Here is a 115,343-nt window from a genome sequence, read left to right on the forward strand (position 1 = left end):
ATGAAACAGACTACTATGATAATTTAAACGAGTCAGGTAAAGTGGCCTGACTTAAACAAACTGGTCTCCGATGAACTCGGGGCGATTCAGTTTTTAAACACCAGCGCGTATTCATCGTCTTTATTAATTGCACCTATACATTCAATACTTTGCGCATGTACTGGTAAATGTTGGCTATAAAGCTTATAAAATGTGTATTCAACACTATACGAGTGCTGCTTTCTTTTAAGCGCAAATTCGCTTTGTTTAATTTTAGGATGGTGTATATAACTGGGTATTTTAATCGCTTTAATAACGCAGGCTTTATCATCAAGCCGGCACTGCACAATACTGCCACATCCACTCCAAAGTGATGTAAGCGTATCGCCAATTTCAATGTGCTTAAAGTGAGGTTGTAATAAAGGAATGTAAAATGCCATAGCTATATTAAGTAATTAAGTTTTTTGTAGTTTAACATTAGTGGACGTTTTTAATAAAACTAAGGCATAAGAAAGCTCCACTTGGTTTTATACAAGTTTGTATGTAAATAGTGGCCAAAATCACTATGCCACTACACCAGGTTATTTCTTTATCTTATTTATTTCTTTGTTTATTTTCTACAACCCTGATTTAACCTTACCATGTGATTCAAGTTCTAAAAACTTAGAAATATTTCTTGGAGCTTTGGCTTTGAATAAATTGTAAAATCGTTCATCATGAGTTGAGATTATGATCTGTTTATTAAACATTACGGCTAAATTTCTGAACAAATCGATTACTGACAGAACGTTTATAGAGTCCATTGATTGCACTGGATCGTCTATTAAAATGCAGTCTACTGCATTCCCTTTGTACTCTTCGGAATTTAAAGCTCTAGCCATGAAAATACTTAAGCTTAGAACGCTAATCTGTGCTGAGCTGAGGTAGATATTAGGCGAAATAAGAGCTGAACTTTCGTCATTAGAAAGGTAAACGTTAAGCTTAGGTTTGTCGTTATCACTGAACGTACATTCAAATACAACTTTCTTAAACCCTGGGTGTGGATCGATCTTAGAATATATTTGATTTACTAACTCAGAATAGAAGTAAGAATCAATTTTTTTCTTCAGACGTGTATTTATTGACGATACATCATCATTTAAAATACTAACAACAGAAGAGATGCTACTTAATTCTTCTTCTTCATTTTTTATCTGTGCATCAATATTAATTACTTTTATATATTTGGAGTAAACTTCAAGAAGATTTAATAAACCTCTGAGACAAAAAGATATTTTACTACTGTTATCATATTCAAAAGATTTCTCATTAAACTGGTGATTTAGAATAGAACTCAAGTCATCCTCATTCATTTCAAAAACATCACTTTGAATGTTTATTGGTAGAATTGAGTAGAGACTATCGATGTTCTCTTTCTCTCTGTTGATTTTAATATTAATATCAGTGAAAATTTTGTTGAAAGATTCAATCGCATCATCTTCAGATAATCTTAGATAAGTTTCAATCGGTTGAGATAGTTTATCTTTCACTAACTCCAAATTAGCAATATTTTGTTTCTTAGTGTCGCTGCTTTCGTTTAATATTGATAGAGTGTTGTAGAAAGTGGTCTTAACATCATCTTCAATTGTACTATTCAATTCAATAGAAAGCTTAGCAATCAAAAACTCTTCAAACTCTTTAACTAAACTTAGCTCTTTTAAATCCTCATTATTATTAGAAATTAGTGACTCAAGAGCAAATATTTCTTCTTTATTGTTTATTATTGTTAAGTTGTGAGTATCTATAACTTCATTTAATCTATTATGAGAGTTTTCATAAAGATAAATTTCATTGTTAATATCTGCTATATTTGTATCTTTATCTTTACCTTGTGTTATTGAATGTAGATTATTTATCCGTTTTTCAAAGTCATCTAGTTCATTTGAATCCTTAGATAAAATTCCTTTTATTTTTTCTTGTTCACTGAGTAAATCATTTAATTTTAACTGCTTATCAGAAAGGTGCTGTAGTACTAAAAGTTCATAGCGTTGTGCGATCTCATTTGTCGATGAGTTTATAGCTTCCTTATTTTTTCTAAACTCCAAGTTTTTTTGATAAATAGGATCAATAAAGTCTTTTAAATATTCATTATTTTGTATGCTTTCACATAGTTTGTCATGATTTTCAAAGGGAGAATAACATAATGGGCAGTTTGAGATACTCGAATTTGAAACTTTACTTAAGTAAGTCAATCCATAACCTTGGAGTTTCTTTAATTCTTCTTCGTTTTCTTTAAGGTTGGATGCACTTTGCTTAAGTTTATTCTCTTCTTTTTGAATGTTATGTAATTTTATCTTATTACTTAGTATAAGTTTATAATCATCAGAAGTTATAAGACCTAATTCTTGTAGACCATTTTCCCAACCATAGGATACAAAATCAATGTTTTTTGTTTTACTGATGATTTCATTAATTTCAGAAACTCTAGTTTCATTTACTGATAATTCTTCTTTGTCTTTATTTGATTTTTCAATTAAATGAATTTTTTTATTCGTTAACTCTTCTAATTGTAGATAATTACTATCTAACCCGTCTCTTTTCCTTTGAAGAACATTAATATAAGATAAACCGCTGTTTATTATTTCTTTCGAGTTCTCTATTGTTTTACTAAGTTTTAAGTTGGACGCTGAAAGTTCTTTAACCTTATGATATTTGTCTTCATTAGATTTTACTAGAGAGTTAACATTGAGTTTTGCTTTTATGTATGCAGGGATTTTTTCATAGTATTCGAAAGCTTCATTCTGTAATTTTATTTTAAAATCTAACTCTTTATTTTCATTAAAGATCTTCTTTATCAATAACTGGTGGTTTTCATAGTTATTTTTATTGACCACTACAATTGCACCTTTTTCCAATGAAAGCCTTTTAATCTCCCTAAATGACTTTCTATACTCAGCATGATATTTAGATATCTCTTTTTTTATAATCTCTTTTTCTTCATTTAGTGATTTATTTTTTTCTTCTATGAGATAAAGTTTATTATTCAAAACCATCTCAATTTGTTCTTTTATTTTATTTTGTTCTACTCCATCAAAGCTAGGTAATTCGATACCAAGTTTAATAAGTTCGCTCACATATTTCGTGAATTTTTCTTTAACAATTGAATCTTTATGAGAATCTATAGATTCTTTCTTAAGTAAAGCCAGCTTATCTTCGATAATAGTTTTCATCGAGTTAATATCTGAAAGAGCCTGATAAAGTTCAATACGACTTGACTCTAATTCTTTTATATCATCTGATTGACACTCAATAAATTCGAGATACCTTTGCTCTGGTCTAGACTCTCTTATGTAACCATCTATAGCTTCTTGAGATAAAATGACTTTTTCAAAAAACTTCCTATCTTTAGGCGTTTTATTCGGATCGAATACATAATCTCTAGTCGCTTTATCTGCACTGATTGAAGCAGTAAAATTTTCGATAGTCGTATCAACGGTTACAGTCGTATTCAATTTATCTGGGTTGTTTATATTTCTTAAAATCAGCTTACTACCAAAATCATTACCAGAATCATGTATTTGGTCTGAAGACAATTTATTGTTGAGTGTTTTTATTGATGGAATTCTTATATATCTGTGAATATTATTTGTTATGGCATAATCAATAGCATCATAGAAGGATGTTTTACCATATCCATTTGGAGCATGTATAGCAACTAGCTTTGCTGGTTCGTCATTAATCATAAAGTCGAATGTACTATCTTCTTTTTTTAGATATCCTTTAAAAGCTTGGATTTCAACTTTTTTAATTTTCATGTTTATTCTCGTTTATGATTAGTGAAATAAAATTTGCTTTATCATCCTTATTGAATTTGGAGTATCGACTAGATATTATTTTCTCTGAAATGTTACTTAATATTAAGCTATCATCAACATCCTTTTTTCTAGAAGTATCTATATCAAAGCCCAATAAAATCACATTTAGTTTTTCAACTACATGAATATTAAAGTTACCATCATCTGATATTATTTTTCTTACGAAAATTTTATTGTTTTCTATTTCACTACGGACATCCTGGGAGATTTTTTCTTTAGAAATGAAAACAAGGTATGTATTCCATCTAGAGAAGTCACTAGATTGTTCACAAATAAACTCTGTGCCGATTACTTGCGTTAGATCTAACCAACTAGACTCCAACTCATCATGAGTTGAGATAGTTTTAACAAATGAATATATTTTGTTTTCTTCATCCAAATCAAAGCTATATAACTTTAGGTTTTCTTCTTCTTGAAGTAACTCAGGTAGTTGTTCTATTTCATAAAAACTATTATTAATCATAAGCCCTCTAAATAATCAAATATTTACTGTAGTTACTTTTTATTTTATCTTTTATGTGTTCACTTCCAGTAACTATGTTAAAGCTCTCTAATTCTTCTTGCTGATCATAAATGCACTTATTATTTAAAGCATCTAAGTCAATCAAGGTTTTCTTCAGATTTTTGTTATTTTGGACATTATCAATATTATAGTCATCACCAGAATTAGTTACTTGATTAATATACATATGTGAAATTGCCCCTGAATTATATTTTACTCTTTGTGAGGGGCTATTTGTCTTGACGATGAAAAAACCATTTTCATCGTGATTGATATATTCATTATCTAAAATACTTAAAAGGTGTTTCTGCCATGTCTTATTACTATTTATATATAATTCTTCTTTTATTTAATATGTTACTAAGATAGGTTTTATCAAACGTTTCAGGTTCATCAACCATCACAGATATTACGATTAACTCGAAAAATGCAGCCCAATACTTCGGTTCATTTACTTCAAAATTCTCATAGAATTCACATTCTAATATATGTTCAAGCTCTTCTTTTACTGTTATGGGGGTAATACCTATCGCTGTAACTTTTGTCTGCCCTATGCAGATAAGTAACTTGCGAATACTATTTAGTAGTGCAGGTTGATCCCAGCCGTCAGAAAATTTAAATGCTAGGTTTTCAAGTGTTTGAAACGATTGCAGCTCTACTGGTAGAACTATTGATAATTTTTCGCTTCTCGATTCATTAATGTGATGAATTATGTCATCAAATTTGTTAATGTTTACAGCAACAACACATCCATCATATTCATTCTTAGAACCTGAATACTTTGTCTCAATCGCTCGCAAAACCACACCGTCGCCATCAGTAAAAACTCCACCTCCAGACATCCCAACTATCCAACTGAATTCGATGTTCATTGATGTTTTTAATTTAATGTGTTCAGTGTACTTAACATCAAATTCATAAGAATGATTTCTATATCTATTTAGTATTACAGGAGCATCTCTACTACGTCCAGGGTAACCACAAAATCTAACCTTTTCAGGAGATGAGATTATTTTTCTCGAAATTACCACATCAGAATTTATTTGTTTTGATGTTCGTAATATTGCTATATCTAGGGAATTACTGCTATTAACTAAAATTTCTAAAATTTCAATAGGTTCGTTATTGTAATCGCGTACTATTAGGTCTCTGATTGGAAGTAAATCACTATGAATATCTTCATTATCAATACATATAACATGCTTAGCTGTGTATATATATGAATAGTCAGAAGTCAAAGAGTTCACTATAACTCCAGATCCCCCATTGATTGTAACTATATTCTCAAAATATTGGTCTTGGTTCATAATGGGATTGTATCAATTTCTTTGGCAACAAAATCAAAGTGTTCATAATCATCTTTCTGGAATATTTTATCTATTAATTCAGGATGGTTGAATAAAAATGACGGTTTATTTCCACTACACTCAATAATTCTTGCAAACACCTCTTTATCTGGATGCCCGTGACCAGTTCCATCGGTTGTTACAATATAAGATTCACAATCAATATAATTCAATAGCTTCTTACTTGTATTGTTCTTACTACCATGGTGAGATAGCTTCATATAGTCCACCTTAATTTTTTTAGTTGTAGTGTAACCAAAAGATTTCAGACCACGAATAACTTCTATTGCGTGAGCGTCACCTAACAACATTAGTGTTTTTCCACCAAATTTAAAGTTGAAAGCGATTGATGCACCATTACTAGGGGAGCCATCTGAAGCGCCTGTTTTTCCATTCATCAAAGATCTCAGGTCTGCTTTCTTTCTGGCACTTGAAGTCAAATTACTAGGATATTTCTCTGCCCACTTTGCATTTCTTTTCTTCAGCTTTTTAATAGATGGAGAGAGTATTTCAAACTCACAGCCGTATTTTTCTATTCGGTTTCCATTTTTTAACCTTGAATGGATAATTTGATCATGTTTTATTTTTTTTTGATTTAGGAGCTCTTCTAGAGTAATACCATCATTGATGCTTGTCGCTGTTGAATTAGAAGTAGATACCTTTTGCTTATCACGCTCTTCAGTAATAGCTAGTTTTTCAGACAACAGCTTTCCTGAGTTAAACCAAACCTCTGTAGTAAGATCTGATAGGTAGCCCTCCTCTTCAAAAGCAGATATTAATCCACAAATATGATCTTGATCTTCATGGGTTATGATTAAAAGGTCTATCTTTTCATCGGCAGATTTAACTTGGTCAAGATAAGTTTTTAAACTACCAGGGCGTACTCCTTGCTGAAAAGTTTCCCCTGGCCCTCCATCAATAAGAATATTACGCTTCTTTCCATCAAAGTCCCCTGAAATCACAAGGGAGTCACCATATGACGCTTTCAATACTGTTAATTGTATAGACATAATTTTCTCAAGCTATTCTCTGCGGGTTAGGTGAAACATACACCACTCTCTTACTGACTAAGCTATTAATAGTTATATAATTAGTGTCCAATAATAGTGCCATTAGAATAGGAAGCTTACAACTAGTTTTGATCGTATAAGCTCATTTGAAGAAAGCTAGTACAGTTCACATTTGACATAATATGATTATCATTCAAATGATTTAAAAATTTTCTAATGTTTTTATGTATTCGAGGTGAGAACTCTAGCCAGCTAATTCAGCTGTAGATTTGAACTATAGCTACATGGTTAGCCAATATTGCGGAAATACTTCAAATTAGTTGAGTGCAGCAATTAGCTGTGGTGCGACGGACATCTAGGTAGTAATTTTGTCAAAAAGCATTGCTACCTCTTTCCGATAAGGTCGTTGGTTAACTTAATTGCCTAAACCATAAATAAACTAGACACATATGGACGCTCTGCCGCTATCAAGCCCTAATGATCCTTCAAGGTTGTTTTTTACGATCTTAATCTATTCTTTTTTAAACATCGCTCCAAATCAGCTGATAAACCGCTGTATTCAGTAACCAATAAAATGGGGGCTGCTCTGGCATATATCCGGGCTTAACTGATTTTCAGCGTCCCTAATGAGTTTCGAACCTACCCCCACATAAATCGTAAACACCCATTCTGTATCTAATGCCGAGCCTTCGCCGGGTTTGAACTAGGTCGGCTTTGCCTATTGTTCATCTTTTTATGGAAAATAAACTAGACAGCCACTCTAATTAAACAAGCTAAACGACCATCAAATGAGCCATCATCACCCTGTCTCTATATTGAACACATAAAAAAAGCCCCGCTTGTTTTTACACAATCGGGGCTCCACACTAATTTTTTAATCAAAAATAAAAGCGCCGATACTACGGGCGCTTTGCATCATTGAATTAAATTTTATTGATTAACTACGCTTTTAAGCGGATTAATCGGCTGTGCGTTATCGTCTAGTATGTTCATGTCAAAATCGAACTCATCTACACGAATCGCTTTTTCACGTTTGATGTTGTAATCAATTAACTGAACGTGTTCAGCTTGCGTAATTACGTTTGCCGCGAGTGCGTTATCAAGCGTAATGTTAAAACGTGCACCTGGTTTAATTACTTTAGCACGTAGTGCTTTTTTAACTTTAGCCAGCTCGCCAAGTGATGCCATTTTAGCTTTGTAAGCTTGCTCATTAATATGATGGCCATCGCCCACTACTGGTTTAACTAAATGCGTGATTTGCGCTTTAAATGCGGTATCTAGCTGAGCTTGCTTAGCTAGTTCGCGGATTAAATCGTCGCTAATTTTTGGCATTTTAGTTGAGTAGTTCATTGTAATGAAACGAATAAACTTACGTGTACCACTTGCAGGGAAGTTATCTAAAAACTTATGCAATGCTTCTTCAGCACTTTGTAGTGCAAAACGAGTCGCGTAATGGAAATACGGCGCTGCTTGCTCACGGTCACTACTTGATACTTTTTGCTCGTAGTATTTAATTGATGCCATAGCTGCATATAAGAAGCTCATTACATCACCTAAACGTGCCGATAGCATTTCTGCTTGTTTTAACTTACCACCAAGTACAAGTAACGAAAAGTCTGCGTACACTGCAAGTTTTGCAGATAATTTATGTACTGCTTTTTCGTAGTCACGTACTTCTGGTAATTCAGAATTAGCACTTGCTGTAAATGGTAAAACACCAAGGCGGAAAGCACGTAAGCTGTTTGCTGTGCTGTAGCCAATTGTTTTACGTAAAATGCCGTTAAATTCTTTATCTGCGCCTTTGTCTTCACTGTGAATTGACTCAACCATAGATTGTAAATATGGGTGACAACGCATAACACCTTGACCAAAGATCATTAGGTTACGTGTAAGAATGTTCGCGCCTTCTACCGTAATGGCAATCGGCTGTGCAACATAACCACTTGCTAATGTATTTTGTGGACCATTTTGAATCGCTTTACCTGCTTGAATATCCATTGCTGAATCAAGTACGTCGCGACCAAGCTCTGTCATATGGTATTTAGCGATTGCGGTTACTACTGATGGTTTTAAACCCATGCCTAAGCCTTCAGTTGTAAGTACGCGCATTGCTTCTTGTAGGTATGTTTTACCTGCAATGTCGGCTAGTTTTTCTTGAATACCTTCAAACTGACCAATGGCTAAACCAAACTGTTCACGCACTGCTGCGTATTCAGATGCTGATTTAAATGCAACTTGTGCTGTACTAACACCTAGCGCAGGTAATGAAATACCACGGCCAGCACCTAAACAGCTAACCAGCATTTGCCAACCACGGCCGATGTTTTTCTGTCCACCAATAACAAAATCCATTGGTACAAATACTTTGTTACCACGTGTAGTACCGTTGTAAAAACGAATACCCATTGGGTCGTGACGATTACCAAGCTCTACACCTGGGTGCTCTTTAGGAATAAGTGCACAGGTAATGCCTAGGTTTTCTTTACCACCTAGCAGACCATCAGGGTCAACTACTTTAAATGCTAAACCAAGTACGGTAGCAATGGGTGCAAGTGTAATGTAGCGCTTGTCCCAGGTAATTTCTAAACCAAGGACTTCTTCGCCGTTGTACATACCTTTAGTTACTTTACCAACATCAGGAATACCACCTGCATCAGAACCCGCTTCTGGGCTTGTTAATGCAAAACATGGAATGTCTGTACCATTTGCTAGGCGTGGTAAGTAATGTGCTTGTTGTTCTTGCGTACCAAAGTGAAGTAATAACTCACCTGGGCCTAACGAGTTAGGAACCATTACGGTTACCGCAACTGCTGAGCTTTTAGTCGCAATTGTGCCAACAATGGTAGAGTTTGCATAAGGGCTAAACTCTAAACCACCAAACGACTTAGGAATGATAAGCGAGAAAAAACGCTCTTTTTTCAAAAATTCTAAGATGTCATTTGGTAAATGAATGCCGTTTTGAATCACTGAATCGTCAATCATACCCAATAACTCTTTTACTGGACCGTCTAAGAATGCTTGCTCGTCTGCGCTTAATGTAGCAGCAGGTACGTCGCGAAGTGCACTGAAATCAGGTTTACCTTGGTAGATAGAACCTTCAAGCCATACATCACCCGCGTCTAGCGCTTCTTGTTCTGTGATAGAAATACTTGGTAATACTTTTTTTAGTTTTGTACGTAAACTCATGATTGAACTCATCCGACCAGCTAAATAATACCTACATTACGTCATAAAAAATCGTTTAGATCAATTACTCTATTCAATTAATTAACAGTTTTTTCAATTTATTTTCTTTACCTGTACGTAAACTGTTGAAACACAAAGGCTTACAGTTGTACGCTGAAAAAAAGTATTTTGACTAAAATGATGAATAAAACAGCAAAAGCGCTAGCGCTGTATCTATTTTTTGATGGGCATAAAAAAACGCAGCACAAATAGGCTACGTTTTTATTCAATTTGTAGAGGCTACATTATCAGTTAATCTAGCTAAAACTACTTAAATTTAAATCAAATTGTATAAGCGCTTCACTTAGCAACTTTAACAATTTGCTTGCCGGTAAAACCACCAGCAAGTTGTTTATTAAGCGCTTGCGATACTGACTCAGCACTAAAGTCTACGGGCGTTATTTCTGGGTGTTTAATGTCGCCACTAACAGCGCCTTCAAGTAACAGGTTGCCCATAAAGCTCAAGCGTTGTTGTGCACATAAACTATTAGCAAGCCATGCACCACCAATCGATACAACGCTAATATTTGGCGCTCGGTGATACATTAAGTCTTGATCAAAATAAGGTAGCGGATTTAAGCAGGCAATACGTCCGCAAAAACGCATTAGCTCAATATTACGCTGAGTACACTCTCCACCTATCGTATCAATAACCGCATCAAAGCCTTGCGGGCCAAGTTCTCTGCGGATTTTTTCGCATAGCTTTTTATCGCTATAGTCAAAAACCACATCAGCGCCTAGCTGCTTAACCAATTTATGGTTACGCTTTGATGCGGTGGTAAATACATCTGCACCACGCTGTTTTGCATATTGAATAGCAAACTGCCCTACCGCTCCGGCTCCGCCTTCAATAAAAATAGTATCGCCTTCACTAATGCCTATTTTATCTAAGCTGATAAGTGCTGCCATACCGGCGCATGGAAGTGTTGCTGCTATGGCCGGATTTAAACCGCTTGGCACAACCGACACTGCAAAGTTAGGTACTTTGGTGTATTCGCTCAAAGCACCTTGCTCACCAATGTTGGCATGCCACATAACCCGCTGGCCAACATTTGGAAACACACCTTTATTAGCTTTAACCACAACACCTACAGCATCTAAGCCTAAAATGTGTGGATACTGCCATTTACAAAAGCCTGTTTTAGCAAATTGACCATCAACTGGATTTAAACCAACGTACTCTACTTTTACAAGCAGCTCGTTATCTGCACAGTCTGGAACAGGCAGCTCAGCATCTGCTAAGTCAATTGCTTCATTTGGTTCTGGCAGTACAATAGCGCGCATCGTTTGCGGGATAATGTATTCATGTAAATTTTCAGTATTTGGCATCAATATAACTCTACTTATTAGTGTCGTTTAACGCATAACTCCATTGGCCATTAAATGACTGGTAAGCATTTACTTTGGCAAGCAGTGAAGAAATTGTTGTTTCAACAGCATTTTCTTGTGCTATTAAAACATCCTGACGCGCATCTAACAACTCAAGGTAAGGAATTTGGCCTTCTTGATACATTGCTTGGGCTTGTAAAAATGCTTTATTAGCAAAGTCATAGCGCTCATCTGCAAAGCGCTTTTGCTGCGTCTGATTGACCAACAATTGCAGTGAAAGTTCACTTTCACTTAGTGCAGTTAATACCACTTGTTGATAATCGCTGTATGCGGCTTCACTTAAAAACTGCTGCGCGTCGCGCTGTGCTAATAATGCTGGGTAACTTAATAACGACCATTGTAACTGCGGCGCTACTTGCCACTGCTGATCAGTATTTTTTAAGCCTGTGCTGTCTATACTCACAACCCCTGCAAATGCAGATAAGCTAATATCTGGTAATAACGCTTTGCTAGCTGCAACACTTAAACTATTTGCTTGGCTAAAGTCAAACAGTGCACGGCTAATATCAGGACGTAAGGCAATGGCATTATTAGCGTTTTTTAATGCTACGCTAAAGTCACGTTCAAGCACGCCTTGCTCGTTTTCAATAGCAATATTTTGCGCTAACTTACCGCTTAGTACTGCAAGAGCAGATAAATCGCTGTATTTTGCATACTCAATGGCAGGCATTAGTGCTTGTTGCTGCCTAAGCTGCGCCATAGTACGGTTTAAATCAAGCTCGTTTGCGACGCCTTCGTCAACACGGGCTTGAAGAACGTCAATACTTTGCTCAAGCGCTTCAATTTGAAGTGTAACAATGTGTTGTTTTTCAACATTACCTTGATAACTTACAAAGCCTTTAACAACTGACGATACTACTTCAATTTGCAGTAAGCGTACTTGCTCTGCTTGGCTCATGGCCGATGCATTTGCAGCATCAACCAACGCCGTAATGCGACCAAATAAATCTAGCTGCCAATCAAGTGCAACGTTTGCACTTGATTGACGGTCATAAACGCTTGGTGCATCGCTTCGAGCTGCGCCAACATTTACGCCACCTTGCGGAAGGTACTGGGCTTTTTGCTCTCCTAATCGCGCTAATGCACTTTTAAGTGTTAGCTGGCTTGTTTGCAAATTATAGTTATTTGCAAGCGCACCAGTAACAAGCTCATTTAGTTGATCAGAATTAAGCTTTTTCCACCAGTTTGTTTCATCAGCAACGCTAACGTTACTAGCAATATTAGCTTTGGCAACAAATTCGTTAACGGCTTTTTGCTCACTCATGGTGTCTATTTTACTCGCACACCCGGCTAAAAACGCAGCGACTAATACCGCACTGACAGTTAGACTTGTTTTAAGTCTTTTTTGCATTAATTTAGTCATGAGTATTCTCCTGCGCTTTCTCTTTTTTGTTAGTCACTAACATATAAAATACCGGCGTAAACAATAGGCCAAACACGGTTACACCTATCATGCCTGAGAATACTGCGTTACCCATTGCGTGTCGCATTTCGGCGCCCGCACCGGTGGCAAGTACTAACGGTACAACACCTGCTGTAAATGCAATCGACGTCATTAATATTGGGCGCAAGCGCATACGACATGCCTCAAGTATTGCCTCTAAGTGCGATAAGCCTGAGTCGTGTCTATCTTTTGCAAACTCAACCATCAATATCGCATTTTTAGAAGCCAACGCGACCAGAACTATTAACGCTATTTGGGTGAATATGTTGTTGTCAGAGCCAACAAACCACACGCCCAACAAGGCTGAGAAAATAGTCATTGGTACAATTAATATAATTGCCAGTGGTAAACGTAAGCTCTCGTACTGCGCTGCAAGTACCATAAATACAAGTAATACAACTAACGGGAATACATAAACCATGGTGTTACCGGCAAGTACTTGTTGGTACGTTACTTCAGTCCACTCATACTCAATACCTGTTGGTAGTGTGTCTGCGAGTACTTTTTCAATAGCAACTTGTGCTTGATCAGAACTATAACCTGGCGCTGGGCTACCATTTAGTTCTGCACTTGGGTATCCGTTGTAATGCATAACACGGTCAGGACCAATTGTTGGTGTTACTGTTAATACAGAGCCTAGTGGCACCATATTACCTGAGCGGTTTCGTACTTTTAAATTAAGTATTTGATCAGGGTCTAAGCGATAGTCAGCATCAGCCTGTGCATTTACTTGGTACGTACGACCAAACATATTAAAGTCATTTACGTACACAGAGCCTAAGTAAATTTGCAGTGCATTAAATACTTCATCAAGTGGAATACCTTGAATAAGCGCTTGCTCACGGTCAATATCAATATCCATTTGTGGAACTTGGATACGGAAACTTGAGTACAGGCCCATTAATGCTGGGTCTTGTTGCGCTTTACCAATAACGGCTTGCAGGCTATTAAATAGTGCCTCAAATCCTTTATTAGCTCTGTCTTCTATTTGCAGTTTAAAACCACCTGTTGTGCCCAATCCTTGAATTGGCGGCGGTGGAAATACCGCTACAAATGCTTCATCAATGGCAGCAAAACGTTTATTCAACTGCGCCGCTATCGCCATCGCTGATTGGCTTGGGTCGGTACGTTTGTCAAAGCTCTCAAGTGGTGTAAATACAATGCCGCTGTTAGGGCTGTTTGTAAAACCGTTCACTGATAAGCCAGGAAAAGCAACAGTATGTGCCACGCCTGGGACTTCTAATGCAATTTGCTGCATTTGAGCAAGTACGTCTTCAGTACGATCAAGGCTTGATGCGTCAGGTAACTGCGCAATAGCCACTAAATACTGTTTGTCTTGCTGTGGAATAAAGCCACCTGGTACGGTATCAAATAACTTAATTGTGCCGCCAACAAGTGCAATATAAGCCACCATTACAACAACGGTCATACGGATTAGTTTTTGTACCAGTTTTTCGTACCCTTTAGCACCACGATTAAATACGCGGTTAAATGGTTTAAATAACCAACGGCCAAACAGTTTATTAAGTAAACGAGTAAACGCATCTGGTTTTGCATCGTGCGACTTTAATAACAATGCAGCAAGCGCTGGCGATAACGTGAGTGAGTTAAACGCTGAGATAATCGTCGAAATTGTAATTGTAAGTGCAAATTGCTTATAAAATTGACCAGACAGCCCGGTAATAAACGCAGTAGGAATAAATACAGCACTTAGTACCAGCGCAATGGCAATAATAGGGCCTGTTACTTCGCTCATTGCAACGCGGGTTGCTTCAAGTGGCGATAAGCCTTTTTCGATATTACGCTCTACGTTTTCAACAACTACAATAGCATCATCTACAACAATACCTATGGCCAAAACTAAACCAAACAGCGACAAGGTATTAATTGAGACACCTAACCACTGCATTACGGCAAATGTACCAATAAGTGAAATAGGCACAGCAATTAGCGGAATAATTGATGCACGCCACGTTTGTAAAAATACAATAACAACAATAACTACCAGTACAATTGCTTCAAGCAAAGTGGCAATTACCGCGTCAATTGAGCCGCGAACAAATACCGTAGGGTCGTACACAATGTCGTATTCAACACCAGTAGGGAAATCTTTTGATAAGCGCGCCATTGTTTCGCGTACTTGATCAGAAAGCTCAATAGCGTTTGAACCTGGACGTTGGAATATTGGCATTGCAAGAGCTGGTTGGTTATCAAGCTCTGCACGCAGTGCGTAAGTGTCTTGACCTAGATCAACACGGGCTATATCAGATAAACGCGTTAACTGGCCTTCGTCGCCTACTTTAATAATAACTTGTTCAAACTCTTCAATACTGTTTAAACGACCTTTAACGTTTAACAGTATTTGAAATTGACTGTCGTTTGAAATTGGTTGCGCACCTAAGCTACCTGCAGCAACTTGCTGGTTTTGCGAGCGAAGTGCTGTTACTACATCTGTTGCTGTTAATTCGCGTGCAGCAAGAGCATCTGGGTTTAGCCATACTCGCATTGAGTATTTGCCAGCACCAAACATGCGAATATCACCTACACCCGGTAAACGCGCAATTTCATCTTTAATGTTTAAATCGGCATAGTTAGATAAGTACGCTGTGTCGTGCGTTTTTTCAGGTGAATATAAATGCACTACCATAGTTAAATCTGGCGATGATTTTTCGGCTACAACACCTAAACGTTGTACTTCTTCTGGCAAACGCGGAAGTGCACTGTTTACACGGTTTTGTACTTGTACTTGAGCACGATCTAAATCGGTACCTAACGCAAAGGTCACCGTTAATGTCATACGGCCATCGCTTGTACCTTGCGAAAACATATACAACATGTTTTCAGTACCGTTAATTTCTTGCTCCAGCGGTGTTGCCACTGTTTGCGCAATAACGGTTGGGTTAGCACCCGGGTAGTTAGCGGTAACAACAACAGTTGGAGGAACTACTTCTGGATATTCACTTACTGGTAATTGGAATAGTGATATACCACCAGCAATTAAAATAACCAACGACAGCATAGCCGCAAATATTGGGCGCTGTATAAAGAAATGCGAAAATTTCATCAATAAACCTTATTGCTTAGCCACGAGTTGTGCGTTGTCGTTTGACAATGTAAATGCCACACCGCTTGTATCAATTGTTACTGTTTGCGGAGAGATTGGCATACCAGGACCTACGCGAGCAGGACCATTTACAGCAATTACATCACCTTCGTTAAGGCCTGAAGTAACCGCACGTAATGCACCGTAACGCTCACCAATAGTAATTAGTTTGTATTCAAGTACGTTGTTTTCGCCAACGGTTAGTACAAAGCGATTTTTTAAGTCAGTACCAATTGCACGTTCTGGGATAATAATCGCGTCACTAATAGAGTTGGCTGCAAGCTTAATACGTGCAAACGAGCCTGCGCGTAATTGGTTGTTGTCTTCATTAAATACCGCACGTACACGTAATGTGCCCGTTGATGAATTAATTTGGTTATCAATAAAGTTAATGTAGCCTTTGTATGCAAAATCACTTTGACCGACTTTTTGCATTACAACAGTTTGGTGGCTCGCAGCAGTAACATCATTGAAAGAGCTATTCCATGTGCGCTCATCAACATCAAAATAAGCGTACATAGCTTGGTTTGAAACAATTGACGTTAATACGCTTTGACCCGCAAGTACGTTATTACCTTTGGTAATATTTGCGCGAGAAATAATGCCATCAATTGGTGATACTACTGACGTAAATTCTAAATCAAGTTCTGCTGAGGTAAGTTGTGCTTGAAGTGCAGAAAGCTGTGCTTCGCGTTGGCGCAGTGTTGAAGTACGCGCTTGTGCTTGCTCAGTTGAGATTGCCTTACGGTCTAATAAGCGTACCGCACGTTTGTCTTCACTTTTAGCTTGCTCTAAGGCAGCTTCTGCACTTTTAATTTGTGCTTTTAAGCTTGCAACAACCGCTGCAAATGGGCGAGCATCTAATTGAAATAAAACATCGCCTTCTTTAACCACGTCGCCTTCTTTAAATTCAATGCTATCGATGATTCCTGATACACGCGGCATTAAAGCAACTTCTTGTGGAGACTCTAAACGAGTTGTATATGTGTGCCAGCTCTGTACCGGCTTAACAAGCACCTGTGCTACATCAATTGGTTGAAGTTGCTGTGCAGGTGCTGATTGAGCTGTGCTCTCATCAGCACAACCCGCAAGCGTTAAAGATGCCGCAGTAAGTGCAGCAGCAATTAGATGTTTGTTCATGAAGACGCTCCATTGTTGATTAGCCTCGCATAATACGGATTAAACCCGTGTGTAAAAACCATAGATTTTTAAATTCATTAATGCCAAAATGGCATCAATAGATTAGTTAAGGTGTAATAATGGATACAACAAGTCGACTTTTAATGTTACTTGAAGTAGTTGAGCAAGGCTCTTTTGCTAAAGCTGCAGAAATACGCAACATAGATCGCTCTGTTATATCTAAACAAATTAGCCGTTTAGAAGATGAGTTAGGCGTTAGGTTACTCAACCGAACCACACGTTCATTTTCGCTCACAGCGGCAGGCGCCGAAATGATCAAAAAAGCAGCTGAGCTTAGAGAGCTGCTCGGCGAAACCGTGCGCATGGCTGAAAACTACCATTTAGAGCCGCGCGGCGTTTTAAAAATCACTTCATCAACACTTATTGGTCGTCGTTATTTACAACCTGTACTTAATGATTTTCAAAAACGCTTTCCGCAAGTAGAAGTTGAACTGCGTTTAGACGATAGATTAGTAGACATAGTCTCTGAAGGATTTGATTTGGCTTTTCGTGTAGGAGAGCCTAAAGACTCGTCACTTATTGCACGTAAAATAGCGCGTAACCGGTTATTAATTTTAGCTGCGCCACAGTTTATTGAAACTTATGGTATGCCAAAAACAATGGAAGAGTTAGCGCAATTACCAGCAGCAAGCTATGCCAGTAATTCTATTCGAGTAGAAGCTATAGATTACTACGATAGTAAAGGTGAACGCTGCGAGCAAAAAATAAAAAGTGTGTTTCGTGCAAACGATGCAGAATCATTGTTAATGAAAACGTTATCGGGCACAACTTACTTTGTCGCCCCTGCATTTATTATTGGTGATGAAATAATACAAGGTAAGTTAGTGCCTTTATTGACCGATGTAAAACTGATGGAATTTAGCGCTATGTATGCCGTATACCCGCATCGAGATTTACCAGTAAGAACCCGATTATTTTTTGATGCTGTACGTGAGCATTTAGGAAAAGATAAACCGATTTGGGAAAACGGGATCCCTAACTTTGAACAAATGTACTAAGTAGCACGACTTACGCAACGACTGCCTGGTAATCATTTTCTTTTTTAAATTTACAATACACTTTATTGCGACCAAATTGCTTTGCTTTGTATAACTGTTTATCAGCTTGGTTTACAAAGCTTTCCAATGAATTGGTACTTTTAAATTTTGCGACACCAATACTGGTTGTCACATTGATTGCAAGGCCGTCGATGTCAAATGTGGTACTTTCAAAACGTGCCCTTATTTGTTCGGCGGTTTTCAGCGCGGCCTCATCATTTTCAAAAGAGCTAAATAAAGCAAACTCCTCACCGCCGACTCTAAATACATACCCTCTAGCGAGTATAACTCTTAGTAAAGTCGCTACTTCAATAAGCACTTGGTCACCCACACCATGGCCATACTCATCATTTATTTGTTTAAAAAAATCTAAATCAAGTAAGAATAAATATAACTGTGACTTATCTTGTAGTTCTACTTCAAAGTAGTGGTTCATTGAAAGGCGATTGCCTGCACCCGTTAATGGGTCAAGTAACGCTAAATTTTTAAGTCGCCTTGAAAAGTGTGAACGACTCCCTTCAAAAACGTGAGAAATTGCCCAAATACTTAAATAAGCACAGAGTAGATTAAGGGATAAGTTAAAAGTCTCAAAAGGGGCAAGAGTAGACTGACTACCTAAAATAAACACTTGGATCACTAATAAATTTGCAGAGAAAATTACACCATATTGTTTACCCAATAGTAGGTAGTACAAAATAGGTAATGCAAACGACCATACATACACACCGTTACGAGGCGACGCCAAAGATGTACCCAAAATAACGATGAATGTGATAAGTGCGCACATTACAACGGATTGCCAAAACTGTAATGGGCGGCGTATAAGTGTAATGTAAGTAAATATACAATAAATGGAAAAACAGATTTCGATATAGCCAAGCAATGGAAAGTTATTTACGGTTAAATTAAATCCCGCAAATCCAACCGATAAAACACCAAAGCAAAGGCACATCCCTCTTAGAACGTCCTTTCTTAATGATTTAGTGCTATTAAGGGCTGCGATATCCATTCTAATCACTTAATAAAAATAAAAAGTAAGTTTAACGTGAAAATACAATTTAACAAGCTTTGTTGCTCTAAAACCATGTAAACACACCCTTTTATTGGTGATTTAGGGACACGTTTGATGTTTTTGTTTACAAATTAGCTCTAAAAATTAACCACCTAACATAGATAAATTAGTGGTGATGCCCGTATTACCTTGATGCAAAAGATGAGTTGGCTTTTTAGTTTTAATATAGCGAGATAACAATGCCATTAATTCACTATGCGAACTGTCGTTCATATATTCTCTTAGCGAAATACCCTCTTCAGAAAACAAACACAAGTGCAGATTTCCTTTTGCTGTAACCCTTAGTCGATTACAGGTACTACAAAAGTCGTTGCTGTAAGGCATTATTAAACCAATTCTGCCTTGATAATCAGGATGCGCAAACTCTTGAGCAGGACCTGCTGATGCACTACGCGCAACTTGCTGCCATCCCGTTTGTAATAACTGAGTTTTTAAAACGTGCCCAGATACATGGTTAGCATCAAAAAAGGCTTTGTTGTCGTTTGTTTGCATCAATTCTATAAAGCGGATGGTAACGGGACGGTGTTTAACCCAATTTAAAAATGTATCAAACTCTTTTGCGTTGTATTGCTTCATCAGCACGCTGTTTATTTTTACCGAATCAATACCCGTTTCAAGCGCAGTATCAATACCTTTCATTACTGAGGTAAATTTGTCATGCCCAGTAATGGTGTTAAACATGCGCGAATCTAAGCTATCAATGCTTACATTAATGGCGTTTAAGCCTGCATCTACCCAGTCATGAATATTCTTATGAAGAGAAAAACCATTGGTGGTCATTGCAATTTTTTTTATGCCCGCAACATCTTTTGCCGCACGAACAACATCTATAAAGTCTTTTCTAAGGGTTGGCTCTCCGCCAGTGATCCTTACTTTTTCAATACCATGGTGTGCAAACGCTTTAAGCGTATTGCTAATTTCATCAATTGTGAGAAAGCCACGGTCATGACCGCCCTGATAACCATCTGGTAAACAATAAACACACTTGAAATTACATACATCAGTAATAGACAAACGTAAGTAACTAAACTCTCGCCCTGTTGGGTCGATTAGCATAAATAAACCTTAACTAATATCAACACGTAATAACAACCTAATACCAATTTGCACTAATACTTAATCGTTTAATTAAGCAAACTGGTATAAACAACGCTACCTATTGATACATAAATAATAATTACATAAATATATTTAATAACGTAAAGGGGCAGCCTAAAGCATACCCCTTTAATTATTTTGTTTTACGCTTCTAAGCCTTTTTTAAGTTCGCTTGGCTTCATTGGCAGGTCACGTAAACGCACGCCTACAGCATTAAACACTGCATTACCAATAGCAGGAGCAACCCCTATCACGCCAGGCTCACCTAAACCAACTGGAAACTCATCGCTTTGTAAAAACTCGATGTCCATATCTGGCACATCTTGCATTCTTAGCGGTAAATAAGTATTAAAGTTAGTCGCAGATACTTGCCCATCTTTATACGTATTTGATTCATGCAATGCAAGGCTGCTGCCCCATAGTAACGACCCTTCAATTTGCGCCAGTGCGCCATCTGGGTGAACTATTAAGCCCGCATCTACAACAACATAAAGCTTTTTAAGCGTTATTTTACCACTATCACGGTTAACGTGAACATGCGCTGCGGTTGCAAGCCATGCTGGCATGGTACGTTCTTGCCCTGAGCTTACAGAAAAACCAATGCCCTCATCTTTAGCTAATTTTACAGAAGCTACTTTGTCAGACACCGTTTTAAGCACATTACGTAAGCGCAGTGCTCCGCCAACGCTCTCAGGTGCTTTACCCGCTTGCTTGCCTTTACCATCTAACATTTCAATTCTAAATTGAACAGGATCTTTGCCTTGCTTATGGGCAATTTCATCAATAAACGACTCAAGACTCCATGCAATCCAACCTGGCCCTACTGAACGTAACCAACCTGGATTAAAGGTGCTTTGTGCAACTTCGTTATTAATAGCGCGAGCACGATGACTGCTCATGCTGTACCAATGATCAGCGCCCGATGCCGAAAATGCATCAAATTTACCTTTGCCATCAACACCCGGTGATAAAAACCCTGGTGCCATAGCTTTAGTAGGCCAACCAGCAGCAAATGCATGTTCCATTCCTGTGAATGTACCATTTTTATCAAACGACGCCGTCATTTTTGCAGCAGATGCAGAGCGAGACTGATCGAATAAACTATCATCTGCTCGTGTAAATACCAGCTTTACTGGTTTACCTACTGCTTTTGCAGTTAGAGCCGCAGGTACAGTCCAATCACCAAATAATCGACGACCAAAACCACCACCTAAATAGTAAGGACGAATAATTACTTTGTTTTGTTCTATATCGAGTGCTTTAGCAAGCGCTGGTAACGTAAGTGACTGCCATTGGTTACCGGTATGAATAATCCAATTTCCGTCTTTAAATTCTGCAACCGCATTTAATGGCTCTAGCTGATAATGACTCGCTGTCGCTGTGGTATACATTGATTCTAACGACTCACTAGCGTCTGCTTGGGTTTTCTTTATATCGCCTTCATCAACAAACAAAGTGCCCGAGTCGCGTTGCTCGCATAATCGCTTACCTTCTTTTTGAATATCAGCTTCAGATATATTTGCCGACTCACCCTTTTTGTAACTCACCTTTAAAGCATCTACTGCTTTAATGGCACTTGGGTAACTATCAGCTAATACAACAACCCAGCCTTGCACTGTGTTACTAGGGTCATTTAAAATTTCATAGCCTTTGTAACCTTTAATTGCTTTTGCTGCACTATCGTCAACGTTTGTTACTGTACTGCCATAACGAGTTGGTGGAATAACTGGACGCGCGTACAGCATGCCTTCAACTTCTACATCTATCCCGTATACTGCTGTACCATTTGTTTTGGCTGGTATATCAAGCGCTTTAAAATCTTGTTTAAGCCCTGTTAAATGACGTTTATTAGCCGGTTTTAGTGGAAGGTTTGCAACTTCATCACTGGTAAATGTACGATTAAACTCGCCTTTTTTAACTATGTCTGCGTAACTAACCGATTTTTCGCCTGAAATAATATAGCCCTTTTCAGCACGACATTTATCTGCAGGCACGCCGAGCATTTTAGCTCCGGCTTCTATTAATGCAATTCGACCCGCAGCGCCGGCTTGAGATAATGGCTTGAAGCTTTGAAATACAGACCATGAACCACCCGTTACCATAAAGCCCCATTTTTCATGAGTATCTACGTAGGTAATTGATACTTTATCCCAATCACATTCAAGCTCATCAGCCACAATGCGCGCAAGAGCAGTACCGATATGTTGACCCATTTCAGCTTTAGCAATACTCACTTCTACGGCGCCGTCGGTGCTCATAGTCCACCAAATAGTGGGTGAAAAAGCTTGTTGCGCAATTGATTCTTTTGCACTGAGCGAACCCGAAAATAACGAAGGGGCAAACGCCATGACTAAGCCTGCGCTAGCAGTGCCGATCATAAACGAGCGACGATTTAAATTAACGGTTTCGCTATTTTTTTGAAATAATTTTTTCATTATCGGCTCCAGTTAAGCGTCTTGTGCATTTGGATCAAATATATTTACTACACTTTGTGACTCATCTGCAGCGCGTTGAATAGCAGTTTTAATACGTTTATAAGCCATACAGCGACAGTAGTTACCATTCATGTGGCTTACAATTTCTTCATCTGAAGGACTTGGATTAGCTGCCAGTAATGTAGCAGCTTGCATTATTTGCCCCGACTGACAGTAACCGCACTGTGGTACTTGCTCTTCAACCCATGCTTTTTGAAGTGGGTGTTCGTTATTAAGCCCTTCAATTGTGGTAATGTTTTTTCCTGCAATTGCGCCAATTGGTAAAACACATGAGCGAGTTGCTTGCCCATCTAAATGCACCGTACACGCACCACACATTGCAATACCGCAACCAAACTTCGTACCTTTTAATCCAATTTCATCACGAATAACCCATAACAATGGTGTATCTTCACTTGCGTGTGATTCAACCACCTTGCCATTAATTGTAAACGTCACCATAGCTTGCCCCTTGATTAAGCTTTATAACCTGCGTTTAAATTGTTTAATTTAAACGCAGGTTATAACAGTTAAGATTGTTGTAACTACTAATCCATAACACATATAGTTACCGCATCAGCTACATTAACAGCTAAATACCATAACCACTGCACTAAAGCGTTAGCGCAGCTAAAACTTATTTTGCCCTACTAATACTTTTTCACTCATTTTTAGCTATAAAATTACTTAGCTGCTTTTGAGTATCTATATCTACACTCGCACTACTTAAACTAATTGTATTGACGACCTCACTGTTGGAACGCAGTAATTGCTGCGCACCTCTATCTGAAGTTAAGCTTGCAAGCTGAGATAAATCAACCGCTGGGAATATAGCGGGTACACCTAAACGCTCGCCATAGTTTGCGCACCAGCGCGATGGGTTACGTTTAAAACCAGTAACTAGCTCACTTAAGTGCGCTACTTTTAGCTCAACCTGATCCGCGAGCATAAATAAAATCCCATCAAAGGACTTATTTTTAAACACTGTTTGAGAAGCTATCGCGATTGAATTACCTAAGCCTTGGCTCCATTGCTTGTTCTCAATGAGCTCTATGTTTTTATAACCTGCCAGTGCTTGTACTACTTCTTTATGCCATGCCCCGGTAACTACATACACCGGCGTGTCATCAAGTTCTTGAAGTGTATTTACAGCATGCTCAATCATTGTTTTGCCAAAGCCAATATCAGCTGTTAATTTACAGCCGTTAAAGCGAGATGATTGCCCTGCGGCTAAAACAACTTTTGCAATTAGCACGGCTCTTGCCCCCAATGACTTAGTGATTGGGCATCTTTATCACACAGCACTGCATGTATTTCGCTGATCAGCGATAGTGCAATACTCTCTGGCGAGTCGCCCCCTAAATTTAAACCGACAGGCCCAAAAACAGGAGACTTAATTTGTGAAACACGCGTATTTGCGTGCTCTAAAACTTGTTCACGTCTGTGCTTCGGACCCAATAATCCTATATATTTAAACGGAACATCTTTAAATTGAGCCAACGTACTGGCGTCAAGTTCAACGCTGTGAGCCATTAGAATAGCCGCATCAACTTTATGGGTTATACAATATTCTTTTAACTCACTCGGTGTGATGCGCAAAATAGCATCTGCATTTTTAAAATACTGTCTTTTTGCATTGGCAGCGCGCGTATCCCATACAGTTACACTCCAACCAAGTTGTTTGGCAAATGTATAAACCGGAACTGCATCAGCGCCACCACCTACTATTAATAGATGGGGCGGTGGATAAATAGAGGTTTGCAAACTCGTAGCGCCTTGTAATTCTACCAACTGCGCTTTGCGGTTCATTGATAAACCATGCAACTCATCATTTTGCGTAAATACACCACTACCGGCTGGCAAAATGGGGCTTACTTGTTGAAGATATCGCCCTGGTTTATTCTCATTAAGTGCTTTAGATACAAGCTCTAACTGTAAATAGTCATTAGCCTTATGAATAGGCTGCAGTAAAATATGTACTATACCTCCACAACCAATGCCAAGTTGAAATGTTAAATCGTCTTCATCGGTGGCATCATAACTAATGGTTTTACTGCTTAAAGTACTCATTACTTGTTTAGCATGGCGCTGTATGTCAGCTTCTAAACAGCCACCCGAAAGCATCCCTAAGCGCTCGCCTAGGCTCGAAATAAGCATCATAGCACCTAGCTTTCTGTAGCTAGAGCCTTCAATTTTATACAAAGTAGCTAAAACCCATTCTTGGTTGTCCCTGTTGGGATACCAAGTGTTTAAGATACTTTTCAAATCTGTAACCATATATTGCCCTTTAAAAAGCATTTTTGCGTTTAAAAACAAATCAGCCTAAACAGCTAATTTAAAACTTAATAATTCACGCACAATTTAGTTTTCTATTATATCGTTTAAGGTCTCAATTAACTCATCAAATTGATCATTAACGCTTTGGCGTTGTTTATCATTTAAGGTTGAGTTTAATTCGTAGAGTAAATTTATATATAAATCTAAGTTTGCTTCATTGGTTTTCAATAGTGCGTCGCTCATATATAGTTCGCGCTCTTTAATAACTGTACTCAACTGATTTATAAATTCTTTTTTTGTAATTTCAGCATTTGTAAATACCTGTTTGGCCGCATTCAAACGGGTTTGCTTGTACTCTAACCACAGCGCTCCTGAGTCTTGATGTTGCTCATTAGTTGATTTAATCAGCGCTTTTTGTTGTTTATTAAGTTTGCCTATCCACTGCTCGTAGTATTCAAATTGCTCTTCCAAACGCTCACTTTTTCGCTCAAGCGGGGTTTGTTCGTTAAACTCTTCGCGTTCGTCGTTAATTTTTATTTGAATATTGTTTAAAAGTTCTTCTCTTTGCTCACTTGATAAGGTTGCCCCAAGCTCAGCTATAGGCATGTGCGCGTATTCAAGTAGGTTCTGCCAATGTTGTTTTGCAAGCACAACCTGTGTTTTTAATTGTTTAGCCTTCAATGTTTGGTTAAACAATACTTTTATATTTTGTATGTCTTGTCTGTAGGCGGGTAACTGCGTACTTCTATGCCACGCTTGGGTCGAGTTAATAATCTGTTTGAGCTGCTTATTTTGTGTTTTATTTAAATCAATATAATCATCTACCCAAAATGACGAAAGCCAGCTCAAGTTGTTATAAGTGAATGAGGCTGAACAGCTACACAAAAATACCATGCTGATAGCAAAGCATGCATTTATCACTTTTTTAGCTTTAAGATTATTAAGCATCACTTTCCTTATTTTAATTTTATAATCATGAAAATCTTATTTGATAATAATTATCATTTAAGTATTGACTTGCGCGTTAATCTAACTAATAATCATTATCAGAAACAAAGTGTACCGACCTCAGTGCCTATGGAAGGATATTCAGCAAGGATGCTGACACATTAAAAGAAGAACGTGCCGCTTCGTGGTATTACTTACTCGACCCAAGTAATAACACCAAATATCACATTTACTTGCTACATTGCTCATATTAGTGACGGTTAATATGACTCAAAAAAGCCCTAACGGGCTTTTTTTATATCTTTAAATTTTCTATAAAATCTGTATCTTACACTTCTTAAACTCATTTACTTACCTTGAAAGTCCACCGCGCCGTTATTTACATTTTATACGCACGATCTTATAAGGTACCGCCTTGCGTTTACACTAAAGCTGGCGTAAAACATAACAGTAGACACCCTTTTTTGCATCTATTTATAGTAACCGATTTAGTCTTTACATAAATGTATTGGGTATTAAACGTTTATAATGTGCAAATAGTGCAAAAATTTAATAAATTAACATTTAACTATGGCCTGTTGACCTTTTAGGATTAAAATTTGTTCTATCTAGGCGTTATTTAATCGCCGCGCGAAGTTTGTAACTTAGTAAGCTCATTAAAAAACCGAGCAGCAAAGAGCAAACCGCCTCAAGCGCGAGCCTAAATAGCAGTGGGTGTTTAACCTAAAAAATGTACTGGCCCTAAAATCTATCGAAACTATTACTAATTGGAGACATTAATATGTCACAGTTTAATTTAAAAGCACTCATTCTTGCTGGCGTTTTACTTGCCAGCTCTTTCGCTCATGCAACATTAGAAGATGGCATAAGAGCAGCTAACGAAGGTGAATTTGCAGTCGCCCTAAAAGAATTCCAATACCTAGCAGACAAAGGTTTTGCGCCAGGAATTTACGAACTAGCCAAATTATACGAAGGTGGATACGGTGTAACACGCGATTACCGCAAAGCAGCTGCACTTTATCAACAAGGCGTTAAAAAGAACCATGCTGATTCGATGTTTGCTCTAGCTGTTTTATACGACGAAGGTAAAGGCGTTAAACTTGATCATCAAATGGCAATTACCTTATTTGAAAAAGCAGCTAAGAAGAATTTACCTGCGGCTCAATTTAATTTGGGCGTAATGTACGCTAATGGCGTGGGTGTTACACGAGACTATGAAGCGGCACGTAACTGGTACGAAAAAGCAGCTGCAAACAATTACTCTTTAGCGCAATTTAATTTAGCCCTCATGTATTTTGAAGGACTAGGTATGCCAAAAGATTTAGAAAAGTCATATATTTGGAATACTATCGCTGAGTACAACGGTAATATGCAAGCGAGTCATAGCCGTAAACTTGATGAGCGTAAAATGCTGCCTAAAGAAATTGAAGAAGCTAAAGAAAAAGCCGATGCCATTTATGCAAAAATACAAGTGGGTACCTATGCTGGCGAAGGTCGCTTATTTTAAAGTCTTATTTTAGAGTTTAAGACCGTAGCTTTAAACTAATCTAAAAAAGGCTGAATTACATAATGTAATTCAGCCTTTTTAATATATCTTGATTAGCAAGTTAACACTTATTCAACTTTACCAAATCAGCACCCTATTATTTTATGTAAAGCCACTTTAGAAGCTTAATAATAAGTTTGCTTTGTTTTAGTAGCATAACAATGCGAGGATTAAACGAGCCCGATACTAACGTATTTTTAGCATGGCTAAACGTTAAAAACCCTTCTATGCCATGATAATGCCCCATTCCTGAATGCCCTACACCACCAAAGGGAGCATCATCAGCAGTTACTTGCACTAAGGTGTCGTTTATTGCCACAGTGCCACTGATTGTTTGCTTCATAATGTATTCTTGAGCGTGCTTATCTTGGCCTAAAATATAAAACGCTAATGGGTGGTGATGAGCTTTAATATAGTCAATTGCGCTGTCGAGCTTTTCATAACTCATTATTGGTAGTATTGGACCAAATAACTCATCTTGCATAAGCTGCATTTCGTCAGTTACTTGAGTTACTAAATGCAGCCCCATACGGTGCTTTTCTTCGTCTTGCTGGTTTTGCTCAAGTGGCTTAATAATGTTTGCACCCAGTTCTTGGGCTTGCTCTAAGTAGGTTGCCAAACGTTTATAATGCGCATCGCTAATGATAGAAGTTAAGTTTTTACCTTCAACACCGTCTTTAAAATGCTTTTTATACAACTCGCATAATTGCTGAATAAGCTGATGCTCAAGCTCTTTGGGTACAAATACGTAGTCGGGTGCAACGCATATTTGCCCTGCGTTGGCCATTTTGCCAAACAGTAAGGCTTGTGCCGCTTTTTTAATATCGGCATTTTGCGTAATAATAACTGGCGATTTACCACCGAGTTCAAGCGTTACCGGCGTTAAGTTACGACTCGCTGACGCCATTACTAATTTACCTACGTTCGTAGAACCCGTAAATAATAAATGAGCAAATGGCAGTGATGAAAACTGTGCTGCAACATCACTCCCCCCTAGTATTATTTTACAATGAGCTTGCAGATCATCTTTAAAGATTTTTTCGATAACGGCGTTTGTATGAGGTGTGAATTCGCTTAATTTAAGCATCACTCTATTACCGGCAGCTATGGCGGTAAGCACAGGTACTAACGCTAACTGAATGGGGTAATTCCACGGTGCAATAATACCTACCACACCTTTGGGCTGATAATTAACACTTACTTTTGAAGGCCACAAGCTTAAACCCACAGAGCGATTACTTGGCTTTGCCCATTTTGGCAGTTTTTTAATAATGTGCGCGAGTGTTTGCACTGTAGGCAATATATCGCCAAGTAAAGTATCGAAAGCGGTTCTGTAACCAAAGTCTTTCGAAGCAGCATCTACTAGCTCTTGCTCAAGTTCAACAATACGTACACGGAGTTTTTTCAATAAAACGAGACGTTTATCAATTGGCAAGTAAGGCGTTTCGAGAAAGCTTTTTTGCAATTCATCAAACTGGGGAATTAAAGGCATTGCCTGTGATGTCTCAGTGCTCAAAATAGGTTACTCAATTTTTAAAGTTATTAACGACTATAACCTTGTTCTGTTTTTCGAGCAATAACACTAATTATCTAAAAAAGAGCTTCTTAAGCAATATAAATAAGCATAAAGAGTAGCTTTGTTTAAAATTGTAAGTATAAACGAAACTACTCTGACATAGGTTGGTTGGAACTAATTTAGTACAGCTTTAAAAACCAAATACTTGGGCTGCAATCGTCATTGTAACCAGCGTAATTAATACAATAGCCACAATGTTTAGCACAAAGCCCGCTCTTATCATGTCGCGCATTTGAATTTGCCCTGAGCCAAACACAATAGCATTTGGTGGTGTCGCTACCGGCATCATAAACGCACAACTACACGCTATAGCTGCAGGAATAACCCAAACCAATGGTGAGCCTGTTATAGACTCTGCAACGGGCCCTAACAAAGGAAGAAAGCCAGCTGCAGTTGCTGTATTGCTTGTGATCTCAGTTAAAAACGTAATTAATGCCACAACAACAAGTACACTCATAACTAGTGGAATAGTGCTAGCGCCTTCAATTAGGTGAGCAATAAACTCAGCAAGCCCTGATGACTTAATTTGAGATGCAAGTGTAAGCCCGCCACCAAATAATAATAAAACGCCCCACGGCACTTTAGCTGCGCTTTCCCAATCAAGGATACGCTCACCTTTGCCTTTATTCGCTGGCATTACAAACAACAGCAATGCCGCTGCAATTGCAATAGTAGTATCTGAAATATTAAGACCTGTTATGTCACCTAATAAAGGTCTAAATATCCAACACAGTGCTGCTAAAACAAACACAAATAACACGCCTTTTTCGGCGCGCTGCATTATACCTAGGCTTTTTAACTGCGTTGAAAACACCGCTTTTGTATCAATTTTTTGATCGTTTTTAATATTAGCATCTACTTTATACGCAAATTTAGTAAGCCAAACCCAGCTAATAATTAGCATACCTAAAGACAGAGGTACGCCTACAATCATCCATTGCGCAAAGCCAATTTCTATTTGGTAACTATCTGACAAGTAAGCAGCCATTAAAGCATTAGGCGGAGTACCGATTAAGGTAGCAATACCACCAATACTTGCACCATAAGCGATTGATAACAGTAAAGCCTTACCAAAACCTTCATTACTCGGGTCTGACTGCTTAACTAAATTAGTAATTGAAAGCGCAATAGGCAGCATCATTACAGCTGTTGCGGTATTAGACATCCACATCGACAAAAATGCGGTTACCAGCATCATTGCTAAAATTTGCAAGCTTGGCTTTTTACCCGCATATAACATGGTGCTTAGCGCAATACGTTTATGTAACCCCCAACGCTCCATAGCAATAGAAATTAAAAAACCACCTAAAAATAAAAATATTAGCGGGTGCGCATACGGGGCAGCCACGCTTTTAATTGCTGCTATATCAGCAAGTGGTGATATTACCAGAGGGAGCAAAGCAGTGGCTGGAATTGGTACTACTTCGCTCACCCACCACGATGCCATCCAAAATGCTAAACCTGCCGTTTTAAATGCCGCTACAGACATACCCGTTGGTGGATCGAGTAAACATGTCAATAGCATTACTACAGGGCCTAGTATCAAAAAAAGCCATTGGAAATGTCTTTTCTTATCTGGTTTTTGCGTGAGTATATTATCTGTCATGGCAGGCCTCTAAAATTTGTATTTAAGACCAAGCGCAACACTGCTGTCGTCTTGTTCTTCTAAATTAAGGTCGGTGTATAAAAGGTAAGCAGTTGTTTGCTTATCAAATACATAGTCAAGGCCCGTAGTCCATTGTGTTGCCTCAGAAGTTTGACGAAGTAAAGAGTCATCTTTAGCAAACTGTAATTTAGGTACCCATTTATCAAGCGTATAGCTTGCACTTAACACATAACCGTTACCTGATTTTATACCATCTGTTGATTCAGAATGCTGATACAGTGCACCAAGCTGTAATTGTTCAAATTTATAGGCTGCTGCTATTCGGCTCGCATTAATATTATTAAGAGAATCAACATGGCTTAATGATAAGTAATATGAGGTGTTTTTTAAGCTACGATCACCATAAATAAAAGTTGCTGCAAATCCAGCTTCGTTATCTTTGTTGTCGTCTTTTGGAGCATAAGTAAACGAAAATTGCGTATTATGCCAATAATTAGAAGTGTATGTTAGCGTATCACCAAGTCTATCTTGTCCTGCAATAACTTGGGCTATGTCACCTTGGGTTTCATTAAAGTTATCAACTTTGCCTTCAGAGTATTTAAAGCGAGTATCATTTCTTCCCACTACAAGCTCGCCAAATTGACCTTTTAAACCAAGATAAGTATTCCTTGCACTAAATGGCTCTTCGGTGTCATCTTGCTCAAAACCTTTTACTTGCACTTCGTATTTAAAAACAACGTTTAAATATTCATTTAATTTGTGTTGCCCTTGAATGCCTATACGCGAAAATGGCGCTTCAATCTGCGTGCCTTCTTCTGCGTAACGCATAATACCCGTATCTGTATTAGCAATTTGCACTTCGGCTTTACCATAAACATCATATTCAGTAGCGCAAGCCGTGTACGAGTAAAAAGCAAAGCTACTTATTGAGGTGAGTAAAATAGTAGAGTGTGTAAACTTTATCATTATGTGTCCTAATTATTAGAATCTACTTGTTGTCAGACCTAATAAGGCAACTTTACTGCCAATGGTAAAATACTTCTATATTTCAGATGGTTAATGGATATTGCGTATAAAAAAAGAGAATAAATGTGCGGTTTCCCACACACCATAAAAACGAAGTTGTCACATAAACCACACAATTTAGTCAATAAACATATCACGGTTTAAATTGTATTTACTCATTTTATCGTAAAGGGTTTTACGAGCGATTTGCAGTGTATCCATCGTATTTTTAATACTTCCATGGTTACGCTCTAGGGCTTCTTCTATTAACGACTGCTCATAAAAAGCAACTTTTTCAGATAGGCTTAAATCGGGAGAAAGCTCACCTTTAGCCTGCGTTTTGCTAACACTAAAAGCAAGTTCTACTCCTAATAAAACCGCGCGCTCAGCTTGGTTTCTAAGCTCCCTTACATTACCAGGCCAGTCGTACGCTAAGAGTCGCTGTTGTATTTCGCTATTAAGAGGTGCTGGCGGCTTATGATAGCGTGTTGCTGCAATAGAGCTAAAGTGCTTAAAGAGTAATACTATATCTGCTTTTCGAGCTCTAAGAGGCGGTATATCTACTTTTACCAAACTTAGCCGATAATATAAATCTGCTCTAAATTCACCTTTTTCAACTAATAAAAGCAAATCTACTTTAGTGGCTGCAACAATTCTTATATCTAATTCAATTGCTTTATTATCACCTACTGGAGTTACTTTTCGCTCCTCTAATACGCGTAATAATTTAACCTGCAACGACATTGGGGTGCTTTCTATTTCATCTAAAAAAACTGTACCACCTTGTGCAAATTCAAACTTTCCCTTACGAGTGTGAGTTGCTCCGGTATAGGCACCACTTGCAGCACCAAATAACTCACTTTCTATCAACTGCTCAGGCACCGCGCCGCAATTTATAGCCACAAAATTACTTGCTGAGCGAATACTTTGATCGTGTAAGTAGCGCGCTACAAGCTCTTTACCCGTGCCAGTTTCACCTTCAATCATTACATCAGCAGGGGTATCAATAACCGTATTGAGTAAATGCATCATATCTTGCATTTTAGGAGTATCACCCAGGATTCGTACACCCGGCGCTGAGGTTTTTTGTACAGCAAGTTTTAGTGCACGATTTTGAATCACTAAGCTACGCTTGTCGCATGCTCTTGCTATGCAATCAAGCAATGTTTCGTTTACTGGTTTTTCAAATAAGTCATACGCGCCTAATTGCATAGCTTTAACAGCAATAGTTACATCGGCGTACCCTGTTAAAAATATAACAGGCAGTTCACTATCAAATGCCGTGACTTGCTCAAGCAAAGTAAGCCCATCCATTGCAGGCATATTTATGTCACTCAGTACAACGCCCATAAAACGTCGATTAAGCTTTGTTAGAGCCGTACTTGCATCATTAAAGCACTCAACTGTATAGCCTTCGAGAGTAAGTAATTGCTTTAATGAATCTCTGATCATCGCTTCATCATCAACTACAATGATGTGCCTACACGGTGAGTTTTCAATCATCTGTTTTATCCTGCGTGCTTGATAGACTGATTATAAACTCAGCCCCGCCTTGCAGTCGATTGTGCGCACTTAAAGAGCCATTAAACGAGTCAATGATTTGTTTTGAAATAGATAGTCCAAGGCCTAAGCCGTTACTTTCTTTAGTACTATAAAAAGGTTCGAAAATATTACCAAAAGCATGTTGCTCTATTCCAGGCCCTGTATCTAAAATTGAGAGTTTTACTCGGTTATCAAAGCACTCAACATTAAAACTTAATTTACGTATTATTGCGCCATTCATAGCTTGGCTCGCGTTAGTTATTAAGTTAACCAACACTTGCTCAAATTTAAGTGAATCAACCCACACTATTAACCCACTATCTAAATTAGGCTGCTCTACGTGTACGTTATCTTGCTTTAGTTGTGAGCTGGCAATCATCAAGGCGTTATTTAATAAACCAGCTAACGGATAAGGCCTTAATTGAGTTTGTGATGGTTTGCTAAAATGTTTTAGCTGCCCCACTATTTTGTGTACGCGACCTACAAGCCCCTCAATCACCGTTATGCTTTCGCCAAGTGCGGTGTAATTTTGCTTAGCGAGTAAACGTTTGGCGCTTGCTAGGTATGTATTCATAGCGCTAAGGGGCTGGTTTATTTCGTGATTAATACCTGCGCTTAACTGCCCAATTGTTGCAAGTTTTGCTGATTGAACTAATGCAACTTGCGTTTTCTCAAGCTCTTGTGTGCGCTCAATCACTTTTTGCTCAAGACTATGCCTAGAGTAAACGAGCTTTTTATAACCCGCAAAACGAGCAAGTAAGCTATAACCAACAATCATAACTAAAGCATAAATACTAAATGCCCAAAACAAGCGTATTAATTGAGCTGAATTTACTTTTGTAATATCAACAAGTACGTTCATATGTGCACTAAAGTAACGCAATGGTTTTGTCGCACTCACATAAAGGTTTTTATTAATTTTGAAATGCGAAATACCCTGACTCTTATATTGAAATTGCTTAATATATACAGGTTGATGATCTAAATAAGCGCGGCGTAACTTTATATTACGTCGCTTTGTTATATCAAACTCGCTGAAGCTATTTAAACGCCATGTTTGCATATCAGACATCGCAATTACATTATCACTAAGCTCTAAATAAAAATGGCTACCTTTAGATGTATTTAAAAGCTCTCTGTCGTTTTCAAATTTGCTTACATTCACTTTTAATACAACAACACCAACCGCTTTGTTGTCGTGATAAACAGCCTGCGAAAAATAAATACCACGCTCTTTTGAACGCATACCTAGTGCAAAGTAGGCCACTTTTTCACCTGCAAATGCACGCTTAAAGTAAGGTCTAAAGGCAAAGTTACTGCCTAAAAATGTGTAATCGGCTTGCCAGTTACTACTTGCCGTAACTGCGCCCTGGGCATTAAGTACAAATATATCTGATGCACCACTGGCTTGTTGTATATCAGCTAAGTAGTTATTTATAGCGTTGTAATGGGCTTGGTCGCCGTTTGCAAATTCAATCATTAACTGATTATAAGTAAGTAGCTGGGGAATAGCCGAAAAACGAGCGAGTTCAGTATCAATGTAATTATTTAATTGAGTAACCTGACGCTGCGCTTGAGCTGTTGCTTTTTCAATATCGTGAGCGCGGCCTACCCAAAATGTAACAACCAAAATTAATACTAATAATATACATACTGTAATTATTTTTTTAGAAAACGTAAACATGGCCTACCCGAGAAATAGCCTAAAAATTTAAGGTCGCTAGTGTAACGACTTATATGAGGCAGGGATATAAACTTTTTGTTAACAAATGAATTTAGTTATACTTGTTAATTAAATCTAGTCCTAAAAACAAAAAACACCGCAAACAGGTGTGCTTGCAGTGTTTAAGGTTTAGAACAAAATTAATACGTTATTAATTTGTAGCTAAAGCTGATCTGTTTTTTAGGTATTTGTATAAACCAATTAATGAAGCAGCTATCCAAAATATTTCTATCACAAAGCTCGCTAAATTAAAGTTATAGCAAAGGCTAATTAACAACAAAATCGCCCCTGTTAAATTCATCATATTATACGTTAGGCTAGATGGGGACGTTTTTCCTAGCTGCAGTAAGAAAAATGAACCAACTACTAAAAAAGTACCTGTCATACCTATGATGTCAAATAAGAGTGCTATCACGAAACTATCCTTTATCCATTTTTAAATAACCCAATAAACTGGCCCGATCCATGGGGAGGGTATTTTTTCATTCATTGAAACAGCAAACCGAGCGATTCTATCAATATGATAAATTCTAACAAGGCCATATGTCCGTATGAAGAAATTTTACTGTATCTGAATTATTTAAAAGTTACTTTGCCACCAATTATTTTGTAGGCAGGCGCACCACGAATAATCGCTTCTCGGGCAAAAGGCCGACTACAGTTAGGACAAATACAGGGCTCTTGTGTAAAGTCTTGACTAATACGCTCTTTAAAACACTTAACTAATGCTCCTTTGCCTCCTTTTCGATACTTAAATAAGGAAGCTTTACAAGCAGAGCAAAAAATATCGACCGTTTTAGTGGGGCCTTTTTTATTAGGTTTTGCCATTAAGTCCTTCAGTACTATATAAAAAATTATTCTTTATGATACCAGTTTATAGCAATTCGTTTAATTAAGTGATCTATTTAGAGGGTAGAAAAACGTGTTGATAGCTAGGCGAAAATTCGCTATTTAATTGTTCTAAATGAGAATTTTTTAACACAGGGAGCGATACATTTAGCCTCGCAAAATGATTAGGTATTATTGCTCATTGGTATTAGGTAGATAAAGGTGACCACTGGGTTTTAGAATTTTTACGCGGTATGGATATTAAAGTGAGCTCACAATAATTTAATGATGATGAAAAATATAACCTAATCTTTGAAAAAGAAGCGGTTTAATTGAGATGATAATACATTCATATTAAAAGGTTTGATTATAAATCCCGATACTTTAGCTGCAATAACTTGCTTAACTTTATCTGTACTATCCTCACAGGTAACCATCAACACAGGAATATCAGCAAGGGCTCTGTCTTTTCGAATGTTTGTGAGTAAATCAACGCCATCCATTTTTGGCATATGAAGATCTGTAATAACCAAATCGAAATGCTGATCACGTAATAAAGCCAAAGCCTGTAATCCATCAGTAGCTTCAACGATATTGCAATACTCCAACTTTCTTAGCATATTAATTAAAACATGACGCATGAGCGGCATATCATCAACTACTAATATTTTCATTAATACCGCTACCAAATCATGTAAATACGATTATATAAACCTACTCTACTCTCAGGTAAGAATCAAACCGGGTATTAACGGCTACTCAACCCTTACGGCCAAATACCTAAAATAAGCCCCATTAACGAAAACTGTAAAATACAGTAACTCCCGTTAATCAAAAATAGCTTTAAAGGGCGTTGCTCAAATATATAACTTAATCCTAGTGAACTACTGATCCAAAAAAAGCCGATCACAAAGCCTGTTCCTACACACTCAACTAAACTTGCGTCTTTACCTAAAAATAGAGACAACATTAAAGCCGCTATAAATACTAAAAAGAAGCTGCCGCCAAATATCAACTTAGGATTGGCTGATTGTAAATCAAGGTCAGTTAAACCAATACTTTCTAGCCAAGCGTTTTTAAAGAGTGCTTTTGAATACCATATGCCGCCAAGCATAAAAGAAGACAGTGCAGCCACCAGTATTGCAAAATAATCTACATCTAAAAGGTTCATACAAACAGCCGTATACAAAATGTGTAATACCGTTTGGTATTAAATATTAACGGTATAAAGATACTCTCAATGTAGTTACAAATAAGGTATTGAGCAAATTGCTTAACTTGAGTTAATTGCCTTTATGGAGAGTGATTTTAAAAATAAAGGCTATAAATCGCCAAATTTAGCGCTAGTTAACGCCGCTAAATTAGTTGGGGAGAGTGCGATTTCTAAACCTCGCTTTCCGGCGCTCACATAAATAGTATCAAAAAGTGAAGCACTACTATGAATAAACGTAGCTAAGCGTTTTTTTTGCGCAAGTGGACTTACTCCACCTAAAATATAACCAGTGCTAGCTTGAACTTTTTGCGGGGCAGCCATGGCTACTTTTTTGGCACCACATAATTTTGCTAACTGTTTTAAGTTAACTTGTTGCGACACAGGAGTAACAGCAACAATTAGCTGCCTTTCATGTGTTTCAAGAACGAGGGTTTTATATACTTGGGCGCTATCTAAATTTAACTTTTCAACAGCTTCAAGCCCATATTGACTATTACCTGCATCGTGTTCGTAACTGAGTACTTCAAAGGGGATTTTTTGTTTTTTAAGTAATTCGATTGCTGGGGTCATACTATTTAATCGTGTTTTTTTTAACAGTAACAAAAATAAAATTTAAAGCAAAAAAAACGACGCTAAAAAGCGCCGTTTCATTATTAATAATAATTTACTTAGTTAAATCATCAAAAAACTTTTTAACACCGTCAAAAAAGCCTTGCTCTTTAGGACGATTTTTCGAGCTATCTGTACCCATACTTTCATCTAACTCTTGCAGTAGTTCACGTTGACGCTCGTTAAGATTAACTGGCGTTTCGATTACTACCTTACAAATTAGATCGCCTTGGGCACCACTTCGAACAGACTTAACGCCTTTGCCACGCATACGGAACATTTTGCCCGTTTGCGTTTCAGAAGGTATTTTAAGTTTTGCACGACCATCAAGTGTAGGCACCTGAATTTCGCCACCAAGACCTGCTGTTGTAAAGCTAATTGGTACTTCACAGTATAAATTATTTGCTTCACGTACAAATATTTCATGTTCGCGAACAGATACTTGCACGTACAAGTCGCCAGATGGCGCGCCGTGCATTCCGGCTTCACCTTCACCCGTTAAGCGGATACGGTCTCCAGTATCAACGCCAGCTGGAATTTTAACTGAAAGCGTTTTAGTTTTTTCTACGCGGCCCTGGCCATGACATTTGTTACAAGGGTCTGAAATAATCTGACCTTGTCCCTGACACGTTGGACACGTTTGCTGAACAGCAAAGAAACCTTGGCGCATTTGTACTTGGCCAGCACCATGACACGTAGTACATGTTTTAGGCTTAGAACCTGCTTTAGCACCACTGCCATCACATGGCTCACAACCCACCCATGTTGGTACTTTAATTTCAACTTCTTTACCACGAACCGCTTCTTCTAAGCTCAAGTCCATGTTGTAACGTAAGTCAGAACCACGTTGTTGACGAGATTGACGTCGACCACCGCCGCCACCAAAAATATCGCCAAATACGTCACCAAATACATCACCAAAATCGCCATGACCGCCACCAAAGCCGCCATGACCACCGCCACCGCCCTGTTCAAATGCCGCGTGACCATGTTGGTCATACATTTGGCGTTTTTGAGGATCAGTTAAAATCTCGTAAGCTTCTTTAACTTCTTTAAATTTAGTTTCAAGCTCTTTATCGCCTGCGGTACGATCTGGATGATATTTCATCGCTAAGCGTTTATACGCTTTTTTTATGTCTCGCTCACTCGCATCTTTGCTTACGCCGAGGGCTTCGTAATAATCGCGTTTTGACATATCTATCACACTACTCTTTTCTGTTTGCAGCGTGAGCTGCTGGATAAACCGATAAATCGCATCGATTTATCATTGAATTTTCAAACCTTAAATACATGCAAAAGGCGCGACAAGCTATTGCTCGCGCGCCTCAATTGTTCATCCTAACCTAAACACTCGATTGAGTTAAGTGTTTTTGGCTAGCGAGAAGCGTTAGCAACAATTACTTGTCGTCTTTCACTTCTTCGAACTCTGCATCAACAACGTCGTCGTCTTGCTTAGCTGATTGCTGTTGCTCGCCTGCATCTGCTGAACCTTGCTGTGCTTTCGCTTGTGCAATTTCCATTAGTTTTTGAGACTTTTCAGCAAGAGCTTGAGTTTTAGCTTCAATCTCTTCTTTGTTGTCGCTCTTAATAGCAGCTTCTAAATCTACAACAGCCGCTTCAATCGCTTCTTTGTCTTCGCTTGGTAATGCATCGCCAGCTTCTTCAATTTGCTTACGAGTACCGTGTACTAGAGCATCAGCTTGGTTACGAGCAGCTACAAGTTCTTCAAACTTTTTATCGTCTTCAGCATGTGCTTCTGCATCACGAACCATTTTTTCAACTTCTTCATCACTTAGGCCTGAAGATGCTTGAATTGTGATTTTTTGCTCTTTACCTGTATCTTTATCTTTCGCAGATACATGTAAGATACCATCGGCATCAACATCGAATGTTACTTCGATTTGCGGTGTACCACGTTGTGCTGGGCGAATACCTTCTAGGTTAAATTGACCTAAAGATTTATTGTCGCTTGAACGTTTACGCTCACCTTGTAACACGTGAATTGTTACAGCAGATTGGTTATCTTCAGCTGTTGAGAATGTTTGCGATTTCTTAGTAGGAATCGTCGTGTTTTTCTCAATTAATGCAGTCATTACTGAGCCCATTGTCTCAATACCTAGAGATAATGGAGAAACGTCTAGTAATAGTACATCTTTAACGTCACCAGCAAGTACACCACCTTGAATCGCTGCGCCTACTGCAACTGCTTCATCAGGGTTTACGTCTTTACGTGGTTCTTTACCGAAGAAATCAGCAACTGTTTTTTGTACTAAAGGCATACGTGTTTGGCCACCAACAAGAATAATATCGTTGATGTCGCTTACTGATAAATCAGCATCAGCAAGTGCACGTTTAAGTGGCTCTAGAGACTTAGTTACTAAATCTTCAACTAGTGATTCAAGCTTAGCACGTGTTAGTTTCACGTTCATGTGCTTAGGACCAGATGCATCAGCAGTTACATACGGAAGGTTTACTTCAGTTGATTGTGCAGATGACAGTTCAATTTTTGCTTTTTCAGCAGCTTCTTTAACACGTTGCATTGCAAGAGGATCAGTTTTTAAGTCTAAACCTTGATCTTTCTTGAATTCAGCTACTAAGTAGTTGATTACACGGTTATCGAAATCTTCACCACCTAAGTGAGTATCACCGTTTGTAGCAAGTACTTCAAAAGTGTGCTCGCCTTCAACTTCATCAATTTCAATGATTGATAAATCGAAAGTACCGCCACCTAAGTCATATACTGCAACGATGTTTTCGCCACGGTTTTTATCCATACCGTAAGCAAGTGCCGCAGCAGTTGGCTCATTGATAATACGTTTAACTTCAAGACCCGCAATACGACCAGCATCTTTCGTTGCTTGACGTTGTGAATCGTTAAAGTATGCAGGTACTGTGATTACAGCTTCAGTTACTTCTTCACCTAAGAAGTCCTCTGCCGTTTTCTTCATTTTTTTCAGTACTTCAGCAGAAATTTGTGGTGCAGCGCGTTTTTCGCCACCCGCTTCTACCCATGCATCGCCGTTATCAGCTTTAATGATTTTAAACGGCATAATGCCGATATCGCGTTGTACTTCTTCGTCTTCAAAACGACGACCAATTAAACGCTTGATTGCAAATAATGTGTTTGTCGGGTTAGTAACCGCTTGACGCTTAGCAGATTGACCTACTAATGTTTCGCCGTCTTGCGTGTAAGCAATAATAGACGGGGTTGTGCGATCGCCTTCCGCGTTTTCAATAACACGTGCTTTGCCACCATCAAGTACTGCAACACAAGAGTTTGTAGTACCTAAATCGATTCCAATAATTTTACCCATGAAACTTCTCCAACTTCAATATTCGTTAATACGTTCGATGACATAGTAAATAGGGATGCGCCAAACTTATTTCAACTGTAAAAATGAAAAAAAATCCATTTTTTGTGTTTTATTTACAAAATAACCCTAATAATTGTAAGGAATGGTGATTTTTGCACCGCCAGAGACGTTTTTAATTACTGGTCTGACTAGTTTGGTTGTGTTATAAATTTATTAAATCGCACTATAAAAGGACATCTTCATGCATTTTGAACAATTACTTCTCCAAGCTGCAAAAATTGGAAGTTCAGACAATACCGAACAATTAACTAGCACAATGCAATTTCCAGAAAACTGGTGCCAAGGCAGAACTGCTTTTGGTGGGCTCTCAGCCGCACTGTTGTATCAAGCTATCAGAGGAAAAGTATCTAATGATCGTCGCCTACTCTCACTCAGTACAAATTTTGTAGGGCCATTACTAGCTGATACTCCCTTTTCGTTATCGGTAGAAATATTACGACAAGGTAAAAGCAGCACACAGGTACTCGCCAAAGCCATTCAAAATGAACAAGTGTGTGTAATTGTACAAGCGTGTTTTGCTAAAAGTAGAGAGTCGGGTGTAAATGTGCCTGTTTCAAAGTCTTTAGGGTTAAAACCGGTAGACGAACGCCATACTCTACCTTTTATTAAAGGCCAGATGCCTGAATTTTTTCAACATGTTGATTTATGCCCTCAACAAGGTGCCATGCCATTTAGCAGCGCAGAAACGTCTCACTTAGGGGGATGGATGCGCTTTAAACATACGCCCGAACAAATAACTGAAGCGCATGTAATTGCATTAACAGATGCATGGCCACCTACGTTATTACAAATGTTTAAACAACCCGCTCCAGCTAGTAGCATGTCATGGTATTTAGAGTTTGTACAAGAGCCAAACTTATCACCTGGCGAATGGCTTGGCTTTGAAGCAATCACTCATCACTCAAAAGATGGTTACGGTTTAGAAGATGGCTGTATATGGTCACAATCCGGTGAGCTAATAGCGCTTACACGTCAAACAGTGGCGTTATTTGATTGATGAATGGGTTTGGCCTTCATCAAAAATTCTTTTATAAGTACCGTTTTGCTTGATGAGCGCCAAACCAATATCAAACTCAGTAGCTAAAGAGAAGTTATTAAAATAAGCAGGTCGCTCTGCTTTTGTAAATAAAGTGTAAATTTGCACAGCTTCGGGTGATTTATGTTGATTGTAGTAATAGTAAAAAATACGCTTGTCTAACACAATTACATCCACCCAACCTTTTAACAGCTTATCTACTTGCGCTTTTTGATTAATAACCTCTTGATATGAGCTAAAGTGTTTAACATTACTTTTAAATATAGAAGGCAGATATGCAGTTGCATTTTGAAAAGCAAGAACGTTTTTATTAAACATGCCTTCTATTTTATCAATATTATATTTATTTCGCTTGAGTGTAATGGCTACATTTTCATAACTAAGTACCGGTTTACTTGAGTAAATACCAGGACTACTTCCTCCTGCATAATTTAAAAGTATATCTACTCCTTTATTATGCAATTGATGCTCAGCGCGTTTATTAGACATATATTGCACATTAATATTGGCAAATCCATTAGCCTTTAACGCGGCTTTAATTAAACCTAGGTGTATACCCGAGTCTGTTTTTGCAAAAACATAGGGCGGAATTGATGCGCTCGCGGCGATAATTACTTCTCGCTCTTTATTAATAGCCACAGCATTTTGCGAACAAATAAAGAGCCACATTTGTATGCAGTACAAATAATATTTCACACGCTTCCTTTATATAACGAGCAGCTTGATGGCAGAACGCGTTGTATTAATGTATTAAATATAGCAAAATTGAAGAAATATTCTTCTTGCTTGGTATTAAATTGCAAACTGTCTGCCCCTGCTGCGATCTGATCATAGATATACCTCGCATAATCGCAAAACAAATGGCGATATGCCCACATTGTCACCATAAACTTTGCGAAGCCGATGTTAATCACGACAGTCGCATAGTTGCACTAAGCTTTAGCGCACTATTAATGTTGCTCAGCAGTATGTTTTACCCTTTTATTTCATTTAGTAGTAGCGGTATAACTCAAACTATTACACTGCCCGACGCGGCTCGAATTTTGTTTAATTATGATAGTGAGCTACTTGGCTTATTTATTGATTTGAGCATTATTGCCCTGCCCATGGGTTTGCTTGTTATTTTAATTCCTTTGCATCTTGGGCTTTTAAAAGCATTACCAGAGAGCATTGCAAGGCGACTACTAAAGTTCACTTTGGCGTTAGAGCCTTGGATTATGTCGGAAATATTTTTAATTGGCGTACTTGTTAGTATGGTTAAAATCATGTCGCTGGCTGATATTAGCTTCGGCACGAGTTTTTGGGCTTATGTGGGGTTTGTTATTTTATACATAGCTGCACTTGTTCACTTAAATCGCCCACGCTTATGGGCTCAAATAAAGCCTGTAAAAGTACTCGAAGGCGCAGAGCATGCTAAACGTGCAATAGATGAAAATATTAAAGCCTGCCATGTGTGCCATCAACTATGTACCGGTAATATTTGCCAGCGTTGCCATACAAAAACACACGTTAGAAATCCTTATAGCGTACAAAAAGCAGCAGCTTGGCTAATTACTTCTGTTGTTTGTTATATTCCAGCAAATGTTTTACCTATTATGCACACCACTAGCCTTGGGGATGAATCCCCTTCGACTTTAATTGGTGGTGTTATTACTCTTTGGAAAAGTGGCTCCTACCCTATTGCCGCTATTATATTTTTAGCCAGCGTTGTGGTGCCACTTGCTAAAGCTTTTGTATTGAGCTTTTTATGCTTTATGGTTACAAGGCCTGCCAATAAACATACAAAAAGTTACACCCGAATTTATCAACTGACTGAGTTTATTGGTAAATGGTCGATGATAGATGTATTCGTGGTTGCTATTTTAGTGGCCTTAGTTCAACTGGGTAATTTAATGTCAGTAACGCCAGGATTAGGCATTGTATTTTTTACAGTTATGGTAATATGCCAAATGATGGCTGCCCATGCCTTTGACCCACGCTTATTGTGGGATTCCCCTAAAAACAAAAAATCAGAGAACAAAGCATGACCGAAACCGCCGAAATAACAAAAGAACCGAAAATTTCAGCTATCTGGATCATTCCGGCAATTGCGCTGTTAGTGGGCATGTGGATGTTATACCAATACCAAGCTAATAAAGGCCCTACTATTTTTATCGAAATGCCACAAGCAGAAGGTATTATTGCAGGTAAGACTGAAATAAAAGTGCGCAGTGTAAAAATAGGTCAAATTGATCATGTTCGGCTATCCGACACGCAAGACAGCGTAATTGCTCGCGCGCAAATAGATAAAAATTACAACGAGCTACTGACTGACGATGCCAAAATTTGGGTCGTAAAACCACGCATTGATGAAACAGGTATTAGCGGGATGAGTACGTTATTGTCTGGTGTATATTTAGAGTTTTCACCCGGTGAAAGTAAAGAACTAAAAGAGCGTTTTAAGTTACAAGATGAACCCGCCCTCATTGGTAAAGATGTGAAAGGTGGTCGTTTTAAATTAATGAGTTACAACGCTGAAGTACTTGATGTAAGCACCGGTATATTCTTCAAAAATTATAAAATAGGGCAAATAGAAACCGCCACTTTTGATTGGGAAAACCAAGCAATGAAGTATGGCGTATTTATTAAAGCCCCTTATCAAAATCTGATCACCATGAACTCAATATTTTGGGTGAACGCAGGAATTGAAATTGACCTATCTGCCGATGGTATCAATATTAATACGGGCTCTTTGAGTAAACTATTAAAAGGCGGTATTTCGGTTGGTTTACCTGAACAACAGGCCCCGGGTGAAATAGCACAAGATGGGCATAGCTTTTCATTAAGCCAAAGCTATAAAGAGGCGTTAGAAGAGCGCTTTTATGATTTTGATTACTACCTAATTGAATTTGAACAGTCAGTTCGAGGACTACGCACAGGTGCACCTGTCGAATACAGAGGTATGCGTGTAGGTACTGTTGTTGAAACCCCTGCCAATGTAATTATTGACGGTAAACCTGCCCACTTTAGAAACCATAATACGGCGGTTCCAGTGCTTATAAAAGTAGAATACGGACGCTTGTATCATGACAGTGCTTCAGCAAAAGAGTATTGGCAAGGCAGTTTAAAGGGCTGGATTGAAAGTGGGATGCGCGCCTCGTTAAAGCCTGGTAATTTATTAACGGGTGCTGTGTATGTAGATTTTGATATATACCCCGACGCGCCAGAAGCGCACCTAGGTAAACTTGTGCAGTATGATGTTTTTCCGAGTATTTCAAGCGGTATAACTGTATTAGCAGATCAAGTTTCTGACGTACTTAATAAAGTAAATAACTTAAAGGTTGAAGATAGCTTGGCACAAATGCAAGCCACATTTACCGATTACCGAGCGCTTGCTAATGAAATGCGAGAGCTGCTAAGCCAAAAAGATACACAAAACTTACCAGGCGACTTTAATCGTAACTTCGAAAAGATGACAAAAAGTATGGAGCAGTTTGAAGTCACTATGCGCCAATTTGATAAAACCATGGCCAGTTACCAAGCCGGTTCTGAACTTCATCATCAAATACAGCAAACATTAAAAGAGTTTAAACGTTTAAGTGAGGGCCTACAGCCTCTAACTCGCGGATTAAACGAGCAACCTAATATGCTAATTTTTGATAAATCATTACCAGCAGATCCAAAACCAAGGAAGCAATAATGAAATCGTTATTTTTAACTGCAAGTTTATTATTACTATTGGCAGGTTGTAGTTCATCAATACAAACTGCGACACAGTATTACCAGTTTGAGCAGCCTATAGGTGCATCGTCTCGAAACGTTGCAGATACAGATGCGCAACTAAGAATACAAACTGTTGTACTTAGAGGCGCTTTAAATAATTTGGGCATTGCGATGAAAATAGATAGCAACCAAATTCATGCTGCAAATTACAACCTGTGGGGCGAATCGCCAGATGTAATGCTTACTGCAACAGCCCAGCAAACACTTTTTAATGCTATGCCCAACTGGATGGTAATAAAAGGCTTACCGGTCATTACTGAACTTGATCAACAAACGTTTTATGAGCTTGAATACGAAATTCACCACTTTAATGGCGATATGCAAGGTAACGCTGATATTTCTGGGCTTTGGCGTTTATATTACACACACCCTGAAACAGGCCGACGCCTTATAAGTATTAATAATTTTTCGCAATTGGTCCCTATTGATGATGATGGCTATGATGGCCTGGTTTCGACACTTGAAGCAACATGGCTAAATATAAACCTAAATGTTGCAAAACAAATAGAACAAGCAAGACTTTAATCGTTAAGTGACAATATAATCACGGCGGTTTTATCATCATTGATAACCGCCTTGCCCTTTATTTTAAAGCCCAATTTTAACAACACATTCTGCGATGCCCTATTATCTGGTGATGTTATTGCACACAGTTTTGTAATTCCAAATTCATGCTTATATTGCAAAAGTGCGCTGGCCGCTTCAAAAACATAACCCTTTTTTTCAAAACCGCTTACAAGTGCAAAACCTAAATCAGGTTGCAGTAACGCGGCGCGTTTATAAAACCCAACAACGCCAACCACTACAGCATTATGCAAAGTAATAATGTAAGGCCCAAAGCCTTGGCGTACATGAGAAGCAATAAATGACTAGGGCCTGTTGACCTTTCAGGATTAAAATTTGTTCAATCTAGGGGCGATTTAATCGCGGCGTGAGGTTTATAACCTAGTGGGCTAAGTAAAAACCGAGCAACAAAGAGTTAATTGCCCCTAGGTAGAACCCTTCGGGCAGCGCATGTTTGGCATTTATGCTGTGTTATCGCCTATTTATGGGGAATAACCACACTACATAGGCTCTGCCTTGCCTAAATACCAAACATACTGCTGCAAATTTAACCTCGAAAGATAAACAGGCCCTATAATGTACGACTTGGCATCATCAAGGGTATAGATTGCTTTATCACCAATATGCTCTATGAAACTCGCCTGATTAACTAGCTTAAGTAAAATAGCTGCATCAAGCTCATTTGCATGGCGCAACAACAATCGATTTGTTTTAAATACAGCGTTCAATGTAAGCTCCTCTAAAAAACTTTGTTTTGCATGTAACTTTTTGTTGACTGAAATTAAAAAGCAGATTATTTTTGCGCCGATGTTTTTACAGGCACAACAATAGCGGTTTGCACTCCTTGCACCGTCTGGCGCCAAAGCCAACGCGTTTCACTTAAGCCGCTATTTAACATAACTGTTTATGTGTCCCTCCCTCGCGTACAAAAGCAGTGACTTGGAAGATGATTTTACAACAAACTTATCATCTTCTTTGTTTTTGTATAAGCAGTTTAAAAATTAATACTATTGTAATTTTTATACATGCTTTTAATTTTGTGAATACTTAAATGCTTGAACCTTCTGCGTTAAGTTTACTGCCACCTTTGGTGGTAGTTGTATTGGCTGTTGTATTACGCCGCCCTATTTTATCTTTACTTATTGGTGCTTTAGTTGGTTTAGTTATCGCCGATCCTGCACAGGTACTTACTAACTTTGCGAGTACATCTCTAAAAGTGATGACAGACGAAACCATCGGCTGGCTAATACTTGTATGTGGTGGCTTTGGCGCTTTAATCGCGCTATTAGTGCGCACAGGTGGCGCATCGGCTTTTGGCAAGTTAGCCCTTAAATACACTAAAGGTAAGCGTTCATCTTTGTTTATGACCTTTTGTTTGGGTGTAGTTATTTTTATTGATGACTACTTAAATGCGCTTACCGTGGGTGAAACCATGAAACGCATTACCGATAAATTTAAAGTGAGCCGTGAGATGCTTGCCTATGTTGTAGACTCTACTGCTGCACCAATTTGTGTACTTGTCCCTTTATCTACTTGGGCGGTTTTTTTTGGTGGCTTACTTGTAGATAACGGTATTGCAGAAGAAGGCAAAGGGATTGCAGTTTATATCCAAGCCATACCGTATATGTTTTATGCGTGGTTTGCAGTGCTTGTTGTTGTACTTGTTGTGCTGGGTATTATTCCTGCGATTGGTCCAATGAAAAAAGCAGAGCAAATGGCGCAAATTGAGCAAGCTCAAGTCGACCCTGCCCAATACAATGACGTTCAAACAGCGGATGAATATGCGGTAAAAGCCGTAGAAGAGAACTTTGAAGATGCTGATCCTAAAGGTAAATTACGTAACTTTTTGGTGCCGATTATTTTACTGGTTGCATTTACTGTTTACTTTGAAATAGACGTATACAAAGGCTTATTAGCAACAATGGCGGTCACTCTCCCGTTTTATGCACTACAAAAATTAATGAGCGTAAGTGAAATGATTGAACGCATGCTTGATGGCTTTAAAAGTATGATCCCCGCGATTGGTACTGTTATAGCTGCGTTTATATTTAAAGATGTATGCGACTTAATTGGTTTGCCTCAGTTTGTTATTGGCAGCTTAAGCCCTTATATGACCGCGGCATACTTACCAGCCGTGGTATTTATTTCAATGGCTATTTTAGCGTTTGCAACGGGGTCTAGCTGGGGTATTTTTGCTGTATCAATTCCCATTGTTATGCCACTGGCTAATGCGGTTGATGCAAACATACCACTGGTCATTGGGGCGCTATTATCGGCTTCTTCTTTTGGTAGCCAAGCGTGTTTTTACTCAGATTCAACCGTACTCGCAGCGCAAGGTTCTGGTTGTAATTTAATGAGCCATGCTGTTACACAATTGCCATACACGCTAATTGCTGCGGCATTAGCTGTTATAGGCTTTTTAATAATGGCTTAAATACTATACCAATCCGCAATAATACTTAATCATTTTGCGGGGCTAAACGAGTCGCTACCTGCGTTAAAAAATTTTCATTTAGAACAACTAAATAGCGAATTTTTTGCCTAGCTATCAACACGTTTTTCCATCCTCAAAATAGATCACTTAATTAAGCGAATTGGTATTATTAGTAAATTAGCTGAATAAATAAAAACCCCAATGTAGTGATACATTGGGGTTTATTTTAGCTACATAAATAAAGCTTATTTTTGTAGTTTAATACCATTGTAATAGGCATCAAGCGTTGTGATTTTAGTTTGATTTGGTAAATCGGCAAAGTCACTTTCTATAAACTTAGTCCCGCGTAATTGCACATTTAAACGTGCAGCATTAGGGTTAAGCATTGTTTGCTTGTAGTAGTCTTTTATATCTGCAAGCGTTACTTTTTCAACTTCATCAATCAGCTTTTGCTTAGAATCAAAGGTAAAGTTTTCACGGTACCAATCGTTTATAAGTGGGCTCATTTCGTCACTTAAGTTTTTAGGCTGCTCTTTAAGTGATACAAGGGTAGAGTTTTTCAGCTGCTCAAAAGTCTCTTCGCTCATGTTATCAAGTTCAACTGCGTATTCTTTTTTAAACTTATCAAAACGAGCTTGTATTTCTTTTGGTCCTTTAACTGGTGTTTGAATATACAAACCAATTGCTGAGTAATCCTCGATTGGGCGAGCTAATGCACCTACTGCGTATGCAAGTTGCTCCTCAGTACGCATTTTATCAAACGCAACTGTTCTAAAGTGGCTTTGTAATACAGCTGCTTCTGCTTTTTGTTTGTAACCCGCAACAGGATGAACGGTCATATCAACCACCGCTACATCGGCTACATCGATATCTTTTTGCAGTACCAGTGTTTCGCCCGGTTGTGGCAACCACGCTTTGCTTCGTGCAAATTCACTGCGCTTATGATTACTTGGTAATGTTGCACTTAACTCTTGTGCAATCGCGTCAATATCTTGCTGATCGTAGTTACCGTAACTAAATACGCGTAAATCGTTTTGTGCAAACGTAGCTGTTTTTAATTGTGCTAAGTCGGCAACACTCAGTGAGTCAGCGGCTTTTATAAGCGCATCTGTATCAAAGCCACCTGTACGGGTTAGTTTTGAATACTCGCCAAATGCTTGTGCATACGGAAACTGCTTTTGTTGGTTTAGTAAATTACGCTTAAAGCGATCTACCGCTTGGCTAAATGCTTGTGCTGTTTCATCGGCTTTTAATCCGGTTAAAGCTTGTTTAAGCAATACATCTTGCTTATCTGTAAAACCACTCATAGATAAAACAAGACCATTACTCGGTGCTAAGCTTACGCTCATACCGGCGATTGCTGCTTCGGTACTTAACTGACTTTGTTGAATATTGTATAAATCAGCCCAAACAGAATAAAGTACTTCTGCTTTAATATCGTTCAAACCGGGTTGAGTATTTATATAAACTTCAACAAGCCCTTTTGGCTGCTCTGCAAATTTTTGACTTGCTTGGCGCCATACTTTTACACCATTTTTATCGTAAGCAAGTTCTGGGTGTTTTTGCTCTTTAAATGCTTGCGTTTTTATTGCAAAATTTTCAGGCAATAAATTGTTTACAGTCGGTAGTGCTAACTTAAATTCGCTTGGTTTTTTCCAGCTGGCAATTTCATCATCGCTAATGTCACTGATGCGGTATTTACCGTCGTAAAAGTGTAGTTTTGAGTCTGTCTCTTCTTGCTGCGATACATACCAAATACGAAGGGTATCGGCATTTAACTGCTCAAGTACATTGTTTACAGCGTCAGCGTCAAACTTTGCATAATAATAAGGTGCATTAATAGCGTGATTTAACGGATAGTCTTGCATGCTTTGCGTAAGCGAGCTTACATAATTAAACTCATCACCTTTTTCTAAAAACTTAAACTGGTTATTAAGGGAAGTACGAATTTCGTTGAAGTACTTGCTATCAACGCCTTCTTTTTTAATTAAATCGATGTACTGCATAATAGTCGCAACTATTTCGTCACGATTTTTCATGCCTTCATCTGTAAGCTCTACATTTACATTTAACGAACCATAGTTGCCATATTGATTTGGTGCAGCTGAAGCTGAAAGCTGAGACACCCATCCTTTATCACGAAGAAGTTGCGCTGGGCTGCCCGGCATTTCATTACTTAGTAAATACGCCACAAATCGGTTTGGTTTAAGTGCAAATTCGCTATTATTATTAGCAATGGTGAAATCAAGTTGCAGCTGTTTTACATCTTCATTTGGTGCATAAAACACGCGTTTTCCGCCAGCGTTATCAAAATCAAGTTTTGCAGTCACTGTTGGTTTTTCGATATTTTTATTTTTTATGTCAGCAAAGTATTTTTGCGCTTTTTGCTCCATTTCAGCAATAGGTAAATTAGAAATAAGCGCAACTTTCATAATATTTGAAGAGTAGTATTTATTATAAAAATCAACCGTTTCTTTATGAAGTGAACTGTTTTCTTTATCGCCAAGGGTTTCTAGGTTACCAATTAAAAAGCGATTAGCTGGGTGATCGCCCATCATTTTGCGCGCGAGTTTAAATTGTCCAAAAAAGTCCATTTCGCGGCGCATTGACCACTCTGCATTCACTGCATTTTTTTCTTTATCTGTGTATTCTGGGTATAACTTAGGCGCTTTGAAAAAATCAGCAAAACGGTCTAGCCCTTCATCAAACGCGTCGTTATTAATTTTAAACATGTAATTAGTAATATCGAGCCAAGTATACGCATTGTGCGCGCCACCATTTTTGGTCATAAAATCAGAATACCCTTTTGTGTCTGGGTAGCGTTCTGTGCCTAAAAACAGCATGTGCTCTAAATAATGCGCCATACCTTGTTGCGACATTGGGTCGTGCAGTAAACCAACACCAACGCTTAGTGCCGCTGCAGATTTTTCAGCACCTGGATCTGACACTAAAATTACTTCAATGTCGTTTGCCAGCTTAAGTGTTTTATATTCGCGGTTATCGTTAGGACTTACAACTAACGTATCTGATAGTAAAGAGGCCTGAGGCGCCACTGAAACCGAAGCCGTATTTGAACAACCACTTAAAACTGCAAGTGCGATTGCACTAAAACCAATAATCTTTTTCATTTTTGTTTTCCATTAAAAAGTATTGCGCAAAATAGCGTGCGCCAATTCAAAGCAATATAGTTAAGCTAAACTAACATTTTCAATTAATAACTTTCTACAAAATAACGCTATTTTGTGTAACACATTGTGAAAAATGTCTTCATAATCGGATATTAGTTGGGAGTCTGCCAACCTTGCGTGATTAAAAATCATTCAATATCAAAAAATACGCAAATTCTAAATAATAATAAGGAAAAACAATGGAAAAAATCATCATACTTGCCATGTTTGCACAAGTTACGCTTTCACTGGTTGTCATGCTCATTATGGGTAAAAGGCGCTTTGCCGCAGCTAAAAACAAACAACTAGATTTAAGTGACTTTAAAACAATGCAGTTAGATAAGGCTGGCGACACTATTAGGGTGGCAGATAGAAACTTTTCAAATCAGTTTGAAATACCTGTGCTTTTTTACGCGGGATGTTTACTTGCACTGCAACTAAATAGCGCCAGTACACTTGTGGCAATACTGGCCTGTTTATTTGTAGCAACACGTATTGTGCATAGCGTTATTCATTTAGGTGAAAACAACGTACGCGCACGTTTTAAAGTGTTTTTACTGGGTTGTGTTTGTGTGTTTTCAATTTGGCTAGCAATGGTTTGGCGAGTACTATTTTAAATAGCAAAGTTTAATAATAGTAATGTGGACGGCTGGTTTAGGCCATCCACATTACCGTTAATTTTAATTATTTAGCACGTTTTAAACGAGGTACCGCAAGTAAAAAAGCACCTAAAAGCCAAATTAACCCGCCGCCAGAACTGCTACTAGAATCTGTTGATGTGTCAGAATCAATTAACGTATTTTCAGTAACAGTAAGGCCTGCTGCTGAATTAGGATCATCATCCATTACCGCCACATTTTGAATAGTCACTAAGTTAGCACTACTAATTGTTACATCAGTACTTGCACATTGCTCGGCAGTAATATCAACCACGGGTGTTTCACCACAGTGTACTAACGCTGCAATTTTATCTAACGTTGATTGGCTTGCTGCAGTAATTTGTCCAAACACAGTAAAACCACCGTTTTGGGTATCAAGTGCTGCACTATTGTCTGTAATATTAAAAAACCACTGACTTGTTGCGCTATTAGCATCACCCGATAATTTAGCCATCGCAATGGTGCCCTTAACATTAGAAAAAACGGGCTCATTATCTACAGCGGGCTTTGTAGTAATCGCATCTAGCGAATCAGAAAATGTAAATCCACCACCTTGAATAACAAAGTTACTAACAGAGCGGTGAATTACTGTTTCGTTATATGAATCGTCTTGAACGTAACTTAAAAAATTTGCGACTGTTTTGGGGGTTTGTTGATCAAATAGGTTAATCTCTATGACACCTTGGCTCGTGTTCATTTCAACTATAGTAGCGGTGCTTGTAAAACTTGCTGCAGCAAGTGCTGAGCCAAGTAAAAGTTTTTTCATGTTTTATTCCTGTTGTTATATTTTTTAAATAATTAGTTAATGCGTTAACACATTAATGCCATCGGCGACTAAAATCGATTCTAAAGTGTGAGTTGATACAATTAAGACCGTGTTGATAACAAATTAATTACATATGCCATTATTTATATTCTTTTTTGCTATATAAATCTAACTATTTAAAATTAAATCATCTTAAAAGTGTGGTCACTTATTTGTTACCTTAAAAAAACACAAACAACAGGATCTAACAATGCCACACACTAAACAAACAATTTGCGACTTTGGTTTACACAAAGGTGAACCATACACAAAACTACCGGCGAGCTTTTTAACGTGGATGGTAGGTATAAACCATACTAAGCGGGAATATGCGGATGCAGAGTTAAAGCGTCGCGAAAGTGCCGCCACAAATCGATTAACTGTACCTTCTAAATAAAATGTCAATAAGTACGTTTTTTTAGCATAAAACTAGTTTAAACTACCCGCTTGATAAATTAAGTAGACCTTAATCCATAGGTATTTTATGCGTATAATTATTTTATTTTCGATTATTTTTAGTGTACTTGGATGTACATCTCCTGCTCCTGAATCAACCTCTAACAGTACTCCTACTGAATATTTAACTGTTCTTCATACTAATGATAATCACGGCCGTTTTTGGCAAAACGAAAAAGGCGAATACGGTATGGCCGCTCGCAAAACGTTAATTGACTCTTTACGTAATGACGCCCAAAAGCAAGGTCATGCCGTTTTACTTCTCTCTGGTGGTGACATTAATACCGGTATTCCTGAGTCAGATTTACAAAAAGCAGAACCTGACTTTAAAGGTATGTCGCTGATTGGTTATGATGCAATGGCATTAGGCAATCACGAATTCGATAACCCTATTGATGTATTGAAGCAACAGCAAAAATGGGTGAACTTTCCTTTTCTATCAGCCAATATATTTGAAAAAGAATCAGGCGAACATGCGTTTGATAGCTATAAAATATTCAAAAAAAATGGCTTAACTATTGCTGTTATTGGATTAACAACAACAGACACAGCTAAAATTGGTAATCCTCAGTATATTGGCCACTTAGAGTTTAAAGACCCTGTTGACGTTACTGCAAAACTAGCTAAAGAAATAAAAGCTAAGTACAACCCTGACATTACCATTGCGCTGACTCATATGGGTCATTATGTTGATGCTAGCTTTGGCATTAATGCACCAGGTGATGTAACACTTGCTCGCTCACTTCCTGCAAACACACTTGATATGATCATTGGCGGGCACTCACAAGAACCTGTGTGTATGAGTGATACAAATGTAAATGACGACAACTTTAAACCTGGCCTTGCCTGTAAGCCAGACCAGCAAAACGGTACTTACATTATGCAAGCCCATGAATGGGGTAAGTATGTTGGTAAAGCTGAGTTTAAGCTTGAAAACGGAAAATTAACGTTACTAGACTACAAACTCATGCCTGTTAATTTGTATGTAGATAAAGTTCAAGCTGATGGCTCTACTAAAGCAGTATTAGCAAACGAGTACATTAAACCAGACCCTAAACTTGAATCTTATTTAGCGGTATACCAAGCTAAAGGCGCTAAACAAATTGAAGGTACCATTGGTGAAGTAGATGCTCGCTTAGAAGGTGACAGAAACAAAGTTCGTTACCAACAAACAAACCTTGCACGTGTAATTATTCAAGCTCAAATGGATGTAGTAAATGCAGACTTTGGATTAATAAGTGGCGGTGGTATTCGCAGCTCAATAGAGGCTGGTAAAGTAAGCTATAAAGATATTTTAAAAGTACATCCTTTTAAAAACCGCATTACTTATATGGATTGGCAAGGCAGTGATTTATGGGATTACTTAAATACAGTAACGAGCTTCCCACCGGATGCTGGTGCTTATTTGCAATACCATAAAATATCGTTTGAGCGTAAAAATAATCAGTTGGTTAATGTTTTGATCAATGGCGAACCGCTTAATAAAAATAAAACATACAGAATGAGTCTAAATAGCTATAACGCATCAGGCGGTGATGGTTATCCTGCACTTACAAATAAAAAAGGCTTTGTAAGTACAGACGAAACAGATGCTAAAGCACTTCAAGACTTTATTTCAAAAAATAGCCCTCTCAAAGCGGCTGAATTTACCCCTAAATAACCTCTAAGAATATGAGGAAAGTAATCTAGTTACTTTCCTCTTATTTCAATATTACCTTTTTTAATATTTGCCAGCCCATAACTATGCAAACGAGAACGAGAGCCTTCTCCATAGGCTTTAGGTGGGTAATATAACTCTTTTTCTTCAGGACACTCGCTAAGTACTTCATCTAATGCCGCACGTATCTCACTCAAGGTTTTTTCTAGGCTATTATTAAAATTAGGCCTTTTTCTAACCGTATGACCAAGCTCTACCAACCTATAAAAATACTTGTTAGCGAGCTCTAGAAGCTCCTCTGGTACATCTTTATTATGACTAAGCGCTACATCATCGTTATTTGTACAATACTCTACAAGTGCTAAATAAAAGCATAATGGCTTATTGGCTAAACCCACTTTTTGCTCTGCACTACAACTACTTGATAGTGTTTTATCGTTAAGGTCAACTATAAGCATCAGCGGCGTAGGCTCTGTAATTGACTGATGCTGCGCATTATTAAACTGCTTATTACTTTGTTTAATAAACGCAAATTTTACCCAAAAACTAATCAACACACTTAATACTAAAAATATAAAATAGTAAATAAAATGGCTTAATGTAAAGTGGGTTTGCTGAACGTTAAATACAACTAATACAGGTCCGTTATTAGTGCTCAAACTACGTGTTATTTGGTGTAAGTTTACAGGTGCTAGCATTTCGCCTTTTGGTGCAATAGCAACAACTTTAAGATCGTTCGAATTAATGTAGCTATTTAAGGTTTTAATATAGCTATTAACCGCATCTTTATTCCCCGAATGCTTTAGCAGCTCATTTGATAAATCAAGTAATGGTAAGTCGAGTGCTATTTGCCTTTCTATCTGCGTTATTTTTTGTTTAGTTACTTGCTGGCTTTTTTGAATTACAGAAATATAAAACACAGAAGATAGAGTTAAAAATAAGCATAGTAAAACAAGTAGTTGTTTATATTTACTCATCACTAACTTCCTCTTTTAAGTTTACTGAGCTAGTACCGCAACTCCAAAACGATTGTGCATTTTGATAATAATGCAAACTTTGATCTTTAGACATATCAAGCAAATTTGCCTGTACTGCACATAATAAATCAGTATTATTTTGCTGCATTTTTAAATACCATCTTGTTCCAGTAATATTATTACTCAAAGGCGTAATATAGTTTTTTGAAAAACGTTTTTCGTCACTCTCTTTCCAAAACGAAGCAATAATATCTACTTTTCCGTCGGCGAGTAAATCGCGTAATTCGTTATGAGAACTAGCATAAGTGATTTTCAAATTAGCTAAATTTATATCCAGTTCTTTAAACATTTGCTTTGGTAAAATATGCCCTGATCGGCTGGTAGGATAATCAAGCAAACCTATGCGTTTATCTAAAAAATATTGTTTAGTAATTCGAGGTTTTTCTTTAGACGATATAAAAAATGCCGTGTAGTCAGAAAAACCAACTACGGGTTGGTAGTTATAGGTCGACTCCGCTTTAAATGCAGCCATAATATTGCTTTTAGCCAAAATTAGGTCAGCAATTCCTTTACCAACAAACTCAAAGCTATCTGCCGTTCTATATCCCCAATACCCTTTTACCGAGCCATATTGCTTAGCTACTACGTTATCAGAGCATAACTTTTGTGTTAATAACTTGGCTATTTTTTTTGATTGTGTAAAAACAATTAATTGGTCTTTATTACTTGTAGCAGTTGTTTGACACTCTGTTGAGGTTTCGATCATAACCGGAAAATGTAAATCATCATTGTATACACTAACTTGACCGCAAACCCACGTAACGACCAATAATAGAAACAAAAATGTAACAATTAACATTTTGTGCAACACAATATTTTTATAATTCAAAGCAATGCCACCCAAAAATAGACGATATAGGGTATTTGAACAATTTCGCTTACCTATTACAACAAGTAATTTTACCTATTAAATATAAGATACTGATTTTAAACGTAATTTAATAAGAAATTATGAATTTTAATAAGTCCTTCCTATCAACATTAAAAATGAGGACAATTGACCGCATTAGCTTATAGCAACCCCATGAAATATTCATTTAGGAAGTTTTAATGCATAACAATATAAAGTACTCGATATCTTCTGCGCTTTTGATTAGTGCGATATTCACAAGCACTAACTCACACGCTTGGGGTCAAAATGGCCACCGTATTGTAGGGCAGATTGCACAATCTCATATAAGCGAAACAACTAAAGCAGCAATTAAACCTTATTTAGATGGTGAGTCACTTGCGCAAATATCAACGTGGCCTGATGAAATGCGCTCTGCTCCTGGCGACTTTTGGCAAAAGAAATCATCTCGTTGGCATTACATTAATGCAGCCCCAGGAAAATCTTTCAGCTTCAATCACGATCATACTAAAAACAAAGAATCTGTAAGTAATATCCTCGAGGGTATTCACTATTCAATGCAAACGCTCACCGATAAAAATAGCACCTTAGATGCTAAACAGTTCAGTTTGCGTTTTTTAGTGCATTTAGTAGGCGACAGTCATCAACCTTTTCATGCCGGTCGAGGTGAAGACAGAGGTGGTAACCGTATTAAGGTTTCTTTTTTTAACGAAGAAACAAACCTTCACAGCCTTTGGGATACAAAGTTAGTTGAGAACGAGAACTTGTCGTTTACTGAATACGCTCAATTTATTGATACAAATAACAGCGAATTAATTGCTGAATATTTACAAAGCTCACCTAAAACTTGGGTTGAAGAATCACACAATTTAGCAACAAAAATTTATAAGTACACCAACGACGAAGTTGGGTACAGCTACATTTATAACAACACTCCAATTGTAAAAACACGCCTACAACAAGCGGGTATTCGACTAGCTGGACTATTAAACGCCTTATTTGACCCTTCTGCAAAAGAGTTAGATACGGCACTAAAAATGACGACTGATAAATAAACAGTATTAAATTTATATAACCTACACACGGGAAATCAACATTATGACTAAGCTTGGCCTTTCGAAATTAACTGGAGCGGTAATTTTAGCTCTAGGTGTTTCTACAAGCGCAATGGCTGCTGATACTTCATCTGCAATGCGTGGTAAAATTACGACGCCTTCAGGTGGCAGTGCTGCAAACGTTAAAATCAAAGTAGTTCACCAACCAACGGGAACTATTAGCGAACTAACTACAAACGAAAGTGGTACGTTTATCGCTAATGGCTTACGTGTAGGTGGTCCTTACATGGTTATCATCGATTCTGATACATTTAACGATACGACTGTTGAAAATATCTATCTAAATCTGGGTGAAACTTACCGTTTAAGCTCGCAGCTTGCTCCGCTAAACATCGAAAAGATTGAAGTGTCTGGTTATAAGATTGTTCAGCAATCAGGTGGCTCTAGCAGTACATTTGGCTCTGACACTATTGAGAATATGCCAAGCTTTAACCGTGATATTAAAGATATTGCGCGTTTAAATCCACTCGCCAGCATTAATGGTAGTGGTGAGCTAACGTTTGCAGGTAGTAACCCACGTTCAAATGGCTTAACTGTTGACGGTATTGGCCAAAATGATGACTTTGGTTTAAGTTACGGTGGCTACCCTACTTCGCAACCACCTGTAGCACTTGATGCAATTGAGCAAATTTCTGTTGATGTATCTCCGTTCTCAGCCTCTAAAGGTAACTTTGGGGGAGGTACCATTAATGCAGTAACAAAATCAGGTACTAATGAGTTTAAATTTTCTGGCTTTTATGAAATATCTACTCCTGATATTGCAGGTGATGTAGACAGTATTTCTCAAGTATATGCAGATGGTAACCCTGTTTTAGATGAAGATGGACACCGTACATACGTTATTGATCAGGTAGAACCAATTCAAACTGAGAAACGTTATGGCTTTAATGTTGGCGGCCCATTAATCGACGATACTTTGTTTTACTTTGTTAACTACAACAAATGGACAAGTGAACTTGATTTAGATTACGGTTTTGAAGGCTCTGGTGCAACGAATGAATATGATGTAACAGAAGAAAGCTACAACCAATTTATTAATATTTTAAATAATGAATACGGCTTAACCGATTCTCTAGGTGGTGACCCTAAAGATACAAACGAATCATTGCTTGTTAAATTAAGTTGGAATATTAATGATGATCATCGTTTAGATTTCACTTACCAATGGCAAGACGATAAAGACGAAACAAATGTCGGCACTGGCGGTAGTACAGTAAGCTTAGCGTCAAGCCGTTATACTTACGCTACTAAATTCAATAATTTTGCGACAAAATTATATTCAGACTGGAATGAAAACTTCTCAACTGAAATTGGTATCGCTTACAAAGATGTATCATCAAGAAGCTTAACTAACTCTGATATTGGCTTTGTGAAAGTTGAAGAGTACTTCCGTGGTCCAGCTTATGAGTTTGGTACAGATGAATTCCGCCATGCAAATAGCTCATCGACTGAAAACTTAACGCTTACTTTCGATGCCACTTACTTAATGGATGAGCACGAAATTAACTTTGGTATGCAGTATGAATCGCTAAATTTATATAACTTATTTGCATCTAACTCATTAGGTTCTTGGGAATTTGATGACTTCGAAGGTTTTGCAAACCGTGAAGTGGGTAACTTTAGAGGTACATACGACTTTTCTTACAGTAACGCGTACACAAATAACCCAAATGACACTGCATACGATGCGACACGTAACCAATTAGCACTTTATATCGAAGATACTTTTTATGTTGGTGATGATTTAGAAGTAACAGCTGGCGTTCGTTATGAGCGTTTATCATCAGACGATAAACCAACTTTAAACGAAAACTTTTTAAATACTTACGGCTTTAGCAATCAAGAGAATCTTGATGGTTTAGATATAATTTTACCGCGTATTGGCTTTAAATATTATGCAACTGAAGCATTAACCATTAATGGTGGTATAGGTCGATTCCAAGGTGGTATTCCAAACGTTTGGTACAATAACTCTTTCCAAAATGACGGTATTACATTTGTTGAAGCACCACAAAGCGCTATTAATGATTATTACGCCAATAACCAAGCCGATATTACGCAAGTACCTGACGCTATTAAAGACACGTTAGTCCAAGGTGCCGGTAGCACAAACTATGTTGACCCTGATTTTGAGCTTCCATCGAGCATAAGAGCTCAAGTTGGTTTTGAATACGAGTTTGACTCAGAACTACTTGGAGAAGGCTTCAAATGGCAAGCAGAAATTGCTTACCATAAAAAAGAAAACGAAGCTGTATGGCATAACACTGCTTTAAACCCAATTGGTGTTGCTGCTGATGGTGAGCGTGTAATTAACGAAAGTATTTATACTGGCGACCTTGCAGATAACTTTGATATTGCAATGACTAATTCATCTGACGATGGACGTTCAATCATTATTTCTACCGGCATTGCAAAAGAATTTGAAAATGGCCTGTATGTTTCTGCAAGTTATGCACACCAAGACGTAACTGAGGCCTCATCGGGTTCATCTTCTCGTGCTCAAAGTAACTACCAATACAACATTACACGTAACCGTAATGAAGACTTTGCAGATCGTGGTTCATACGAAGTAGAGCACAGCTTTAAAATAAACCTAGCGTATAACACTGAATTTTTCAGTGGTTATGCAACTAAGTTTAACGTGTATTTTGAACGCCGCTCTGGCCGTCCATTTAGCTACACTATGGGCATGTATCAAGATAGTGACTTAGGTGATACACGCGACTTTTACTCAAGCTCAGCTTACCTAGCTTACATTCCAACTGGCGCTGATGATCAAAATGTAAATTGGGATGAGTCTGGTTTATCTTGGAATGAATTAGAAACGCTTCTAAATCGTGCTGGTATCTCAGAACGTGGTGAAATTTTAGGCCGTAACTCAGGTACTCAACCTTGGGTTACTACGATGGATGTAAGTATCAAACAAGAAATCCCAGGTTTTGCTGAAGGTCACAGCGGTGAGGTTTACTTCATGGTTGATAACTTCGCAAACTTACTAAACAGTGATTGGGGTGTTGAAAAACGCTTAGGTTTCTCTGATCAAGCTGTTTATGATTTTGGTGGGTTAGATGATGAAGGTCGTTATATAATTGATGGCAAATTTAATGGTGCTGACGTTCGTAACTACAGTCAATACCAAACTAGCTCATCAGCTTGGCAGGCTAAAGTTGGTATTAGCTACAAGTTTTAAGTCTTAATAGGTAAGTAATAACACATTAAGTTATTTGTTAACAAAACCCATTGCAAAATTGTGATGGGTTTTTTGTTTTTCGCACCCCAATTTCACATGTTTGTCATAAAGCCCACGTAATATATACCCCGATATAGAGTTATTGCTCAAAAAAACACTCAAATAGACAAAAATAGTACTATTTATTAAAAATATATTGCAGTTGTATTTTATTTGTAACGAATAAATAAGGTACACTAGTAACGGATTTTGAATAAATGAACTTTAACTGTTTATTTTGAAAAATTTTAAAATAAAAATATAAAAATTTAATTATTAACTACACGGGAAAATTAAATGAAAACTCAAATACGCAAAACGGCCCTATCACTTGCTATCGCAGCATGTGTTGGTGTTAGTGGCGCTGCAATTGCAAATGAAACAACATCTGCAATTAAAGGTCAAATCACTGGTCCTAACGGCAACCCTGCTGCTGGCACTAAAATTACAATTTTACACGTTCCTTCAGGCTCAGTTAAAACAACTGAAACTAATGATGCTGGTTACTTTACAGCTAAAGGCCTGCGTGTTGGTGGTCCATACAGAGTAGTTGTAGATTCTGACACTTATGCAGACCAAGAGTTCAATAACATTATTCTTAACATTGGTAACGATTACCCGGTAAATGCTTCTTTAGAGAATATCTCTAACATCGAGCAAATTGTAGTTACGGGTGCTCCTATCAGTGCTATGTCTGGTGGTACAGGTCCTGCGTCTACTTTTACGCTAACGGATCTTGAAAACCAACCAGCCATCAACCGTGATTTAAAAGATATCATCCGTATTGACCCACGTATCACAATTGATGATAGCCGTGGTTCAATCAACTGTGGTGGTGGTAACCCACGTTACAACAGCTTAACGCTTGACGGCGTTCGCATGAACGATAACTTCGGCTTAAGCTCAAACGGTTACCCTACTATCCGTGCCCCTTTCTCTTTCGACTCTATTGAACAAGTTTCAGCTGAACTAGCACCTTTTGACGTTCAATACGGTGGCTTTACATCGTGTAATATTAACGCTGTAACTAAATCTGGTGGCAACGACGTTCACGGTGGTGTTTTCTTCGATTACACAAACGATTCAATGAAAGGCGACGAAATTGAAGGTAATGAAGTTGATAACGGTAACTACACTGAAAAACGTTACGGTTTCAACGTAGGCCTTCCGCTTGTTGAAGATACATTATTCTTGTTCACTTCATACGAAAAACTTGAAGGTGTTCGCCAGTTTAATTACGACGGCCTTAGCAGTGGTAGTGTTACAGCTGATGACGTATCTCGCATTCAGAGTATTTCTCAATCAGTTTACGGCTACGATGCAGGCGGTATGCCATCAAGCATGCCTGTTGAAGATGAAAAAATCTTAGTAAAACTAGATTGGAACATCAACGAAGATCACCGTGCAAACTTAATTTATAACTACAACGACGGTAACACAATTTCTCAGTCTGATACTGGTTCTAGCCGCGTTTCTTTATCAAACCACTTCTACAATCAAAGTGCTGAGTTTACATCAATCATTGGTTCTGTATATTCTGATTGGTCAGACGATTTTTCTACTGAAATTCGTTTAGGTAAATCAGAGCTAGATGCAACGGTTCAGTCATTAGATGCTGCAAGCAGCTTTGGTGAAATGCAAATACGTACTGATAATGGCGGTACTGTATTCATTGGTCCAGATGATTCTCGTCAATCAAACGATCTAGATTACGACACAACTACATTTAAAGTTGCTGGTACTTATTACCTAGATCAACACACAATTACTGCTGGTTACGAGTTTGAAGAGCTATCTGTTTTTAACTTGTTCGTACAGCAAACAGAAGGTGAGTGGCGCTTTGACTCAATTGACGACTTTGAAGCAGGTCAAGCAGCGCGTATCTACTACAACAATGCTGCAGGTACTAATAACCCGAATGATGCGGCTGCAAGCTTTAAATATGCGCAGCATACATTCTATGTCCAAGATGAATACGCATTCACTGACTTAGATGCAACCATTCAGTTTGGTTTACGTTACGACAAGTACACAAGTGATGACGTTCCTAACTTTAACCAAAACTTCACTAACCGTTACGGTTTCAGCAACCAGTCTACATTCGACGGTATTGACTTACTGCAGCCACGTGTTGGATTCCAATGGTATGCAACTGACGAACTTGAAGTACGTGCTGGCTTAGGCTTGTTCTCTGGTGGTAACCCGAACGTATGGCTGTCTAACTCATACTCTAACGATGGTATTACAAACATTAGTACGCAGTTCCGTGGTGTAGATTTATTCAATACAGCTAACGTAAACGGCGGTACACCTGGTTTTGACGTACCACAAGGTATGTTTGACATTGTTGCAAATACAGAAATTGGTGTAGGCGATGCAACAGTTAATGCTGTAGACCCAGATTTTGAAATTCCTTCAGAGTGGAAATACTCTCTTGGTGCTACATACACAACTGAAGACGAATACGTAATCTCTGTAGACTACCTATACTCGAAGAAGAAAGATGCTGCATTGATGCGTGATATTGCACTTCAAGATAGCGGCGAAACAACGTTTGATGGTCGTCCTATTTACGAGTCAATCGAAGGTCGTAGTAATGAGTATTTATTAACAAATGTTAGTGGCGATAGCGGTGATTCTTCAGTTATCTCTGCAGCAGTTAGCAAAATGTTTGATAACGGCATCAACTTTAGCTTTGGTTACGCATACACAGATGCAGACGATGTAAACCCAATGACTAGCTCTGTAGCTGGTTCTAACTATGGTAACATCGCACTTACTAACCCAGGTAACCCAGGTGTTGCGTCTTCAGATTATGAAATTCCGCATCGTTTTACTATGACGCTTGGTTACAAATATGAGTTTGTAGATGGCTTTGAGACACGCTTTAACCTTTACGGTGAAGCATACAAAGGCCTACCTTACAGCTTTACGTTTGATGGTAGCGATAACACAGATGCTAACCGCAACACTACCTTTGGTGATAACAACTGGAATGGCAACCGTCAGTTAATGTACGTTCCACTTGAAAACGATCCTAACGTTGTTTACAACATGTCGGCTGATGAAATCAATGAGTTTAACGACTTTATTGCTTCTGAAGGACTTAAACGTGGTGAAATTACAGGTCGTAACCAACAAAATGCTGACTGGTTTGTTAAGTTTAACCTTAAAGTTACACAAGAATTACCAGGCTTTATGGAAGGCCATAAAGGTGAAGCATTCTTTGTAATTGATAACCTTACAAACATGCTAAATGATGACTGGGGCGTACTTAAGAAAGGTCCTTTCGTAGGCGCAAGCATGATCTCAACATCTATTGATGACCAAGGTCGTTACGTTTACTCAGGCTTTAACGGTAATAACGCTAATACTTCAGTACAAACTGGTGCGTCATTATGGGAAATGCGTGTAGGCGTACGTTACACTTTCTAATCTAATTTGTTAGATTAGTTAAAATTATAAAAGCCCATCATTTGATGGGCTTTTTTATGCCTGTAAGTTATTTTTTAGCTTATTAAGTATACTTATTAATAAACCTTGTTCATGTGTGTTTAACGAAGCCAATAGTTCTTTTTCCCACTTTAACGCCTCGGGTACTATTTTTTTATACATATCTTTTCCAGCTTCACTTAATGAAAGCATAGCTGCGCGCTTATCCTCTGAATTAATTTGAGTTATTAGCAACTTTTTTTCTACTAATATTTTTATTGCACGCGACACAGTCGATTTATCCATATTTGCCTGCGTACATAAATTTTTGGCATTACTTTGACCAAATTGCGCTAAATTCGCCAAAATTCGCCATTGAGGTATCGTTAAGTCAAATTTGCTCTGGTATACCTTAGCAAGGTCATTACTTACCAAACTTGCTACATTAATTAGTTGATATGCTAAAAAAGTGTCTAAATCCAGTTTCATTGTTATCCCGTTAAATAGGTTTACTAGCTGTTCATTTATATTTACATACACATTCATTGAGCAATTTGAAATTACTCTCACTTGAGAGTATCTTAACTTAAATAAGTAAAACATAAAACTAGCCTTCTCTCACAGGAGTCAGTAATGGCAGAACAGTTAAAGTACATGACCGGTTTTGGTAATGAATTTGAAACCGAAGCGCTACCCGGTGCCTTGCCTATAGGGCAATTTACTCCTCAAAAAGTTAAGTACGATCTTTACACTGAACAATTTAGCTCTACAGCATTTACCGCGCCTAGAGCAGCTAACCGCAGAACATGGCTGTACCGGTTACGCCCTTCGGTAGTGCAAGGTGATTACATCGCTATTGATAACGGCCTGATTCGAACTGCGCCTATAACTGAAGCCGTAACACCTCCGACTATGCTGCGCTGGAACCCCGTGGAAATTCCTACAAAGCCAACTGATTTTCTAGATGGACTTATAACAATGGCTGCTAACGGCAGTGCTAATGGGCAATCTGGCATCGGTATTCATGTGTATGTAGCTAACAAGTCTATGGTTGATCGCTACTTTTACAACGCTGACGGTGAAATGCTATTTGTACCCCAACAAGGCGAGCTACTCCTGCATACAGAGTGCGGTAAGCTATGTGTTAAACCAGGTGAAGTTGCAGTCATACCCCGAGGAATGAAGTTTTCTGTTGATTTAATACAATCAACGGCCCGTGGTTATATCTGCGAAAACTATGGTCATGCTTTGGAGCTTGCAGAGCGAGGCCCTGTTGGTGCAAACGGCTATGCCAACGACCGTGACTTTCAATATCCAGTTGCAGCTTTTGAAGATAAAGAAGGTGATTTTGAACTGGTGTCAAAATTTAATGGCAACTTATTCAGCTGTGATATTAAGCATTCCCCGTTCGATGTTGTTGCATGGACAGGTAATAGCGCGCCTTATAAATACGATTTATCGCGATTTAATGTAATGAATACAGTAAGCTTTGACCATCCGGATCCTTCTATATTTACCGTTTTAACCTCGCCATCAGCTACTGAAGGGATGGCTAATGTTGATTTTGTCATTTTTCCACCGCGTTGGATGGTTGCTGAAAACACTTTTCGTCCGCCCTACTATCATCGTAATATCATGAGTGAATTTATGGGCTTAATTGAAGGTGTGTATGATGCAAAAGAGCATGGTTTTGTACCTGGTGGCGCAAGTTTACACAATTGTATGTCGCCACATGGACCTGAAGCCGACGTATTTGAAAAAGCCTCAAACGCTGAGCTTACACCACAAAAATATGAAAACACATTGGCCTTTATGTTTGAGTCGCGCTATATAATTTCACCGACAAAATATGCATTAGAAGGTAAAGAGCGCCAACCAAATTACACCGATTGCTGGCGTACTATTAAAAAACAATTTACAGGTTCACAGGATTAATTATGAAATTATACAGCTACTTTCGCTCATCAGCGGCTTATAGAGTGCGTATAGCGCTTAACTTAAAAGCAATCGATCATGAACTTGCTATTGTTAACCTTTTAAAATCGGAGCAGCTTGGGAAGGAATACTTAGCGACTAATCCGCAAGGCTTACTACCTGCACTTGAAACCGATGATGGTGTTTTAGCACAATCACTTGCAATACTTGAGTGGCTTGATGAAACTTATCCGCAATCGCCATTAATTACAGGGACTGCGTGGCAAAAGTCGCAAATAAGAAGCTTAAGCTTTGCCATTGCTTGCGATATTCATCCTGTTAATAATTTACGCGTGCTGAAGTATTTATCAAACGAATTAGGTGTTGATAACGAGGCTAAAAATAAATGGTATCGACATTGGATAGAAGTGGGTTTTGAAAAAATAGAACTGATGCTAAACGAAAATAATGACTACTGCTTTGGTAACCAACCAACACTTGCTGACATTTGTTTAGTGCCGCAAGTATTTAATGCAATTCGTTTTAACGTAGATATGAGCGCTTATCCAAAAATTGCAGCCATTTACGAGCATTGTAATAAATTAGCTGCATTTAATGACGCTGCACCGCAAAATCAACCCGATGCAAATTAAGCTAATTTAGATTAACTTTGTAGCGCGCTATGAATAACCGTAACGTGCTCAATTAAATCTAAGCCCAGATCGGTTAAATATCCGCCATCTGGGCTATCTATAATCCCTTTTTCAAATAAACGTTGCGCTGCGCTAAGTAAGCTTGGCTCTGCGTCTGAATGTAATTTAATACCCTGCATTTTACTGTCGCGAGGAAACTTTGCTAATAGTGTGAATTCTTCGATCATTGTTTGATTAAATTGCATTGTGTGCACCTTTTTATTGTTCTGTGAATAACTAAGTTTATACTTAAAATCACTTTGTGTACTTTACACTAGCACGTTTTTTAGCTTAATGTATTATTTTTAACCCTCCCTATTTAAAGGCCTCTAATGCGTAACTTTTTAATTCTATGCTTTTGTTTTAGCAGCTTATCGTATTCAATACTTAGTGAAGCAACAACGCTAAAAACCCATTCAATTATTGATGCAAACCAGTTTGTAAATGAAGAAGCTAACTGTTGGTACGACAACAAACGCTATAGCGAAGGGGCATTAATACAAGTTCACTCTTTTACACTTTTGTGTGGTGCTAAAACACCCCAACACAGTAACAGCCAACTCATTTGGCTTAAAATAGATAAGCAAGGTAATGCTATTTACCCAACAGCTCCTAAAACAATCACTGTGAATTAGCGCTAAAAGCTGATTTAAGCTACAATGCATGCAGTTTAAATAAGTAGTATGGCTATGAATAATCAACCTAAAAACCCTTTACATGGGGTAACATTAGAACAAATACTTGTTGAGTTAGAACAACGACTTGGCTGGAGAACACTTGGCGAGCAAGTAAAAATTAAATGTTTTACTGATCAACCCAGCATTAAATCGAGTTTAAAGTTTTTGCGTAAAACGCCTTGGGCTCGCGATAAAGTGGAAGCACTTTATATTCACACTATAAATAATAAGCCTATTCGTAGACCAAAAAGTGCACCAAGAGAAACATCTTCTCAAGCGCCTGATACAACAGGGTTTGTTTGGCCATCAATTAAAAAGTGATGTAAAAAAAGGAGCTAATTTAGCTCCTTTTTTGATTATAACTAACGCGATTTATTGCTCTTTGCAAATCACATTTAATGAAGCCGGCTCAATAGTAATAACTAGTTTTTGAGCGGTTTTAACTTCACCATCTAGTACGTACTTAAGCTCTCCTTCGCCTGTAACCTCTACTCTTTTGGCATTTGTATGATGAGAGTTTATAGCTAAATGTGTTTGCGTTAAGCTACTAAACATCAGCTCTGCAATACTTAGTACTGTGGTTGAATCTTCATTATTTGGTGTTAACCAATTTATATCGAGTAGCCCGTCACTATGATCAGGTTGCCCGCCACCTTGAGCCAATAACGTTGTAAAAGGCGCAGCATTGGCCACAATAAAACTATTAGTACATATTTCTTTTGGCTCATTATCATCGAGTTTTACTTTAAGTAACTGCGATTTTTGCTCGCCAAACGCTTCAAAAAAACCATTTAAATAGGCAAGTTGCCCCGACTTATTTTTCGACTCTCTATCTGCTTTTTCTATCATTGATTGCTCAAAACCAATACCCGCGAGCAGTAGTACTAATTCATTATTACAATAAGCAGTATCTATTATGCTTGTTTGACCATCTATAATTAAGTCACAAGCCTGTTCAACAGGAATAAATTTAGAAGTAATACCCATCAATACATGCGCAAGGGCGTTTGCAGTCCCCATAGGGATGATGCCTAGTTTACATTGTGTATTTACAAGTACGCTTGCAACTTCGGCCACCGTACCATCTCCCCCGCATGCGATAATAATATCCGGATTTTGCGCAATTTCCTGTTTAGCCAGCTCAATACCGTTAACTTCTTTTGTAGTAGTGAGTACTTTCAGATCGTAATAATCCGATAGCCGCGCAACAATTAAGTGCTCTTTTTCTTCCCATAATCGTGTACCAGATACAGGGTTTGCAATTAAAACGGCTTTGTTTTTAATCAGTAATTCGCCTTTTTTATGTCGCTTAGCTAAATGGCGAAGTTGATGCTTATTTAAATTTGCGGTTTCGCGGGTTTCTTTTATTTGTGCAAGTACTTCATGCACATCTGCATTTTTGTTTTGGCTCAGTAAATAAGCCGCCATGACAAAAACAGAGCGCCCACGCCCTAAAGCACAATGAACGACTACGCGATGGTCTTCTTTAATATGGTGATGAATCCAATTAATAGCCTGATTTAACTGAGAATGGGTAGGAATACTATGATCGAGCACCGGAATGTTTAAATAATTAATATTCTCTTGTGTTGAACTCCACTCGAGTCCGTCGAATTCACACGTAACATCTAAAATCGCCGTAATCCCGTTATCTTTTAATGTGTCTATATCTGAGGGAAATAATCGGCAAGCTAAAAATAGGTTTTCGTTTATTTGTTGAATGGGCGGCACTTTATCGCGCTTACGTGACCAGGCATTATAAATTTGTACACCGAATAAAAATGGCACAAACGCCCACCGTATATAAAATGGGATCACCCCATTTTCACGCTTTCTAAATATTTTTGCTGTATTAAAAATATACGCGGTACTCACTAATAAAAGTGACAGCGCAGTCCAATAAAAAACAATAGCAAAATAGACAGAGTTCACTTCCCAACCAATAAAAATAAGCAGTAGTGCTAATAGTAAATAACTAATTGCAGCCCACATAGTCTCTCCTTTGTGAAAATAATGCCGATTTATAATCTTAATTTAAACGGCTTTAAGTAGTCTTTTGCAAATATCACGCCATATAAATGCCATTTAAAATTCAAACGCGAACAATAGGCCATTGATATATATAGTAATTAATAAACTAAAATCTACTACAGACCGCTCTTTGTGCATTTTTTACAAACATGTGAATAAATTATACTTACACGTCTAAATTTCAAACACTGATCGATTATTGCTTGTACTTACGTATAAAGCAGCTAATCTAAAAGGCAATTAAATTTTTTTGCATCCAAATCACACCCTCAACCGTTTACTCAATGATAATAAGAAAAACAGGACCCCTATGGATAATGATGATTTACTCCCTCTTTTGTGCGCAACAGCACAAGGAGACAAAAATGCTTTCTCAAGTTTATATCAACAAACTAGCGGCAAACTTTTTGCTATTAGTTTAAACATGCTCACAAATAGAGCCCATGCTGAGGAAGCACTACAAGATGCTTTTATAAAAATTTGGCATAACGCATCTGAGTATAATGCTTCAAAAGGCACTGTTATAAGCTGGATGATAAGTATAGTAAGGTATAGAAGCCTCGACTCGCTGCGCTATCACAAAGTACGAAAAGAGCAGTCGTTAGGCGATGACGAATATGAGAATGAAAGCATCGACGTTACTTACGATGAAGAAACAAAACTGGTTAATTGTATCGAACAACTTGAGCCGCAACAAAAACAAGCTATTCACTTAGCTTATTACAAAGGGCTGAGCCATAGCGAGTTAGTGGATCATATCGAAACGCCATTAGGTACGGTTAAAAGCTGGATCAGGCGTGGGCTCATGCAGCTACAAAGGTGTTTAACATTATGAATTATAATAAACCCGAACTATTAGACGCACTTGCTGGGCAGTATGTGCTTGGCACGCTTAGAGGGCTTGCCCGTAAGCGTTTTCAACGTCTGTTGCTCAGTTCAAACCAAGCACGTGAAGCAACAAGTATGTGGGAGCAAAACCTAAATAACTTGGCCAGTGCTATTACACCACAAACGCCACATGACGATGTATGGATAAATATTCTACAGCGCATTGAAAACAGGCCACAAACAAGTAAAACGGTGATACATACTAAGCCTTCTATTTGGCGTACATGGTCTTTTGTTGCAACAGCTGCATGTATTGTTTTAGCCTTTTTGATTATTCAACCTTCTACTAATGTTGTTCAAACACAACAAATTGCCTTGGTTCAAAATCAAGACAAGCAATCATTGTGGTTTATTGATGTAAGTGAGCAAGGGCTTTCAATTAAAGCCAGTAGCCAATTGGTTGCCCAAACCAATAAAGATTACGAGCTGTGGATGATTTTAAAAGGGCAAGATGCACCTATTTCATTGGGTTTACTGCCCAAGCAAGGTAGCAAGATATTATTAAAAGATAACCGTTTTAACGCAAGTGATATTGCATTACTAGCAGTGAGTTTAGAACCTATTGGTGGTTCACCAAATGGATCACCAACCGAGGTGTTATACACTACAGAACTTATACTCCTGTAGCTCTACTTTTATAGCCTTTTATTAGCTGCTTACATTAAGCAGCTAACCTTTCCTTAAAGTTTTTAACAAAAAATAAAAACATTTTAACTTTTTTGCATCCATACTGAACTCTCACCCGTTATTAACTACGACTTCAATCAAAACTAAAGGACAAAGTCATGAAAGCTTTAACTCCATCAATACTCGCAGTAGTAGTATGCAGTACGTTTATAAGTGCACCAAGTGAAGCATCTAGCCACAGAGAAGCGCCAAATATAAGCCGTTTCCCGACTTTAGATTCTACCGATTTTTATGTATTTAATAGTTACGAGCAAGGTCGTGATGATTACGTCACATTAATTGCTAATTACATCCCGCTGCAAGATGCATACGGCGGTCCTAATTACTTTGCAATGGACCCAGATGCTACTTACAGCATTCATATAGATAACGACGGCGATGCTGTTGAAGATATTACATTTGCGTTTAACTTTAAAAGCATGCTTCCTAATGATAACCAAGGTGTGCAATTAACTGTTGGACCTGAAGGTAATCAACGCACCGTGTCTGTACCGCTTAAAAATGTAGGCGGTGTATCTGCCGGAGATAACAGCGCTGCAAATTTTAGCGAATCATACACAGTAAGCATGATAAGCGGCGCGCAGCGTACTGGCGAAACAACGCTATTAAATAACACTGCATCAAACTCCAGCACATTTTCTAAACCGCTTGATTATGTGGGTAATAAAACATTTGGTTCAATGAGCGATTATCAAACTTATGCTGACCAATTTGTGTATCAGGTTTCAATTCCTAACTGTGAGAGCATGGCACAAGTTTTTGTAGGACAGCGTAAAGACCCGTTTGTAGTTAACCTAGGTAAAACATTTGATTTAGTAAACTATGTACCTGTAGAAGGTGATAGCGCCCCTGGTGCTGGTGACGGCGGTGGTTTTCCAGGTGGTATAACGCAATCAGCTGATAATGACGACCTTGCAGATAAAAACGTAACATCAATCGCTATCGAAATACCTAAAAGCTGTATTGTCGGTGAAGGTAACGGCGTAATAGGTTCGTGGACAACAGCAAGCTTACCTCAAGCACGTGTATTAAACCCCAATGCTAAATTTGCTAATAATGCGGTAAACGGTGGTGCATTAACTCAGGTTTCACGCCTAGGTAGCCCGCTTGTAAATGAGCTTGTAATTGGCATTAAAGACAAAGACACATTTTCTACTGCGCACCCTAAAGACGATGCACAATTTTTAGATTATGTATCTCACCCAGCACTACCTGAGTTATTAAACATTTTGTTTAAAGATGCTGTTAATACGACCCTTGGCGCAAACTTAGAAACACTGGCACCCACTAACTTCCCGCGTACTGATTTAATCACTGCATTTTTAACGGGTTTTGCAGGCGTTAATCAGCAAGCAACTGTAACACCTTCAGAAATGCTGCGTTTAAATACAGGCATTGCAGCAACAGCGCAAGCTGATCAATCTGCATTTGGTGTAGCGGGTAATGATTTAGCCGGCTTCCCAAATGGTCGTCGCCCGGGTGATGATGTGGTTGATATTGCACTTCGTGTTGTGATGGGTCGTTTATGTCATCCGATTCCTGTAAATGGTGAAGACACTGATTTAGGACTTTGTGCACCAGAGGATGCTAATACAGGCACAGTGCCATTTACAGACGGCGCACCTATTGATGCAACAATGATGGACTCAACATTCCCATACCTTGCAACACCACTTGCTGGCTCTAAATAAGGAGTAAAATAATGCGTAATTTAAAAACTACCCATATTTGTGTTCTCCTCAGTGCATTAACATTGGGAGCATGTAGTAGCGATGATGATAAAAAACAACCTACACCGGTTGTAAACACCGCACCTACAGCAAGCGATGCAATGCTAACAACACAAACTGAAGTAAGCATTACCGATATGCTTAACGCAAGCGATAATGATGGCGACTCACTTACTTACTCGTTAACAAGCGAGCCAATGCTCGGTACTGTTAATGTTGACAGTGATGGTAACTTTACTTATACACCTAATAAAGAAGCAACAGGTTCAGATAGCTTTATGTTTGGTGTAAGTGATGGCGTTAATTCGCAAGTTACTGCAACAGTAAGTATTACGATTGAGGCGCTGCAAGTTGACTTTGCTCAATTTGCAACCGATGCATTTAACCAAGCGCCAAATGCAGAGCCGTTAACTGTTAATGGTCGGGTGTTTACAAACACTGATACCGATGTTGATGGATTAATTTCTACAAGCGGTAACTAACCAAGTCATTAAGCTGACAGGCCATGGATGGCTTTTTTTCAAAGGATATTTATAATGCATTTATCAGTACTTAAACCCCTCACTATTATTGCTATTTGCTTAACCTCTTTCGCGGTGAGTGCGGCTCCTTATACTCCAAAAGATGACGCAGTTATTGCTAACAGTAATTCAACGCTTAGTGCTTCTCTGTCTGTTGAGGAAATAAATACATTAGTCACTAACAGCCAATATGTAGGCCAAACAGAGCGTTTACAGGGGCTACTTAAAACCCGTTTAGCCCAGCTATATAAACAAACACCCTCATCTCAAATTGGTTACTTATATGCTCGCGTTTTACAAAAAGAGCACCTTTTTGACGAAGCAATTAACGTTGCTAACAACGTTTTGATTAAAGAGCCACAGCATAGTAATAGCCATTTATTGCTAGCCAATATATTTATGACTCAAGGTAAGTTTGCACAAGCAAAAAAACACTGTGTCGCCTTAATTGGGCACGTAAGCACTATTACTGCTAGCACCTGTGTGCTAGACGTACAAAGCCAACATGAAAGCGTTTTAGACAGCTACCAAGCATTAGTAAAAATTATAAATAATAATCAAACTAGCCTAGCTACAAACCATGTTTTAAGTGAAATGAGCTATCGTTTAAATAACTACAAACAAGCATTGTCTCACTTACAAAGTGTAGATTTAGTTCAAGCCCCTGTGAGCCTAATTGTTTTATGGGCCGATATTCAAATTGCGCTAAACCAACCACAACAAGTATTAAATACATTAAGCGTACTGCTTCCTGATAAAGGTAATTTAGAAGATGCTATTTTGCTAAGACTTTCAATCGCAGAAAAAAAACTAAATAAACGCGATAAAAAATGGCAAAATACAATGGCGCAAAGAGTTACGCTACGAGAGCTTCGTAAAGATTCTTTTCATGCAAGTGACTTAGCTAAATATTACCTTGATGTACAACCAAATCGCGAAAAAGCACTTTACTGGGCTCATATTAATTGGCAGCAGGCTAAAATGAGCACCGATGAGCAATTACTGATTCAAGCAAAAGCGATGCAACGAGATACACTATGAAAACGCCTTATCTATTTATACTCACTTTAATGCTGTGCATTTTTTCAACTTACAGCTTTGCCCATCAACTAAGTACAAGTTATATAACCTTAAATAGCGAGAACAATAACGACACCAGCAAAAATCTATACACGGGTACCTGGCAAATAAATATTGCCGACTTAGAGCACGCAGTGCCTCTGGATTTAGATAAAAACGGCCAAATTTCGTGGACAGAAATAAAAGCAAAACGTAGCTCAATTAATAACTTCATTAAAGAAAATTTAAATATCACGCAAAGCGCGCAAATATGCCCTTTAAAAAGTGAAGGTATCTATCAGCTAGATAACCATTTTAACCAACCTTATTTAGTGATTCCGCTGCAGTTTAGCTGTGATGACAATGAAGCAATCACCCTTTCCTACTCCGCTTTTTTTAAAACTGATGCTAACCATAAATCCATCGTAAATATTAACGGTGTATCTCGTGTATTTAATATCAATGAGGCACAACAAACGTTCAGCTTTGAACAAACAAGTTATTTAAGTACCTTTAATCAATACGTTTACCAAGGTGTTTTACATATTTGGATTGGTATTGATCATATTTTATTTTTAATCGCTTTGTTACTTACCTGTGTTTTAAAACGCAGCAATAAAGCATGGCAAGGTATTAGCTCTAAAAAGCACATTATTAAACACACAGCATGGATAGTAACCGCGTTTACGCTTGCGCACTCTATTACGCTTACCGCCACCGCTATGAACCTTGTATCACCAAATAGTCGCTGGGTAGAGCTTGGAATTGCTATATCGGTTTTATTTGCAGCATTAAATAATGTGTGGCCGTTGGTACTTCGTTTAGGTTGGCTTACTTTTGCTTTTGGTTTACTACATGGGATGGGATTTGCGAGCGTACTTGGCGAACTTGGCCTGTCGAGCGACTATCAACTGCTCAGTATATTGGCGTTTAATTTAGGCGTCGAAATCGGTCAACTTAGTATATTACTGATAGCCTTACCAATACTCATTTATGTACGACACTACACTTGGTATAAAAAATGGTTAATGCCAATGGGCTCCGTTGCTATCGCAATTGTTGCACTTCAGTGGTCAATCGAGCGTTTTTAAATAGTATAAATAAAAAAGCTAGCCAAAATATTGGCTAGCTTACTTTTTAGTTATTTACTTTGAGCGTTACTGCGCTTTATCAAATGGCATCAGTAATGTTTTCATCGCAGGGCGAAGCGCTATGAGTACCGTTTCTTCGGTTAGCTCAGGGTAAAGTAACTTTCTAAGTAATAACCCTGCCATCATCGAAAAAATAACATTAATTCGGCTTTCAAGTTCACGCTCATCAATGTCTTTGAGCGCACTTCGCTCGCTTGTTAAAAGCTGCCTCATGCGCCCTCTTGCTTGAATATCGGTTTCACGCAAAAGAGTAGCAACTTTAATATTACGACCCGCTTCTGCCATCATATCTAAATCAATAACACACGAGCCTGTATCCATGTGTCTTTGCACGCCAATATTTAAGCCATCTAAAAGAGCCGCCAAAACATCACCAGGGTGATCTTCAAACTTTTGAAAGATAGAGAACATTTCTTCCATGTCTTTTTCAATAATGCTTTCTATAATAGCTTCTTTGCTTTCAAAGTAATTATAAATATGCCCTGCACTCATCCCTGCCGTTTTAGATATTTCTGCCATACCTGCACCGTGGTAACCTTTACGGCGAAAACACTCTGCAGCAGCTGTTAAAATTTGCTCACGCCTAGCAAGTGCTATCGCGGGATCTGTTTGCCTTTTTGCTTTAGGCTTCATGTTCAACTCCACTACCAAGTCATAAACTCAGTAAAGCAAGAGCTATAAATAGTCTCGCCATATAAATATGTAATGCGGCTTTAAAAGCCGCAAATATTATTTCTCTTCCTGAGTTGTTTCACTGGCTACATTCCATCCGCCACCAAGCGCTTTGTACAAGTTAATTTGACTCGCAAGATACGCTTGCTGACCCGCAATTAACTGCTGCTGCGCGCCGTACCACGTACGCTGAGCATCAAGTACTTGCAAGTAGCTATCTGCGCCTTTTTCGTAACGCATTTTTGATAAATCAAACGTGATTTGTCGACTACTTATAAGCATATCAAGGGCACTTAATTGCTCTTGGTAACCTTCTCTATCAGCAAGTGCATCGGCAACTTCGCGAAACGCATTTTGAATTTTTTGCTGATACGTTGCCACTGCAATTTCTTGATCTGCTTTTGCTACATCAAGATTTGCTTGGTTACGTCCCATATTAAAAATAGGTAAGCTAATTGTCGGCACAAAGCTCCATGTCCCAGAGCCTGAATCAAACAAGCCACTTAAGTCACTTGAAGCAGACCCCGCGTTGGCTGTTAAGCTTATGCTTGGATAAAACGCCGCTCGAGCAATACCAATATTGGCATTAGCAGCAAGCATTAAATGCTCAGCGGCTTTAATATCAGGGCGCTGTGATAGCAGATCAGACGGTAAACCAACGGGTACTTCTGGCATACTGATCAAGTTAGTCAGGTCTTTATTAGGCAGTAAATCAGCTGAAACAGATTTACCTACTAATAAATCTAAGGCACTTTTATCACGCTTTAACAAACGTTTGTACGTTGCTATGTCTACTTTTGCCGTAGCAACTGTGCTTTTAAGCTGCTCAAGAGTAATTGAAGACGTCGCACCTAAATCAAAGCTTTTTTGCGTAAGCGATAATGACTCTTGCTGAGAGGTAAGCGTTTCTTTTGCAAGCTCTAGCAGTTGCAAATCAGTTGCATAATTTAGCCACGCATTTGCCAACTCTGAAATTAAAGACACCTGCGTGCTGTATTGGCTAAGCTCTGTAGAGTATAAGTTTTGCAGTGCTTGCGCTGATTGATTGCGTACTTTGCCCCAAATATCTAACTCGTAAGAGGTAATACCCACTGTTGCACTGTATTGCGAGCTAATAGCTGCATCGCCAGTACCTGATAAGTCAGCCGGTAAACGCTGGCGCGTACCAGATGCATTTAAATCAAGGGATGGATACAAAGCAGAGTCTTCAATTTGATATAAACCACGCACACGCTGCACATTAAGCACTGCAATTTGCATGTCTTTGTTATGCTCAAGGCTTTGACTAATTAACGTTTGTAGTTTTTCGTCATTAAAAAACTGCTGCCAATTTAATTGCTGCGCAGCGCTTTGCCCAGTATCTGATGCATAAGCATCAGATACTGGTAGAGCAAGGTCTTTTTGCTCAGGCGCTAATTGGCAACCACTTAGCACCAATAAAGCAATTGCACTTAGGCTGAATGTTTTAATGCTCATTCTGCGCTCTCCTTCGTAGTCTCTTTAGCTTTGCCAGGAAATACACGGCGCACTAACACAAAGAATAACGGTACAAAAACAACAACTAATATTGATGATGCAAGTGTGCCGCCAATAATCGAAATACCTAACGCATTTTGCGCACCAGAACCCGCGCTTGAGGCAATAGCAAGCGGTAAAACACCACAAATAAAGGCCATCGAAGTCATAAGTATTGGACGCAAACGTAGGCGAACAGCTGCAATAGCCGCATCAACTAAGCCAAGCCCTTCTTCCATTTTATGAATCGCAAACTCTACAATCAGTATCGCATTTTTAGATGCCAAACCAATGGTGGTCAACAAACCTACCTGCAAGTAAATATCGTTAGATAAGCCACCGCCAAGCGCTGCCATAATCGCACCAAATATACCCAGTGGTACAATCATCATTACCGCAAATGGTACCGACCAACTTTCATAAAGCGCGGCTAAACATAAAAATACAAACAAGAGCGATAAGCCATATAATAAGGGTGCTTGACCACTACTTGAGCGCTCTTGGAATGAAATACCGGTCCACTCAGACGAAATACCATTAGGCAGCTGTTTAACTAATCGCTCCATTTCATCCATTGCTTGTCCCGTGCTGTAACCAGGCGCTGCACTACCTTGAATTTCCATTGCTGAAAAACCATTGTAACGCTCTAAGCGTGGTGAACCGTATGTCCAAAACGAGCTAGCAAAAGCTGAAAACGGCACCATGTCGCCATTATCATTGCGCACATACCACTTGTTTAGATCCTCAGGCACCATACGCGATTGCGCATCACCTTGTAGGTATACTTTCTTCACGCGACCACGGTCTATAAAGTCATTTACATAACTACTCCCCCAAGCAGTGGCAAGCGTGCTGTTTATATCGCCTTGTGAAACACCAAGTGCTTCAGCTTTAGCTAAATCTACATCAAGTTGAAGTTCTGGCATGTCTTCTTGTCCATTTGGACGTACGCCCGCTAAAATTGGGCTTTGGCTCGCCATACCTAATAATTGGTTTCTTGCCGCTAATAAATCATCATGTCCAAGGCCAACACGGTCTTGTAAAAAGAGAGTAAAGCCATTGGCCGTACCCAGCTCAACAATTGCAGGTGGCGGAAAGGCAAAAACAAAGGCTTCTTTTATTGTTGAAAAGTAGCCCATTGCTTTACCTGCAACCGCTTTAACAGATAAATCATCTCGCTGACGCTCATCCCAATGCTTAAAGTTAACAAACGCAATCGCTGAGTTTTGGCCAGAACCTGCAAAACTAAAACCAGTCACGGTAAAAATACCGTTTACTGCTTCGGATTGATCATTTAAGAAATGGTTCTCTACTTTTTTAACAACCTCAAGTGTTTGTTGTGTTGTGGAGCCTGCCGGTAATGACACTTGGTTAAACAAAATACCTTGGTCTTCGTCAGGCAAAAATGCCGTTGGTAAGCTTGAGAATACATAAACCATGCCGCCCACAATCACGCCATAAATAAGCAGATAGCGCTTAGAGTGCGTAAGCATACGGCCCACAAAACTTTGTGCACCTGAGTTTGTTTTATCAAAACCACGGTTAAAGCCTGTAAAAAATCGGCCAAATAGCGTGTTATTGTTATGTACATGGCTTGGTTTTAAAAGCGTTGCACATAATGCTGGCGTTAAAATAAGAGCCACTAAAACAGATAACCCCATCGCCGATACGAGTGTTATAGAAAACTGACGATAAATTATACCGGTAGAGCCACTAAAGAATGCCATTGGTATAAATACCGCAGAAAGTACCATGGCAATACCGACCAACGCGCCTTTAATTTCATCCATAGATTTACGCGTAGCTTCAAGTGCCGATAGCTTCTCTTCGGTCATTAAGCGCTCAACGTTTTCGACTACAACAATCGCATCATCCACAAGTAAGCCTATGGCAAGTACCATCGCGAACATGGTTAACGTATTAATTGAATAACCAAATGCGTACAAAATACCAAACGTACCAAGCAATACCACAGGCACGGCAATGGTCGGAATAAGCGTTGCTCGGAAGTTTTGTAAAAACAAATACATGACGACAAACACTAAAATAACCGCTTCAATAAGCGTATGAACTACTTTTTCAATTGATAAAGATACAAATGGTGTGGTGTCATAGGGTACAACTACATCTAACCCTTCAGGAAAATAAGGTTTTAACTCTTCAATTGCGGCTTTAACGCCTGCCGCTGCATCAAGTGCATTCGCGCCACTGGCCAATTTAATACCTAAACCCGAAGCAGGTTGTCCATCGTAGCGTGCTACAACACGGTAGCTTTCGCCACCCAACTCTACACGTGCAACATCCTCAAGGCGGACAAAAGAGCCATCAGGATTTGTTTTTACTAAAATATTCTCAAACTGCTCGACCGTTTGTAAACGACTTTGCGCTGTCACCGTTGCATTAAGTTGCTGCCCAGCAACTGATGGCATCCCTCCTAATTGCCCCGCAGATACTTGTGCATTTTGCGCGCTAATTGAGGCGCTAATATCCGCTGGCGTTAGTTTGTAATTTTGCAGTTTTGAAGGGTCTAACCAAATTCGCATAGCGTATTGTGAGCCAAATAATTGCACTTCACCTATGCCTTCAACACGTGAAACAATATCTTGCACGTTTGATGATACATAATCACCAATATCGATGTTGGTCATACTGCCATCTTTAGACACAAAACCTAATACCATCAAAAAGTTACGCGCAGATTTTGCAACAACGACACCTTGCCTTTGTACTTCTTCAGGTAAAAGTGGTGTTGCTGTCGCTAATTTATTTTGCACTTGAACTTGTGCAATATCAGGGTCTGTTTCGGCGCTAAACGAAAGAGTAAGCGTTGCTGAACCGCTCGACTCAGACGTTGATGACATATAAAGTAAGCCATCAAGCCCTTTCATTTTTTGCTCTATAACTTGCGTAACCGTATCTTCAAGCGTACGTGCAGATGCACCAGGGTACGTTGCCGTGATACTAATTGCTGGCGGTGCAATTGACGGATACTGTGCAATTGGCAAGCTTTGTATAGCCAAAATACCTGCTAGCATCACTACAATAGCGAGTACCCAAGCAAATATCGGTCTATCGATAAAAAATCGTGACATTAAAACTCTCCGTTATTGAGCTTGATCGGCTTTAGCAGACGATTGAATTTCAGATGGGTTCACAGGTGCACCAGGGCGGATTTTTTGTAAACCTTCAACTATTAACTTATCGCCATCACTTAGGCCATCAGTAACAAGCCAATCAGAACCAATAGTTCTATCTACTTTTAATACGCGGCTTTCTACTGTATTGTCTTTACTGACAACCATTGCTGTTGGTTCGCCTTTTGAATTACGGCTAACGCCACGTTGCGGTACTAAAATCGCATCCGCTTTAACGCCTTCAACAATAGATGCACGTGCATACATGCCTGGTAATAATAGCTTTTCAGGGTTAGGGAACTTAGCGCGCAAAGTTACAGAGCCGGTACTTGGGTCAACAGTCACTTCTGAGAACTGCAACGTTCCTTTGTGAGAATACGCCGAGCCATCTTCCATTATTAATTCAACATCTGTTTGGCTGTTTGCATCAATACCTAAACGGCCAGATGCAATCGCTTTTTTAAGTTGCGTCAACTCATTGCTCGATTGTGTTAAATCAATATAAATTGGATCTAACTGAGTCACTGTAGCAAGTGCTGTACTTTGATTTGCACTTACTAGTGCACCCACTGTTACGCTTGATTTACTAATTTGGCCACTAATAGGGGAAGACACATGGCTGTAATCAAGGTTAATTTGTGCTGATTTTAACTGCGCTTTAGCCGTTAATAATTCAGCATTCGCTTGTTTGTACGCAGCATCCGCTTCGTCAAAATCTTGTTGACTCACTGCTTTGATTTTTAAGAGTTCGCCGTAACGTGATGCTTTTGATTTAGAGCTGGCGATGCTTGCCTCTGCGCGTGCAACGCTCGCTTCACTTGCTGCAAGGTCTGCTTCAAATGTAGCTGGGTCTATTTGATACAGTGCTTGGCCTTGCTTAACCTCTTTACCTTCGACAAATAAACGAGATTGCACAATACCACTTACTTGTGGGCGAATTTCAGCAATTTGAAATGCACTGATACGCCCAGGAAGTTCTTTTTTGAGAGTAAGCGCTTGGCTTTTTAATGTCAGTACACCCACTGGCACAGCTTGAGGAGCTGAAGCTTGTGACTGCTCAGTTGCTTGATCACAACCAGTTAAAGCAACAGAACCGACGAGGGCTGAAAATACAAATAAAGCGATGCGGGAACGCTGCATGTTAAATACCTTTTAGTTTAGAGTGAACGATCATTCTAAATTAAAACGCGCTGATAATGAATCTTAATTAGAAGAAATTTACACATACTTACACTCCCCAGTACAATATACGTCTTAAGTTGCATTTAATGTTAATTTGATGAAAATAGAATTAAAGCTGTTTGAAAATAAAGCAATTAAACAGATTGAAATAACCACTCATTTTAAGCACAGAACTTTTAAATAGGCACAAAAAAGCCAAGCAAAAACAGCTTGGCTATTTATATAAACGACTATCTTACTTTTTTAAAGGGGGTTGTCGTTCTGTGGATTAATAACTCTTGAAACTAACAACTGCTCTACCCTAATTCCCTCTACATCAACAACTTCAAACTTAAAGCCTGAAAAAGTTAAATGCTCTGCACGTTTAGGGATTCGCTTCATACTGTAAATTAAAAATCCAGCGACAGTTTCATAGTGCATCTGATCTGGAAATTCTTCTATATCAAGTACCTTTGCTAAATCGGTAATTGGAGTTAACCCATCTACAAGCCATGAATTTTTATCGCGCTCTATAATTAATTCATCACCTTGATGAGTAATTAAATCCCCCATAAACCCTTTCATTAAGTCTTTTACCGTTACAATACCTACCGAAAGCGCGTATTCGTTTACGACAACAGCAAATGGCTTTGCTGCGCTTTTAAACGCATTTAAGGCTTCTGATAGGCTTAATGTTTCCGGTAAGTAAAAAACATCTTTATCAATCAGCTCATCGTTTATATTGGCGGCTTCGCCTTTTAGTACTTGTCGTAAAATATCTTTAGATTCAACAGAGCCATGCAATTTATCTAAATTTCCTGACACTACTAAAAAGTGATTATGAGGGTGGTCAATAATTTTGGTCGCAATATCATGGCTAGATTCGTTTAAATCAAAATAGACAATTTGGTCGCGTGGCGTCATTACGCTTGATAAAAACCGCGCTTCTAGGTCAAACACATTACCAATGAGTTCATACTCTTGCTTTTGCAAACTACCATATGCAGCACCCGCTTCCATCATGGCAACAATGTCCTCAGTTGTAACGTTATCTTCTCGCTCAGCGGGCACTTTAAATAAGCGCAGCACAAAGTTAGTTACCCCATTAAAAAACATCACTAGCGGAGTTAAGGCAAAGGTTACCCAGCGCATTATTGTAACGACTCTAACAGCGACAGCTTCTGGCATGATCATCGCTAAACGTTTTGGCATTAAATCGGCGAACAAGATAAACAGAGATGTAATAGTAAAAAATGAGAATAAAAAGCTAATTTTTTCTAAGTGTGCACCTTGATAAAAAAGCACTAAAACACTTTCAACATAAGGCGATAAAGCCTGCTCGCCCACAATACCACCCAAAATCGCAATCGCGTTGAGTGCAATTTGGATCATGGCAAAAAAAGCCCCTGGATTTTCTTGTAGCTTTAATACCGCTGCTGCTTTTATATTTCCTTCATCTGCCATTACCCGCAGTTTTATTTTACGCGACGCTGCAATTGCTATTTCTGACATAGCAAACAACGCACTGATCAAGATCAATAAGCTAATCCCGATTAAATCACCCATTTAACGCTCCAATAAGTTAGCGCTTTTTTAAACAAAAAGCAGCTGGATTATAATCGGTTTTTTAAACGCAGCAATTTATATTTACGAAATATATTTAAACTATTAATTTTCAATTATTTAAGAGGTAAAACAGTGAGTTTAAAGTACTTAAATTTTATTAAAGGCGACTTTTAATTGAGAAACTAAAGCCGGATCCATATTTATATTACAGGCAAAAAATAACGGAGACTGAGTTGTATTTAAATCAAGTAATGGTTCTAGTAACTCAAGCTTAGGCTCTGTTTTAACTCGATAGTTAAATTGCTTTTTGTTGAGGATAACAAAATCAAGTATATGGTGACGAGTGCTTATGAGTTTATCTATTTTATCTAGGCTATCGATGAGTAATAAATGCTTGCTTTCACTAAAGCCCCTTTCAAGCAAATAATGATGACTAAAGTTATCACGCAGTACTGCTATTTTGTATTTTTTAGCATCATTGAGTGTGTTTAACTTTATACCTCTGGATTTTAGACCATAAATGGCAGAGTCAAAGCTTTCCAGTTCGCCTACCCAGTTAAACTTACTTTCTCTATTAGGTAATCGAACAATCGAAAATATACAGGTGTTTTTATCGCGTAGCGCTGCATTGTAGGATATGGCCCAACTATGCGCCAACATAGTGTAGTTTATACCTGTACCTTCTAGCGCTTTATGAACTTTTTCGACAGAGCGGCCAACGAGTTTGTTATCTTCATTAATATACTGAAAGTCCGGAAATACTTCCGTTACTATTGTAATTTCAGCTGCATCAACTTTAATACAGCTAATGAACAATAAAAAGATCAACAATTTCATCTAGCGAGGCCTCAACTAACTCATTATATGTATTTAATAAATATAGCTGAGGCTTTATGAACTGCTAGTTTTTAGTCATGTGATGCACACTTATACGCTGATAGTGCTAGTATTTATAGCTTCTACAGCTTACTTGTTCATTGCACTAATTAAAAAGGCTGAAATTTTAGCGCCTTCTCTAAGTGTCGTTTCTGAGCTTGATTGGCCAACTAAAGAGCTGTCGGTAAATGGCGCTATCTCCATCATATCTGCACCCGTAATAGGAAACTCATCCGCAATGGCTGATAAAATATCAAGCGCATGCTGAGGCGTTAAACCGTGATGCTCTGGTGTACCTGTGGCAGATGCAAATTCAGCATCAAGCGCATCAATATCAAAGCTTACGTATATTTCATCAACGTTATCGGCTTTTAACTGTGCAATAGCGTCGGCAGCAACCGCTGCTGCGCCGCGTTCAATGATTTCATGTGCCCAGTGCTGTTTAACACCAAAAGTATTTTCCCAATGCGCTTTAGGCTTGCCACTTGAGCGTATACCAAATTGTATTAAATGATGCGGCGCCGGTAAAAACTCTAATATATGTGTACACCACGAGCCAAAACATAAATCAATACCTAAGCGCTCCACAAGTAAATCGGTATGCGCGTCAAAGTGAATAATAGCCGTGCGCTTACCTTGCTCACGTTTTGCTTTTAAGTACGCTTTAGTAAGTGGGTAACTAATTGAGTGATCGCCACCAATACCAAATAATCCTTTATCTTTAAACGTTGCGTAAAAACTGTCGCACACATCTTCAGTGATTGATAACGGGCTTACGTAATAATCGTTATCTTCATCACCATATAAGGCTTTTTGGCAATTAGAAATGGTCGCATCATTTAGGTATTTGTCATGAAGTAGATGTGGGATCACACGTACATCACCCAAATCAAACGAATGACACTGCGGTTGCTGATCAATTAATGCTGAGCGCACAAACAGTGGCCCCCAGTTTGCGCCGCGTAATATCCCACCGCCACAGTCGGAGCTAATACCTAACATAACGGCTTTATGTGGTGAGTTTGGTAATTCGTTTAAAGACTCGCGCCACAAGTTATCAACGTTTTCAGTTTGTCCGTAAAGTTTATTACGCAGTGCGGCTTTGCGCTCTTTTGCAGTATTTACTGTGTATACGCCATCGCCCGGTGCGCACAAACAGTGCTCAACTTTGTTTTTAAATGCTTCAAATTGTGTGCTCATAATAAACTCCTTCGGTTTTTATTCTGTACGTAGCTAATTAGTTTTGATTACTTTTGATTAGTTATGCAAAATCACTAAAAATGCCTAAACTTCAAATAAATGCCACTTTGCTAAATAAGTCAGTGCTTAATATAAGTAAACACGTTAGTTTTTACGTGTTCACCACAAAGCTAAGCTATTGAATTTATTTGATATTAATGAAAATTTGTAATCATTCATTTAATCGTAGTTACGCGCTTGAGTAATACTTATTATGTCTGCTTGAACATGTCAACAGCGCAACAAGGCTACGTATATAAGTGCTTGAGTGAATATTCATAGTTGGTGAATAAATCAAATTAGCCCTTAAAATTATTAAGGCTTTATTGGAAGAGTTAAGATAAAACGGACAATCGTCCTGTACTTGATAAACGTTTCTAGCAATCATGCTAGATTGACAACAAATTATTATAAAAGGCTTAGCTATGGAAAAGGTATTTCACTTAGGACTATGTATTGACGATCTTAAAGGTGCAAAACTTGCGATTGTACCGGGCGATCCAGATCGTGCAGCACGTATTTCACAATTCCTAGACAACCCAACCTGCCTTGCTCAAACTCGCGAGTTTCATGTTTATTTAGGTCAATTAAACGGCCACTCTGTGGTTATATGTTCTACAGGTATTGGTGGTCCATCTACGTCGATTGCAGTAGAAGAATTAGCACAACTTGGCGTGCGTAAATTTTTACGTATTGGTACAACCGGTGCAATTCAGCCACACATTAACGAAGGCGAAATTTTAATTAGCCAAGCGTCTGTACGTTTAGACGGAGCTAGCCAACACTTTGCACCACTTAGCTACCCTGCTGTATCTGACTTTTATGCAACACAAGCTATGGTACAAGCATGTAAAAACCTAAATATCGATTTTCATATTGGTATTACTGCATCAAGCGATACATTCTACCCAGGGCAAGAGCGTTACGATACGCACTCTGGTTACGTTCCTAAATCACTACAAGGTAGCTGCGAAGAGTGGCAAAAATTGGGCGTGATGAACTACGAAATGGAATCGGCAACATTATTTACTATGTGTGCAGCCCTTGGATTACAAGCAGCATGTGTAGCTGGCGTACTTGTTAACCGTACTCGCCAAGAAATACCAAATGTAGACCACGGTGAAATTGAGCGTAAATCTGTAGCAGTAGTATTAGAAGCAGCTAAAGTATTACTTGATTAATACAGGTTATAGCAGTTACAGTGAGTGAGTTATTTAATTCGATAGAATGACTCGCTTTAATAAAGCACAGCTCCGGCTGTGCTTTATAGTATGCAAGCCACTATTTAAGTGGTGTGTTAATTACTTTAAGTGCTGGTAAATGCGTAAAACTGGCAAGCACAGCTTTTGCCACTTGCGACTGGTTTTCACGACCTGCTGTTTCGAGCAATGTTATTCCCTTCACCGTACTTTCGTTAAAGCTAAGCCCAGCTAAAAAGAACTGACTTAGTGCACTTTGTAGTGGCGATAAACTTGGACTGTAAGCTGCATTTTCGGCGTAACTTCCGTAAAAATCACCATCACTAAATGTACTTATTTTTACGGCGCTAAAGTTGTGGCTGTAAGGCACATACGCATTAAGTGCAAAACGCGCAAGGGTTTCATCAAGGTCTTCAGCGCTAAAATTACCTTGCTGTGGTTTTGGGTTAAATAAGCTAAATTCGTTACCTAAATCGGTAGGTCCAAATGAATGCGGCAGTAATTCAGCAAGTTTAAATTGCTGATCAGGAAGTAAAATATCAAACTCTTTCGCATCAGCTAGTTCGTTCATAAACTGGCGACAATACCCACAAGGCGCATCGCTAATGGCAATTTTAACTATTTTTTTAGCGCCGTTTAACCATGCGTTATTTATAGCCGATTGCTCTGCATGAACCACTAAACTCAATGCTTGATGATCAAACTCTACATTCGCACCAAAGTAAAAGTTTACCTCACCCTTTTCATCAAGCGCTTTAACAATTGCGCCTACATGAAAATCTGACACTGGCGCAACAGCATACTCAGAAGCTAAAGGTACTAAACCTTGTAGTAATACATCATCAGACACATTGAGTTGCGCGCATAACGCTTTAATATTATTAGAATTTAATATGCCACGTTGTGATTTTAATTGACTACGTAATGACGCTGTTTGCGCTACGCTTAATGTGAAGTGCGAATTTGTAAGTGCTGTATCTTGCTGTACAGTAAAAGTTGCTGAAGCCATAATATTTTTTAATTATTCAATGGCTAAGTAGTTTAAAAGGTTAGGATGTTAAATACCAGCCTATTTAACGCAAAAAAAGGGAGCACATCGCGTGCTCCCTTTTAATACCAATAGGTATACCTAACAAAATAAAGTGTTAGCCGGTATTACGCATACCTGCAGCTATACCTGTCATCGTGATCATTAACGCATTATCAATGTCACCTTCGTTTCGTTTTTCCTCTGAGCGAGCACGGCGTAAAAGCTCAACCTGTAATAGATTAAGTGGATCGGTGTACGGATTACGTAAACTAATCGACTCCTTAATCCAAGGTTGTTCGGCGAGTAGGCTTTTTTGTGGGCTAAGTGATTGCACCAAGCTAATCGCTTCTTGAAGCTCTTTACGAAGTGTTACACCCAATGGTTTGTACATATCTTCCACCAGCGCATTATCGTAATGCTCACTCAACCAGCAATCGGCTTTACTAAATACCATTTCTAGCATTTCTAGGCGCGATCTAAAGAATGGCCACTGTAGGCTCATTTCGTTGAGTGTTTCTGCGCCGTACTTATTAAGCGCAGCTTTTAAGCCAGTTAACGCACCTAACCATGCAGGAAGCATTAAGCGGTTTTGGCTCCACGCAAAAATCCATGGAATAGCACGCAGGCTTTCAACGCCACCATTAGGATTACGTTTTGCAGGACGCGATCCAAGCGGCAACTTAGACAGCTCAAGCTCAGGCGTTGCCATTCTAAAGTAAGGTACAAAGTTTTCATCGTGGCGAACTACATTACGGTAATGTTCACATGACTCCTCACTTATTAGCTTCATTACTTCGCGCCACTGCGGTTTTGGTTCCGGCGGCGGTAATAAGTTACTTTGTAGTACTGCGCCTGCGTAAATATTTAAGCTTTGCAGTGCTACATCGGGTAAACCAAATTTAAAGCGGATCATCTCGCCTTGCTCGGTTACACGCAAACCACCTTTTAACGAACCTGGCGGTTGTGAATGCAGCGCTTGTGCAGCAGGTGCGCCACCACGCCCTACTGTGCCACCACGTCCGTGGAATAAAATAAGTTCAATACCACGCTCATCAGCAAGCTGCACTAGTTTATCCATAGCTTCGTACTGCGCCCAACCTGCTGCCATCATGCCGGCATCTTTAGCAGAATCAGAGTAACCAATCATTACATTTTGGGTGTTTTTAATGTGCCCGCGATACCAAACATTATCAAGTAATGTAGTAATTACATCACTGCCTGCGTTTAAATCGTCGAGTGTTTCAAATAACGGTGCTACTGGTAAATCAAAGCTACAGCCGCTTTCTTTTAGCAATAATTGTACTGCTAAAATGTCTGATGCTGTTCGCGCCATCGAAATAATATACAAGCCAAATGTTTGTTCGTCTTGCTTAGCAATAACGTCAAAGGTGTCTAGCACTTCTTGAACATCAGGGCTTGGTTGCCAATGTTTTGGAATAAGCGGTCTGCGAGAGTTAAGTTCAGTAAGTAAAAAAGCTTGTTTATCTTGCTCTTGCCATTGGTTGTAGTCGCCTAAACCTAAATAACGAGTCAGCTCAGAAAAAACATCGCTGTGACGAGACGAGTCTTGGCGCACATCGAGTTTAGCTAAACGCAAGCCAAAGCTATTAATACGGTACAGTAAATCAAGCAATAAGCCATCAGCAACTACTTTCATATTACACTTTAATAACGAGCGGTAGCAAACCTCTATAGGGTGCTTAAGCTGATTAATATCGGTAATTAAATCTTGTGAATCGCTACGCTTATTTTTAATTTTAGCGCCCAAGTGAGCCACGGTCTCTGCAACTTGGTTTTTAAGCTTTTTGATCACCGCTCTGTATGGTTCAAAGTCTTGACCTGCCAACTCAATAAGCTCATCACTGGCGTCTGACATAGATAATTCAGCGCATAACGTTTTTAAATCTTGAATATATAAGTTAAGCGCCATCCAACGACCGTGGTCAAGCACTTCTGCTGTAACCTGCGATGTTACAAATGGATTTCCATCACGGTCTCCACCCATCCAAGATGTGAACTCAATCGGGCTGTAATCTTTTGGTAGCTCTAAACTTAATTGCTCTTTAACATTGGCTGAAAATTCACGTAAAAAGCGCGGAACAGCGTGCCAAAGACTGTTTTCGATTACCGCATAACCCCATTTAGCTTCATCAACTGGCGTTGGGCGAGAGCGACGAATGTCGTCGGTATGCCAAGCCTGGCTAATAAGCTGTTCAATACGATTTAAAATAGCATCTCGCTCTAGCGGTAAGTTATCTTTTCGCTCTAATGACGCTAAGCAATCACTTAGTTCAACATGTTTGTTAATAATAGTACGGCGCGTCACCTCGGTTGGGTGGGCGGTTAATACTAAGTTTATGTGGAGTTTTGAGAGTGTTTCGGCCAAATGATTACTATCTAGCTGGCCTTGTTCTGCTTTTGTAACTAACGTTTTTAATGTTTGAGTGAGAGGGTTTTGTTGACCAAGGCCAACGTCATTAAAACGCGAAACGGTATGAAATTGTTCTGCTACATTAGCAAGGTTTAAAAAATGATTAAATGAACGGGCAACCGGCAAAAGCTCTTCATCACTAAGCGCATGTAAAACATCTATTAGCGCTTGTCTGTCGTCTTCATTACCACTGCGAGATGATTTAGATAAAGCCCGAATTTCTTCTACTTTATCTAAAATAGCTTGGCCTTGAGCATCCTTAATAGTTTGTCCTAGTAATTGCCCAAGTAAATTTACATTACCTCGCAAGGCGGCATATTGTTCACTCATTTCTCATTCTCCTTTGTTTCGTAGGACACTATTAATATCATCATGAAGAGAAATTTAATAGATCCATTTGCAATGTCTTGTCGTAAAAAAGTATATATAAAATAATCACAAAGCGATTACATGATCATTTTTTACGATGGAAACTGCCCTCTTTGCAGCACCGAAATGCAGCAACTAAAACACGCAGACTCTAAAAATCTAATTACGCTTGAAGATCTTAACGCGAGCGACTTTAGTGAACGCTACCCGTATATTGATAAAGACAAAGCAATGAACTACCTGCAAGCCCAAAAGCAATCAGGTGAAATGATTTACGGGCTTGATGTAACGTACGAAGCATGGAAAATAGTGGGTAAACATAGCTGGTTGAAAATTTTTCGCTTGCCAATAATCCGCTTTTTCGCTGACTGCGGATACCTGTTATTTGCTAAGTATAGGCACCCCATCAGTCGCTTTTTAATGCCAAATACTCAGTGCAGTAACGGCGAATGTGGACTAAAAGCAAAAGGTGATAAATGAAAACCATTGTTTTATTCGGCGCAAGCAGTGCCATAGCAAATGCATATATAGAACATCTACAAATAAACACGCCTACTCATCAGATAGTTTGTATTAGTTCAAAAAGTATTGAATCTGACTCAAGTGTTGTCCACCTGCATACTGACTACACAAAACAAAGTTTAGCGCGCGTTACTAATTACCTAAAAGAGCAAAGTGCCGATATACAACAAGTTATTATATTCAATGGTACACTGCACAACGAAACCCATATGCCCGAAAAAAAGCTGGAGGATTTAGACGCTGAGTATTTTAGCCAACTTCTCAATTCAAACACCCTAACTCCCCTACTTTGCTTGCAGAGTATTTTGCCGCTCTTAACACATAAAACGCACTGTACTATTACAGCACTCAGTGCGCGTGTGGGCAGCATTAACGACAATAAATTAGGCGGTTGGTATACGTATCGCGCCTCTAAGGCTGCTCTTAACATGCTATTTAAAACCGCAGCGATTGAGCTTTCACGCCGAGCTAAAAATACCAAGCTCGTTTTATTTCACCCAGGGACTACTGATACTGCGCTTTCAAAGCCATTTCAAAAAAACGTACCCGCTGGAAAACTCTTTACAGCTGAATTTGTAGCTAAGCAGCTATTTACACTTACTTTTAATAACCTTCATTTAGAACTCAATGGTGAGCCTGCCTACTTAGATTGGCAAGGCGAAACCATACCGTGGTAAGGACCTTTAATGCATTTTACTAAAGAGCGCATAAACGCACTTGAAAAACACACTCGTACTCATTTAATTAATTCGCTTTCGGGTTTTAAAAGCGCCAACTTAATTGGCACGCAAGACAAACAAGGCAATACTAATCTCGCCATTGTTAGCTCTGTTATTCATTTAGGTGCTCACCCGCCGCTAGTTGGCATGATAATGCGCCCAAATAGCGTGCCTCGCCATACGTTCGAAAACATAATCGAAACCGGTAGTTACACCATTAACCAGGTTAATAAAGCTATTTATAAGCAAGCTCATCAAACATCAGCCCGCTACGACAAAGGCGAGTCAGAATTTGCAGCGACAGGTTTAACGCCCGAATACTTAAACGACTTTGCAGCGCCTTTTGTTAAAGAAAGCCGCTTAAAGTACTCGGTTAAATTTGTAGAAAACCAACATTTAGCCATCAATGGCACAGAGCTTGTAATAGGTGAAATCACTGATGTGTATTTAGATGAAGTAGCACTTCAAAGTGATGGCTTTTTAGATTTACAGGCTATTGAAACGGTGGCAGTAACCGGGCTTGATAGCTACCACACAAGTAATAAACTAACTCGTTTACCTTACGCTAAAAAATAATATGCCATTTTAAGAGGCTATAAACTAATAGCCTCTTATCGCATAACATTGAATTTTACCTTGGTATTAATCACACTAGCTAAAAATCCAAGGAGAAAAATATGACCACCATCGGTATTGGTACACAATCAAGCGAGCAAGCGCTGGCAAGCCTAAGTAACATGACGCAAACGCTGACCCCTATCGCAGCTGACGAACATTTAGAGCGCATAGCCAAGGCTCAAGCGTATATGCTAGCAAACAACATAGATGCAATTTATTTAAACGCTGGCACCAACCTTACCTACTTTACAGGCATGAAATGGTACGCGAGCGAACGTATGGTTGGCGCGATATTACCCGCCCTTGGTGAAGTACAATACATTGCGCCTTATTTCGAAATTGGTTCACTAAACGGGTTTAAAGTAATAGATGGGCCTATTCATGGGTGGCAAGAGCACGAAAATCCTTATGCACTTTTTGTCGAAGTATTAAAAAAGTTAAACATTAATGAAAACGCAACCATTGGCATTGATGAAAGCGCACAATTTTTTATATTCGACGGCATTAATAAAGCACAAACGGGTTTAACCCTCATAAATGCACAACCTGTAACGGCGCATTGCCGTATGCATAAATCAATTCACGAGCTTAGCTTAATGCAGCGCGCGATGGATATGACCTTAGCCGTGCATCAAGCCACAGCAAGCATGCTTTATGAGGGAATAACCACCACCGAAGTAGAAGCTTTTATTAAGCAAGCACACCAAAAAGTAGGTGCGCCAGGTAACTATTTTTGTATTGTTTTATTTGGTGTTGCAACGTCTTTCCCGCACGGTGTTAAAGATGCCCAAATACTTAAAAAAGGCGATATGGTACTAATTGATACTGGCTGTAAAGTACACGATTACCTATCAGATATAACCCGTACCTATGTATTTGGCGAACCAACAATGCGCCAACGTATGTTTTGGGATCATGAAAAAGCAGCGCAAATGGCCGCGTTTAATGCAGCTAAAATTGGTGCTACGTGCGAAGACGTTGACGCGGGCGCACGTAACTATTTAGCAGCGCAAGGGTTAGGCCCGCAGTACCAAACACCGGGTTGCCCGCATCGAACTGGTCACGGAATTGGGCTAGATATTCACGAATCGCCATATTTAGTTGGCGGTGATAAAACCCCACTTGCCCCAGGCATGTGCTTTAGTAACGAGCCAATGTTAGTTATACCCGATGAATTTGGCGTGCGTTTAGAAGATCATTTTTACATGACCGACAACGGCCCACATTGGTTTACACAACCAAGTTATAGTATTGACGACCCATTTGGCCTTAACGCTTAAAACTGAATACTTTCAAGAGCAGCTGCTTAGCTGCTCTTTTTAGTTTGGTATTGATAAAGTGCAGTTCATCCCAATATCCCCTGTTATACCAAAGCAATCCTCAAAAGGATAAATATGAAAAACTTTAAAATTGATATCGTTTCAGACGTAATGTGCCCTTGGTGTATAGTGGGTTATAAAAACCTAGAAACTGCACTAGAGCAACTTAAAGACGAGATGAGTGCAGATATTACGTGGCATCCTTTTGAGCTAAATCCTGACATGCCGCTTGAAGGTCAAAATTTAAACGAGCACCTAATGCAAAAGTACAACCTAAGCGAAGAGCAAGGCGATGAAAATCGTAAAAACATGTTCGAAGCAGGTCAGCGTGCCGGGTTTACCTTTAATTTTGATGGTGAGCGCATCATGATCAACAGCTTTGATTTACACCGCCTACTTACTTGGGCGCGTGAAGAAGATAAGCAAACCGAATTAAAGCTTGCCATGTTTGAAGCACACTTCACCGATTTAAAATACTTAAATCAAGAAGAGGCACTGCTTGATGTAGTAGAAAGTGTTGGCCTTGATAAAGAACAGGCCCGCAGTATTTTACACTCAGATAAATACGTTCAAACAGTACGACAAGAGCAAGACCGCTTTAAGCAACTCGGTATTACCTCAGTCCCTACATTTATTATCAACGATAAATATGCAATCAGTGGCGGACAACCAAGCGACTCGTTTATTCAGGCACTAAAACAAATTAGTGAAGAAGAGGCTAAGCAAGACGCTTAGTTAGCTAGCAAAATTAAAGGCTGCAATATGCAGCCTCGTAGCCAAACAATGCTAATTTAAGCATTTTCAAACTCTTTATAAATTAGCCACTTTGGCAGGTAAGGGGTGTCGGGCACTTGCCAACCATGTTTATCATAGGCAAGGCTAGCCACTGCGCTTATTAGCAGAGCTACATCGCCTGTCCACGTAACTGCGCCCTCAGGTGGGTCATTGTAGAATGTATAATGTAATTCAATAGCCTTGTAGATTGCCCGTTTATAATGAGCTTCATCGTTTGATAAAAGCGCTACCCACACATCCAAATAAGGCAAGAAAAGCATGTTCACATAAGGCGCTCTAAATTCATCAACATGCTCAGGGCCTGATTTTTCCATTACCTCGCGTAATAACACTGTTTGGTCTGCGTCTTGTACAAATATATTTCGCACAAAATTTAGGAGTGCGAAGTCAAGGGCGTCAGGGTACTCAAGCCAACTTTCTTCGCATCGACAGATTAGCTCAGTCGCATCAGCATCTCTTAAACACAGGGCTAAACTTAATTGCAGTAACCAATCATCAACCATGATTAAGCGATGTTCAGCACGACCTTCTAAGCGAAATACGTGATCTTTTAAAGTAAAAATATGGCGCTGCCCGGGGTTTGACACTAAATTATAATGCGCATGCAATAAATCTAGGCCAAAGCGCATAATAGGCACGCCCTCAAGCCCTTTTTCTGCTTTTTGTGCTTTTTGTGCAGTAAAGCTAACACGTATACAACTCATTGCATCTGAACTTAACCGTGCTTGAGGTGCCTTGTAAAATGATGGTTCCTTCTCCAAGTAACGAAACCATTTGTCCTCATAGCGTTCTAAATGAATTTGAAAAGCATTTTGCAAATTCACTAATTTATAATGGTCATTGTGGTACTTTAAATGGCTCATAACTTGATACTTCCAATGGTGTAATTTGTCACGTCAAACGTTGGTTTTAAACTACTGCCAGTTTGAAACTTCTGTTGCACTTTACGAAATTCAATGTTACCAGAATAACTATCAAATGCTTGCAAAGTGTTGCCCAAGGCTTGTGTAAATAGGGTGGTCAGGTCTTTCTTTTTGACACTATTTTACTTACACGAGAATAGTGCAATTGAAAATAGTCACCAATCTCTTTCAAAGTGTCTTGTCCTGAAATCTGTTTACACATTTCAGGACAAGACAAGTTTAAAACTAAATAAGACTGCACATTTCAGGACAAGACAAGTTTAAAACTAAATAAGACTGCACATTTTAGCCCTATTGGTTCTCAACTGTAATATGCACATATTCGCCGCTGTAGTTGATTAAGCAATCCTTACTAGCGCAGTAATAGAGCGCCCCTGACTTGAGTATTTCCTCCTCAGTATTTTTAATTATTAACGCGCAGCGATGCGTATTTTCGAAAGTCTTAATCGATATTTCTAAAAAGCCTATGAGGGATTTATTATTTATTGTTACCTGCTCTGTTATTAAGTTTATTTTAATAACCCTAGCCAATCGAAAATATTTATAAACTATATACAAACTGGCTAAGCAGCTAATTGGCAGTATTATCTCCCCTAACGCTAAAACGAGCCCTGCTAATATAGCGATAGCTCCTATCCCTACACCTTTAGATTTTATTAACGTGACTGTATTTTTCATAATAATAGGTAGTTGATATTGCTTATGGTTAATTTCTAATATAGGAACATATCTACTATTTGTTCCTTTGCCACAATTAACATTACACGAATAGATTTTTACACTGGCATTATAAGTGCATTATTAGCAAAGAAAATTATTACATGCTCTGTGAGATAATTTTGTGCGAATGATAGGTAAAAATTACATTTATTTAGACCCTTTTTTCAAAGCGACCAACAATGTTGAAACCTACATTTGTACTGTCTGCACAAATAAATTAACTATTTAAAGTAAGGAGTACACATGGCTAAGTCAGCAACATTATATAGAATGGCAACCGATGAACATATATGTCCGTTTGGACTCAAATCAAAAGATTTACTTAAGCGAAAGGGCTATAAGGTAGATGATAAGCCGCTGACTTCGCGCGAAGAAACCGATGCATTTCAACAAAAGCACAATGTTGATACCACACCACAAACATTTATCGATAACGAACGCATTGGCGGGTATGACGACCTGCGCACTTACTTTAATAAATCGGAGCCTGGCCAACAAGGTACTACTTATACTCCCGTAACGGCCATTTTTGCTGTTACCTTATTGCTTGCCTTTGCATTTAGCTACTCGACTGGCTTTGCACTTTTTTCTATGCATACAGTTATGCTGTTTGTCGCGTTAACAATGGGCGTACTGGCTATTCAAAAATTACGCGACTTATACAGCTTTAGTAATTCTTTTATAACCTATGATTTATTTGCGATGAAAGTAGTGAGATATGCTTATGTGTATCCATTTTTAGAAGCATTTGTAAGTATTGGCATGATTGCAGGGCTTTCAGCTTATATTGTTGCACCAATTTCTTTATTTATTGGGGGTGTTGGCGCCGTGTCGGTGATTAAGGCTGTTTACATAGACAAACGAGAGCTTAAATGTGCCTGTGTTGGCGGAGATAGTAATGTACCGCTGGGGTTTGTCTCTCTAACCGAAAACCTGTTTATGATTGCGGCGGGTATCTGGATGTTTATTAAATAACCTTAATTCAGGTTAAATAATGGGCTTGATAACTAAGCGGATTATTTTACATGACTGGTCTTTTAGTGTAAAAAAGGGTACTAACTAAATAATAAAAGGAATTATAATGAAATACTTACTGTCTATAATTGCCGCTCTAATCATTACTGGCTGTACTACAACTCCACTTCAAGACAGTCCTACCGCAACAGTAAAATCAACAGTTCCCCCTAAATACCCTGTTGCAGAGGTACGTAACAAAACAGAAGGTTTTGTTACCATGTCTTATGATGTAGATAGTTATGGGCGCCCAAATAATATTAAAGTTATTAACGCTAAACCTGAACAAGTGTTTAATAGCGAAGCCAAACGTGCCCTATCTAAATGGCAATACTCACCTAAAGTTGTTAATGGTGTTGCTGTACCTGATAAAAACTTAGAAATGACAATTGAGTTTAATTTGGATAATTAATAATCGGGTAAGATTATATCTTAAAGGCTGCAGTGTGCAGCCTTTTTAGTATTTGTCAGCGAGCTTATTAAGTACGATAAAGCACTTTAATTACATGCCAGCCAAATTTGGTTTTAACTAAATGTGGCTCTAAAATTGCGCCTTTAAATGCAATTTTGTCAAACTGTGGAACCATTTGTCCGCGTCTAAATTCACCTAAGTCACCGCCTTTTTTACCCGATGGGCATGACGAATACTTTTTAGCTAAGGTTTGAAACTTTGCACCTTTACCTAATTGCTTAATAATATCTTCTGCAATTTCTTTGTGCTTAACCAAAATGTGAAGTGCATGTGCTGTGTTTGCCATGAAAAAAGCCTTTTATACCGTTAGCTAAAATTAAACGCGGCGATTTTAGCACAACCTCATAAACCTATCATCTACTTATACTGCAGTGTATTAACGCCTAATTTATAAATAATGTTTAGCATCCTCTGGGTTGGGTACTCTGCAATACTGATATTTTCCAAATAACGAATACCTATTTAAAGCAACCCTATCGTATAACCAATTATTAAACCTATTTGGCAAAATACTAAATACGTTTGCTAGTTTGTATGAGTAACCTAGCTGCTTAACAACATTAAAAAAAGCATGGCTTTGTGTAAATGCTTTACCATTTTCAACAAGCACCATTGAAGCGTATTCACTGGTTGAAAAACCAAAGTGTGTTAACAACAGTTCTCCTTTTGGAGATTGCACGCTGCATAATTTAAAAATAGTAGTTTTATCGTGAGCAATAATAAAGTTACACCACGCGCTGCAAAGCTTACATTGCGCATCAAATAAAATAATTTTTTGGTTTTGCATTAATATAGCTGCATCATCGCTCATAACACTTTCCTTAAATTAAGTAATAAATTACTGCTGCACCGGCTTTTTTTGTAACTTGCGCTGCAAAGTACGTCTATGCATATTAAGTTGCCGCGCGGTAACCGACACATTGCCATTATTACTGTGTAATACTTGTTGAATATGTTCCCACTCTAAGCGCTCCGGCGACATAACCGCATCATCAATAACATTCGATGCCGATGACACAGGATCGGTGTTAAGCGCTTTTAATAATGTTGCCATATCAACCGGCTTAGTAAGGTAATCGTTTGCGCCTAAACGCATTGCCTCTACTGCGGTTGCTATACTTGCAAACCCGGTTAGTAAAACAATATGAGCTTGGGGGAGCAAACTACGCAGCGGCTTTATGAGTGTAAGTCCGTTATCGTCGCCTAGTTTCATGTCTAATAAAACAAAGTCGGGCAATAATTTACGCGCAGCAAGTAACGCATCACTTTGGTTATGCGCCACCTCGCAGGCAAAGCTTTGTTTAGTTAAGCGCCTTGCCAGTGTGCTGGCTAAATTAATGTCGTCTTCAATTATAAGTAACTTCATGAGGCGTTATTCTCAATGTTTACAATAGCGAGTTTAACTTTGGCGACAGCGCCGCCATCTGCATGGTTAAACAAGGTAAGTGAGCCATTTAAACGCTCAAAAGTAACATTTGATAAAAGCACAGCAAGCCCCATTCCTTGATCGCTTGGCATAAGTTGACCACCCAGCTCTGCTAATTGCGATGATGAAAAGCCACGGCCAAAATCACGAATTAACAAATAAACGCACTCGCTATGTAAGTTATCTTGCTGCCAACTCAGCTCTAATTGAGTTTTACCTTGTTTTTGATTAGCAAGCGCGGCGTTTTGCAATAAATTTAAAATAGCAGGCAATAACATCGCATCACTCAATAGCGTTGCCGCAATAGGTGGCGTAATCCATTTAATGTACTGATCAGGGTATTGCAGTAAAAGCGTATCTGTAATTTGCGTTTGCAGTTGCTTTACGGTGGTATGCTCTTGTGAATTTTTAAGGCGTAATTGCTCTGAGAGTTTTCTAAAGTCGTTAAGCTGCGTACTACACTGAGTAAGCGGCGCTTGCATGTGCTTAACAATAGGGTTGTTTGGCTGGTCTTCTAATAACTCTTCAAACAGTAACTGTAAATTTGCAATTGGGGTCGCTAGTTGATGGGTGATTTGTGCAGCAGCCCCATCAAGGGTAACAAGCTGTTCATTACGCAATTGTTTTTCACGCACGTTTGCAATAATTCGCTCTCGCTCTTTAAGTGCCCTGCTCATTGCGCCAATAACAAGTGCAATTACGCTGGCACTTAAAACAAAATTAACCCACATGCCAATAAAGTGACCACTCATATTCATTTGATGCATACTGTGATCGGGCATCTTTATAAGTAGCAAACTGTATGCGGCAATGGCTAATACCGCAATATAAGCTAATCCTTTTTCTCGCAGCGTAACAGCAGCGATCATTATTGGGAGCAATAATAACGAAACAAATGCATTAGTTGCACCGCCGCTTAGTGAGAGCAAAACCGTTAAAAATAATACGTCTGCAGTTAGCTGCATCAACATACCCAAAGGTTTAGCACGGCTTACATTTCGATAAGCAAATAGGCTAATAAGCTGAAACACAGCCTCAACGGCAATAACAATAAGTAAAGGCAGTAATGCAATTTGATGTTCTAGTAAAAAATAAACGCTAAGTACCGCAATTAATTGCACGGCAATAGCGCCGCTTCGCAGCATTAATAATCGACTAATGGTGGGGTCGGTACGCATTAACAACAGGTTATTGCCCAATCAAATGTTTAATAAGGTTATTTTAACGGTTATATGATTTTTAATCATCATCCATCGAAATTGAAAACGGCGCACAAGGCGTTCCTTGGTGAAACACCATTTTCCATTGTTCATTACTTTTACGCCAAAGCGACATACGCAATGAATAATTAAACTCAGCGCGAGCAGAGCGCCTAAAAGCAGCTTGGTAACTAAGTTGCACTACATCATCGCTCAGCATTCGGCCCTTAAAATGCTGATTATAAAACTGTGGCACAACCTCGGTAGGTAAACGAGTTAGTACTTGGTATTTATTAAATGTAGTGCCATTGGCAGCAATTTCGATAAATTCATCATCGAGTAAAGCATCTAATGCGCGCTCAGATTGGCGAACTTCTGGGTCTAGTAACTGGCGCTCAGCGTCAATCAAATGATTAAACAACGACACTTTTATTTTGCTGCTCATAACCTTCCCTATTGTTTATAAACTTGCCCAGCTTTCATAACAAATTGTACGTTTTTAAGTACGTCGATATTTTTAAGCGGTGAGCCATTCACACTGATAATATCTGCTTGTTTACCAACACTCAAGTCGCCAATGAGTGCGCTTTGCCCCAGCAGTTTAGCTGCATGTATGGTTGCTGATTTAATCGCTTGGGCTTCGCTCATTCCATTGTTTACCATTAAACTAAATTCGTTAGCATTAAGCCCATGACGCGATACCCCAGAGTCTGTTCCAAAAGCTATATTAACCTTGTTTTTCAGTGCAAGTTTAAACGAAGCCTGCATTTTTGGAGTTACTTCACGCACTTTGTCGGCTATTGCCGGTGGCATATTTGGATTTGTAAGCACCTCTTCACTTACCGTTGCACCCGCTAAAAGCGTCGGTACTAAATAAGCTCCCGTTTTTTTAAATAACTTTATTGCCTCTTTATCTAAATAAGAGCCATGCTCAATAGAATCCACACCGGCTTTTAAGGCCGCTTTTATACCTTGTATACCGTGTGCATGCGCTGTAACTTTACGCCCTAAGTGGTGAGCCGTATCAACAATTGCAATCAGCTCTGCATCTGTAAGTTGTTGGTTAACCCCAGCAGCGGTATTACTTAGTACTCCACCCGTGGCAGTAACTTTAATTACATCAGCGCCACTTTTAATTACCTCGCGTACCGCACGGCTACAATCATCCGCGCCATTACATATACCAATCCCGCCTGTAACCGCATCTGTAATATCTTTTCGATATCCGTGCATATCTGCGTGTCCGCCGGTAGGCGATATTGTATTACCCGCTGCAAAAATGCGAGGGCCGTTAATATCATTTCGCTCAATAGCGCGCTTTAGCGGAAATATTACTTTGTGATCGCTACCTAAATCACGCACTGATGTAAAACCCGCATCGAGCGTACGTTGTAAATATTTAATTGAGCGCAAAGCATAATCGGCATCATATTCTGTAGCCCAGCGGTGAGGGTTTGCTTTTGAATCTCGCTCAAACGTAACGTGAACATGCATATCAATAAGACCAGGCATTACAAATTGATTTTTAAGATTGATAATATCGGCATCAGGTAGGTTAAGTTCTGCTTTTGTGAGGTAGCCGTTTTTAATGGCTGTTATTGTATTATCTGTTATGACTAACGTTTGCTCTGTTTTTACTTTTTGATCTTCGGATGCAAGTAAACTGCCAGCATAAATAATTTTATGCTGCTGAGCAAAAGCCCCATTTGTTATTAATGCCAGCGTTATTGAAGTGAATGTTGTTATTAGTGTTGTTTTCATACTTGCCCCTTTTTTATACTAGCATTACCTTAAATAACCTGTAATTGCGAATATTTACGATACAAAACATGCTATAAACTAGTCTTGAAAGCCGTTTTTTGGTATAACTCCCCCATTAGTAACACATGTCAGACCACCTTAAGAGAACATACTATGCCTTACGCACATATCACTGGTTGGGGTAAATGCATTCCACCAGCAAGCATTAGCAACGATGAAATTAGTGAAATAGTTGATACCACCGACGAGTGGATAACCACGCGTACTGGCATTAAATCTCGCCGAGTGAGTCATGTAAGTACCGCTGAGCTGGCAACCGTTGCAGCTAAGCATGCTATTGCGTGCGCAGGCATTGATCCTAAAGATATTGATTTAGTGATATTAGCAACCTGTACACCTTCTACTGTTGTGGCAAATACCGCCTCACAAGTGCAAAAAAATATTGGTGCAACAGGCGCTGCCGCAATGGATACAAACGCGGCATGTTCGGGCTTTTTATATGCGTTGCAAGCTGCTACAGCACAAATTCAAGCGGGTATGATTAAAAAAGCAGTCGTTATTGCCTCTGAACGTATGACCTGGTACGTAAACTGGGCACGTCGCGACAGCGCTGTTTTATTTGGCGATGGCGCAGGTGCAGTAATACTTGAAGCGGCAGATACGCCAGCGGGTTTACTTGGTACCAAAACCGGTTGTGACAGCGAAGACCGCGATATTTTACACATCACCAACTTTGGTAGCGATTTAAATAAGTATGAGCCAATTGGTCCTTCTGATTTATTATTTGAAGGTCGTGAAATTTTTAAACGTGCTGTAAAAGGTATGAGTGAAGCCTGCGACGACGTACTGCAACAGGCCAACTTAAGCCTTGACGACATTAATGTACTCGTTCCACACCAAGCTAACTTACGTATTATTCAGGCTATTCAGCATCGCTTAAAAGTACCTGACGAAAAAGTAATGGTTAACATTGGTGACTATGGTAATACCTCTGCTGCGACTATTGCTATAGCGTTATGTGAAGCGGTTGAACAAGGGTTAATTAAACCGCATTCAAACATTATGTCTGCAGCATTTGGTGCAGGCCTTACGTGGGCTGCAAGTTACATAAAATGGGGCGAACGTGTAACGCCTATTAGTGTAAGCGATGCTGCTTTACCACCGTGTGATAAAACTGGTTTAGAGCTTGTAGCACCGGCCGTTAAAGCATGTAAAGAAGCCGAGCCTAGCTAACACAACATGTAATAAGCCACATTTAAAATGCACTTATTTAAGTGCGTTTTTGCTTTTTAAGGAATTAAATTTGAAACTTTTAGGTATTCATCACGCTGCTATAATTTGTAGTGACTATGCACGTTCTAAACACTTTTATAGCAATGTACTTAAACTTAACGTTATTAATGAGCACTTTAGAGCTGATCGTAATTCATATAAATTAGATTTAGCCATGCCCGATGGTAGCCAAATAGAGCTATTTTCGTTTGATGGTTCGCCCGAAAGACCCAGCTATCCCGAAGCACAAGGCTTAAGACATTTAGCTTTTAAGGTAGCGGATGTACAGATTGCAAAAACGTATTTAGAGTCGTGCGACGTAAAAGTTGAGGATATTAGAGTGGATGAAATAACTGGCAAAAAGTTTACCTTTTTTGCCGATCCAGATAACTTGCCACTTGAGCTTTATGAGGTTTAAAGCTCATAAAGCTCAAGTTTTTACTATTGAATCAAAAACTTACTTATTAAAACGATTTTGTAGGTAATTAAACACCGCACGAATACCTAATGCTTCACCACCCGTTGGACGACCTGGTAATGCACGTAAGTTCCATGCCATTACATCAAAGTGTACCCACGGTGTTGTTGGTTCAACAAATTCTTTTAAGTAAAGCGCTGCGGTAATAGCACCACCAAACGGTGTGCTTGCGCAATTTGCCATATCGGCTACATCACTTTTTAGTAAGCTTTTGTATTGCTCAAACAACGGAAGTTGCCAAACAGGGTCATGTACACTTAAACCGGCGTCAATAATGCCATTTGCTACATCGCGCTCTGTTGAGAAAAAGCCCGGAAGCTCCGTGCCCAGTGCAACACGGCATGCACCCGTGAGAGTAGCAAAATCAATAATTAGCTCAGGATTATCGTTTTGCGCTTCGCTTAATGCATCACATAATACTAAGCGACCTTCAGCGTCGGTATTATCAATTTCGACCATAATACCTTTGCGCGTTTTAATAACATCGCCTGGGCGAAATGCATTGCGCGATACTGCATTTTCAACCGCTGGTACAAGTACACGTAATCTAATTGGTAAGTTAGCTGCCATAATAAGCTGCGCTAGTGCAATTACGTGCGCCGCGCCGCCCATATCTTTTTTCATGTTACGCATGCCAGAGCTTGGTTTTAAATCAAGTCCGCCTGAGTCAAAACATACGCCCTTACCGACTAGCGTAATTAATGGAGCATCTGTCGCGCCCCATTTTAAATCAAGTAAACGCGGTTTATTTTCGCTTGCACGACCCACCATATGAATAGTCGGGTAGTTTTGCTCTAGTAACTCATCGCCAACCCACTGTGAAAATTCGCCATTGTAAGTTGCAGCTAAATCTTCCATAACTTGCGATAAATGTTGCGGCATCATATCTACCGCTGGAGTATTAACTAAATCACGTGCAAGTGTAATGGCATCAGCTTGTTGGCTAATGCGCTCATATAACGCTTTATCGCTAATGGCTAATTGCGCCTTTGCCGTTGGCTTTTCTTTATATTCACTAAATTCGTAACCACCAAGTACAAACCCTAAAGCAACCTGCTCTACAAAAGCGCTGTCGCCTTGAATTTGATAAGTACCTGTAGGAAGTGTATTTGCTAAATTACCCGCAGCCCAAAAATCATCGCTGCTTTGCATTAGACAAAATACCTGGCTTAACTCGCCCGTTTTAGCATCAGGAATTAAAGCAACACCTTGCTTTTCAAAACCTGTATTAGTTAACCAATTTTGTATAAATGCAGGCTGCTGTGCTTGCCAGTCAGATAATTCGTTTTTAAGAATAAAAGATAAAGGAATACCAGAAGATGTATGACGTAGTAATGCACTCATTAAAAAGCTCATATAATATAAAAATGGTACTTAAGAGCATATCAATAAGCGCACCTAAAAGGTATCGCTAATTTGAAGGGATTTTAGCTACTTTTTTAAGCTATTTTTAGATTCTTGCTTTTGATTTTCTTGATCTATTTTAGCATCTAGTTCTTTAATAGATTTGTTCATATTAAACGAACTTGGCAGTACATCAACTCCCACCAAACTCCCTAATTTAACAACTAAAGGAATTGTAAGCGGAGCAAAAGGTAATACAGCAAATACACCGAGCCCTAACCCTTTTAAAATATCAACAAATTGCTCATTTGCGCGTTTTAACTCTTCTTTACTTGTGTGGCCTTGAGTGTAACGCCTATAAATAGAGAGCATTTCTTTAGTTTCTTGTTTTTCTTGGGCGAGTGCGATTTTAAGCGCCACCATAGCACGGCGAAAACGCAGCTGTTGGCGTTTTTTACTAATTTTAACTACCCGCCAAGGTGCACGGTGAATAACTTTATATAATCGCATAACTTTTATTTTCACACAGCAGCACAGGTTCACAAAGAATAATTTACTTTCAACACCCTTTAACTTACCCTTTGCACCAAATTAGTATTAAATACATACAACAATGCAGAATATAACAAATCAATTACCGCAAAAACCTGAAAAACCAAAATCTGATGAATGTTGCGGTGGTGGCAGTTGCTGTCCCTGCGTATGGGATGAATACAAAGAAAAATTAGCAGCTTGGCGGTACGCACAAAACATTGAAAACCCCACAAAAAAAGATACAAATAAATAACATTTAAATGCAGTTAGCGCATTAATATTCCCCTCAATAGCCTTATTTGCACTTATTTAGTTCATTTTAGTTTTACTTTGCACCACTGTTGCATTTTTTCTTAAATTGAATCTTTTTGTTATCAAACGGTTAATTAGTAATTGCCCTTCCTGTTTTTTATCTATAGTCTGTAGATAGGACTTCACAAAAAGTAAGCTTAATTGATTAGGCTTTTGAGATAAAACCTCAAACTTATGTGAAACAAAAAATTAAGTTAAAAACAAATGATGTGAAATTCACATCAAAAATAAGAATTATTCTAACTGGGGAAAATTAGAATGAAATTAAAAAGTAATGCGCTAAACCAAGCAATCAAATTTGCTTTAGCTACAACCACTGCAGGGTTATTTATTTCTGGATCTGCTATTGCGGCAGACGAGCAGGAACAAACTAAAGTAAATAAAAACGTTGAGAAAATTGCCGTAGTAGGTACGCGTTCAGCTCCTCGTTCAATAGGTGACTCACCGGTTCCAATCGACATTATTGGCGGCGAAGAGCTTGAAAAGTCAGGTAACACTGACATGCTTGAACTTTTAAAAGGTGCAGTACCATCGTTTAACGTACACCAAAACCCTATCAGTGATGCAGCTTCTCTTGTTCGTCCAGCTAACTTACGTGGTTTACCGTCAGACAGCACATTGGTTCTTTTAAACGGCAAACGTCGTCACCGTGCTTCTGTAATCGCATTTTTAGGCGGTGGTATTAACGATGGCGCGCAAGGCGCAGATATTTCAGTTATTCCAAGCATTGCGATTAAACAAGTAGAAGTACTTCGCGATGGCGCGGCTGCGCAGTATGGTTCTGATGCAATCGCCGGTGTAATGAATTTCCAACTAAAAGACGCTTCAGAAGGTGGTAAATTAGAAATCCGCCATGGTCAATTTTATGAAGGTGATGGCGATACAACACAAGTGTCGGGTAACGTAGGTTTACCGTTTACCGACAATGGTTTTGCTAATTTAAGCTTTCAATATAAAACAGCTGATGCAACAAGCCGTTCAGTTCAACGTGCCGATGCTGCAGCACTTTCAGCTGCCGGAGTGCCTGATGTATCTTCTCTTGCACAAGTATGGGGTGCACCAGAAGTAGATGACGATATTACTATTTTTGGTAATGTGGGTTTAGAGCTAACAAACGACTCTGAATTTTACATGTTTGGTAACTACTCTGAACGTGATGTACGTGGCGGTTTTTATTACCGTAATCCGCAAACTCGTTCTGGTGTTTACTCAAATGATGGTGGCGAAACATTACTTGTTGCCGACACAACACCTGATATGAGTGCTAACTGTCCAACTATCACAATAACAGACGGCAATGTACTAGATGATCCTGCTTACATAAATGGTGTAGCAAACAACCCAGATTGTTTTGCCTTTAATGAGATGCTTCCAGGTGGCTTTACACCTAACTTTGGCGGCAACATTACTGATACTTCTTTAACTATTGGTACTAAAGGTCGATTCACTGGTGGCTTCTTAAAAGATACTTACTATGACTTAAGCGGTACTGTTGGCTTAAATGAATCACGTTACTTTATTTACGACACGGTTAATGCCTCTTTAGGTGCAGATACACCACGAGACTTCAGCCCGGGTAAATACGAACAGCTAGAGAAAAACTTTAACTTTGATTTATCAAAAGGTATCGACTTTGGTTTAGCTTATGATGTAAACATTGCCGGTGGTTTTGAGTGGCATGAAGAAACATTTACTATCGTCTCTGGTGATGAAGCATCTTACACAGCAGGCCCTTTAACAGAACAAGGCTTTGGTATTGGCTCTAACGGCTTTCCTGGTTTTAAACCATCACAAGCGGGTGAATTTTCTCGCCGTAACTATGCAGCATATGTTGATGTTGAAGCACCGTTTACTGAAGACTTTTTAATGGGCGTAGCACTTCGATTTGAAGACTACGACAGCTTTGGCACTACCACTAACTACAAAGTAATGGCTCAATACCATTTAACTGAAGACTTAAACGTGCGTGGTTCTGTAAGCAGTGGTTTCCGTGCACCAACGGTTGGTCAAGCTAACGTAAGTAATGTACAAACAAGTTTAGATGGCGGTGTATTACAAGATTCAGCGCTTCTTCCACCAACAAACCCAATTGCAGTGCAATTAGGTGGTACAGAGCTTGAGCCGGAAGAATCGCAAAGTTATACGCTTGGTGCTGTATACACAATTGGCGAATTATTTTTAACGCTTGATTACTACAACATCCAAGTAGATGACCGTATTAGCCAATCAGATAAAATCAACTTAAGCCAAGCAGACAAAGATACCCTTGCAGCAGCAGGAGTACCTAATGTACAAGGCCTTGCTCAGGTAAGCTTTTTTACAAACGACTTTGACACAACAACACAAGGTATCGATTTAGTTGCAAACTATACAGCTGAATTAATGGGCGGTAGCTCTACATTTAGCCTTGCATATAACTGGAATGATACTGAAGTAACTAAATTTAGTGAAATTACAGGTGCGTTTAAAGTTAAGCGTTTAGAAGAAGATTTACCTAATCATCGTGCAACGTTCACATTGTCTCAACAATGGGAATCAGTTTCTGCATTTGCTCGTGCAAACTACTACGGCGAATACCAAGGTGTTCACGTTGATTATGATGCAACAGCTAAAACAGCAGATGCTGCAGTCACTATTGATGCTGAAGTAACTTACTTCTTAAATGAATCAGTTAGCTTCTCTGTAGGTGCTCAAAACTTATTCGACCAAGATGCTGAAAAACTTGATTTTGCAGATGCAACGGGCATCCCTAATAACAACTGGGGTGGTCAGTTCTACGAAACATCTCCGTTTGGTATTAACGGTGGCTTTTACTACGCTAAAGCAACATATACTTTTTAAACTATTTTCATGAAGAACCAAAGGCGAAATGTTAAAGACATTTCGCCTTTTTAATTTTATAGTTAATAAAAATAATAATGAACAATACCAATTGCATTGAATAAGTGTTCTATTATAGCGCTCAGAAAATAGCGTAATAACAAGGCGAAAACTATGATATATAGTTGCTCTATATGAATAATTTTTAACGCAGTGAGTACGCTATTTAATGCGATAGAATGATTATTTTTTAATAAAATTGGTATAACTATGCTACTTGAAAAAGCCAACCAACTACTGCAACAAAATAAACTCAAAGAAGCCGAGTTCCATTTTAAAGCAATTTTAAATAGTAACCCTGAAAATGGTGAGGCTTTATTTGGCTTAGGCAGAATTGCCTTACGACTAGAACGTTACGACGCTGCTGTATACCTACTCCAAAAAGCCTGTGAGCGCTTGCCTCATATGCTTGAACCATTACATGCCCTTGCTGATGCTTTTAACGGTGTTCATTCGCCAAACGATGCGCTAACGGTGCTTGAATACGCAAAAAAATTAGCAAGTCATAATCCAGAACCTCATTATTACTTAGCACAGCACTATTTAACACATGGCGAGTTAGATAAAGCTCATACAACTTTTGCTCATGCACTCAGCATTGGTGTATACCCTGTAACAGCCTATATTTTATTTGAACTTGTACAATTAGGTCGCTTTGATAAAGAACATAATTATGTAAGTAATTTGCACCACTTATTAACTCAAACTAGTAATTTACGTTTAAAAATGGTGTGTTACTACGCATTAGCAAACAGTTACGATGCACTTGAGGATACCGAGCAAGCATTTAATTATTTTATATTGGCGAATAAATTACAAAAAAAATTAAGTGAATTTAACACTAGAGATTTAATCCCTTTTTACGATGAAATAATAAAATACAACACCGAGGAGTTTATAGCCTCTGCCGATAAAAAATTTACGGGTAATATCACGCCTGTATTTATTATTGGCATGCCTCGTAGTGGCTCTACCCTTGTGGAGCAAATGTTGGCAAGCCATAGTCAGTTTTCGAGCCTAGGAGAGAGCACGAGTATTAGTAATAACGCAGTTGCTTTTATCGAACAAAAAACGGGAGTGACTTACCCGCAATGTTTAGCGCATTTAACGCCGGATTTAATCAAAAAAGCCCGCGAGCTGTATATCACAACATTAAAAACAGCATCGCCCATCAGACCTTTTATAATAAATAAACTGCCGAGTAATTATCAGTCGCTCGGACTTATATATATTCTATTTCCAAATGCTAAATTTATAAATTTAAGTCGTGATTTTAATGCCACCGCATTTTCTATCTTCACTAATTACTTTGCTGAAAACGAGCCTTACTTTTGCTCACTACCTGAGTTTAAGCTTTATCATAAGTTGTATAAAAAACTGATGAGCCATTGGCACTCTTTTAAAGAGATGCCAATTTATGATGTCAGTTACGAAGATTTAGTGAGTAACCCAAAAGAGCAGCTAACGCAGTTACTTGGTTTTTTAAACTGTAGTTTTGAAGAGCGCTGCTTAGCGTTTTATAAACAAAAAACACCGGTAACGACCTTGAGTAAACATGCTATTCGCCAACCTATTAATAATGCCGCAATCGCTAAGTGGGAGCGTTACAAAACACCTCTTCTAAAGTTACTTGATGAGAATTAATTAGGGCCTGTTTATCTTTCGAGGTTAAATTTGCAGTAGGCTGTTTGGTATTTAGGCAAGGCAGAGCCTATGTAGTGTGGTTGTTCCCCATAAATAGGCGATAACGCAGCATAAAGACCAAACATCCACTGCCCTTTGGGTTCTCTCTAAGGACGATTAACTCTTTGTTGCTCGGTTTTTACTTATTCTTACATGGATGTAAGCCAGTAGGGTAACGCAGGAGCAGTTACCGAGCCCACTAGGTTACAAACTTCGCGCCGTGATTAAATCTTCCTTGGATTGAACAAATTTTAATCCTGAAAGGTCAACAGGCCCTTACGGATGTGCTTTAAACCAATTAAGTAAATCTTTAAATTGATCATCACGCGCACTTGGGTGGGTAAGCATATTAATATGATCGTAATCAAAATTATGCCCGTGTTTACGACCGTAAATTTGCATTTGTTGAATGCCTAGCCCCGATTCGTCCATAAATTTTTGAATATCGATTGGTTGCGCTAATGCTTTATCTTTTACCGCAGCAATATGAAGCGTTGGCGGTAAATGCAGGTTGTTTAGCGCTTTTGCATAATCAAAATTATCATCAGAATCTATCCATGGCTTCTTTTTAGCCCATTGCATACTTTGATAATGCGACTTTTGAGTTTCGTTATCGCTGCCCCACTTATAACCTTTAGCATTTAAATAGCCATGTTTTTTAGCAAGTAAAGGCGCCATAAAATACCAAATTAAATTGGCTTGTAATAATTTTTGAGGATGATTATTAAATAAAGAACGCTTAGAGCCAAAATACACACATGCTTTAACGTCGTTAATATATTCTGGAAAACGTGCAAACGCGCTGTTCATCAATACCCCGCCCCAAGAGTGAGCAGCCCAGTAGTCTGGCTTTTTGCCTTCAATCAACTCTATTTGCTTAATAAAGGCAGGGATGTCTTCTAGGATAGACTCAGTTTGTCCATATTCGGACTCGCTCGAAATGATTGGCTTGCTATCACCTCGGCCACGTAAATCAGCCACATAACATCTATACCCATGCTCAGCTAAAAAAGGGGCAAGTCCTTTATTAGAGTGCGTGTAAAAAATCTTACCGTTTTCTATTGCTCCATGCATAAAAAATACGATAGGCCCTTGCTGATCTTCATCGCTAATACGGCGTAAATGAAGTGTTTGCTGATCAGCTACATTAATAATTATTGATTGCTGAGAAATTGCCACAGTTATTCCTTTTTATTATTTTCAACTCATCCTACCAGTAATATTAAATATACCAAAGGAAATGTCTGCACTTTACTCATCAGCATTTGTTACAATCACCACATCATATCTGTTGTTAAAATGAAGCCATGAAAGAAAATAAAGCACGTTCAAAATTACACCCTCGTAACCTACATAAAAATGGGTACGACTTCGATTTATTAACAACAGAGCATCCTGCTCTACTGCCCTTTGTTATAACCACACCTGCAGGGACTAAAAGCATTGATTTTAGTGACAACAAGGCTGTTAAAACACTCAATCAAGCTCTTTTAAAAGCACATTATAATATTGATTTTTGGGATATTCCCGAGCACAACTTATGCCCACCTATACCTGGGCGTGTTGACTACATTCACTACTTGGCCGACCTATTAAGTGATGATAATCAACAACAAATACCTTTAGGTAAGCAAATTAAAGTGCTTGATATTGGCACTGGCGCTAACTTAGTTTATCCGCTTACTGGTACAAGTGAATATAAATGGCATTTTACTGGGACTGATATTGATACAGCCTCGGTGAAAATAGCAAAGCAAATAGCCCAGTTTAATGGTTTAAAAATAACCCTAAAACAACAAAAAAACGCATCACAAATTTTTAAAGGCGTTATAAATCAAAAAGATCTATACCATTTAACGCTCTGTAACCCTCCGTTTCATGCAAGTGAAGAAGAGGCAAGTAAAGGCAGTGAACGTAAATGGAAAAACTTAGGAAAAACACCCAGTAGCACGCTTAATTTTGGTGGTCATAATAATGAATTGTGGTGCGAAGGCGGTGAAGTACAGTTTATCTCTAATATGGTTAAAGAAAGCGAAGACTTTGCAGAGCAAGTACTGTGGTTTACGTCGTTAGTCTCTAAAAAAGATAATATTGCAGCCCTTGAAGAAGTATTAAAAGCTCACCCAATAGCACAGTATAAAATTGTTGATATGGCACAAGGTCAAAAAATTAGCCGCTTTATTGCATGGACCTACTTTGATAAAGACACTCGTGAGCAAATTTGTAGCGAGCTTGATTAATACCAATTTTATTAAAAATAATAAAAAGGATAAGGCAATCATGATAGATTTTCGCTCTGATACAGTTACAAAACCAACAAAAGAAATGCGCGATATTATGTACAACGCACCGGTTGGTGACGATGTATATGGTGATGATGAAAGCGTTAACCAACTAGAAGCCTATGCGTGTAAGCGTTTTAATTTTGAAGCCGCACTTTATTGTAGCTCAGGCACACAAGCCAACTTACTTGCGTTAATGGCGCACTGTGAGCGAGGTGACGAATACATTTGTGGCCAAAATGCTCACAATTATAAGTTTGAAGGTGGTGGCGCAGCTGTTTTAGGGTCTGTGCAACCACAGCCTATTGAAAACGATGCTGATGGCAGTATACCTTTTAGTAAAATAGCGACGGCTATAAAACCAGACGATTGTCATTTTGCAAAAACGCGATTGCTCAGCTTAGAAAATACCATTGGCGGAAAAGTACTCCCGATTGAGTACTTAGCCCAAGCACGTGACTTTGTTAATACGCATAGTTTAGCGCTGCACTTAGACGGCGCACGTGCTTTTAATGCCGCTGTTGAGCTAAAAGTTGATATCACTGAAATTACAAAGCACTTTGACTCAGTTTCTATTTGTTTATCTAAAGGTTTGGGGGCGCCCGTAGGCTCTTTATTATTAGGCTCACCAGCACTTATTAATAAAGCAAGACGATGGAGAAAAGTACTTGGTGGCGGTATGCGCCAAGCCGGAATGCTTGCAGCCGCTGGACAATTTGCACTTGAGCACAATGTAGAGCGCTTAAAAGACGATCATGAAAATGCACGTTATTTGGCTCAACAATTAAGTGAAATCAGTGGCTTTACTGTCGATATGACTAACACCACTAATATGGTTTACGCAACATACAGTAGCAGTATAAATATTAAAGATATTGCTGAAGCGCTTAAACAACAAGGCATATTATTTAGTCCAAGCAAGCAGCTTAGGCTAGTTACGCATTTAGATATAACCCGCGAAGATATTGATACATTTTTAAATGCTTTATCGGCCCATATTTAACGCGGCTTTATAATGTTTGCGGCATACCGAAACATATCGGTCATTGCCGCCAATTTCTACTTGGTTACCATCGGCTATTGCTTCGCCATTTTCATCAGTACGCAGTACATGGTTTGCTTTACGTCCACAGTGGCAAACAGTTTTAAGCTCAACTAACTTATCAGCCCACGCAAGCAAATATTGCGACCCTATAAATAGCTCGCCTCTAAAGTCGTTACGCAGGCCATAACACAATACAGGTATACCGAGTTCATCAACCACATCGGTTAATTGCATTACTTGTTCTTTTGATAAAAATTGGCACTCGTCAACTAACACACAATGGCGTTTTTTATCATTGTT

97 protein-coding genes and 2 pseudogenes (1 of these 99 running past the window's edge) are annotated in these 115,343 nt (G+C 38.8%); 39 read left to right on the top strand and 60 right to left on the bottom strand.

What is annotated here, in order from left to right:
* Window positions 1-92 precede the first annotated feature (92 nt).
* The 11 genes and pseudogenes from GQR47_RS00005 to GQR47_RS00055 all read right to left on the bottom strand — a co-directional run.
* Window positions 93-419 (bottom strand): annotated as a pseudogene (locus GQR47_RS00005) (kinase); the annotation flags it as partial.
* 177 nt (window positions 420-596) lie between these two features.
* On the bottom strand, window positions 597-3,773 hold the full coding sequence (locus tag GQR47_RS00010) for an AAA family ATPase (RefSeq protein ID WP_165723351.1): 3,177 nt from the start codon (window positions 3,771-3,773) through the stop codon (window positions 597-599).
* On the bottom strand, window positions 3,763-4,296 hold the full coding sequence (locus GQR47_RS00015) for an ABC-three component system middle component 1 (protein WP_154902896.1): 534 nt from the start codon (window positions 4,294-4,296) through the stop codon (window positions 3,763-3,765). The genes GQR47_RS00010 and GQR47_RS00015 overlap by 11 nt, the downstream gene beginning before the upstream one ends.
* Before the next feature lie 7 nt (window positions 4,297-4,303).
* Window positions 4,304-4,684: an ABC-three component system protein gene (locus tag GQR47_RS20620; protein WP_309294878.1), complete on the bottom strand. Its 381-nt coding sequence runs from the start codon at window positions 4,682-4,684 to the stop codon at window positions 4,304-4,306.
* Window positions 4,659-5,642: an ABC-three component system protein gene (locus GQR47_RS00025; protein ID WP_024596795.1), complete on the bottom strand. Its 984-nt coding sequence runs from the start codon at window positions 5,640-5,642 to the stop codon at window positions 4,659-4,661. The genes GQR47_RS20620 and GQR47_RS00025 overlap by 26 nt, the downstream gene beginning before the upstream one ends.
* A complete protein-coding gene (locus GQR47_RS00030; protein ID WP_024596794.1) occupies window positions 5,639-6,691 on the bottom strand; it encodes an MBL fold metallo-hydrolase in 1,053 nt (350 codons plus the stop codon). Before GQR47_RS00030 ends, GQR47_RS00025 begins: the two co-directional genes overlap by 4 nt.
* Window positions 6,692-7,621: 930 nt before the next feature.
* On the bottom strand, window positions 7,622-9,877 hold the full coding sequence (locus GQR47_RS00035) for an acyl-CoA dehydrogenase (RefSeq protein ID WP_149603631.1): 2,256 nt from the start codon (window positions 9,875-9,877) through the stop codon (window positions 7,622-7,624).
* Between the two features lie 339 nt (window positions 9,878-10,216).
* Complete coding sequence (locus GQR47_RS00040; RefSeq protein WP_165723352.1) at window positions 10,217-11,245, bottom strand: zinc-binding dehydrogenase; 1,029 nt, start codon at window positions 11,243-11,245, stop codon at window positions 10,217-10,219.
* A gap of 10 nt (window positions 11,246-11,255) precedes the next feature.
* Window positions 11,256-12,668 (bottom strand): TolC family protein, encoded by a 1,413-nt coding sequence (locus tag GQR47_RS00045; RefSeq protein ID WP_165723353.1) that lies wholly within the window; start codon window positions 12,666-12,668, stop codon window positions 11,256-11,258.
* Window positions 12,661-15,813 (bottom strand): multidrug efflux RND transporter permease subunit, encoded by a 3,153-nt coding sequence (locus GQR47_RS00050; RefSeq protein WP_002958688.1) that lies wholly within the window; start codon window positions 15,811-15,813, stop codon window positions 12,661-12,663. Before GQR47_RS00050 ends, GQR47_RS00045 begins: the two co-directional genes overlap by 8 nt.
* Window positions 15,814-15,822: 9 nt before the next feature.
* Entirely contained in the window at window positions 15,823-16,992 is a 1,170-nt protein-coding gene (locus GQR47_RS00055) for an efflux RND transporter periplasmic adaptor subunit (protein WP_024595653.1), read from the bottom strand.
* Between the two features lie 119 nt (window positions 16,993-17,111).
* Between GQR47_RS00055 and GQR47_RS00060 the strand changes: the two genes are divergently transcribed.
* Window positions 17,112-18,050 carry a LysR family transcriptional regulator gene (locus tag GQR47_RS00060; protein ID WP_076925596.1) on the top strand — a complete coding sequence of 313 codons (939 nt, stop codon included), beginning with the start codon at window positions 17,112-17,114 and terminating at the stop codon, window positions 18,048-18,050.
* Between the two features lie 10 nt (window positions 18,051-18,060).
* On the opposite strand, the gene GQR47_RS00065 is transcribed toward GQR47_RS00060, so the two are convergent.
* From GQR47_RS00065 to GQR47_RS00095, 7 genes are all read right to left on the bottom strand, one after another.
* Complete coding sequence (locus GQR47_RS00065) at window positions 18,061-19,098, bottom strand: GGDEF domain-containing protein (protein WP_165723354.1); 1,038 nt, start codon at window positions 19,096-19,098, stop codon at window positions 18,061-18,063.
* 147 nt (window positions 19,099-19,245) lie between these two features.
* Window positions 19,246-20,217 carry a GTP 3',8-cyclase MoaA gene (gene moaA, locus GQR47_RS00070; RefSeq protein ID WP_165723355.1) on the bottom strand — a complete coding sequence of 324 codons (972 nt, stop codon included), beginning with the start codon at window positions 20,215-20,217 and terminating at the stop codon, window positions 19,246-19,248.
* A gap of 185 nt (window positions 20,218-20,402) precedes the next feature.
* The gene (locus GQR47_RS00075) at window positions 20,403-22,694 is read right to left on the bottom strand and encodes a molybdopterin cofactor-binding domain-containing protein (protein ID WP_165723356.1); all 2,292 of its coding nucleotides are present in this window, start codon (window positions 22,692-22,694) and stop codon (window positions 20,403-20,405) included.
* A 12-nt stretch (window positions 22,695-22,706) separates the two neighbouring features.
* Window positions 22,707-23,195 (bottom strand): (2Fe-2S)-binding protein, encoded by a 489-nt coding sequence (locus tag GQR47_RS00080; protein ID WP_007582016.1) that lies wholly within the window; start codon window positions 23,193-23,195, stop codon window positions 22,707-22,709.
* Window positions 23,196-23,394: 199 nt separating this feature from the next.
* Entirely contained in the window at window positions 23,395-23,988 is a 594-nt protein-coding gene (locus GQR47_RS00085) for a nucleotidyltransferase family protein (protein WP_002958695.1), read from the bottom strand.
* On the bottom strand, window positions 23,982-25,010 hold the full coding sequence (locus GQR47_RS00090) for an XdhC/CoxI family protein (RefSeq protein ID WP_165723357.1): 1,029 nt from the start codon (window positions 25,008-25,010) through the stop codon (window positions 23,982-23,984). Before GQR47_RS00090 ends, GQR47_RS00085 begins: the two co-directional genes overlap by 7 nt.
* An 84-nt stretch (window positions 25,011-25,094) precedes the next feature.
* Window positions 25,095-25,958, bottom strand: a complete 864-nt coding sequence (locus GQR47_RS00095) for a DUF6279 family lipoprotein (RefSeq protein ID WP_165723358.1) — start codon at window positions 25,956-25,958, stop codon at window positions 25,095-25,097.
* 781 nt (window positions 25,959-26,739) lie between these two features.
* On the opposite strand from GQR47_RS00095, the gene GQR47_RS00100 reads away from it, so the two are divergent.
* A complete protein-coding gene (locus GQR47_RS00100) occupies window positions 26,740-27,465 on the top strand; it encodes a tetratricopeptide repeat protein (RefSeq protein ID WP_165723359.1) in 726 nt (241 codons plus the stop codon).
* A 136-nt stretch (window positions 27,466-27,601) separates the two neighbouring features.
* Here GQR47_RS00100 and GQR47_RS00105 read toward each other — a convergent pair whose 3' ends face one another.
* The 12 genes from GQR47_RS00105 to dnaK form a co-directional block, all read right to left on the bottom strand.
* A complete protein-coding gene (locus GQR47_RS00105; protein WP_206015915.1) occupies window positions 27,602-29,020 on the bottom strand; it encodes a coniferyl aldehyde dehydrogenase in 1,419 nt (472 codons plus the stop codon).
* 190 nt (window positions 29,021-29,210) lie between these two features.
* Window positions 29,211-30,686, bottom strand: a complete 1,476-nt coding sequence (locus GQR47_RS00110) for an SLC13 family permease (protein ID WP_165723360.1) — start codon at window positions 30,684-30,686, stop codon at window positions 29,211-29,213.
* 9 nt (window positions 30,687-30,695) lie between these two features.
* Window positions 30,696-31,652, bottom strand: a complete 957-nt coding sequence (locus GQR47_RS00115) for a porin (RefSeq protein WP_138490398.1) — start codon at window positions 31,650-31,652, stop codon at window positions 30,696-30,698.
* Between the two features lie 177 nt (window positions 31,653-31,829).
* On the bottom strand, window positions 31,830-33,194 hold the full coding sequence (locus tag GQR47_RS00120; RefSeq protein ID WP_165723361.1) for a sigma-54 dependent transcriptional regulator: 1,365 nt from the start codon (window positions 33,192-33,194) through the stop codon (window positions 31,830-31,832).
* Complete coding sequence (locus GQR47_RS00125; protein ID WP_039488491.1) at window positions 33,187-34,917, bottom strand: ATP-binding protein; 1,731 nt, start codon at window positions 34,915-34,917, stop codon at window positions 33,187-33,189. Before GQR47_RS00125 ends, GQR47_RS00120 begins: the two co-directional genes overlap by 8 nt.
* Window positions 34,918-35,107: 190 nt before the next feature.
* Window positions 35,108-35,371 carry a hypothetical protein gene (locus tag GQR47_RS00130; RefSeq protein ID WP_024595558.1) on the bottom strand — a complete coding sequence of 88 codons (264 nt, stop codon included), beginning with the start codon at window positions 35,369-35,371 and terminating at the stop codon, window positions 35,108-35,110.
* 161 nt (window positions 35,372-35,532) lie between these two features.
* A complete protein-coding gene (locus GQR47_RS00135) occupies window positions 35,533-35,784 on the bottom strand; it encodes a hypothetical protein (protein WP_024595559.1) in 252 nt (83 codons plus the stop codon).
* Between the two features lie 305 nt (window positions 35,785-36,089).
* The gene (locus tag GQR47_RS00140) at window positions 36,090-36,458 is read right to left on the bottom strand and encodes a response regulator (RefSeq protein WP_024595560.1); all 369 of its coding nucleotides are present in this window, start codon (window positions 36,456-36,458) and stop codon (window positions 36,090-36,092) included.
* A gap of 92 nt (window positions 36,459-36,550) precedes the next feature.
* Window positions 36,551-36,955: a DUF1761 domain-containing protein gene (locus GQR47_RS00145; protein ID WP_024595561.1), complete on the bottom strand. Its 405-nt coding sequence runs from the start codon at window positions 36,953-36,955 to the stop codon at window positions 36,551-36,553.
* Window positions 36,956-37,105: 150 nt separating this feature from the next.
* The gene (ybaK, locus tag GQR47_RS00150) at window positions 37,106-37,567 is read right to left on the bottom strand and encodes a Cys-tRNA(Pro) deacylase (RefSeq protein ID WP_165723362.1); all 462 of its coding nucleotides are present in this window, start codon (window positions 37,565-37,567) and stop codon (window positions 37,106-37,108) included.
* A 94-nt stretch (window positions 37,568-37,661) separates the two neighbouring features.
* Window positions 37,662-38,801 (bottom strand): molecular chaperone DnaJ, encoded by a 1,140-nt coding sequence (gene dnaJ / locus GQR47_RS00155; protein ID WP_002959065.1) that lies wholly within the window; start codon window positions 38,799-38,801, stop codon window positions 37,662-37,664.
* Between the two features lie 202 nt (window positions 38,802-39,003).
* A complete protein-coding gene (gene dnaK, locus GQR47_RS00160; protein ID WP_002959064.1) occupies window positions 39,004-40,920 on the bottom strand; it encodes a molecular chaperone DnaK in 1,917 nt (638 codons plus the stop codon).
* A 241-nt stretch (window positions 40,921-41,161) separates the two neighbouring features.
* Between dnaK and GQR47_RS00165 the strand changes: the two genes are divergently transcribed.
* A complete protein-coding gene (locus GQR47_RS00165) occupies window positions 41,162-41,977 on the top strand; it encodes a thioesterase family protein (RefSeq protein ID WP_024595563.1) in 816 nt (271 codons plus the stop codon).
* Here the strand turns inward: GQR47_RS00165 and GQR47_RS00170 are convergent.
* Window positions 41,966-42,712 (bottom strand): transporter substrate-binding domain-containing protein, encoded by a 747-nt coding sequence (locus tag GQR47_RS00170; protein ID WP_024595564.1) that lies wholly within the window; start codon window positions 42,710-42,712, stop codon window positions 41,966-41,968. The two genes, GQR47_RS00165 and GQR47_RS00170, sit on opposite strands and share 12 nt — an antisense overlap.
* A gap of 164 nt (window positions 42,713-42,876) precedes the next feature.
* Here GQR47_RS00170 and GQR47_RS00175 point away from each other — a divergent pair, with 164 nt between their 5' ends.
* From GQR47_RS00175 to GQR47_RS00185, 3 genes are read left to right on the top strand one after another with little or no spacing between them, the layout of a single operon-like run.
* On the top strand, window positions 42,877-44,043 hold the full coding sequence (locus GQR47_RS00175; RefSeq protein ID WP_024595565.1) for a paraquat-inducible protein A: 1,167 nt from the start codon (window positions 42,877-42,879) through the stop codon (window positions 44,041-44,043).
* On the top strand, window positions 44,040-45,695 hold the full coding sequence (gene pqiB / locus GQR47_RS00180; RefSeq protein WP_002959056.1) for an intermembrane transport protein PqiB: 1,656 nt from the start codon (window positions 44,040-44,042) through the stop codon (window positions 45,693-45,695). Before GQR47_RS00175 ends, pqiB begins: the two co-directional genes overlap by 4 nt.
* On the top strand, window positions 45,695-46,303 hold the full coding sequence (locus GQR47_RS00185; RefSeq protein WP_024595769.1) for a PqiC family protein: 609 nt from the start codon (window positions 45,695-45,697) through the stop codon (window positions 46,301-46,303). Before pqiB ends, GQR47_RS00185 begins: the two co-directional genes overlap by 1 nt.
* On the opposite strand, the gene GQR47_RS00190 is transcribed toward GQR47_RS00185, so the two are convergent.
* Both GQR47_RS00190 and GQR47_RS00195 read right to left on the bottom strand, forming a co-directional pair.
* Window positions 46,300-46,641 (bottom strand): GNAT family N-acetyltransferase, encoded by a 342-nt coding sequence (locus GQR47_RS00190; RefSeq protein ID WP_261765619.1) that lies wholly within the window; start codon window positions 46,639-46,641, stop codon window positions 46,300-46,302. The genes GQR47_RS00185 and GQR47_RS00190 overlap by 4 nt on opposite strands.
* A gap of 276 nt (window positions 46,642-46,917) precedes the next feature.
* Window positions 46,918-47,070: pseudogene (locus GQR47_RS00195) on the bottom strand (N-acetyltransferase); the annotation flags it as partial.
* Between the two features lie 323 nt (window positions 47,071-47,393).
* Between GQR47_RS00195 and GQR47_RS00200 the strand changes: the two are divergent.
* Complete coding sequence (locus tag GQR47_RS00200) at window positions 47,394-48,776, top strand: Na+/H+ antiporter NhaC family protein (protein WP_154902897.1); 1,383 nt, start codon at window positions 47,394-47,396, stop codon at window positions 48,774-48,776.
* 245 nt (window positions 48,777-49,021) lie between these two features.
* Here GQR47_RS00200 and GQR47_RS00205 read toward each other — a convergent pair whose 3' ends face one another.
* Entirely contained in the window at window positions 49,022-51,904 is a 2,883-nt protein-coding gene (locus GQR47_RS00205) for an insulinase family protein (RefSeq protein WP_024603434.1), read from the bottom strand.
* Between the two features lie 239 nt (window positions 51,905-52,143).
* On the opposite strand from GQR47_RS00205, the gene GQR47_RS00210 reads away from it, so the two are divergent.
* On the top strand, window positions 52,144-52,560 hold the full coding sequence (locus GQR47_RS00210) for an MAPEG family protein (RefSeq protein ID WP_024594583.1): 417 nt from the start codon (window positions 52,144-52,146) through the stop codon (window positions 52,558-52,560).
* A gap of 67 nt (window positions 52,561-52,627) precedes the next feature.
* Here GQR47_RS00210 and GQR47_RS00215 read toward each other — a convergent pair whose 3' ends face one another.
* Window positions 52,628-53,368, bottom strand: a complete 741-nt coding sequence (locus GQR47_RS00215; RefSeq protein WP_024594582.1) for a peptidylprolyl isomerase — start codon at window positions 53,366-53,368, stop codon at window positions 52,628-52,630.
* Window positions 53,369-53,618: 250 nt separating this feature from the next.
* On the opposite strand from GQR47_RS00215, the gene GQR47_RS00220 reads away from it, so the two are divergent.
* Together GQR47_RS00220 and ushA are read left to right on the top strand one after the other, a co-directional pair.
* Window positions 53,619-53,804, top strand: coding sequence for a hypothetical protein (locus tag GQR47_RS00220; protein WP_024594581.1), 186 nt, complete (start codon window positions 53,619-53,621; stop codon window positions 53,802-53,804).
* A gap of 87 nt (window positions 53,805-53,891) precedes the next feature.
* The gene (gene ushA / locus GQR47_RS00225) at window positions 53,892-55,523 is read left to right on the top strand and encodes a bifunctional UDP-sugar hydrolase/5'-nucleotidase UshA (RefSeq protein WP_024594580.1); all 1,632 of its coding nucleotides are present in this window, start codon (window positions 53,892-53,894) and stop codon (window positions 55,521-55,523) included.
* A gap of 29 nt (window positions 55,524-55,552) precedes the next feature.
* Here the strand turns inward: ushA and GQR47_RS00230 are convergent, their stop codons facing one another.
* Together GQR47_RS00230 and GQR47_RS00235 are read right to left on the bottom strand one after the other, a co-directional pair.
* Window positions 55,553-56,497, bottom strand: a complete 945-nt coding sequence (locus GQR47_RS00230) for a hypothetical protein (protein ID WP_024594579.1) — start codon at window positions 56,495-56,497, stop codon at window positions 55,553-55,555.
* The gene (locus tag GQR47_RS00235) at window positions 56,490-57,356 is read right to left on the bottom strand and encodes a hypothetical protein (RefSeq protein ID WP_084324632.1); all 867 of its coding nucleotides are present in this window, start codon (window positions 57,354-57,356) and stop codon (window positions 56,490-56,492) included. Before GQR47_RS00235 ends, GQR47_RS00230 begins: the two co-directional genes overlap by 8 nt.
* Before the next feature lie 251 nt (window positions 57,357-57,607).
* Between GQR47_RS00235 and GQR47_RS00240 the strand changes: the two genes are divergently transcribed.
* The 3 genes from GQR47_RS00240 to GQR47_RS00250 all read left to right on the top strand — a co-directional run bounded on the left by GQR47_RS00240 (window position 57,608) and on the right by GQR47_RS00250 (window position 65,186).
* Window positions 57,608-58,462: a S1/P1 nuclease gene (locus GQR47_RS00240; RefSeq protein ID WP_024594577.1), complete on the top strand. Its 855-nt coding sequence runs from the start codon at window positions 57,608-57,610 to the stop codon at window positions 58,460-58,462.
* Between the two features lie 43 nt (window positions 58,463-58,505).
* Window positions 58,506-61,712: a TonB-dependent receptor gene (locus GQR47_RS00245; protein WP_154902898.1), complete on the top strand. Its 3,207-nt coding sequence runs from the start codon at window positions 58,506-58,508 to the stop codon at window positions 61,710-61,712.
* Window positions 61,713-62,048: 336 nt separating this feature from the next.
* Entirely contained in the window at window positions 62,049-65,186 is a 3,138-nt protein-coding gene (locus tag GQR47_RS00250) for a TonB-dependent receptor (protein ID WP_024595880.1), read from the top strand.
* 54 nt (window positions 65,187-65,240) lie between these two features.
* Here the strand turns inward: GQR47_RS00250 and GQR47_RS00255 are convergent, their stop codons facing one another.
* A complete protein-coding gene (locus GQR47_RS00255) occupies window positions 65,241-65,786 on the bottom strand; it encodes a MarR family transcriptional regulator (protein WP_154902899.1) in 546 nt (181 codons plus the stop codon).
* 30 nt (window positions 65,787-65,816) lie between these two features.
* On the opposite strand from GQR47_RS00255, the gene hmgA reads away from it, so the two are divergent.
* Both hmgA and maiA read left to right on the top strand, forming a co-directional pair.
* Window positions 65,817-67,118, top strand: coding sequence for a homogentisate 1,2-dioxygenase (gene hmgA / locus GQR47_RS00260; RefSeq protein WP_154902900.1), 1,302 nt, complete (start codon window positions 65,817-65,819; stop codon window positions 67,116-67,118).
* A 2-nt stretch (window positions 67,119-67,120) separates the two neighbouring features.
* Window positions 67,121-67,750, top strand: a complete 630-nt coding sequence (maiA, locus tag GQR47_RS00265; protein ID WP_154902901.1) for a maleylacetoacetate isomerase — start codon at window positions 67,121-67,123, stop codon at window positions 67,748-67,750.
* A gap of 11 nt (window positions 67,751-67,761) precedes the next feature.
* On the opposite strand, the gene GQR47_RS00270 is transcribed toward maiA, so the two are convergent.
* Window positions 67,762-67,995, bottom strand: a complete 234-nt coding sequence (locus GQR47_RS00270; RefSeq protein ID WP_007375551.1) for a TIGR02647 family protein — start codon at window positions 67,993-67,995, stop codon at window positions 67,762-67,764.
* Window positions 67,996-68,121: 126 nt separating this feature from the next.
* On the opposite strand from GQR47_RS00270, the gene GQR47_RS00275 reads away from it, so the two are divergent.
* On the top strand, window positions 68,122-68,424 hold the full coding sequence (locus tag GQR47_RS00275; protein WP_002959040.1) for a DUF1496 domain-containing protein: 303 nt from the start codon (window positions 68,122-68,124) through the stop codon (window positions 68,422-68,424).
* Between the two features lie 54 nt (window positions 68,425-68,478).
* The gene (locus tag GQR47_RS00280) at window positions 68,479-68,787 is read left to right on the top strand and encodes a VF530 family protein (RefSeq protein WP_024591820.1); all 309 of its coding nucleotides are present in this window, start codon (window positions 68,479-68,481) and stop codon (window positions 68,785-68,787) included.
* A 51-nt stretch (window positions 68,788-68,838) separates the two neighbouring features.
* On the opposite strand, the gene GQR47_RS00285 is transcribed toward GQR47_RS00280, so the two are convergent.
* Window positions 68,839-70,458 carry a diacylglycerol kinase family protein gene (locus GQR47_RS00285; protein ID WP_024591821.1) on the bottom strand — a complete coding sequence of 540 codons (1,620 nt, stop codon included), beginning with the start codon at window positions 70,456-70,458 and terminating at the stop codon, window positions 68,839-68,841.
* Between the two features lie 349 nt (window positions 70,459-70,807).
* Here GQR47_RS00285 and GQR47_RS00290 point away from each other — a divergent pair, with 349 nt between their 5' ends.
* The 6 genes from GQR47_RS00290 (at window position 70,808) to GQR47_RS00315 (ending at window position 76,473) form a co-directional block, all read left to right on the top strand.
* Window positions 70,808-71,332 (top strand): sigma-70 family RNA polymerase sigma factor, encoded by a 525-nt coding sequence (locus GQR47_RS00290; protein WP_154902902.1) that lies wholly within the window; start codon window positions 70,808-70,810, stop codon window positions 71,330-71,332.
* On the top strand, window positions 71,329-72,012 hold the full coding sequence (locus GQR47_RS00295) for an anti-sigma factor (protein ID WP_154902903.1): 684 nt from the start codon (window positions 71,329-71,331) through the stop codon (window positions 72,010-72,012). Before GQR47_RS00290 ends, GQR47_RS00295 begins: the two co-directional genes overlap by 4 nt.
* 158 nt (window positions 72,013-72,170) lie before the next feature.
* Entirely contained in the window at window positions 72,171-73,763 is a 1,593-nt protein-coding gene (locus tag GQR47_RS00300) for a DUF4331 domain-containing protein (RefSeq protein WP_154902904.1), read from the top strand.
* An 11-nt stretch (window positions 73,764-73,774) separates the two neighbouring features.
* Complete coding sequence (locus GQR47_RS00305; protein ID WP_024600513.1) at window positions 73,775-74,284, top strand: Ig-like domain-containing protein; 510 nt, start codon at window positions 73,775-73,777, stop codon at window positions 74,282-74,284.
* A 54-nt stretch (window positions 74,285-74,338) separates the two neighbouring features.
* Window positions 74,339-75,364: a hypothetical protein gene (locus GQR47_RS00310; protein ID WP_154902905.1), complete on the top strand. Its 1,026-nt coding sequence runs from the start codon at window positions 74,339-74,341 to the stop codon at window positions 75,362-75,364.
* Window positions 75,361-76,473, top strand: coding sequence for a HupE/UreJ family protein (locus GQR47_RS00315; protein ID WP_154902906.1), 1,113 nt, complete (start codon window positions 75,361-75,363; stop codon window positions 76,471-76,473). The genes GQR47_RS00310 and GQR47_RS00315 overlap by 4 nt, the downstream gene beginning before the upstream one ends.
* A 66-nt stretch (window positions 76,474-76,539) precedes the next feature.
* Here GQR47_RS00315 and GQR47_RS00320 read toward each other — a convergent pair whose 3' ends face one another.
* The 7 genes from GQR47_RS00320 to GQR47_RS00350 all read right to left on the bottom strand — a co-directional run bounded on the left by GQR47_RS00320 (window position 76,540) and on the right by GQR47_RS00350 (window position 86,657).
* A complete protein-coding gene (locus GQR47_RS00320; protein ID WP_002959031.1) occupies window positions 76,540-77,166 on the bottom strand; it encodes a TetR/AcrR family transcriptional regulator in 627 nt (208 codons plus the stop codon).
* Between the two features lie 96 nt (window positions 77,167-77,262).
* Complete coding sequence (locus GQR47_RS00325; protein ID WP_154902907.1) at window positions 77,263-78,681, bottom strand: efflux transporter outer membrane subunit; 1,419 nt, start codon at window positions 78,679-78,681, stop codon at window positions 77,263-77,265.
* Window positions 78,678-81,812: an efflux RND transporter permease subunit gene (locus tag GQR47_RS00330; protein ID WP_154902908.1), complete on the bottom strand. Its 3,135-nt coding sequence runs from the start codon at window positions 81,810-81,812 to the stop codon at window positions 78,678-78,680. Before GQR47_RS00330 ends, GQR47_RS00325 begins: the two co-directional genes overlap by 4 nt.
* A gap of 12 nt (window positions 81,813-81,824) precedes the next feature.
* Entirely contained in the window at window positions 81,825-82,994 is a 1,170-nt protein-coding gene (locus GQR47_RS00335; protein WP_154902909.1) for an efflux RND transporter periplasmic adaptor subunit, read from the bottom strand.
* Window positions 82,995-83,279: 285 nt separating this feature from the next.
* The gene (locus tag GQR47_RS00340; RefSeq protein ID WP_002959027.1) at window positions 83,280-84,581 is read right to left on the bottom strand and encodes a hemolysin family protein; all 1,302 of its coding nucleotides are present in this window, start codon (window positions 84,579-84,581) and stop codon (window positions 83,280-83,282) included.
* 147 nt (window positions 84,582-84,728) lie between these two features.
* Window positions 84,729-85,418 (bottom strand): transporter substrate-binding domain-containing protein, encoded by a 690-nt coding sequence (locus GQR47_RS00345; RefSeq protein WP_002959026.1) that lies wholly within the window; start codon window positions 85,416-85,418, stop codon window positions 84,729-84,731.
* A 129-nt stretch (window positions 85,419-85,547) separates the two neighbouring features.
* Entirely contained in the window at window positions 85,548-86,657 is a 1,110-nt protein-coding gene (locus tag GQR47_RS00350) for an arginase family protein (RefSeq protein ID WP_024605708.1), read from the bottom strand.
* Between the two features lie 464 nt (window positions 86,658-87,121).
* Here GQR47_RS00350 and udp point away from each other — a divergent pair, with 464 nt between their 5' ends.
* Window positions 87,122-87,877, top strand: a complete 756-nt coding sequence (gene udp, locus GQR47_RS00355; protein WP_007375563.1) for a uridine phosphorylase — start codon at window positions 87,122-87,124, stop codon at window positions 87,875-87,877.
* A gap of 100 nt (window positions 87,878-87,977) precedes the next feature.
* Here udp and cdd read toward each other — a convergent pair whose 3' ends face one another.
* Both cdd and ppc read right to left on the bottom strand, forming a co-directional pair.
* A complete protein-coding gene (gene cdd / locus GQR47_RS00360) occupies window positions 87,978-88,904 on the bottom strand; it encodes a cytidine deaminase (RefSeq protein ID WP_154902910.1) in 927 nt (308 codons plus the stop codon).
* 136 nt (window positions 88,905-89,040) lie between these two features.
* The gene (gene ppc / locus GQR47_RS00365) at window positions 89,041-91,686 is read right to left on the bottom strand and encodes a phosphoenolpyruvate carboxylase (RefSeq protein WP_154902911.1); all 2,646 of its coding nucleotides are present in this window, start codon (window positions 91,684-91,686) and stop codon (window positions 89,041-89,043) included.
* A 120-nt stretch (window positions 91,687-91,806) separates the two neighbouring features.
* Between ppc and GQR47_RS00370 the strand changes: the two genes are divergently transcribed.
* From GQR47_RS00370 to GQR47_RS00390, 5 genes are all read left to right on the top strand, one after another.
* Window positions 91,807-92,205, top strand: coding sequence for a DUF393 domain-containing protein (locus GQR47_RS00370; protein ID WP_154902912.1), 399 nt, complete (start codon window positions 91,807-91,809; stop codon window positions 92,203-92,205).
* Window positions 92,202-92,924, top strand: a complete 723-nt coding sequence (locus tag GQR47_RS00375) for an SDR family NAD(P)-dependent oxidoreductase (protein ID WP_154902913.1) — start codon at window positions 92,202-92,204, stop codon at window positions 92,922-92,924. Before GQR47_RS00370 ends, GQR47_RS00375 begins: the two co-directional genes overlap by 4 nt.
* A 9-nt stretch (window positions 92,925-92,933) precedes the next feature.
* Window positions 92,934-93,542, top strand: a complete 609-nt coding sequence (locus GQR47_RS00380) for a flavin reductase (protein WP_007375568.1) — start codon at window positions 92,934-92,936, stop codon at window positions 93,540-93,542.
* Window positions 93,543-93,643: 101 nt separating this feature from the next.
* A complete protein-coding gene (locus GQR47_RS00385; RefSeq protein WP_154902914.1) occupies window positions 93,644-94,864 on the top strand; it encodes a Xaa-Pro peptidase family protein in 1,221 nt (406 codons plus the stop codon).
* Between the two features lie 114 nt (window positions 94,865-94,978).
* Window positions 94,979-95,638 (top strand): DsbA family oxidoreductase, encoded by a 660-nt coding sequence (locus GQR47_RS00390; RefSeq protein ID WP_154902915.1) that lies wholly within the window; start codon window positions 94,979-94,981, stop codon window positions 95,636-95,638.
* 56 nt (window positions 95,639-95,694) lie between these two features.
* Here the strand turns inward: GQR47_RS00390 and GQR47_RS00395 are convergent, their stop codons facing one another.
* Window positions 95,695-96,402 (bottom strand): immunity 49 family protein, encoded by a 708-nt coding sequence (locus GQR47_RS00395; RefSeq protein ID WP_165723363.1) that lies wholly within the window; start codon window positions 96,400-96,402, stop codon window positions 95,695-95,697.
* 38 nt (window positions 96,403-96,440) lie between these two features.
* Between GQR47_RS00395 and GQR47_RS20580 the strand changes: the two genes are divergently transcribed.
* The 3 genes from GQR47_RS20580 (at window position 96,441) to GQR47_RS00410 (ending at window position 98,767) form a co-directional block, all read left to right on the top strand.
* Window positions 96,441-96,563: a hypothetical protein gene (locus tag GQR47_RS20580; protein ID WP_259397865.1), complete on the top strand. Its 123-nt coding sequence runs from the start codon at window positions 96,441-96,443 to the stop codon at window positions 96,561-96,563.
* A gap of 1,021 nt (window positions 96,564-97,584) precedes the next feature.
* Window positions 97,585-98,316, top strand: coding sequence for a MauE/DoxX family redox-associated membrane protein (locus tag GQR47_RS00405; protein WP_154902917.1), 732 nt, complete (start codon window positions 97,585-97,587; stop codon window positions 98,314-98,316).
* A gap of 106 nt (window positions 98,317-98,422) precedes the next feature.
* Window positions 98,423-98,767, top strand: coding sequence for a TonB family protein (locus GQR47_RS00410; protein ID WP_029771693.1), 345 nt, complete (start codon window positions 98,423-98,425; stop codon window positions 98,765-98,767).
* A gap of 67 nt (window positions 98,768-98,834) precedes the next feature.
* Here the strand turns inward: GQR47_RS00410 and GQR47_RS00415 are convergent, their stop codons facing one another.
* From GQR47_RS00415 to GQR47_RS00440, 6 genes are all read right to left on the bottom strand, one after another.
* Window positions 98,835-99,113, bottom strand: coding sequence for a peptidylprolyl isomerase (locus GQR47_RS00415; protein WP_002959014.1), 279 nt, complete (start codon window positions 99,111-99,113; stop codon window positions 98,835-98,837).
* Window positions 99,114-99,215: 102 nt separating this feature from the next.
* A complete protein-coding gene (locus GQR47_RS00420) occupies window positions 99,216-99,638 on the bottom strand; it encodes a DCC1-like thiol-disulfide oxidoreductase family protein (protein WP_154902918.1) in 423 nt (140 codons plus the stop codon).
* Window positions 99,639-99,665: 27 nt separating this feature from the next.
* Window positions 99,666-100,193, bottom strand: a complete 528-nt coding sequence (locus GQR47_RS00425; protein WP_154902919.1) for a response regulator — start codon at window positions 100,191-100,193, stop codon at window positions 99,666-99,668.
* Window positions 100,190-101,431, bottom strand: coding sequence for a sensor histidine kinase (locus GQR47_RS00430; protein ID WP_186807003.1), 1,242 nt, complete (start codon window positions 101,429-101,431; stop codon window positions 100,190-100,192). The genes GQR47_RS00425 and GQR47_RS00430 overlap by 4 nt, the downstream gene beginning before the upstream one ends.
* A gap of 61 nt (window positions 101,432-101,492) precedes the next feature.
* Window positions 101,493-101,897, bottom strand: coding sequence for a DUF4440 domain-containing protein (locus tag GQR47_RS00435; RefSeq protein ID WP_024595765.1), 405 nt, complete (start codon window positions 101,895-101,897; stop codon window positions 101,493-101,495).
* Window positions 101,898-101,905: 8 nt separating this feature from the next.
* Window positions 101,906-103,213, bottom strand: a complete 1,308-nt coding sequence (locus GQR47_RS00440; RefSeq protein ID WP_154902921.1) for an amidohydrolase family protein — start codon at window positions 103,211-103,213, stop codon at window positions 101,906-101,908.
* A gap of 153 nt (window positions 103,214-103,366) precedes the next feature.
* On the opposite strand from GQR47_RS00440, the gene GQR47_RS00445 reads away from it, so the two are divergent.
* Window positions 103,367-104,446, top strand: coding sequence for a ketoacyl-ACP synthase III (locus tag GQR47_RS00445; protein ID WP_154902922.1), 1,080 nt, complete (start codon window positions 103,367-103,369; stop codon window positions 104,444-104,446).
* Between the two features lie 70 nt (window positions 104,447-104,516).
* Complete coding sequence (locus GQR47_RS00450; protein ID WP_002959006.1) at window positions 104,517-104,903, top strand: VOC family protein; 387 nt, start codon at window positions 104,517-104,519, stop codon at window positions 104,901-104,903.
* Between the two features lie 39 nt (window positions 104,904-104,942).
* Here the strand turns inward: GQR47_RS00450 and GQR47_RS00455 are convergent, their stop codons facing one another.
* Both GQR47_RS00455 and GQR47_RS00460 read right to left on the bottom strand, forming a co-directional pair.
* On the bottom strand, window positions 104,943-106,307 hold the full coding sequence (locus GQR47_RS00455; protein ID WP_154902923.1) for a leucyl aminopeptidase family protein: 1,365 nt from the start codon (window positions 106,305-106,307) through the stop codon (window positions 104,943-104,945).
* Between the two features lie 87 nt (window positions 106,308-106,394).
* Entirely contained in the window at window positions 106,395-106,817 is a 423-nt protein-coding gene (locus GQR47_RS00460; RefSeq protein ID WP_002959004.1) for a hypothetical protein, read from the bottom strand.
* A gap of 103 nt (window positions 106,818-106,920) precedes the next feature.
* Here GQR47_RS00460 and GQR47_RS00465 point away from each other — a divergent pair, with 103 nt between their 5' ends.
* From GQR47_RS00465 to GQR47_RS00475, 3 genes are all read left to right on the top strand, one after another.
* Complete coding sequence (locus tag GQR47_RS00465) at window positions 106,921-107,094, top strand: oxidoreductase-like domain-containing protein (RefSeq protein WP_154902924.1); 174 nt, start codon at window positions 106,921-106,923, stop codon at window positions 107,092-107,094.
* A 317-nt stretch (window positions 107,095-107,411) separates the two neighbouring features.
* Window positions 107,412-109,994 carry a TonB-dependent receptor gene (locus GQR47_RS00470; RefSeq protein ID WP_039488458.1) on the top strand — a complete coding sequence of 861 codons (2,583 nt, stop codon included), beginning with the start codon at window positions 107,412-107,414 and terminating at the stop codon, window positions 109,992-109,994.
* Between the two features lie 249 nt (window positions 109,995-110,243).
* Entirely contained in the window at window positions 110,244-111,677 is a 1,434-nt protein-coding gene (locus GQR47_RS00475; RefSeq protein ID WP_154902926.1) for a sulfotransferase, read from the top strand.
* A 315-nt stretch (window positions 111,678-111,992) separates the two neighbouring features.
* On the opposite strand, the gene GQR47_RS00480 is transcribed toward GQR47_RS00475, so the two are convergent.
* Window positions 111,993-112,895 (bottom strand): alpha/beta hydrolase, encoded by a 903-nt coding sequence (locus GQR47_RS00480; protein WP_154902927.1) that lies wholly within the window; start codon window positions 112,893-112,895, stop codon window positions 111,993-111,995.
* A 128-nt stretch (window positions 112,896-113,023) separates the two neighbouring features.
* On the opposite strand from GQR47_RS00480, the gene rlmF reads away from it, so the two are divergent.
* Window positions 113,024-113,956, top strand: coding sequence for a 23S rRNA (adenine(1618)-N(6))-methyltransferase RlmF (rlmF, locus tag GQR47_RS00485; RefSeq protein WP_154902928.1), 933 nt, complete (start codon window positions 113,024-113,026; stop codon window positions 113,954-113,956).
* A gap of 40 nt (window positions 113,957-113,996) precedes the next feature.
* Window positions 113,997-115,001: a low-specificity L-threonine aldolase gene (gene ltaE, locus GQR47_RS00490; RefSeq protein ID WP_154902929.1), complete on the top strand. Its 1,005-nt coding sequence runs from the start codon at window positions 113,997-113,999 to the stop codon at window positions 114,999-115,001.
* Here ltaE and GQR47_RS00495 read toward each other — a convergent pair.
* On the bottom strand, window positions 114,984-115,343 hold the 3' portion of the coding sequence (locus GQR47_RS00495; RefSeq protein ID WP_154902930.1) for a thymidine kinase. It continues 225 nt past the right edge of the window; only the last 360 of its 585 coding nucleotides appear in the window; the start codon falls outside the window, past its right edge — the gene reads right to left on this strand; it ends in the stop codon at window positions 114,984-114,986. The two genes, ltaE and GQR47_RS00495, sit on opposite strands and share 18 nt — an antisense overlap.

It is taken from the genome of Pseudoalteromonas sp. Z1A2 (assembly GCF_011378755.1).
Classification (GTDB): Bacteria; Pseudomonadota; Gammaproteobacteria; order Enterobacterales; family Alteromonadaceae; genus Pseudoalteromonas; species Pseudoalteromonas distincta.

What these genes read in the sequence shown, in the direction of transcription:
- GQR47_RS00080 (WP_007582016.1), bottom strand. Translation starts at nt 23,195, where the DNA reads ATGGTGACGTTTACAATTAATGGCAAGGTGGTTGAATCACACGCAAGT.
- GQR47_RS00060 (WP_076925596.1), top strand. Translation starts at nt 17,112, where the DNA reads ATGGATACAACAAGTCGACTTTTAATGTTACTTGAAGTAGTTGAGCAA.
- GQR47_RS00035 (WP_149603631.1), bottom strand. Translation starts at nt 9,877, where the DNA reads ATGAGTTTACGTACAAAACTAAAAAAAGTATTACCAAGTATTTCTATC.
- GQR47_RS00345 (WP_002959026.1), bottom strand. Translation starts at nt 85,418, where the DNA reads ATGAAATTGTTGATCTTTTTATTGTTCATTAGCTGTATTAAAGTTGAT.
- GQR47_RS00470 (WP_039488458.1), top strand. Translation starts at nt 107,412, where the DNA reads ATGAAATTAAAAAGTAATGCGCTAAACCAAGCAATCAAATTTGCTTTA.
- moaA (WP_165723355.1), bottom strand. Translation starts at nt 20,217, where the DNA reads ATGCTAATCGACCCAACAGGGCGAGAGTTTAGTTACTTACGTTTGTCT.
- GQR47_RS00440 (WP_154902921.1), bottom strand. Translation starts at nt 103,213, where the DNA reads ATGAAAACAACACTAATAACAACATTCACTTCAATAACGCTGGCATTA.
- GQR47_RS00370 (WP_154902912.1), top strand. Translation starts at nt 91,807, where the DNA reads ATGATCATTTTTTACGATGGAAACTGCCCTCTTTGCAGCACCGAAATG.
- GQR47_RS00220 (WP_024594581.1), top strand. Translation starts at nt 53,619, where the DNA reads ATGCCACACACTAAACAAACAATTTGCGACTTTGGTTTACACAAAGGT.
- ltaE (WP_154902929.1), top strand. Translation starts at nt 113,997, where the DNA reads ATGATAGATTTTCGCTCTGATACAGTTACAAAACCAACAAAAGAAATG.
- GQR47_RS00320 (WP_002959031.1), bottom strand. Translation starts at nt 77,166, where the DNA reads ATGAAGCCTAAAGCAAAAAGGCAAACAGATCCCGCGATAGCACTTGCT.
- GQR47_RS00425 (WP_154902919.1), bottom strand. Translation starts at nt 100,193, where the DNA reads ATGAAGTTACTTATAATTGAAGACGACATTAATTTAGCCAGCACACTG.
- GQR47_RS00340 (WP_002959027.1), bottom strand. Translation starts at nt 84,581, where the DNA reads ATGGGTGATTTAATCGGGATTAGCTTATTGATCTTGATCAGTGCGTTG.
- rlmF (WP_154902928.1), top strand. Translation starts at nt 113,024, where the DNA reads ATGAAAGAAAATAAAGCACGTTCAAAATTACACCCTCGTAACCTACAT.
- GQR47_RS00380 (WP_007375568.1), top strand. Translation starts at nt 92,934, where the DNA reads ATGCATTTTACTAAAGAGCGCATAAACGCACTTGAAAAACACACTCGT.
- GQR47_RS00315 (WP_154902906.1), top strand. Translation starts at nt 75,361, where the DNA reads ATGAAAACGCCTTATCTATTTATACTCACTTTAATGCTGTGCATTTTT.
- hmgA (WP_154902900.1), top strand. Translation starts at nt 65,817, where the DNA reads ATGGCAGAACAGTTAAAGTACATGACCGGTTTTGGTAATGAATTTGAA.
- GQR47_RS00050 (WP_002958688.1), bottom strand. Translation starts at nt 15,813, where the DNA reads ATGAAATTTTCGCATTTCTTTATACAGCGCCCAATATTTGCGGCTATG.
- dnaK (WP_002959064.1), bottom strand. Translation starts at nt 40,920, where the DNA reads ATGGGTAAAATTATTGGAATCGATTTAGGTACTACAAACTCTTGTGTT.
- GQR47_RS00205 (WP_024603434.1), bottom strand. Translation starts at nt 51,904, where the DNA reads ATGAAAAAGATTATTGGTTTTAGTGCAATCGCACTTGCAGTTTTAAGT.
- GQR47_RS00125 (WP_039488491.1), bottom strand. Translation starts at nt 34,917, where the DNA reads ATGTTTACGTTTTCTAAAAAAATAATTACAGTATGTATATTATTAGTA.
- GQR47_RS00410 (WP_029771693.1), top strand. Translation starts at nt 98,423, where the DNA reads ATGAAATACTTACTGTCTATAATTGCCGCTCTAATCATTACTGGCTGT.
- GQR47_RS00430 (WP_186807003.1), bottom strand. Translation starts at nt 101,431, where the DNA reads ATGCGTACCGACCCCACCATTAGTCGATTATTAATGCTGCGAAGCGGC.
- GQR47_RS00420 (WP_154902918.1), bottom strand. Translation starts at nt 99,638, where the DNA reads ATGAGCGATGATGCAGCTATATTAATGCAAAACCAAAAAATTATTTTA.
- GQR47_RS00325 (WP_154902907.1), bottom strand. Translation starts at nt 78,681, where the DNA reads ATGAGCATTAAAACATTCAGCCTAAGTGCAATTGCTTTATTGGTGCTA.
- GQR47_RS00120 (WP_165723361.1), bottom strand. Translation starts at nt 33,194, where the DNA reads ATGATTGAAAACTCACCGTGTAGGCACATCATTGTAGTTGATGATGAA.
- GQR47_RS20580 (WP_259397865.1), top strand. Translation starts at nt 96,441, where the DNA reads ATGATGGTTCCTTCTCCAAGTAACGAAACCATTTGTCCTCATAGCGTT.
- GQR47_RS00405 (WP_154902917.1), top strand. Translation starts at nt 97,585, where the DNA reads ATGGCTAAGTCAGCAACATTATATAGAATGGCAACCGATGAACATATA.
- dnaJ (WP_002959065.1), bottom strand. Translation starts at nt 38,801, where the DNA reads ATGTCAAAACGCGATTATTACGAAGCCCTCGGCGTAAGCAAAGATGCG.
- GQR47_RS00280 (WP_024591820.1), top strand. Translation starts at nt 68,479, where the DNA reads ATGAATAATCAACCTAAAAACCCTTTACATGGGGTAACATTAGAACAA.
- GQR47_RS00045 (WP_165723353.1), bottom strand. Translation starts at nt 12,668, where the DNA reads ATGACTAAATTAATGCAAAAAAGACTTAAAACAAGTCTAACTGTCAGT.
- GQR47_RS00165 (WP_024595563.1), top strand. Translation starts at nt 41,162, where the DNA reads ATGCATTTTGAACAATTACTTCTCCAAGCTGCAAAAATTGGAAGTTCA.
- GQR47_RS00270 (WP_007375551.1), bottom strand. Translation starts at nt 67,995, where the DNA reads ATGCAATTTAATCAAACAATGATCGAAGAATTCACACTATTAGCAAAG.
- GQR47_RS00210 (WP_024594583.1), top strand. Translation starts at nt 52,144, where the DNA reads ATGGAAAAAATCATCATACTTGCCATGTTTGCACAAGTTACGCTTTCA.
- GQR47_RS00475 (WP_154902926.1), top strand. Translation starts at nt 110,244, where the DNA reads ATGCTACTTGAAAAAGCCAACCAACTACTGCAACAAAATAAACTCAAA.
- GQR47_RS00415 (WP_002959014.1), bottom strand. Translation starts at nt 99,113, where the DNA reads ATGGCAAACACAGCACATGCACTTCACATTTTGGTTAAGCACAAAGAA.
- GQR47_RS00285 (WP_024591821.1), bottom strand. Translation starts at nt 70,458, where the DNA reads ATGTGGGCTGCAATTAGTTATTTACTATTAGCACTACTGCTTATTTTT.
- GQR47_RS00240 (WP_024594577.1), top strand. Translation starts at nt 57,608, where the DNA reads ATGCATAACAATATAAAGTACTCGATATCTTCTGCGCTTTTGATTAGT.
- GQR47_RS00330 (WP_154902908.1), bottom strand. Translation starts at nt 81,812, where the DNA reads ATGTCACGATTTTTTATCGATAGACCGATATTTGCTTGGGTACTCGCT.
- GQR47_RS00250 (WP_024595880.1), top strand. Translation starts at nt 62,049, where the DNA reads ATGAAAACTCAAATACGCAAAACGGCCCTATCACTTGCTATCGCAGCA.
- GQR47_RS00055 (WP_024595653.1), bottom strand. Translation starts at nt 16,992, where the DNA reads ATGAACAAACATCTAATTGCTGCTGCACTTACTGCGGCATCTTTAACG.
- cdd (WP_154902910.1), bottom strand. Translation starts at nt 88,904, where the DNA reads ATGGCTTCAGCAACTTTTACTGTACAGCAAGATACAGCACTTACAAAT.
- GQR47_RS00310 (WP_154902905.1), top strand. Translation starts at nt 74,339, where the DNA reads ATGCATTTATCAGTACTTAAACCCCTCACTATTATTGCTATTTGCTTA.
- GQR47_RS00290 (WP_154902902.1), top strand. Translation starts at nt 70,808, where the DNA reads ATGGATAATGATGATTTACTCCCTCTTTTGTGCGCAACAGCACAAGGA.
- GQR47_RS00350 (WP_024605708.1), bottom strand. Translation starts at nt 86,657, where the DNA reads ATGAGCACACAATTTGAAGCATTTAAAAACAAAGTTGAGCACTGTTTG.
- GQR47_RS00395 (WP_165723363.1), bottom strand. Translation starts at nt 96,402, where the DNA reads ATGAGTTGTATACGTGTTAGCTTTACTGCACAAAAAGCACAAAAAGCA.
- GQR47_RS00275 (WP_002959040.1), top strand. Translation starts at nt 68,122, where the DNA reads ATGCGTAACTTTTTAATTCTATGCTTTTGTTTTAGCAGCTTATCGTAT.
- GQR47_RS00075 (WP_165723356.1), bottom strand. Translation starts at nt 22,694, where the DNA reads ATGAAAAAATTATTTCAAAAAAATAGCGAAACCGTTAATTTAAATCGT.
- GQR47_RS00200 (WP_154902897.1), top strand. Translation starts at nt 47,394, where the DNA reads ATGCTTGAACCTTCTGCGTTAAGTTTACTGCCACCTTTGGTGGTAGTT.
- maiA (WP_154902901.1), top strand. Translation starts at nt 67,121, where the DNA reads ATGAAATTATACAGCTACTTTCGCTCATCAGCGGCTTATAGAGTGCGT.
- GQR47_RS00255 (WP_154902899.1), bottom strand. Translation starts at nt 65,786, where the DNA reads ATGTTTTACTTATTTAAGTTAAGATACTCTCAAGTGAGAGTAATTTCA.
- GQR47_RS00095 (WP_165723358.1), bottom strand. Translation starts at nt 25,958, where the DNA reads ATGCTTAATAATCTTAAAGCTAAAAAAGTGATAAATGCATGCTTTGCT.
- GQR47_RS00235 (WP_084324632.1), bottom strand. Translation starts at nt 57,356, where the DNA reads ATGTTAATTGTTACATTTTTGTTTCTATTATTGGTCGTTACGTGGGTT.
- GQR47_RS00145 (WP_024595561.1), bottom strand. Translation starts at nt 36,955, where the DNA reads ATGAACCTTTTAGATGTAGATTATTTTGCAATACTGGTGGCTGCACTG.
- GQR47_RS00295 (WP_154902903.1), top strand. Translation starts at nt 71,329, where the DNA reads ATGAATTATAATAAACCCGAACTATTAGACGCACTTGCTGGGCAGTAT.
- ushA (WP_024594580.1), top strand. Translation starts at nt 53,892, where the DNA reads ATGCGTATAATTATTTTATTTTCGATTATTTTTAGTGTACTTGGATGT.
- ybaK (WP_165723362.1), bottom strand. Translation starts at nt 37,567, where the DNA reads ATGACCCCAGCAATCGAATTACTTAAAAAACAAAAAATCCCCTTTGAA.
- GQR47_RS00385 (WP_154902914.1), top strand. Translation starts at nt 93,644, where the DNA reads ATGACCACCATCGGTATTGGTACACAATCAAGCGAGCAAGCGCTGGCA.
- GQR47_RS00455 (WP_154902923.1), bottom strand. Translation starts at nt 106,307, where the DNA reads ATGAGTGCATTACTACGTCATACATCTTCTGGTATTCCTTTATCTTTT.
- GQR47_RS00375 (WP_154902913.1), top strand. Translation starts at nt 92,202, where the DNA reads ATGAAAACCATTGTTTTATTCGGCGCAAGCAGTGCCATAGCAAATGCA.
- GQR47_RS00465 (WP_154902924.1), top strand. Translation starts at nt 106,921, where the DNA reads ATGCAGAATATAACAAATCAATTACCGCAAAAACCTGAAAAACCAAAA.
- GQR47_RS00110 (WP_165723360.1), bottom strand. Translation starts at nt 30,686, where the DNA reads ATGACAGATAATATACTCACGCAAAAACCAGATAAGAAAAGACATTTC.
- GQR47_RS00030 (WP_024596794.1), bottom strand. Translation starts at nt 6,691, where the DNA reads ATGTCTATACAATTAACAGTATTGAAAGCGTCATATGGTGACTCCCTT.
- GQR47_RS00015 (WP_154902896.1), bottom strand. Translation starts at nt 4,296, where the DNA reads ATGATTAATAATAGTTTTTATGAAATAGAACAACTACCTGAGTTACTT.
- pqiB (WP_002959056.1), top strand. Translation starts at nt 44,040, where the DNA reads ATGACCGAAACCGCCGAAATAACAAAAGAACCGAAAATTTCAGCTATC.
- GQR47_RS00445 (WP_154902922.1), top strand. Translation starts at nt 103,367, where the DNA reads ATGCCTTACGCACATATCACTGGTTGGGGTAAATGCATTCCACCAGCA.
- GQR47_RS00025 (WP_024596795.1), bottom strand. Translation starts at nt 5,642, where the DNA reads ATGAACCAAGACCAATATTTTGAGAATATAGTTACAATCAATGGGGGA.
- GQR47_RS00305 (WP_024600513.1), top strand. Translation starts at nt 73,775, where the DNA reads ATGCGTAATTTAAAAACTACCCATATTTGTGTTCTCCTCAGTGCATTA.
- GQR47_RS00100 (WP_165723359.1), top strand. Translation starts at nt 26,740, where the DNA reads ATGTCACAGTTTAATTTAAAAGCACTCATTCTTGCTGGCGTTTTACTT.
- ppc (WP_154902911.1), bottom strand. Translation starts at nt 91,686, where the DNA reads ATGAGTGAACAATATGCCGCCTTGCGAGGTAATGTAAATTTACTTGGG.
- GQR47_RS00335 (WP_154902909.1), bottom strand. Translation starts at nt 82,994, where the DNA reads ATGCAGCGTTCCCGCATCGCTTTATTTGTATTTTCAGCCCTCGTCGGT.
- GQR47_RS00135 (WP_024595559.1), bottom strand. Translation starts at nt 35,784, where the DNA reads ATGGCAAAACCTAATAAAAAAGGCCCCACTAAAACGGTCGATATTTTT.
- GQR47_RS00390 (WP_154902915.1), top strand. Translation starts at nt 94,979, where the DNA reads ATGAAAAACTTTAAAATTGATATCGTTTCAGACGTAATGTGCCCTTGG.
- GQR47_RS00175 (WP_024595565.1), top strand. Translation starts at nt 42,877, where the DNA reads ATGGCGATATGCCCACATTGTCACCATAAACTTTGCGAAGCCGATGTT.
- GQR47_RS00230 (WP_024594579.1), bottom strand. Translation starts at nt 56,497, where the DNA reads ATGAGTAAATATAAACAACTACTTGTTTTACTATGCTTATTTTTAACT.
- GQR47_RS00010 (WP_165723351.1), bottom strand. Translation starts at nt 3,773, where the DNA reads ATGAAAATTAAAAAAGTTGAAATCCAAGCTTTTAAAGGATATCTAAAA.
- GQR47_RS00300 (WP_154902904.1), top strand. Translation starts at nt 72,171, where the DNA reads ATGAAAGCTTTAACTCCATCAATACTCGCAGTAGTAGTATGCAGTACG.
- GQR47_RS00090 (WP_165723357.1), bottom strand. Translation starts at nt 25,010, where the DNA reads ATGGTTACAGATTTGAAAAGTATCTTAAACACTTGGTATCCCAACAGG.
- GQR47_RS00115 (WP_138490398.1), bottom strand. Translation starts at nt 31,652, where the DNA reads ATGATAAAGTTTACACACTCTACTATTTTACTCACCTCAATAAGTAGC.
- udp (WP_007375563.1), top strand. Translation starts at nt 87,122, where the DNA reads ATGGAAAAGGTATTTCACTTAGGACTATGTATTGACGATCTTAAAGGT.
- GQR47_RS00065 (WP_165723354.1), bottom strand. Translation starts at nt 19,098, where the DNA reads ATGGATATCGCAGCCCTTAATAGCACTAAATCATTAAGAAAGGACGTT.
- GQR47_RS00140 (WP_024595560.1), bottom strand. Translation starts at nt 36,458, where the DNA reads ATGAAAATATTAGTAGTTGATGATATGCCGCTCATGCGTCATGTTTTA.
- GQR47_RS00435 (WP_024595765.1), bottom strand. Translation starts at nt 101,897, where the DNA reads ATGAGCAGCAAAATAAAAGTGTCGTTGTTTAATCATTTGATTGACGCT.
- GQR47_RS00185 (WP_024595769.1), top strand. Translation starts at nt 45,695, where the DNA reads ATGAAATCGTTATTTTTAACTGCAAGTTTATTATTACTATTGGCAGGT.
- GQR47_RS00245 (WP_154902898.1), top strand. Translation starts at nt 58,506, where the DNA reads ATGACTAAGCTTGGCCTTTCGAAATTAACTGGAGCGGTAATTTTAGCT.
- GQR47_RS00215 (WP_024594582.1), bottom strand. Translation starts at nt 53,368, where the DNA reads ATGAAAAAACTTTTACTTGGCTCAGCACTTGCTGCAGCAAGTTTTACA.
- GQR47_RS00040 (WP_165723352.1), bottom strand. Translation starts at nt 11,245, where the DNA reads ATGCCAAATACTGAAAATTTACATGAATACATTATCCCGCAAACGATG.
- GQR47_RS00460 (WP_002959004.1), bottom strand. Translation starts at nt 106,817, where the DNA reads ATGCGATTATATAAAGTTATTCACCGTGCACCTTGGCGGGTAGTTAAA.